Genomic DNA, 113,916 nt, shown 5'->3' on the forward strand with positions numbered 1-113,916 from the left:
TTCTCGCCCGTAGATGCCGACGCCGTGCCCCTTGACGATCGTGTACCAGCTGCCCGCGCCTTCGATCGTGACGTCGTCGACGATGACGTGCCGGTCGACCCGGTAGGTGCCGGGCGGCAGGTACACCTCGAGGTGCGCTCGCCGCGCGAAGGCGATCGCCCGGTCGAGAGCGTCGGCCGAGTCGCGGTGCCCGGTCGGGTCGGCGCCGAAGAGCAGGACGTTGGCGGCGAAGGGAACCACGCGCGGTGGCGCGACGAGCTCGGAGTCGAGCAGGTCGACGACCGTCCACGCCGCGGCGCTGCCGGCCGGGACGGTCAGCCGGATCTTGGCGCCCGCCGGGTAGGACGAGCCGAGCAGGAGCCGCTGCTCGTCGTAGAAGTGGGTGGGCCGGAACGGTTTCGCGATCACCGGTGCGGGCGTGGTCGCCGCGGGCACGCACGAGCACTCGGTGATCCACCAGTCCGGGTGCAGCAGGTCGGCGTCCGGGTCATTCGTGAACGGGTACTGGTTGTACAGCCAGGAGTACTGCGAGGTCAGCGTCATCCGCTGCCGGTGGGCGCCGTTGACCGTGACGTCGAGCGGCGCGGTGATCCCGCCGCCGTGCGGGGCGTCGGGGATGCTGTAGCGGACGGTGATCGCGTTCGCCGCGGCCGGCAGCGTGAACTCGACGTACTGCTTCGGCGTCAGCTGGACCGCCCGGCGCCCGGACGCCTCCGACGGCAGCGTGTAGGCCGAGCGATCGGGCCCGATCACGACGCCGTCGGTGCGCGCGTTCTCCGCTTCCTGCTCGAGGAACCGGACGTCCGCGCCGCGGCCGGCGACGAGCGCCGGGTCGAGCGCGGCCCGCGTCACCACCGGCCGGGTGGCGGCGGACGCGGGCGTCGCCACCGAAAGCAGGGTGACGACCGCGACGAGCACGGTTCCGAAGGTGCGACGCGCCATCGCGGACCTCGATTCTCGAAGGAGTGCCGCGGAAGAGTAGGTCGCGTCCGGCGCGTCCCACAAGGTTTTTCGTGAACTTACTCTGTACTTGCGCGTTTCGATACGGAAGTTGCGCAAGCGGACGTCTGGCAAGGTGGGCGCATGACGCGTCCCGAAACCGCCGCCGAAGTCTTCGACGCCCTGGGCAAGGACTACGAGGCCGCCTTCCCGGACCAGCCGGGTCAGCGGGCCGTGCTGACGTGGGTGCTGGACCGGTTGCCCGGACGCGCCACGCTGGTCGACCTCGGCTCGGGCACCGGGCGACCGGTGGCCGAGACCTTCGCGGCCGCCGGGCACGACGTGACCGGGTACGACGTGTCGGCGAAGATGGTCGAGATCGCCCGCGAACAGGTCCCGGCCGCGCGGTTCGCCCAGGCGGACCTGCGCGAACTGACCCGGCCGCCCGGCAGCGCCGACGTGGTCACCGCCTTCTTCTCCCTGCTGCAGATGACCCGGGCGGAGATCGACGCGGTGCTGGCGAAGGCCGCGTCGTGGCTGGCACCCGGTGGCCACTTCGTGCTGGGCACGGTCGCGGCCGACGCCGACGGGGTCGAGTTCGCCTTCCTGGGGCACCCGATCCGCGCCAGCAGCTACCCCGCCGAAACATTCGCCGCCCGGCTGGCGTCGGCGGGGCTGGAGATCGTGTACCAGGAACAGGTCCGGTACGAGTCCCCCCATCCCGCGGTCCGTCCGGAAGACCAGGTCTACCTCGTCGCGCGCCGCCCTTCGTGAGTCGATCGTGGCGTCAACCCCTCACCGGGCCGATCACCCGGCGGACATGAATTTTGCTCAAGTTCGTGCATGTCCCGGGCCGCTGACCCGAGCTAAAGTGAGGAATGGGCATCGAAGCTCTGGCCAAGCCGGTACCTCGCGAACACCGCGAGCTCGTGCGCGAGATGCTGGCCAGGCTGCCCGAGTTCGCCGACCGCCTCGCCCGGCTGCTCAGCACCGAGGACGAGTTCTACCGGCAGGTCGACCACGTCGCGCCCGACGAGCTGCGGCAGGTCTGCCACGCCAACCTCGAGCGCGCCCTCTCCGCACTGGCCGAGGGCCGCGGCCTCGCCCTCGACGCCGCCCGCAAGACCGGGCTCGTCCAGGCGCGGCAGGGCATCCCGCTGCCCGCTGTGCTGCGCGCGTTCCGGATCGGCGGCACCTTCGTCTACGAGTCCCTGCTGGAGCTGGCCGGCCCGGAGTTCCTCAACCCCACCCGGACGATCGAGATCAACTCCTACGTCTGGAAGGCGATCGACCTCTACTCCGACGCGCTGACCACGGCGTACGAGCAGGTCGCGGCCGAGCCGTCGCACGCGAACGCGCGGCTGCTCGACGACCTGCTCCGCGGCCGGCTCGCGAGCCAGGCCGACATGGAGTCCGCTGCCCGGGAGCTGGGCCTGCCGACCGCGGGCATGTTCGTCGCGGTGGTCACCGAGCGCGTCGAGCCCGACGAACACGACACGGTCGAGGCGCTGCTGCGAGCGCGGCGCTGGCGGTCGGCGTGGCGGCCGGGCGGCGAGGCCGGCCTGGTCGCGATCGACCGCGTCGAAGACCTCCGGCGGCTGCGCGAAGTGCTGGGTTCGCTGCCGGTCGCGGCCGGGATGAGCCGGCCGTTCAGCGGCTTCCCCGACGTCCCGGACGCGCTGCACCGGGCCCGGATCGCCCGCCGCTCGCTGCCGTCGGGGACGGCCGGGGTGGTCGTGTTCGGCGACTCGCCGGTGACGACGCTGGTCGCCGCGGCACCGGGCATGGCCCGCGACGTCGTGCGGTCGGCGCTGGCGGGCGTGCTCGCCCTGCCCGGCGCGGAGCGGAAGGTCCTGCTCGACACGCTGCTCGCGTGGTTCGCCGGCCACGGCTCGGCGAAGGAGGCCGCGGACCGCTTGTTCGTGCACCCCAACACGGTCCGGTACCGGCTGCGCCGGGTGCAGGACCTGACCAAGAGGGACCTGACCGACCCCGTGGACATCGGCGAGCTGTACGTGGCGTTGGAGTCGGTACGTCTCGATCCCGACGCGACCGATTGACTTTCGATAGATATCGAGCGATATTCGTCGCATGATCTCAGAGAGATGGGCCGTTCGCGCGCTCAGAGTGTTCCTCGTGGTGCTGTTCGGCGTTCTCCTCGTGTTCCAGACGCTGTCGCTGCCGGGCGGGATCGCCTACACGACCAGCCAGAACCCGCACGACGCGAACCTGCGGTGGCCGCTGACCGCGATCGCGGTGTTCCTCGTGCTGTGCGTCCAGGTGGTGCTCGTCGCGACCTGGCAGCTGCTCACGCTGGTCAAGAAGGACCGGATCTTCACGACGGCGTCGCTGAAGTGGGTCGACCTGATCGTCTGGGCCATCGCGGCCGCGTGGCTGGTGTTCGCCGGCATGCTGATCTTCGTCGGCTTCAACGCCGACGACCCGGGGATGCCGATGGTGCTGTTCCTGGTGACCGTCGGGATCACCGTGCTGGGGCTGCTGATGGTGGTCATGCGCGCCCTGCTGCGCCAGGCCACCACGCTGCGGTCGGACATGGAAGCGGTCATCTGATGGCGATCGTCGTGCGCATCGACGTCGAGCTGGCGAAGCGCAAGATGAGCGTCGGGGAGTTCGCCGAGAAGGTCGGGCTGACGCCGGCCAACGTGGCGGTGCTGAAGAACGGGCGGGCGAAGGCGGTGCGGTTCAGCACGCTGGAAGCGATGTGCCGGGTCCTCGGCTGCCAGCCCGGCGACTTGCTGGAGTGGGTGGACGAGTAACCCGCCGCGGACGGACCCCGCTAAGCCGCGTCCGCTTCGACCAGGCGGGCCAGTTCCAGCAGCGTCCCCTCGAAGCCCGGACCGGCGGTGAGCGCCACCGTGAGCGGGACCCCGCGCCGGTCCGTGCCCACCGGGAGCGTCACCGCCGGCTCCGTCCACTGGGGACGGTCCACGGCGGCCGAGACGACCACGTCCGGCCGCACTGTCGTGCGGCGGCCGCCCGCGTCGAGGTCCAGCACCACGTTGCCGTGCAGGGAAAGCAGCGCCGCCACGTCGGCGACGGCGTCGCGCAGCTCGCGGTCGGCGATCGAGTCCGAGTGCGCGCCGATCGCCGCCCGGGAGGGCTCGCCGCCGAGCCTCGGCACGATCACGCCGAGATCGCCCAAAGTGCAGGCGAGCGGCCGGATGCCGGGCACGCCGGCCAGCGGGTCGGTCAGCGTGATTCCGGCGCTCGCGGCCGCCGCCACGATCCGGGCCCGCCAGCGCGCGGTGGCCGCGATGGCCACCATCGAAGGATCCTGGGGCAAAAGGGAGTCTCTCCTTTGCGGTCCGGCGCGGCGGAGTGAGGATCGTCCGATGGTGGGCCCGTGCCCGTTGTGCCCGGGAACAAACATGTTTGGTCGCCTGGTCCGAACGGCCGCGCACATGCGACCTTCCGGTGGCACCGGGTGTCTGTGACCGCCGGTCACACTTTGACGCGCGGCGTGGCGCGGGCCACTATCCGCAGCACTGATTACCGCCGGGTAATTTGCGCTGTCGACGAAGACGACCCAGGAGGACCGTTGCGACGTGCTTTCGGCCTGATCTTGCTGGCACTGGGCGTCTTCGCCGCCGCCGGGGCGGTGCTCCTCCCCACGTACATCTACCCGAAGCTCGCCAAGGTGCCGCTCGACCAGGACTCGACGTCGGTGCTCGAGGGCACCGCGAGCAAGGTCCTCGCCGTGACCGACGACGGCACCGGCCCGGTCTCGAAGATCCGCGAGAACGTCAAGCTGACCGCGGTCGCGCACGTGCAGTCGAACTTCTCCGCACCCGAGATGCACCAGGACACCGACTACGCGGTCTGGCTGCTGGCGGTGAAGGTCACCGACGACGCCGACGACACGGTGCTGAGCGCGAGCAAGCGGCAGGTCTGCTTCGACCGGCGCACCGGCGAGGGCTACGACCCGCGCGGCGCGACCGACCCGATGTGCGCCGCGAGCAGCAGCTACGTCACCGAGCTGAAGGACAAGGCCGACAAGGACGGCCAGAAGCCGCCGGAGACGAACATCGAGAAGGCGCAGCCGGGCCTGAACTTCAAGTTCCCCTTCGGCACCGAGCAGAAGGACTACAAGGTCTACGACGACAACACCGGCGCGGCCGTCACCGCGCGCTACACCGGCACCGAGACGGTGAACGGGATCGAGACCTACAAGTTCGTCCAGGACATCCCGGACACGAAGCTCGACTCGAAGAAGGTGCCCGGCTCGCTCGTCGGCTCCGACCAATCCTCTGTGGACGCCGACCTCTACTACCGCGGCGTGAACACGCTGTGGGTGGAGCCGGTCACCGGGATCGAGGTCAAGCAGCAGCAACAGCAGCACCAGGAGCTGCGCGTCGGCACCGGCGGCACCCCGACGGTCGTGTTCGACGGGACGCTCGCCTACAACGGCAAGACCATCTCGCAGATGGTCGACCAGGTGAACGCGAACAAGGGCAAGCTGGAGTTCCTGTCGAGCACCGGGCCGCTCTGGCTCGGCATCGGCGGGGGCGTGCTGATCATCGTGGCGATCGTCCTGCTGGCCCGCCGCCGCCCGCCGGAGCCCCCGACGACGCACCGGCGGCGCCAGGTGGCCTTCGCCGGCAGCTGAGTCACTTCTTCCGCAAGACCAGGACCAGATTCCACGAAGCGATCTCACGCAGGCCGGGAATCCGCACGATCCACATCGCCCAGCTCGGGTGGTAACGCGGGTACCCGGCGACGAGATCGGCCAGCGGCGTCGTCTTCGCCCACCGGAGTGCGGCGCCGACCGAAACCGGGAACAGGCTTTCGCCGAATTTGTTCTTCGGCTGCTTCCCCTCTTTCCGGGAATAGCGTTCCCGGGCGTAGTACCCGCCGAGGAAATGCCACGGCGCGGTCTCGTGGCCGCCCCACGGGGAGAGCCACGGCGTGAACGACGCGAAGACCGTGCCGCCGGGCTTGGTCACCCGGCACATCTCCTCGAGCATCACCCACGGCTCGCTGACGTGTTCCAGCACGTTCGACGAGTAGCAGACGTCGACGGATCCGCTGCGCACGGGCAGTTCCGTGCCGCTGGCGCGGATCATGTTCTCGCCGGGCTCGCCGCGCGCGGACAGCTCGCCGACGTCCGGGTCGAGTCCCAGGTAGACCGCGCCGGCCGCGCGGAAGGCGTCGGAGAAGTACCCCGGGCCGCCGCCGACGTCGAGCACCGTGCACCCGGACAGCGGAGTGTGCGCCGCCAATTGCCGGACCGAGTCGGCGGCCAGCGCGGAATAGAAGCCGTCCGGGTCGGTCTGCTCGGTGAGGAACGTGCGGAAGAGCGTCACGGAACGGCCGAGCGTGGCCCGGTGCGGCCGGTCGACAACAGAATTACCTACCATTGAACCGTCGCTTTCCCGTTTACGTTCCTCTACTGTGTACGCACCGGTAACCTAGCATCGTCGCTACAGTTTGGATAACCCGATGGAACGACCTCGTGTGCTCCTCGTCAACTGGCGCGACACCGGCCACCCCGAAGGCGGCGGGTCGGAGCGGTACGTCGAGCGGATGGCCGAAGGGCTCGCGAGAGCCGGGTACCGGGTCGAAATCCAGTGCGCCGCCTACGCGGGCGCGACCGCGGGCGAGTGGCGCGACGGCGTCCGCTACCGGCGGCGCGGCAACAAGTTCGGCGTGTACGTCCACGCGCTGCGCGCGATTCGCCGGGCCGGCGCCGACCTCGTGGTCGACGTGCAGAACGGCATGCCCTTCTTCGCCCGGCTGGTCTCCGGGTGTCCCGTGCTGGTGCTCGTGCACCACGTCCACAAGGAACAGTGGATCAGCGCGCTCGGCGAGGCGCTGGGCCGGGTCGGCTGGTGGATCGAGTCGCGGCTGGCGCCGCGGCTGTTCCGGAAGTGCCGGTACGTCACGGTTTCCGAGGTCACGAAGGCCGAGCTGGCCGGGCTGGGCGTCGAGCGGTCACGGGTGACCGTGGTGCCGAACGGGCTGGACGCGCCCCCGGTGTGCGCGTCCGAACGGGACACCACCCCGACGCTGGTCGCGGTGAGCAGGCTGGTGCCCCACAAGCGGATCGAGCACGCCATCGACGTGGTCGCGCGGCTGGCGCGGCGGTGGCCGGAGCTGCGGCTCGAGGTCGTCGGGCAGGGGCCGTGGGACGAGGTCCTGCGCGCGCACGCGGTCTCGCGCGGGGTCGCCGACCGCGTGGTGCTGCACGGCTGGGTCGACGAGCACGCCAAGCACGAGATCCTCGCGCGGTCGTGGCTGCACCTGTGCCCGTCGGTCAAGGAGGGCTGGGGCATCGTCATCATGGAGGCGGCGGCGCACGGCGTGCCCTCGGTCGCCTACCGCGCGGCGGGCGGCGTGGCCGAATCCATTGTGGAGGGCCGGACCGGCCTGCTGGCGGAGGACTTCGAGGACTTCACGGCCCAGGTGGACGGCTTGCTGGCCGACGGGCTGCGGCGCGCGGAGATGGGTTTGGCCGGGGCCGAGCGGGCCGGGACGTACAGCTGGGACGCGAGCGCCGGGCGGTTCGAGGCGCTGGTGCGGGACGTCTCCGGACGGCCGGCGCCCCGGCCGCGGGTGCTGGGTCAGGTGGCGCGCGGCGAAGCGCTGGCCTCGCGAACGGCGGTGCGGAACTCCTCCAGCAACAGGCCGGCGGCGACCGCGTCGAAGTCCCGGCGGCGGGCCCGCACGGTCACCGTGGTGACCTCCCCCGTGGTCGCCGCGCCGAACGCCACGCCTGACCGGCCGCTCGCGGCCGGGTAGAACGCCAGCGAGCGCACGGTGTCCCCGGTGGACACCACTCCCAGGTTGGACACCAGGAACGTCGAGCCGAGCCGGCTCGCCAGCAGCCGCGTGCCCAGCCGGGCGAGCCTGCTGCTGCGGGCCGGGAAGTCGGGTTCCGGCGGCTGGGCCGCCAGTACCGCGGCGACATCGGCGCCGGGACGCAGCCGCAGGCGGAAGAACGCGCTGTCGTGCACCGGTTCCGGCGCGGCCCCGGACCGCCACGACGCGCCCAGCGCGGCCACGACCCGCGCGGTGCGGGCGCCGTGCGCGCGGTTCCAGCGTTCGGTGGCGCGGGCGGCCGCCGCGACGAACCCCGCCGCGCCCAAGCGCTGCCGCGGCTCGTGCCGGGCGGCGAAGACGTCTCCCGCGGCTTCGGCCCGCCGGTCCGGCGTAATCCGTCCTGGTGGCGCGAAGAGCGCCTCAGCGAGCCGCTGGAGGGCCGAAACGGCAAAGGGTTTCCCGCCGGTGCGTTCGCCGATCCCTCTCGCCCCCGAGGAAACCGGGACGTCGAGCAGGATGCCGAGCAGCGAGAGCAGGCCGAGCCCGTCGAGGGCGCCGTGGTGCGCGGCCACGAGCAGCGTCGACTCTCCGACAGTGACCCGCAGCAGCGGCGCACCGCGTTCGTAGGGCGCCGAAGCGAACCGGTCGCGCGTCGCCGGCAAGTCCGTGGTCGCCTCGATGTCCGGCAACGCACCGAGGTGCGGGTACTGCTGGACGGCGGCCGCCAGCCGGGCGCGGAGCTTCTCCGGGTCGGGTGCGGCCGTGCCGAGTTCCGCTTCGAGGAGGATGCTCCAGGAAACGGTGGGGTCGCCGTAGAGCCCGACGACGCGGTGGGCGTGGTCGGAGGCGAGCCGGGTCACGCGTCAGCGGTTCCCGTAGATCTTGCCGGGGTGGTCGGCGGGGTTGTACTTCACCTGCGCGTTCAGCTTTTCCTGCACCTGGGCGGAGCTGTCCGGGTCCGCGCCCTTGGTGAGGGCGAAGCCCGCTCCGGTCGCGAGACCGCCTCCGAGGATGACGGCGGCGACCACGCCGATGACCGTGCCCACGTGTCACTCCTTCCGCGGCGGGAGATTCCTGCCGCGGCTCAATGTACGCATCGGTAACATGCGGCACAACAGTGCGACGCACAGCGACGCGAGCGCTACTCCGTTTGCCACCAAGGCGGGCGTCCACGAGATCGCTTTCACCGCGGGCACACCCGGGGTCCGGTAGAGCGTCAGCCAGTCACCCGACCACACCGGCGTCGCGTCGGCGAGCAACCGCTTGTCGACGTCGCCGGGTGTCCCGTGCTCGACGAGGATCCAGCCGATGCCCGCCTCCGTCAGCTCGCGCGCGGACGTCGCGGCCCGGACGTCGCCGATGCGCGGGTCCTCCCCCGCGACGCGGTCCGCTCCCACTTGGAGGGTGTCGTCCATCAGCACAGGTTTCGGGAGGACGCGCGGCGCCGGGTCGAGCTGCGTGCGGTCGTCGTTCCAGGCGAACCCGCGGAACGCCGAGAGCGGCAGCGTCAGCACGTCGCCGGGGCGGTCACCGAGTACTTCGGACACTGCCTGCCAATCCGCGGGGTAGCGCACGGTGGCGAGCCGGCCCCAGCCACCCCACGCCAGGTCGGGCAGGGTGAGCAGGGGGAAGACGGCCGCCGCGGTCACGAGCGCGACGCGCCCGCGCTCGGTTTTGAGCTTGGCCGCGGCCACCTCGATGGCGAGCGCGAAGCCCAGCGCGAGCGGCAACGCCCACCAGGCGACCCATTTCTGGGCGTCCCGCAGGAGTCCCGCGCCGGGCAGGTGGCGCGTGGCGGCGCCCAGCAATGCGTCGCCGCCCGGCAGCGTCGCCAGTGACGCCAGCAGCACGCCCACGACACCGAGGGCGAACAAGGAGCGCGCCGGCGCCTTCCCCCACCGCCGCGTGAGCGGCTTGAGGCCGGCGACCGCGATGGCGACGACGACGAGCGTCAGCACCGGGATGAGCGGCATGGCCCGGCTACCGGGAACCGTTTCGGAGTTCCAGATCCCGCCCAGGCCGAGGACGCTGAGCAGCGCGGGACCCCAGCTTTCCGCGCGGGCGCTGAACGCCGTGACGCCGGCCGGGTCGGAGTACGTGCCGCCGGCGTTCAGGAACGTCGGGACCAGCCACGGCAGGTTGAGCACGATCGCGATGGCGAGCGTCTGCCAGAGGCGGCGGGAACCGGCGGCGACGGCCATGACGACGGCGGCGAGCACGCCACCCGGCGGCGTCAGGACGGCGGGCGCGCAGGCGATCACCAGTCTCGGCAGCGCGTTCGGTTCGTGCTTCCGCGCGGCGAGCCCGGCGCGGACGATCCAGGGCAGCGACGCGTACGTCAGGAGCAGCGGCCAGTGCCCGATGAAGAGCCGCTCCGCGACGTACGGCGTCCAGGCGTACGCGGTCGCGGCGACGAGCCGCGTGCCGAGGTGTTCGGTCGGGACGAGCCGGCCGGCGCCCAACGCGGCGGCGAAAATGGCCAGCAGCAAGACGATCTTCTGGACGAGGTCGCCGGGCAGCACGGTGGTGGCGAGCGCGACGGCGGCGTCCGCGGGGACGGATCTCGGCAGCGTGCTGCCGATCCCGAACGCGTCCGGCACGAAGTACTGGCGGGGCGCGAAAACCATGTCGTAGCTCAGGACGAACCCGCGTCCGAGCAGCGGCGCGCAGACGGCGAACGCGAGCAGGGCGGACACCACGGGGAGCGCGAGCCGTCTGCCCGGTGCGTCCACTGCCCTTCCTTTCCGGTGTCCACGCGGTTAGGGTCCCTGGAAATTACCCGCCGGTAATGGGAGCCCGCCGTTGAGCGTAGCCACCGAAGTGCCGGCCCGGACCGGCAACCGGGTCGCGGCGATCCTCGTCTCGCTCGCGCTCGCGGGCAACAACGCGGGCAGCTACGTGCTGAGCCTCGCGGCCGCGCGGATCCTCGCGCCGGGGGCCTTCGGGGAGCTGAGCTCGCTGCTGGCGGTGCTGGTCATCGGCGTCGTCCCGGCGATGGGGCTGCAGACGGTGGTGGCGCTGCGGGTCGCGCGCTCGCCTTCGCTGGCCCAGGGTTCGCTGTTCGCGCTGGGGCTGGTGACGAGCGGGATCGTGGCGACGGCGGGGTTGACGCTCAGCCCGTTGCTGGTGCTCCTGCTGCACCTGGGGTCGCTGACGCCGGCGCTGCTGGTGACGGCCGCGCTCGGGCCGTTGACGCTGCTGGGGGTGTTCCACGGGCTGCTGCAGGGCGCTCACCGGTTCGCGGTGCTGGCCGGGCTGATCGCACTGGAGGGGCTGGGCAAGGTCGGCGGTTCCCTGGTGGGCCTGCTGGTGTCCGGTTCTCCCACGGGCGCGCTGGCCGGGACGGCGCTCGGGTCGCTGGCGGTGGTCGTGGCGGGCTGGTGGGTCTGTGGCCGGCCGCGTCCCCGCTGGGCCGACCGGCACGGTTCGGAAGTACTCCACACGGCGCAGGCGATGCTGGCGCTGGTGCTGCTGGTGAACCTGGACCTGGTGCTGGCGCGGCACACGCTGCCGTCGGCTGCCGCCGGGGAGTACGCGCTCGGGGCGATCGTCACGAAGATCGCGTATTGGCTGCCGCAGGCGGTGGGGGTGCTCGTGCTGCCCCGGTTCGCGGCGTCGTCCGGGCGTCGGCGGGTGCTGCCGGTGGCGTTGGCGGTGTGCGCTTTCCTCGACGCGTTCGTGGTGCTGGCGTCGGTGGTGCTGGGGCCGTCGTTGCTCGCGGTGATCGGCGGCGCGCGGTACGCCGGGAGCACGATGCCGGTGTGGCCGTTCGCGTTGGCCGGGTCGATGCTGGCGTTGGTGCAGATCCTGCTGTACGCCCGGCTGGCCGACGGGGATCGCCGGGTGGCGGTGCTGATGTGGGCGTCGGTGGTCGTGGAGGCGGTGCTGATCACGACGTGGCTGCACGGATCGGCGACGCAGGTGGTGACGGTCGCGGCGTGCTGCGCGGGCGGGTTGGCGCTGGCGGGCGCGGTTCTCGAACTGCGGGCGCGCCGGGTTTCTTGAGCTTGGCCGGGACGACATGAACGACTCGTTCATGCCATCCGCCGACGGCCGCCTGGACGACTGACTGCCCACCGCCTCGCCACAAAAGCCGACGCCAAAGGCGAGAGGCCCCCGAGAACAGACACCGACGAGAACCCAGACTCCCCCGCACCCCGATCCGAAGCCAGAACACGGCCGGCAGCGCCGGGTCAAGGCATCTTTCCCGCCTTGACGCGGTGTTGCCGGCCGTAGTCACAATGACAGCTTCGGGGTGCCGGAAGGCGCTTTGGCAGGACAGCTGTCCCCGCCCCACTCGACCTCACTCGCCCCGCCCCCGCCCCAAACGCCATGAATTACCCATTCAAGTCACCTGACGCCAGGGCTCCAGCAGCCGGGCGGGGCGATGCTCCGCCTGGCACCACCGCCCGCGGAACGGCGGGCCGAAGAGGCGTTTCGGCCGCGCCGATCCGACTTTGCCGGGACCCTGGCGCCAGACGACATGAACGACCCTTTCATGTCATCCCCGGCCTGAGCAGCCCCCGTTTTCCACGCTACCGGGAGGCACTGACAGTTTCCCCGGTTAGCTCGCCGGTTCCGTCGGGTTCTCCTTGCGGGTGAACCAGTCCACGCACGTCGCCACCATCGCGGCCGCCGCGAGGAGCAGGGCCGCCTGGGTCACCGGGCCGTACGCCCACTCCTGGCCGTGGCCCAGGATGCGGCCCGTCACCGACACCACCGCCGCCACGGCCATCCCGCCGAACGCCAGGTACCTCGGCGCGCGGTCGTGGAACTGGCGGGTCAGCAGGCACGCGATCAGCAGCACCACCGGCAGCATCCCGCCCAGCGCCACCAGCAGTCCGATCAGCACCACCGGCACGAAAGCACCGCCCGGCAGCACCGCGAACGGCCGCCGCCGGGCCGGCCAGAAGACACCCACCAGCAGCAGCGCCACCGCCGCCGCCCCGACCAGCAGCGAAATGCGGTACGCCGAGTCCGGCGTGAACGACAGCGACACCACCCCGCCCGCGCCCGCCGGGACGATCCACGCCTGCTGCCAGCCGTCGACGCGCGTGCGGGTCAGCTCACGTCCGTCCAAAGTGGCCACCCAGCCCGCGTTAGCGTTCTCCGGGACCGCCAGCACCGCCTCCGCGCCCGGCGCCACCGTCACCGACCGCGAAGCCGCGTCCCACTTGCCCACCTGCACCGCGCGGTGCACCGGCGGGGCGGCCGCCACCGCCGGGCGCAGCCACAGGTCCTGGACGACGAACGAGTCCGACCGGTCCGTCCGCAGCTCGTGCCCGCCGGCCGGCAGCGAGATCCCGCCCTCCGAGTCCCGGCACATCCGCAGCTCCAGGGGCCGGTGCGCGGTGATGTCCGCCAGCGTCCCCTGCACCGACGTCCGGTAGTCGAGCCCGTCGAGGTGGACGTTCGGCCCGGACCCGCACGGCACCGTGAACGCCGGGTCCGGCCCGGGCAGCAGCCCTTCGGTGCCGGACAGCTCCAGGCTCCCGATACCCACCACGGCCCGCGCGGCCGGGTCGTCGTCATCGCCCGGCAGCACGATTTGCAGCTGGTCGGTGTCCAGCGGTTCGAACGACGCCGACCCGCCCGCGTCGAGCTGGACCGTGCGCGACCCCGACTTCCCCACCAGCTCCACCTGCCGGGGTGCCCGCGCGCCGCTCGCCGGCGCGACCCCGATGTGCAGCCCCGAAATCCGCTTCGGGGCGCCCCAGTTCAGGGTCAGCGTCGGGCGCAGGTCGGTGACGTCGGGGCGCCACGTCGTGCCCGCGTCGCCGTCCACCGCGGCGAACCCGCCCGCCGCCGGGTCGCCGGCCAGCTGGGACGTCGACGCCACCGTGACCCCCGGCAGCGCGACCGGGTTCTTGCCGCCGCCCGCGGGCAGCACCGTGCCGCCGACGAGGAACGTCTGCTCGGCCGGGGTGCTGAACAGCCGCCGGATGCCGTCGGGTTCTTCGCTGTCCCGGGCCGCGGACGCGTCGCACCGGACCGCGCCGTCGGCGGGAAGGCAGGCGAACCGCGGCGACGCGCCCCGCGTGAACGCGAACCCCGGCGCCGGACCCGCGGGCAGGTCGGCCGGAACCTCCAGCGCGCGCTGCGGTTCGGTGCCGGGGATCTTCAGCTCCGCGATGCCGACGTTCCCGTCCTGGCGCCCGACCACCAGCGACAGCAGCGTGATCCGCACCTTGCGCGTCACACCGGCGGCCACGGCGTAGGTGTGCGGCCCGGCCCCGCGGATCACCTGCTGGTCGACCGAACCGTTGTCGGTGGTGATCCGGACGCGCGTGGCCGGCCAGCCGACCCGGAGGTCGTCGACCATCTCCAGGTCGACCGAGTTCACCAGCCGCGGCGTGTCCAGCTCCACCTCGAGCCACTGGCCGATCGGCCCGGTGAACGACGACGAGCGCCACGACGTGCGCGGGTCGCCGTCGATCGCCGCGAAGGGCTGGTGCCCCGGGTCGGAGCCGCCGAACGCGTCGGCGAACGACGCCGCCGTCGACGCCGTCACCGCGCGGATGCCCCGGTAGGCCGCGACGGTCTGGTGCTCCTCGCCCGGGAACGGCAGCACGTCCCCCGCGGCGCGCTGCTGCCGGAACGCCTCGCCGGCGGTCAGGGTCTGGCTGAGGTTGTCCCGCACGCCACCGACGTTGCGCTCGGCGCGGCGCAGGCCGTCGGTCACCAGCCGCGGGCCGCCGGCCGAACCGCCGTCGCCGGTCAGCACCGTCGGCGTCGACGGGTCGAGCTGGCCCGAGTCGATCAGCGGGAGCAGGTTTTCCGGGCCACCGCTCACCGTCGGGACGTCGGTGGTGGCCGTCGCCGTCGCGAGCGGCACGGCCTTGCGCACCTCGTAGATCTCGAGGGGCCCGAACTCCGCCGCCTTGCCGATCCCGGGCGAGCCGGCCAGCCCGGCCCGCAGCGTCGCGATCGGCGGCGCGTTGGTCCGGTCGCGGTCGATGTCGTTGCGCAGCAGCAAGAACCGGTAACCGGACCGCGCGAGCAACGCGGCGAGCCCGGGGTCGCCGCGGCCGTCGGCGAGGGCCGCGTCGACCGAGTCCATCAGCCGCGTGTTGCCTTCGGACCCGAGCGGTACCTGGTTGCGCACCGCCCACGGGCTCTTCGCGATGGCCTGCGCGGGCTCGTCGACCGTGCGGCCCCAGTCGTATTCGCCGAACCCGGTGGCCGGCAGCAGCAGCGTCCGCGCGTTCGGGTCGGCCTTGGCGACGTAGCCCATCGCGTCGTACCAGTAGCCGGGAACCTCGTCCCAGCCCGGGCCGGAGCGCAGGTTCAGCAGCCACGCCGGCGCGGCCATCACGAGCACCAGCAGCAAGCCCAGCGCGGGCCGCAGGAACCGGCGCGGCGACCGCACTCGCACCGGGCCGGCGATCCCGTGCACGAACGCCAGCATCAGCGGCAGCCGCAGCACCGGCTCGAACTTGTGGACGTTGCGCAGCGGCGCGAGCGGGCCGTCGAGCAGGTGCCGGACCTGTTCGGCGAGCGGGCTGTCGAGCGTGCCGACGTACCCGATGGTCAGCAGCGTCAGGCCGGCGAGGACGCCCAGCACCAGAAACCGGCGTTCCGGCAGGCCGCGGCGGGTCAGGCCGAGCAGGCCGACGCCGGCGACGAGTCCCGTCGCGAGCATCAGCACGGGGTTGTCGATCAGCGACCAGCCGCCCGGCCACCACGGCGTGCCCTGCACGACGTAGGCGACCCACTGGTTGGTCCCGCGCAGCACCTCGAACAGCGACATCGGCGCGGTGGTGTTCGTCGCGGACTCGATGTAGTCCAGGAACGGCAGGCTGTACTCGCCGAGCAGCAGCAGCGGCAGGATCCACCACAGCGTCGCGCCGACGACGAAGACGAACCACCACAGGACGAGCTCGACGTGGTGGCGCGTCCACTTGCGCGTCAGCAGCCACAGTCCCGGCAGGACGAGCGCCATCACGACCATCGCGCCGTTGACCCCGCCCATGCACAGCACGGCGACCGCGGACAGCCCGGCGGCCCGCCGCGGCGAGCCGATCGTCCCGGCCCGGACCAGCGGCACCAGCACCCACGGCAGCAGCACCGCGGGCAGCATTTCCGCGGACAGACCGCCGATTTCGGTCAGCATGCGCGGCGCGAGCGCGTACCCGAGCGCGCCGATCAGCCGCGTGCGTTCGGTGCCGAGCTTCATCGCGCGCGCCAGCAGCAGGGCGCCGCCGAACGCGGCCGAGAGCAGGATCGCGCCCCACAGCCGCTGCGCGATCCACGCCGGCATGCCGACCGCCTGGCACAGCGCGAAGAACGGGCCCATCGGGAAGAGGTAGCCGTACGCCTGGTTCTGCAGCTCCCCCGCCGTCGCCTGGGGGTTCCACAGGTGCAGCGCGCGGCCGAGGAACGCGAGCGGGTCGACGGCGAGGTCGAGCTTGGTGTCGAACGTCGTCTTCCCCGGCATCTGCAGGAATGACAACGTGGTCAGCGCCAGCACGATCCAGGTGCTCGGCCGGCGGAAGAACGCGCCCACCGAGAACTTCCGGGCACCGCTCGAGGGCGGGGCGTCGTCCCGGGACCGTTCGCGGGTGGCGGTTACCATCCGGTAGATACTAGGCCGAAACCTGGCTACCATGTGCCGACGATTTTCTTGAGTCCCCGAACTCCTGGCAGGTGCGCCATCTCGTTCGAAGATGCCTGGGCTCTGGCCGAGCCGGTCAAGGGCTGGATGACGCGCGCGCAGGGCGAAGCGCTGTGGAACGCCGTGTGCCGCCTGGAGAAGGGCGACGTCGTCCTCGAAATCGGCAGCCACCAGGGCAGATCCACGATCGTCCTCGGCGCGGCGGCCCGCACGGTCGGCGCCACGGTGATCGCCGTCGACCCCTTCGTCGACGGCCGGCTGTTCGGCGGATCGCCGACGCGGCAGCTGTTCGAGCGCAACATCCGCCAGGCCGGGCTGGACGACGTCGTCGAGCTCGTCGCCGGCTACAGCACGGAACTGCGCCCTGACTGGGACCGCCCCTTACAGCTGCTTTACATCGACGGCAAGCACGACTACTGGACCTACACCGACGACCTGCGCTGGTCGGACCACCTGCCGCCGGGCGCGGAAATCCTGGTGCACGACTGCTTTTCCTCGATCGGCGTCACGCTCGGCACGATCGCGAAAGTCCTCTTCGGACGTCGGTACACCTATGTGGACCGGGCGACGTCGCTGGCGCGGTTCAAGCTCACGCCACCGTCCACGGCGGACCGCGTGCGCGTGCTGGCGCAGCTGCCGTGGTTCCTGCGCAACGTCGTGCTCAAGGTGCTGCTGCGCCTGCGGTTGCGGCCGCTCACGCGGCTGCTCGGCCACCACAGCCCGTACGACCCCTACTGAGCGACCGGCTTCCCGACCTCGGCCTTCGCCAGGCACACCGGCGCGCCCGGGCTGGAGAGCTGCACGTCGATGTGGTCGAAGAGGCCGTCCACCGGCAGGTACAGCGAATGCAGGCCGGCCTGGAACCACACCGGCGTCCGGTCGACCAGGCCTTCGCCGCCGTCCGAGGTGAAGTAGTCGAGCTTCAGCAGCTGCCGGCCGAGCACCGGCTTGTCCAGCGGGACGCGCACCAGCGTCTCGCCGACCGTGTACCCGCAGTTCGGCACCGGCCCGGGCAGCCCGCGGGAAACCGCGTCGACCCCGGTGATCGCGTGCGGGGTGCCGGTGGTGTCGAGCAGGTGCATCCGGTTCGTCGGCTGGTCGAAGTGCGTGCCGGGGATCAGGCCGGCCACGCGCGACGCCCGGGAGTCCGCACCGAACCACTCGTGGACCACATCGGACGGGACGAAGGTGTCGAAGAAAACGAGGGCGGGGTCCTCGGCGACGGCCGCGCGGACGTTGCCCAGGTACTGCGCGGAATGCGCGAACCGCAGCGCCGGCGCCAACCCGGAAAACCCGATCGCGGAACTGACGAGCAAAAGCACGCAGACGGTTAGCGCGATCGGTCGTTCACGCTTTCCGCCGGACGGCGCAACTTCGCCGGGTCGCAGGAAAGCGAACGCTCCACAAAGGGCGGCCGCCAGCGTGAGATCGGCGATGTACCGCGGATCGTCGCCCGCCGACGGCCCGACTTCGCGCAGCCGCGTCAGCGCCAGCAGCCCGACGTCCACCGCGAACAGGGCCGCGAGCAAGGCCCACGCACCCCACGCGCGCCGGCCGCCGGCGCGCACACCCGCGACCACCACGGCGATCGCCGCGACCAGCAGCACGGCGCCCACCGCGAACGGCGACGCCGCCCAGGTCGCGCCCGCCCCGGCGCCCGACCACGGCCCGCCGGCCAGGCCCGGCAGCAGCGTGTCGCCGAGCATCCGGCCGGTCAGGTCGGCGACCGTGCCGGCGGACACCGGCTGCGTGCCCGTGCCAACCTGGCTCGCCGTCACGGCGAAGTAGCCGGCCACGAACGCGGCCAGCAGCACGGCGTGCCCCGCCCAGTAGCGGGGGTGGTCCCGGAAGGACCGTCCGAGCAGGACGGTCACGCCGGCCAACAGCACCGGGATCAGCGCGGCCTTCTCGTAGAACGCGAGACCGAACAGCGTCCAGGCGAACGCGCCGATCCACCACCGGCCGCCGCCGTCGAGGTACCGGACGTGCGCGTGCAGCGCCCCGGCGCCTGCCAGCACGACCGGCACGAGCTGGACGCCGAACGACCACCACAGCGTCGGGACCAGCAGCAGCGTCGAGGCCGTGAACACGGTGAACGGCACCAGGATCGCCCAGCGGCGGCCGAAGCAGCGCACCAGCACGCACCAGAACAGCACCGTCGCGACGGCCCGCATCAGCAGCAGCGGCGCCATGAGCAGCGCGAAGTTCAGCGGCGCCCACCACGTCAGCACCGCGGCGAGGAAGAACCCGCCGGGCTGCAGGTGGCCGTGGTAGTCCTGGAAGAGGTAGCCGAGGTCGAACGGCCCGGCCGCGGCGGCCCGGTAGGTGACGACGAAGTCGTCCTGCGCGAAACTCCCGTGCAAGGCCGCCCAGGCGTGGAACGCAAACGGCACCACGCCGGCGACGAACGCCGCCAAGACCACAGTGGACGGTCTTCGCGTCACCCGCGGGGCGGGCTTCGCGGTCTCCACCAACACGGGCGTCCTCAATTCTTGCAGGCGGGCGGTTGGCACATGAGCTTGCTCAGCGCCTGGTAGAAGACGTCTGAGATCTTGCGCGGGTCCGGCGTGGTGAACGAGTCGCCGCCGGTCGCCGCCGAAACCCGGCGCAGCTCGCTCGCGTCGATGTCCGGGCCGATGCCGATCCCGATCACCGGGAGCGGCTTCCGCGGGTCCTGCAGCCGGCCCAGCTCGGCCAGCAGGCCGGGCAAGCCGACCGAGTCGCTGTCCTCGTTGCGGCCGTCGGTGAGCACGACGACGACGTTGATCCGGCCGAGCTGCCAGTTCTGGCGGGCGTTCTGGTAGGCGGCGAGGATCGAGTCGTACAGCCCGGTCGCGCCGCCGGGTTTCGGCTTGACCGCCTGCAGCGTCGCGACCCCGCCCGCGGCGAGCTGCTGGGAGATGGGCCGCATCGGCAACAGTTCCTTGTAGTCCTTGTCGCCGTCGAGCTTGGTCGAGAACAGCCAAAGCCCGATTTCCGTCGTCGGCTTGAACAACCCGAGGCCCTGGGTCGCCGCTTCCAGCGTCAGCGCCATCCGGCTGCGGCCGGTCCCGGGCACGGTGGCGGCCATCGAGCCCGAGACGTCGAGCAGCACCTGGACGCGGGCGCTGAGGTTCGCCCCGGCCCACGCCTGCAACACGCCGTACATCGCGTCGGGCGCGGGCGGCCCGGCCGGACGCGGTGCGGCGTCCGTGCGCGTGTCCCGGGGCCGGTCGCCGAGCAGCTGCCCGGCCGGCGTGCGGAACCCGGCGTCGGCGAACGTCTTCGTGGCCGTCTGGTCGAGCAGCAGCCGCAGGAACCGCTCGGCCGCCGACCGCGAAGCCTCGGACGCGCGCGGCAGCACGACGTACGGGTAGTCGAAGCTCGGCACGCCGGCCGCCGGGTACGCGGCGACGAGCTTGCGCGCCAGCACGGACTGCTCCGACGCGGGGGACGCGGTGAACGGCTGGCGCACCACGGACACCTTGCGGATCTCCTCGGTGAACGCCGCCGCGGGGTCGGGCGCGTCCTTGGTCAGCTGCTGCAGGCCGATCAGCGCGGCGATCGCGGCCGGGTCGCGGCTCGGGTCGGGCAGGCCGACCGGGCTGCCCGCGAGGACGTCCGACCAGGACGGTGACTTCCCCGGCCAGCCCGCCTGCTTCGCGACGTCGTCGGTCAGCGCCAGCACGACCGGCGAGCTCGCCACCGACTGGCCGGACTCGGGCAGGTTCCACGCGCCGAGGTCGCGGGCCTGCAGCAGCCAGCTGCTCGACTCCGGCACCCAGACGTCGGGGCCGTTCGCGCCGTTGGCCTCGAGCGCCGCCGCGGTGGCCGTCGACGCGGCCGCGGTGACCTCGACGGTGTAGCAGTCGGGTCCCGGCACGCTCCGGGCGAGCGCGCCCAGCACTGGCGCGAGGTCCGGCGCCGCGGTGATGCGCACCGGCGTCGTCGTGTCGCAGCCCCCGGCGGCGAGGCGGTCGCGCAGCCAGTCGACGCCGGCCCAGGCGAGCAGGGCGACCACGAGCAACACGCTCAGGACGACGACCCGAGCGTCGACGCGCCGGGCCCGCGCCGGGTGTGCCGCCATGCCCTCGCCTTCCGTCGTGGAGTCCTGGCAGCTTGCCAGCCGGGTGAGCGGGAAGCCAGACCCGGCAGCGGAAAGTGACGACGGAGGTGTCAAACCGAGGTGAGGGAATTGCGCGCCGCGGCCGTATTGGTGACGGTCCGGAACTGCGTAACATTTCCGCTTGACGCCCGTCCCACATGGGTAACAGCACGATGGCGGATCGCGATGACGATTCCGCCGTCCCCGAAACGGCGAACGGCACCGAACGGAGACGCAACCCGTGCGCACCATGTACGACGCGGTCACGGCCGCGAACATCCCCGCCGGCGCGGAGATGGTCGCGGGATACATCGACAGGATCACGCTCGAACCCTGGTCGGCCGAAGACTGGGCCCGGTTCCCCAACGCGGTCAAGGTCACCATCGTCAAGAAGGCGAGCACCAACGACGGTCACGTCCTGGACGTCGAACCCGGCGACGCGTCGCCGGGCGAGGCGCCGGGCTGGGTCCGGATGCGCCGCGCCGCGGGCGCCGACCCCACGGTCTACTGCAACCTCTCGACCTGGCCCGCGGTGCGCTCGGCGTTCTCGTCGGCCGGCGTCGCCGAGCCGCACTACTGGATCGCCCACTACAACGGCGATCCCACCATCCCCGACGGCGCGATCGCCAAGCAGTACCGCGGAGACGTCGCCCCGGGCTACGACGTCTCGTCCGTCGTGGACTACTGGCCCGGAGTGGACGGAAAAGGTTCCGCCTCGACTGGAGTGGAGATCATGGAGCGCATCACCGTCACCCCGCCGAACGCCAACCAGAACACGGTGCGGGTGTTCCTGTCCGGCAGTCCCGGCGCGGCGGTCATCGTCCGGCCACGGCTCGGCGGTGACGGCTTCTCGAAGCCGATGTGGGTCGGGGACATCTTCGCCTGGGGCAACGACCACCAGGGCGTCGGCCACAACCCGACGCAGGTCGCGGGCTACGACAACAAGCTGACGTCCCACCGGCGCTACGACCTGCCGGGCGCGGTGTGGGCCGACATCAACTACAGCGCGGCCGACCCGTTCGAGATCGACATCGTCGGCTGACGTGTCGCGTGCCCCGGTCTTGTCACGGCGCTGGCAGGATCGGGGCATGGAACGCGTGCTCGGCATCGGTGGGTACTTCGTCCGCGCGGCGGACCCGGAGGCGCTGGGCGCCTGGTATCGGGACTGCCTCGGCCTGGACACGGACGCGACCGGTGTGTGGCAGCAGCAGCCGGGCCCGACGGTGTTCGCGCCGTTCGAGGCGTCGACGGACTACTTCGGTTCCCGGTCGCAGCAGACGATGCTGAACTTCCGGGTCGGCGACCTGGACGCGATGCTCGCCCAGCTGCGGGAGAAGGGCGCCGACGTGGCCGACGACGTCCAGGAGATGGACGGTGTCGGCCGGTTCGGCTGGGTCACCGATCCGGAAGGCAACCGCGTCGAGCTGTGGCAGCCCGCCTAGCGCGCGCCGAGGCACGGCCGACAGCTCGGGTGCTGACGTTGCTCGAGTTGTTGCAGTCCGGCGGCACCCGTACCTCGGCTGAGCTGGCCGAGCGGCTGAACGTGGACGGACGCACGGTGCGCCGCTACGTGGAACACCTGCGCGCCCTCGGCATTCCTGTGGATTCCGTGCGCGGTCGTTACGGCGGTTACCGGCTGGCGCGCCACTACCGGATGCCTCCGTTGATGCTCACCGACGAGGAAGCACTGGCAGTCGTCTGGGGGCTGCTGCTGACGGGCCGGCCGGGGTCCGGGCCGGCCTCGATCGGCGACGTGGAGGCCGCCACCTCGAAGGTGCGCCGGGTACTGCCCCCGGCCCTCGGCTCGCTGCTGGGCGGGGTGCTGACGCAGGCGTTCGGCTGGGCGGCGGTGTTCTTCGTGAACGTCCCGCTGGCCGCGGCCGCCGCGGTCCTCGCGTTCGTCCTGCTGCCGGCCGACCCGGCCCGGGTGCCCGGCCGCCGGTTCGACCTCCCCGGCGCGCTGACCGCGACGCTCGGCACGACGCTGGCGGTGTTCGCGCTGGTCGAAGGGCCGGAACTGGGCTGGACTTCGGTGCTGCTCCCGGCTTTCGCCGGTCTCGCCTCCCTGGCCGCGTTCGTGGTGATCGAGCGCCGTAGCCGCGACCCGCTGTTGCCGTTGCGGCTGCTGCGGGAGCGCAACCTCGGCACCGGCGTCGTCGTGACGTTCCTCTACATGGGCACGTTCGGGACGCTGCTGTACTTCCTCACCGGCTACTTCCAGGGCGTGCACGGCTACGGCGCGCTGGCGACCGGGCTCGCGTTCGGCGTGCCGATGGTGGCGATCGCGGCCGGTTCGCAGGCGGCGGGCCGGCTGGCCACGCGCTTCGGCACGCGGCCGACGCTGGTGGTGTCCCTGGTCGTCGGCGGGGCCGGGGCCGTCCTGCTGGGACTGTCGATGACGCTGGATGCGTCCTACCTGGACGTGGTGCCGGCGCTGGTCGTGCTGGGGCTGGGGCAAGGCGCGGGCTACACGCTGATGTTCGGCGCCGCCGCGGCCGGGACCCCGGCTTCGGCGCAGGGGATCGCGTCCGGGGTGGCCTCGACGGCGCAGCAGGTCGGCGGCACGGTGGGCCTGGCGGTGTTCGTGGCGGTGGCCAACGCCGGAACGTCCGAAGTGGACGGTCTGCGCACGGCGGTGCTGCTGGCCGCGGCGGGAATCGCGCTCACGGCCGTGGCCGCCTTGCGGTTCGGCGGCGCGCGGCGGGTGCCGGTTCCGGCCTGAGCAGCCCCCGGTTGCCACGCTACCGGCGGGCACCGACGAAAACCGGCGCCGGCCGAGCGCGGAAGAGCCACCATCCCCCGCGATGGTGGCTCTTCCGCTTTGTTCAGTCCGCCAGGGCCAGCAGATCGGCCTCGGGGACGGGTTCTTCGGCCGGTCGCTTCCGGGCGGCCAGGCCGCTGATCGCGATCAGCAGGCCCAGCACCGCGATCCCGGTGACCACGCTCAACGCCGGCGTCAACCCGGTGAGCAGCGCGGCCGGCGAGGCTTCACGACCGCCGTTCGCGGTCAGGACCGCCGTCACCACCGCCAGGCCGATCGCGCCGCCGACCTGCAGCGACGTGTTCAGCAGGCCACCCGCCAAGCCCTGCTCGCTGTCCGGGATCCCGGCCGTGGCCTGGATGTTCAGCGAGGAGAACGCCAGCGTGAAGCCGATGCCGAGCAGGATCATGCTGGGCAGGACGTAGGCGGCGTACCCGGAGTGTTCGTCGACCCGCAGGAACAGCGCGTAGCCGATGACGTGCGCGACCACGCCCGCGAAGATCGTGCGCGGCGTGCCGACGCGGTCGATCAGCGGCTCGATGCGCGGCGAACCGAACGCCACGATCAGCGCCGCCGGCAGGAAGCCGAGCGCCGTCTGCAGCGCGGACCAGCCCAGCACCCGCTGCAGGTACAGCATCACGACGAACTGGAACCCGATGTACGCGCCGAAGAACAGCGCGCCGCCGAGGTTCGCCCGGGCCAGCGGACCGGACTTCAGGATCCCCAGCCGCAGCAACGGGTGGCTGCTGCGCTTTTCGATGACCACGAACGTCACCAGCAGGGCGGCCGCGACGAGGAACGTGATCAGCGTGCGCGGCGCGGCCCAGCCGACCTCCGGCGCCTCGACGACGCCGAACACCAGCAGCAGCGAGCCGGCGGCGCCGGTGATGGCGCCCGGGAAGTCGTAACCGCGGCCCTCTTCCCGCTGGTACGACGGGATCAGCTTCCACGCCGCCACCAGCGCGACGAGCGCGATCGGGGCGGGCAGCAGGAACGTCCAGCGCCAGCCGACCTCGGTCAGCAGGCCGGAGAACACGAGGCCGGCGGAGTAGCCGCTGGCGCCGAACACGGCGAAGATGCTGATCGCCTTGTTGCGGGCGGGCCCTTCCTGGAACGTCGTGGTGATGATGGACAGCGCGGCCGGTGCGGTGAACGCGGCGGCGAGGCCCTTGATGAAACGGCTGGCGATGAGCAGCGCGCCGTCGTCGACGAGCCCGCCGAGCAGCGAGGCCAGCGCGAACACGGCGACGGCCACGAGGAACACGCGGCGGCGGCCGAGCAGGTCGGCGGTGCGGCCACCGAGCAGCAGCAGCCCGCCGTAGCCCAGGACGTACCCGCTGACGACCCATTGCAGCGCGTTGGTGGACAGGCCGAGGTCGGCCTGGATGGCGGGCAGCGCGACCCCGACCATCGACACGTCGAGCGCGTCGAGGCCGATGACGATCGAAACGGTGAGCAGGACACCCCAGAGACGTGCGTCCCACCGCGTGGAGGTGGTGGACAAGGACACGGAAGAGCTCATGGCGGCGACACTACATGCACACGCATCTAATGTCGATGCATTTAATGCGTTTGCATCTGATGCTCGCGCATGATAAGTTGGCCGCCGTGAGCGACGTCGCTGAACAGGGTCTGGTCCAGGAGTGGCACGAGTTGCTGGCCCGCTACTCGGCCGTGTTCACCACGCTCGAGTGCCGCCTCCAGGAGCGCCACGGCATCGGCGCGAACGAGTTCGAAGCCCTGGAGCGCCTGGCGACGTGCGACTTCAAGTGCCGATCGGCCGATCTGACCGGAGCGATCCACCTCAGCCAGAGCGCGACGTCACGGCTGGTGGCGCGGCTGGAGAAGGAAGGGCTGGTCGAGCGGGCGCTGTGCGAGGTCGACCGGCGCGGCATCTTCGTGACGATCACCGACGCCGGCCGGGAGAAGTACCTCGCGGCCAAGCGGACGCACCGCGAGGTGCTCAACGAGACGCTGCGCTGAGCGTCAGCCGACCGGCCCCTCGGCCGCTGTCACCTGAAGCTGCTGCTGCCCGCCCGACGCGGCCGTCACCGTCAACGTCAGCTTGTCGCCCGGGTGGTGGGTGTCCATCACGTTCGTCAACGTCGTCGCCGAGTCGACCGGCTTGCCGTCGATCGCCGTGATCACGCTTCCCGCCGTCAAGCCCGCCTGCTGCGCCGGGCCGCGCGAAACCACCTGGCGGACCTGGGCACCGCCCTGGCCGTCCGTCACCGAGACCCCGATGAACGCCGTCTTGCCGATGTGGATCTTGTCCGTCGCCGTGCCCGCGACGATCTTGTGGGCGATGTCGACCGCCTGGTTGATCGGGATCGCGAACCCCTGCCCGGCGCCGCCGCTGCGGCGGCCGTTGAGCTGGTAGCCCGTCGACGCGGCCGTGTCGACGCCGATGACCTGCGCGTTCGCGTTGACCAGCGGGCCGCCGGAGTCGCCGGACTCGATGTTCGCGCGGACCTGGATCAGGCCGGTGAGCTGCTCGGACGACCCGCTCGACTCGTCGGACGCCGTGATCGACTGGTCCAGCGCGGTCACCGTGCCCGGCGCCGGCACCGGGTCACCGCCCTTGCCGCCCGCGTTGCCGAGGCCGAGGATCTGGTCGCCGACCTTGACCGTGCCCGAGTCGCCGATGCTCGCCGTCGGCAGGCCGGAGGCGCCGTCGAGCTGGATCACCGCGACGTCCTCGCTGCGGTCGTAGCCCACGACGTGCGCCTTGTACGTGTCGCCGGTGCCGATGCTGGTCACCTTGATGCTGGTCGCACCCGCGACGACGTGGTTGTTCGTCAGGATCTCGCCGTCCGGGGTGAGCACGATCCCGGTGCCCGCCGCGGCCGCGCCCTGCAGGCCGAGCTCGGTGTTGACGTTCACGATCGCCGGGTCGACCTTCGCGGCCACGGCGCCGGCGTCGAGCACCGTCTGCGACGAGCTGGGCTGCCCGGAGAAGCCGAAGTTCTGGTTGCCGCCGGCGTTCGAACTGGTCGAGGCCGAGATGAGGTGCCCGATGCCGAGCCCCGCGACCACGGCGATGGCCACCGCGACGACGGCGAACGCCAGCGCGCGGACGGGCCGCCGGCGCGGCGGCTGCGGAACGGGCGGTGGGAAGCCATGAGGGGCACCTTCATGGCCGTAATAGCCATAGGGGGCACCCTGCTGGCCGTAATAGCCCTGGGGCTGGGTGTACTGCGGCGGGTACGGGCGGCCCCACTGGTCGCGGGGCTGGTCGTAGGGCTGCTGGTCGTAGTAGCCCTGCCCCTGCGGGTACTCGCCCTGGCCGTAGCCGTACGGGTACTCGCCGCCGCCCCGCGGTCCTCGGTCGTACTCGCTCATGCACAGCTCCAGCCCTCGACAAGCCTCCGGCCGTTCCAGGAAACGCCCCGTTCCTGAGAATTTCCTGGCGCGCTTCCATGGACTTCCTGTGGATGTACCCGGGACGGGACCGGAGCCGAGCCGACGTGACCGACGTTACCCCCGGCTGACCGCCGGCACCGCCTCCCGGATCGAAGCCGTCAGGCGGTCGGCGCGCTCGCTCACCGCCGCCACCCCGGGCGGGGCCACGCCGGAGTGGATCTCGATGCCCAGCCCGGCCGTCACCGCCGCCGCCCGGGCCGCTTCCGCCACGGCCGCCAGGTCCGCGGCCACCCAGGGGTCCGGCGGCACCCGGTCCGCCAAGTCGAGCACCGCCGCCGCGGCGGTGATCACCTCGGCCGCCGGGACGCACGCGCGCCGGCGGGCTTCGGCCAGCGCGGAGTCCCGCGCCTCGCCCGGTGGCAGCCGGTGGGCCCGGCCGAGGACAGCCGCCGCGTGGGCCTCCTTCTCCGCCAAGCGCAGCGCGTGCATGCTCAGCGCCCCGGCTTCGCGGGCACCGGAAATCCGGCCGGCCAGGGCCGCGGCCTGGGCGACGTGCAGGGCCGCCGTCGCGCCGCCGCCCGGGGAGGCGTCGGAGGCGAGGGTCTTGAGGAAGTCGCTCATGATCAGGTCACGCATGGCTCACCGCCGGATCCGTTCCATGCCGGGGTCGACCAGCGGCTCGGCGGCCACGGTGGCCGCGACCCGGCGGCCGAAGTACTCGATCTCCACGCCGCGGCCGATGTCCGCCGACGCCGGGAGCCACGCGTAGGCGATCGGCCGCCCGATGGTGTACCCGTACGCCGCACTCGTGACGTAACCCGCGCCCACGCCGTCGACGAACACCGGTTCCTTGCCCAGCACGACCGTGCGGCCGTCGTCGATCGTGAGGCACCGCAACCGCCGCGACGGCGTCCGGCCCTCGAGCGCGTCCCAGCCCAGGAACTCCCCCTTCGCCGGGCGCACCGCGAAGTCGACGCCGGCCTCGTACGGGTCGTGTTCGGTCGTCATGTCGGTGCCCCACAGCCGGTAGCCCTTCTCCAGCCGCAGGCTGTTGAACGCCGCGCGCCCGGCCGCGATGACGCCGAGGGGCTGCCCGGCCGCCCACAGCGCGTCCCACAGCCGCAGGCCGTTGTCCGCGCTGGTGTAGATCTCCCAGCCGAGTTCGCCCACATAGGACAGTCGCATCGCGACCACCGGCACCCCGGCGATCCGCGCCCGCCGCGCCCGGAAGTACTTGAGGCCCTGGTGCGAGAAGTCCTCACGCGACAGCGGCTGCACTAGGTCCCGCGCGAGCGGGCCCCAGACGCCGACGCAGCACGTCCCGCCGGTGATGTCCCGGACCTGAACACCGGGAGGCGCGTGCTTGACGAAGTGGTCGACGTCGATGCCGCCGTTGATCCCGACCTGGAACACCTCCGGTTCGAGCCGCGCGACCGTGACGTCGCTGCGGATGCCGCCGGCGTTGTCGAGCATCAGCGTGTAGGTCACCGAGCCGACAGACTTGTCGAGCTGGTTGGTCGTCAAGGACTGCAGGAACTCCAGCGATCCGGGTCCGCTGATCTCCACGCGCTTCAACGGCGTCATGTCGTACAGCGCGACGCCGTTGCGCGTGTGCCACGCCTCGGCCGCCGCGATCGGCGAGTGGAACTGCGCCGACCACGCGTCCCGTGCCGGCGGCAGCGCGTCGTGCGGGAGCTTCTTCAGCAGTGGCGCGTTGGCCTCGAACCAGTGCGGCCGCTCCCAGCCGCCGGCCTCCAGGAACACCGCGCCCAGCTCGCGCTGCCGGACGTGGAACGGCGTCACGCGCAGGTCACGCGGGGAAAGCTTGGGCTGCAACGGGTGCAGGATGTCGTAGACCTCGACGAAGTTCTGCTGCGCCGTCTCGTGCACATAGGACGGTGCGAGCTGGACGTCTTCGAAGCGGTGGACGTCGACTTCATGGGTGTCCACTTCGGAATGCCCGTCGACGAGCAGCTCGGCGACCGCCTTCGCGATGCCGGCGGAGTGCGTCACCCAGATCGCCTCGGCCAGCCAGAACCCGCGGACGTCGGCCGACTCGCCGACCAGCGACTGGCCGTCCGGGGTGAACGAGAAGATGCCGTTGAAGCCCTCCTCGACCTTCGTCTGACGCAGCGCGGGCAGCAACAGCTGACTCTGCTCCCACGAAGGCGCGAAGTCGTCCTCGGTGAAGGGCAGCATGGACGGCATGGCCGTCTCCGTCACCGACGGGTCCAATGTGGACTCCTCGACCGGCATCGGCCGGTGCGCGTAGGAGCCGATGCCGAGCCGGTCGACGTGCTCGCGGAAGTACAGGTCCTGGTCCTGGTGGCGCAGGATCGGCAGGCTCGCCTCGACCTCTTCGGTGTTGCGCCCGACGAGTTCCGCGACCTGCCCGGTCTTCGCGTATTGGTGCGCCAGCGGCAGCAGCGGGACGTCCATACCCACCATCGCACCGATCTCGCGGCCCCAGAACCCGGCACACGACACGACGACGTCGGCCGGGAAGTCGCCCTGGTCGGTCCGGACGCCGGTGACGCGCCCGCCGTCCTGCAGGACGGCGGTCACCCGCGTGGAGCCGATGAACTTCGCACCGCGCGAACCCGCCCGCACGGCCAGCACCTCGACGGCCTTGGCGGCCCGCGCGAGCCCGTCGGTGGGGACGTGCAGCGCGCCGAAGATCCGCGAACCGTCCAGGAGCGGCCAGCGTTCGACACATTCGGCGGCGTCGATCAGCGACCCTTCGACGCCCCACGACGTCGCCCACCCGTGCTTGCGCTTGAGGTCCTCCCAGCGCGCCGGGGTGGTCGCCACCTCCATGCCGCCGACCTGGAGGAAGCAGTCCAGCTCCAGGAACTTCTCGACGGTGTAGCGGGCGAAGTCCGTCATCGCCTTGGACGCGTTGGTCTGGAACACCAGGCCGGGCGCGTGCGAAGTGGACCCGCCGGTGCGCGGCAGCGGGCCCCGGTCGAGCACGGTGACGTCGGTCCAGCCGCGGGCGGTCAGCTCGTCGGCGAGGTTCGCGCCGACGATGCCGGCGCCGATGATCACTACTCGCGGTGCGGTCATGGCGGGCTCCTAACGAAAGACGACGGTGCTGTTGCCGTTGAGCAGGACGCGGCGCTCGCAGTGCCAGCGGACCGCGCGGGAGAGGGCGAGGGCTTCGGCGTCACGGCCGACGGTCACGAGCTCGCGCGGCGAGTACGTGTGGTCGACGCGCTGCACCTCCTGCTCGATGATCGGGCCCTCGTCGAGGTCGGGGGTGACGTAGTGCGCGGTCGCGCCGACGTACTTGACGCCGCGGTCGTAGGCCTGGTGGTAGGGCTTGGCGCCCTTGAACCCGGGCAGGAACGAGTGGTGGATGTTGATCGCGCGGCCTTCGAGCTTCTGGCACAGCTCGTTCGACAGCACCTGCATGTACCGGGCGAGCACGATCAAGTCCGCTTCGTACTCCCCGACGAGGTCGAGCAGCCGCTGCTCGGCCTCCGGCTTGGTGTCCGGGGTGACCGGGACGTGCACGAACGGCACGCCCGCCGCCTCGGCCATCGGCCGCAGGTCGTCGTGGTTCGAGACGACCACCGCGATCTCGGCGCCCAGGCCACCGGCGCGCCAGCGGAAGAGCAGGTCGTTGAGGCAGTGCCCGAACTTCGAGACCATCACGAGGATCCGCGGCGGCGTGCCGTCGGAGAAGCCGAACTCCATGCCGAAGTCCCCGGCCACCGGCGCGAACGCGCGGGTCAGGTCGTCCACAGTGGTCTGTTCGGTGCGGGTGAACGACGTGCGCAGGAACAACGAGCCGCGGACGTCGTCGTCGAACTGCTGGTGCTCGACGATGTCGCAGCCCTGCCCGACGAGGAACGTCGTGACGGCGTGGACGATGCCGGAGCGTTCGGGGCACTTGAGCGTCAGGGTGAAGGTCACGAGACGTACTCCAGACTCGCGTCGGCCAGCCAGGCGTGGAAGTAGTCCGAAAAGGACTGCCGCACGAGGATCGTGAAGCCCTCTTCCCGGACCATCAGCACGATCCCGGTGCGGGCCAGCAGGGTCTGGACACACGTTCCCGGCGGCGACACCTCCAGGTCGATCGAGCACCCGTGCGCCAGGACGTCGGCCGCGTGCGATCCGGTCAGCCGCACGACATTGCGCTGCGCCGAGACGTCCACCACGGCGTCACTTTCCGGGGAAAGTGACGCTTCCAGCTCGGCTTGGCGGCCGGGTTCGGCGAGCACGAGGTACTCGTCGGGGCCCATCCAGAGGATGTCGACGCCGTTGCCGCTGGTGTACCGGCACGGGCCGGGCAGGGCGACGCCGAGGAGGGTGTCGCCGTCGCGGAGGCGCACGGTGAGCTGGGTGCGGAACGGTTCTTCGACCGCGTCAACCGTCACGGCGGGCTCCTTCCTTGTCGAAGAGCACGGATTCGGTCACGGTCACCGGCACGACCTGGTCCCCGACCGGCACGTACAGCGTCTCGCCGATGCGCGCGCGGCCCGAGCGCACCAAGGCGAGGGCGAAAGTGCGGCCGAGGGCGGCGCTGTCGTAGCTGGAGGTGACGTGGCCGAGCATCCGCACCGGCGGTTCGGGCACCGTCTCCGATTCGATGATCTGTGAGCCCTCGGGCAGCAGCACCGACGGATCCACGGGAAGCAAGCCGACCAGGTGCTTGCGGTCGGGCCGGTTGTTCTCGGCGCGGGTGAAGCTGCGCTTGCCGATGAAGTCGGCCTTCTTCTTCGACACCGCCCAGGACATGCCGAGGTCCTGCGGGGTGACCGTGCCGTCGGTGTCCTGGCCGATGATCGGGTAGCCCTTTTCGGCGCGCAGGACGTGCATGGTCTCGGTGCCGTACGGCGTCGCTCCTTCATCCACTATGGACTGCCAGAGCGCGGGTCCGTGCCACGACGGGACGTTGATCTCGTACGCCAGTTCGCCGGAGAAGCTGATCCGGCAGACCCGCGCCGGGATGCCCGCGACCTCGGCGTCCTGCCAGGTCATGAACCCGAAGGCTTCATTAGAGACGTCGAGGTCCGGGGCCAACCGGCCGAGCACTTCCCGCGAACGCGGCCCGACCAGCGGGAGCGTGGTCCAGTGCTCGGTCACCGACGTCGCGAAAACGCGCAGGTGCGGCCACTCCGTCTGGAGCCACTCCTCCATCCACTCGAGGACCATCGCCGCGTTGCCGGTCGTCGTGGTGACCAGGAAGCGGTTCTCCCCGACGCGGATGACCGTGCCGTCGTCGATCACCATGCCGTCGACGCCGCACATCACGCCGTAGCGGATCCGGCCGACCTTGAGGGTGCTCATCATGTTCGTGTAGAGCATGTCGAGGAACCAGCCGGCGTCCGGACCCTGCACGTCGATCTTGCCCAACGTGGACCCGTCCATGACGGCGACGTCGTTGCGGGCCGCCCGGCATTCGCGCCGGACGGCGTCGGGCATCGACTCACCGGGCCGCGGGTAGTACCACGGCCGCTTCCACTGCCCGACGTTCTCGAACTCGGCGCCGTGCTCGACGTGCCAGGGGTGGATCGTCGTGACGCGCACGGGATCGTGCAGCGCACCGCGGTCCCGCCCGGCCAGCGCGGCGAACGGCACCGGCGTGTACGGAGGCCGGAACGTCGTCGGGCGCTGGGTCGCCAAGTCGACACCGAGGGCTTCGGCCGTGATACCGGCGGCGAGCATGCCGGACGTCTTGCCCTGGTCGTGCGCGGTGCCGATCGTCGTGTAGCGCTTGATGTGCTCCAGCGACCGCAGCCCGGCGCCGGTCGCGCGCAGGACGTCCGACACGGTCGCGTCGCGCTGCTGGTCCACGAACCGGGTGTCCACTTCGGACTCCGGCGCGGGCACCTGCCAGAGGATCTTCGCCTCCGGCAGGCCTTCACCTGCGGCGGCACCGACGACGCTCACCGTCGGCAGGTCGCCGTCCGGGACGTACGCGCCCAGTTCGGCGGCGTACCGGAGCTTGCCGCGGGCCTGGCTGAACAGGTGCACGGCCGGGTTCCAGCCGCCGGACACGAACAGCAGGTCGCACTCGACCCGCTCCCCCTCCACCGATCCCAGTGGAGCGATGTGCGCGGCGGCGATGTGGCCGTCGCGGTCGCCGTCGGTGCCGATGACGCCGTAGCCCTCGCGGGCGTCGACGATCCGCACGATCTCGGCCCCGGCTTCGGCCAGGTCGGAAGCGGCGTCGAGCGCGGAGTCGTTGGTGGTGAACACGACCACGCGCTGCCCGGCGAGCACGCCGTAGCGGTTCAGGTACGCGCGGGCGGCCGAAGCTAGCATGATGCCAGGGCGGTCGTTGTCCGGGAAAACGATCGGCCGCTCGTGGGCGCCGGTCGCGATGACGATCCGCTTCGCCCGGATCCGCCACACGCGCTGACGCGAGACGCGCTCCGGGGCCGCGGGCTCGCCCCGGCGTTCCAGGGCCAGCACGAAACCGTCGTCGTAGACACCGAACGCCGTGGTGCGCGAAAGGAACCGGACGCCTTCGGGAGCTTCGCCGTCGGGCTGGTCGTCGATGAGCAGCACCCGGCCGGAAGCAGCGGAAGCGGCGGCGCGTCCGGCGGGTCCGGCCCCGATGACCAGGACATCGCAGTGGGCGTGCTTGGCGTCGTACCGCGCCGGGTCCGGCTCGGTGGCCAGGCGGCCCTGACCGGGCAGGCCACGGGCGACCAGGCCGTCGTACAGCTCGACGGTCGTCGCGCTCAGCATCGGCTCCGGGAACGGCTCCTCGATCTGCACCAGGGCGTTCGAGTCCTCGACACCGGCGCCGACGATGCCGCGCGGCCGGCCGTACTTGATGCTCGTCGCGACCTGGTGGATGCCGTTGGCCAGCAACGCGGAAGCCAGGGTGTCGCCGAGGAAACCGGTCAGCTCGCGGCCGTCGAAAGTGAACTTCAGCGGGACGCCGGACAGCCGGGTCATGAGATCACCGGCCGGGGCTCGTCGAGGCGGTAGACCGCCTTCAGGTTGTGGGTGCGCGTGTCGCGGACGGCGTTGAACCACCGTCGGCACCCCGCGGAGTGGCTCCACCGCTCGGCGAACGGCCCGCTCGGGTTGTCGCGGAAGAACACAAACTTCGCCCACTCCTCATCGGACAGTGCCGTCGGGTCCGCGGGGTAGGCGACGTGCGCCTGGCCGCCGTAGTGGAACTCGGCTTCCTCTCGCGGCCCGCACCAGGGACAGGGAATGAGTTGCATCTGAGGCTCCTAATGCGCGACGGCGGCGGCGCCGTGCTCGTCGACGAGGGCGCCGGTGGTGAACCGGTCGAGGGCGAAGGGTTCGGCGTACTCGTGCGGCTTGCCGCGCGCGATGGTCGCCGCGAAGACGTCACCGACGCCGGGGGTGGCCTTGAAGCCGCCGGTCCCCCAGCCGCAGTTGAGGAACAGGTTCTCCACCGGCGTCAGGCCGATGATCGGCGACGCGTCCGGGCTGGTGTCGACGATCCCGGCCCACGTCCGCAGCAGGTGCGCCCGCGCGAACACCGGGAACAGCTCCAGCGCGGCGGCCATCTGTTGCTCGATGATGTGGAACGAGCCGCGCTGGCCGTAGCCGTTGTAGCTGTCGATGCCGGCGCCCATCACGAGTTCGCCCTTGTGCGCCTGGGAAACGTAGACGTGCACGGCGTTCGACATGACGACCGTCGGGTGGATCGGCTCCAGCAGCTCCGACACCAGCGCCTGCAACGGGTGCGACGTCAGCGGCAGGTCCAGCCCGACCATCTTCGCGAGCACGGAGGTGTGCCCGGCCGCGCACAGCGCGACCTTGCCCGCGGCGATCCGGCCCCTGCCGGTGTCCACCCCGGTAACCCGGCCGTCCACTGTGGAGATACCGGTGACCTCGCAGTTCTGGATGAGGTCGACGCCCAGTTCGTGCGCGGCGCGGGCGAAGCCCCAGGCCACGTAGTCGTGCTTCGCGATGCCCGCGCGCGGCTGGAAGGTCGCGCCGAGCACCGGGTAGCGGACGTCCGGCGAGGTGTTGACGATCGGGCAGATCTCCTTGACGCCGTCGGCGTCCACCCATTCGGCGTCGATGCCGTTGAGCTTGTTGGCCTCGACGCGGCGGACGCTGTCGCGGACGTCCTGCAGGCTGTGCGCCAGGTTCAGGACCCCGCGCTGGCTGAACAGGATCGGGTAGCCGAGGTCCTCTTCGAGCCCTTCCCACAGCTTGAGCGAGTGCTCGTAGATGCCGGAGCTTTCGTCCCACAGGTAGTTGGAGCGGATGATCGTGGTATTGCGGGCCATGTTCCCGCCCGCGAGCCAGCCCTTCTCCAGCACGGCGACGTTGGTGATGCCGTGCACCTTGGCCAGGTAGTACGCGGTCGCGAGGCCGTGCCCGCCGCCGCCGACGACGACGACGTCGTAGGCCGGCTTGGGCTCGGGGTCGGTCCAGAGGAAGTCGGGGTGGTCCGGCAGGTCCGCGCCGGGCGTGCGGGTCATCGGGTCTCTCCCAGGCTCGGGTACAGCGGGAACGCCTCGGCGAGCGCGGTGACACGAGCCCGGAGCTTTTCGACGTCGAAACCGGGCCGCAGCGCCTCGGCGATGACGTCGGCGGCCTCGCGGAACTCGCCGTCGCCGAACCCGCGGGTGGCCGGCGCCGGGGTGCCGATCCGCAGGCCGGACGTCACCATCGGCGGGCGCGGGTCGAACGGGACGGCGTTGCGGTTCACGGTGATGCCGACCTCGTGCAGCCGGTCCTCGGCCTGCTTGCCGTCGAGTTCGGAGTCGCGCAGGTCGGCGAGCACGAGGTGCACGTCGGTGCCACCGGTCAGCACGGAGATGCCGTCCTCCACCAAGAGCCGCTCGGCCAGGAGCTTCGCGCCGCGCAAGGTGCGCTGCTGGCGTTCCACGAACTCCGGCTCGGCGGCCATCTTGAAGGCGACAGCCTTGGCCGCGATGACGTGTTCGAGCGGACCGCCCTGCTGGCCGGGAAACACAGCGGAGTTGACCTTCTTCGCGAGCGCCGGGTCATTCGTCAGCACGACACCGCCGCGCGGGCCGCCGAGGGTCTTGTGCGTGGTGGTCGTCGTGACGTGCGCGTGCGGGACCGGCGACGGGTGCAGCCCGGCGGCGACCAGCCCGGCGAAGTGGGCCATGTCGACCATCAGGTACGCGCCGACCTCGTCGGCGATCTCGCGGAAGCGGGCGAAGTCGAGCTGACGCGGGTAGGCCGACCAGCCGGCGATGATCACCTTCGGCTGGTGCTCCTTCGCCAGCCGCTCGACCTCGGCCAGGTCGACGCGGTAGTCCTTTTCGGACACTTCGTACGCGGCGACGTCGTAGAGCAGGCCGGAGAAGTTGATCCGCATGCCGTGCGTCAGGTGGCCGCCGTGGGCCAGCGAGAGGCCGAGGATCTTGTCGCCGGGCTTGAGGAGCGCGGCCATCGCGGCCGCGTTCGCCTGGGCGCCGGAGTGCGGCTGGACGTTGGCGAACCCGGCCCCGAACAGCGCCTTGACCCGGTCGATGGCGAGCTGTTCGAGGACGTCGACGTGCTCGCAGCCGCCGTAGTAGCGCCGCCCGGGGTAGCCCTCGGCGTACTTGTTCGTCAGCACCGAGCCCTGGGCCTGCAGCACGGACAGCGGCGCGAAGTTCTCGGAGGCGATCATCTCCAGCGTCGACTGCTGCCGGTGCAGCTCCGCGCCGATCGCTTCGGCGACCGCCGGGTCGTAGTCGGCCAGGGACCGGTTGAGCACGTGCTGGTCGATCGTCGCGGTCATCAGGAACTCCGTCTGGTCGACTTCTGATATATCAATCGTCGATGTAGGCTAAGCGCCATGCACCCGCAGGTCAATCCCCCATCGCTGGCGGAACAGGCGTACCGCTTCATCCGTGATCGCCTGGTCATGCTCGACATCCGGCCCGGCTCCCCCATCAACGAGGAGGAGCTCGGCACCGCGCTCGGCATGGGCCGCACGCCGATCCGCGAAGCGCTGAAGCGCCTCGAGTCCGAGCGGCTGGTCGTCGCCTACCCGCGGCGCGGGACGTTCGCCACCGACGTCAACATCTCCGACCTCGCGCACATCTCCGAGGTCCGGCGCACCCTCGAACCGATGGCCACGGCCGCCGCGGCCGAGCGGGCGACCGCGGCCGACCGGGCGACCCTGACCGAGCTGCGCGCGCAGCTCGACGCCGGTGTCCCGAACGCGGACAACGCCGAGCTGCTGCGCACCGACCTCGCCCTGCACCGGGCGATCTACGCGTGCGTGCACAACCCGTTCCTCGAGGACACGCTGATCCGGTACGACAACCTGGCGACCCGGATCTGGTGCGTGTTCGTACCCCGGCTGTCCGGGATGGCCGGCCACGTCGACGAGCACATCCCGCTCCTGACCGCGATCATCGAGGGCGACGGCGAGAAGGCCGCCGCGTTGACGCATGCGCACGTCGCCGGCTTCGAGGCCGCCATCCGCGCGTTGATCTAGACCGCCAGCCTCGCCCGCACCCAGTCGTGGAAGGCGCCGATGTGGTGCTCGCTGGGCACGAGCACCCCGCCGTTGGCGTACGAGCGCGAGTCCATCGCGAGCTGGCAGCGTTCGCACGCCTCGAAGTCCTGCAGGTTGACGCGGTGGAACAGCTCCACCGACCGGGAAAGGTCCTTGCCGGACTCGACGACCTCGGGCAGGTAGAGCCAGTCGCAGCGCACCAGCGTCCGGTCCGGGGCCAGCGGGAACATCCGGTGGAAGATGACGTGGTCGGGGACGAGGTTGACGAACACGCCCGGCTTGATGGTGATCGCGTAGTACTTGCGGTCCTGGGCGTCGGTGACGCCGGGCAGGCGGTCGACGCCTTCGGAGCCGTCGACGGTGAAGCCCTTGATCTCGCCGCCGAACTCGGCGCCGTGGCCGACGTAGTACTGCGCGGCGTAGCCGTCGGCGAACTCCGGGAGCACCTCGGTGAGCTCCGGGTGAATCGTCGCGCAGTGGTAGCACTCCATGAAGTTCTCGATGATCTGCTTCCAGTTCGCCTTCACGTCGTACTCGATGCGCTTGCCCAGCGCCAGGCCGTCGATGCCGTAGGCGTCGATCTCGGTCGGCCCGCCGAGCCGTTCGGTGACCGCGCCGACGACGGTCTCCTCGAACGACGGCGGCTCGTCGGCCAGGCAGACCCACGCGTAGCCGAGCCACTCCCGCAGGTGGACCTTGGTGAGGCCGAACTCGGTGCGGTCGACGTCGGGCATGCCGGTGAGGTTGGGCGCGGCGATCAGCTTGCCGTCGAGGCCGTAGGTCCAGGCGTGGTACGGGCATTGGAAGGCGCGCTTCACCGTCCCGCTTTCGGACGTGCACAGCCGGGCGCCGCGGTGGCGGCAGACGTTGAGGAAGGCGTTGAGCTTGCCGTCCCGGCCCCGGGAGACGAGGACGCTCTCCTTGCCGACCTGGACGGTCTCGAACGCCCCCGGCCCGGCGAGGTCGGCGCCGCGCACGGCACAGAACCAGTCGGCCTCGAAGATCTTCGCCTGCTCGGCCGCGAAGACCGCCGGGTCGGTGTAGGCGGAGCCGGGCAGGGTGGCGAGCAGGCTCGGCGGGAGATCGATTGCGGTCACCGGCGTGGTCCTCTCCGCGGATCAGTTCGGGAGTTGCGCAGAACGCGTCTTGTTGCTCACTCCGGAACAGAGTGACTGCCGCCCGGCACGGCTGTCAACAAGTCCGGGCCGACGGCCCCTCGATCGCCCGCCGGAACAGCGTTTCGATCTCCTCGCGGGTGGGACGGGGGTCGGCCAGGGCGGCTTGCATCAGGAGTCCGCAGAACAACCCCGCCAGCAGCCGGCCGGTGAGCGGGTCGGTGCGGGAGCCGAAGAACGCGATCAGGGCGTCGTCCCAGGCCGCGCTCGCCTTGCGCAGCGCCGGCCGGTGCAGCGCCGCGACGTAGAGGTCGTACTCGACCACCGTGTCCCGGTACTGCTCGTTGATGTAGCCCATGACCAGATCGGCCAGCGCCGCGGCGAAGTCGGCGTCCGGCGGGAGCGCGGACTCCCACTCCTTCAGCGCGTGGACGTTCTTCTCCGCCGCCTCGTGCAGGGCGACTTCCAGCAGGTCGTCCAGGGTGGCGAAGTGGTAGGTCGTCGAGCCCAGCGGCACCCCCGCGGCCGCCGCGACGGCACGGTGGGTGACCCCGTCGATCCCCCGCTTGGCGACGACCTCGATCGCCGCCTGGGCGATCCGCGCCCGCCGTTCCGGGTCGTTCGGACCGCGGCGCCGGGCCGCGGCCGGTTCCGTGTGCGACATCGGTGTCGAACCCCCTTGTGGACATCTGTACACGCTTCGCGTACAAATGTACGCACTCTGGACGCGAAGCAGCCACTACCGATCTGGGAAGGGGCCGCATGTTCGATGTGCTGAACCCCGCGACCGGCGAGGTCATCGAGACCGTCGCCGAAGCCGGCCGCGAGGAGGTCGACGCCGCTGTGCACGCCGCCCGCCGGGCCTTCGACGAGGGCCCGTGGCGGCAGACCACCGCGACCGAACGCGGTGCCTTACTGCGTAAGGTGGCCGACCTCCTGGTCCGCGACCGCGAGGAACTGGCCCGCACCGAGAGCCTCGACACCGGCAAGACGCTCGGCGAGGGCGGCATCGACATCGACGACGTCACCAACGTCTTCCGCTACTACGCCGACCTCGCGGACAAGGACGCCGGACGCCTGGTCGACGCGGGCAGCGCGACCGTCGTCAGCCGGATCGTGCACGAACCCGTCGGTGTCTGCGCGCTCATCGCGCCGTGGAACTACCCGCTGCTGCAGATGTCCTGGAAGGTCGCGCCGGCGCTGGCCGCGGGCAACACCGTCGTGCTCAAGCCCAGCGAAGTCACGCCGCTGACCACGATCAAGCTCGTCGCCCTGCTCGAAGAGGCGGGCGCGCCGCCCGGCGTCGTCAACCTGCTCCTCGGTGACGGCCGCGTCGGCGCCGCGATGGTCGAGCACCCGGGCGTCGACCTGGTCTCCTTCACCGGCGGCTACGCGACCGGCGAGAAGATCATGACGGCCGCCGCGAAGGGCGTCCGGCGGGTCGCGCTGGAGCTGGGCGGCAAGAACCCGAACGTGGTCTTCGCCGACGCCGACTACGACACCGCGCTCGACTACGCGCTGATGGCCGCGTTCGTCCATTCGGGACAGGTCTGCTCGGCGGGCGCGCGCTTGATCGTCCAAGATGGAATCCATGATCGGTTCGTCGCCGACCTCGCCGACCGCGCCGACCGGATCCGGGTCGGCGACCCGCTCGACCCCGCCACCGAAACGGGCGCACTCGTCTCGGCGCAGCACCGCGCCAAGGTCGAGAGCTACATCGAAAGCGCTCTCGCAGAGGGCGCCAAGCTCCGGGCGGGCGGCAACCGGCCCGAAGGCCCGGAGTACGAACGCGGTTTCTTCCTGCGCCCCACCGTTTTCTCCGACTGCACCAGGGAGATGACGATCGTCCGGGAAGAGGTCTTCGGCCCGGTCGTCACCGTGGAACGCTTCGCCGAAGAGGCCGACGCGATCGCGCTGGCCAACGACACCGAGTACGGGCTCGCCGGAGCCGTGTGGACGTCGGACGCGTCCCGCGCCCAGCGGGTCGCCGGGGCCCTGCGCCACGGCACCGTGTGGATCAACGACTACCACCCCTACCTGCCGCAGGCGGAGTGGGGTGGTTTCGGCAAGTCGGGCATCGGCCGCGAACTCGGGCCGTCCGGGCTGGCCGAATACCAGGAGAGCAAGCACATCTACCAGAACATCGATCCCGTTCCGCAGCACTGGTTCAAAGGCTAGACACTCCCTCCCCCACCACGTGAGGACGTTGCCATGACCATTCAGGAAAAGCCGGCGGGCGGGGGGCCTGCTCCGGACGACTCTTCCGAGCTCGAGAAGTTCGGCTACCGCCAGGAGCTCGAGCGCTCGCTCGGGTCGTTCTCCAGCTTCGCCGCCGGGTTCAGCTACATCTCGATCCTGACCGGCGTGTTCCAGCTCTTCTTCTTCGGCTTCGGGTCGGGGGGCCCGGCCTTCATCTGGACGTGGCCGCTGGTCTTCGTCGGCCAAGCCGCCGTGGCGCTGTGCTTCGCCGAGCTGGCCGGGCAGTTCCCGCTCGCCGGCTCGGTGTACCAGTGGGCGAAGCAGATCGCGAAACCCGCGACGTCGTGGCTGGCCGGCTGGATCATGATCATCGGCGCGATCGTGACGGCGGCGGCCGTCGCGGTGGCCTACCAGATCATCCTGCCGCAGGTGTCGACCGCGTTCCAGATCGTCGGCAGCGCCGACGACGCCGGCCTGACCTCGACCCCGGGCGGCGCGCAGAACGCCATCATCCTGGCCCTGGTGCTGGTCGTGTTCGCCACGATCGTCAACATCATCGGCGTCAAGCTGATGGCCAAGATCAACAACTTCGGCGTCGCGGTGGAGCTGGGCGCGAGCGTCCTGCTCGTGATCGCGCTGGCCATCCACATCAAGCGCGGTCCCGGTCTGGTCTTCGACACCGCCGGCACCGGCGAGGGCCACTCGTTCGGGTACCTCGGGGCGTTCCTGGTGGCGTCGCTGATGAGCGCGTACGTCTTCTACGGCTTCGACACCGCGGGCTCGCTGGCCGAGGAGACCACCCAGCCGCGGCGGCACGCGCCCCGCGCGATCCTGCGGGCGATCACGGCGGCGTTCATCGTGGGCGGGCTGATCATGCTGTTCGGCATGATGGCCGTCGGCGACCTGAGTGCCAAGGAGCTGAGCACGTCCGGCATGCCGTACCTGCTCAAGAGCACCCTCGGCGAGGGCCTCGGCGACGCGTTCCTGATCTGCTCGGCGATCGCGATCACCGTGTGCTGCCTGGCCGTGCAGACCGCGGCCATCCGGATGACGTGGGCGATGGCCCGCGACGGGCGCCTGCCGTTCAGCCGCGCGATGGCCAAGGTGTCACCGCGGTCGAAGACGCCGGTGCTGCCGGCGCTGCTCACCGGCGGTCTCACGATCGTGGTGCTGCTGATCAACCTGGGCAACCAGCGGGCGTTCTTCATCCTGACCTCGACCGCGATCATCCTGTTCTACATCCCCTACCTGATGGTCACCGGCCCGATGCTGGTCCGGCGCCTGCGCGGCGGCTGGCCGCGTCCCGAGCACGGCCCGTACTTCAAGCTCGGCCGCTGGGGCACGCTGGTGAACCTGGTCGCGGTCGTCTACGGCGCCGCGATGACGGTCAACCTGATCTGGCCGCGCCCCGAGGTCTACGGCGACGACCACTGGTACTTCCAGTGGGGCGCGGTGATCGTCACCGGGCTGATCGTGATCATCGGTGCGATCATGCTGTACGTCCGGCGCCGCACCTGGGGTTCGTCGCACACCAGCCCCGAGCACATGCCCGACAACGCCCCGGACACCCTGCCCGGCTAGGAGGACGCATGACTTCCGATACCTACGACTTCGTCATCGTCGGCGGTGGCTCGGCGGGCTGCGCGCTGGCGAACCGGCTTTCGGCCGACCCGGCGAACAAGGTCCTCGTGCTGGAGGCGGGCCGGTCGGACTACAAGTGGGACGTCTTCATCCACATGCCGGCCGCGCTGACCTTCCCGATCGGGTCGAAGTTCTACGACTGGGGCTACCGCAGCGAACCCGAGCCGCACATGAACCGCCGTCGCATCTACCACGCGCGCGGCAAGGTGCTCGGCGGGTCGTCGAGCATCAACGGGATGATCTTCCAGCGCGGCAACCCGATGGACTACGAACGCTGGGGCGCCGACCCGGGGATGTCCACTTGGGACTACGCGCACTGCCTGCCGTACTTCAACCGGATGGAGAACTGCCTCGCGGACCCGCCGGACGGGAAGTGGCGCGGGCACGACGGTCCGCTCGAACTGGAGCGCGGCCCGGCGTCGAACCCGTTGTTCCAGGCGTTCTTCGACGCCGCCGAGCAGGCGGGCTACCCCCGCACCGACGACGTCAACGGCTACCGGCAGGAGGGCTTCGCGCCCTTCGACCGGAACGTCCGCAACGGACGGCGGCTGTCCGCGGCCGGAGCCTATTTGCACCCGGTGATGGACCGGCCCAACCTCACGGTGAAGACGCACGCCTTCGTGTCGCAGATCCTCTTCGACGGCACCCGCGCGGTCGGCGTCGAGTACGCGCAGGGCCGCGGCGCCCCGGCCGAGGTGTACGGCAAGGAGATCATCCTCTGCGGCGGCGCCATCAACAGCCCGCAGCTGCTGCAGCTGTCCGGTGTCGGGAACGCGGCCGACCTGGAGAAGCTCGGCATCGACGTCGTCAAGGACCTGCCTGGCGTCGGCGAAAACCTGCAGGACCACCTGGAGGTGTACATCCAGTACGCCTGCAAGCAGCCGGTGTCGATGCAGCCGTCGCTGGCGAAGTGGAAGCGGCCCTACATCGGCGCGCAGTGGCTGTTCCTGCGGTCCGGGCCGGCCGCGACCAACCACTTCGAGGGCGGCGGGTTCGTCCGGTCCAACGACGAGGTGAAGTACCCGAACCTGATGTTCCACTTCCTGCCGGTGGCGATCCGCTACGACGGTTCGTCGCCCACGGGCGGCCACGGCTACCAGGTGCACGTCGGCCCGATGTACGCCGACACCCGCGGCTCGGTGAAGATCACCTCGACCGACCCGCGGCAGCACCCGGCGATCAAGTTCAACTATCTGTCGACCGAGACCGACCGCAAGGAGTGGGTCGAGGCCGTGCGGGTGGCGCGGAAGATCCTCAACCAGTCCGCGCTGGACCCGTTCAACGACGGGGAGATCTCGCCGGGGCCGTCGGTGGAGACGGACGAGGAGATCCTCGACTGGGTCGCCAAGGACGCCGAGACCGCGCTGCACCCGTCGTGCACGGCCAAGATGGGCGTGGACGAGAAGTCCGTCGTCGACCCGCAGACCATGCGGGTGCACGGCACCGAGGGCCTGCGCGTGGTCGACGCGTCGGTGATGCCCTACATCACCAACGGCAACATCTACGCACCGGTGATGATGACCGCCGAGAAGGCCGCCGACCTGATCCTCGGCAACACCCCGCTCGCCCCGATCAAGACGCCGTTCTACCGGCACGGGGAGAACTAGCCCGGACGTCGTAGCGCCCGTACCGCCATCCTCGGTACGGGCCTTCGACGTGCCCGGAACACCCGTTACCAGGTAACGGAAACTACCCGGGCGTACCCCTTGACGACGTCCTCCGGGGGATTCAGACTTTGTTGCGAATCGCAGTCCATGTTCCCCAATGCGCAACAGTCTCGGAGGACCCATGATTCGCGCGTGCACGGTGGACGAGCTGCCCCCGGGCGAGTCCGTCCGGATCCCCGGACCGCCCGCGATCGCGGTGTTCCACACCGAAGAGGGCGAGCTGTACGCCATCGGCGACACGTGCACCCACCAGGACGCCTCCCTGGCCGACGGCTGGCTCGAAGGCTGCTTCGTCGAGTGCCCGCTCCACGCGGCGCTGTTCGACCTGCGCACGGGCATGCCGACCTGCCTGCCGGCGAAGGACCCGGTGCGCACGTACGCGGTCGTCGTCGACGAAGGCGTCGTATACGTGCGGGGCGAGGCCAGCGAGGACGCCGCGTGAGGCGCATCGCGGTCGTCGGCGCGTCGCTCGCCGGGGTCCGCGCGGCGCAGGAGCTGCGCGCGCAGGGGTACGACGGCGGGATCGTCCTGATCGGCGAAGAGGCGCACCTGCCCTACGACCGGCCGCCGCTGTCGAAGGGCTTCCTGGCCGGGACCGCTTCCGCCGCGTCACTGGAGCTGCTCGACGCCGGGGATCTCGCTTCGCTGGCCCTGGACTTCCGGCTCGGCGTGCGGGCGACGGCGCTGGAGCCCGCCAACCGCCGGGTCCTGCTGTCGGACGGCGGTTCGGTGCACGCGGACGGTGTCGTCATCGCGACCGGCGGCCGGGCGCGCACGCTGCCGGGGTTCGAGGGCGCTTTCGTGCTGCGGACGCTCGACGACGCCGCGGCTCTGCGCGCGGCGCTGGTGCCCGGGGTGCGGGTGGCGATCGTCGGGGCCGGGTTCATCGGGGCCGAGGTGGCTTCGACGTGCCGGTCGCTGGGTCTGGACGTGGTCGTCCTGGAGGCGTTGCCGTTGCCGCTGGCCCCGGTGCTGGGTCCCGAGCTGGCGGCGGTGTGCGCCCGGCTGCACCTCGACCACGGCACGGACCTGCGCTGCGGGGTCCAGGTGACGGGCCTGTCACCGGCCGGGGTTTCGCTGGCGTCCGGTGAGCTGGTGCCGGCCGACGTGGTGGTGACGGGCGTCGGGATGACCCCGTCGACGGAGTGGCTGGCGGGCTCGGGGTTGAAGGTCGGCAACGGCGTCCACACGGACGCGGGGCTGGTGACCTCGCTGCCGTCCGTGGTCGCCGTGGGCGATGTGGCCCGGTTCGGCGGACAGCGGCACGAGCACTGGACGAACGCGTCGGAGCAGGCGCCGGTCGCGGTGGCGAACCTGCTGGCCGGGCACAGCGGGCGGACGTACACGCCCAGCGGATACGTGTGGTCGGACCAGTATTCGGGGACTTTGCAGCTGGCCGGGCACCCGTTGCCGACCGACGCGCTTTCCTTCGTCGACGGTGATCCGGCTTCGTCGTCGTTCGCGGCGGTGTGGCAGCGGGACCGGGAGACGGTGGGCGTGTTCGCGCTGAACAACGCGAAGCTGTTCAACCGCCTGCGGCGGCCCCTTCGCCGGCCGGCGGCCGTCTGAAAGTCTCAACGGGGGTTTCAAAGATACGCTTCACCCACATGGAGCTGACTCTTGACGAACTGCGCGCTCTGACGGGCTGGGCCGCCGACTGTGCCGCTCGAGTGGTGTCGTTGGTCCCCGACGACCCGCGCCCGGCTTCGGCGATCTCGGCGGCGCGGGAGTTCGCTTCGGGAGGTCCGCGCACCCGCGTGTTGCGCGCGGCGGCCTGGGACGCGCTGGCGGCGGCGGGCGAGGCTCAGGACCCGGCGGCCGCGGCGGCGGCCCGCGCGGCGGTGGGCGCGGCCGGAGCGGCTTACCTGCACCCGCTGGAGTCGCCGCACCAGGTGAAGCACATCGTGGGCCCGGCCCAGCAGGCGGCGCTGGCCCGCGAACTGGCGGGTGGTTCCGCCTCCGCTGAGATCACCTGGGCGCTGGAGCACGCCCCGCCCGAGGTGGGCGAGATCCTGCGGAGGTTCCCGCCGGGCAAGCCGGGCAAGACGCGCCTGGGCGAGCTGCACCGCCGGCTGGAAGCGGCGCTGCGCGGCTGAAAGTGCCTACAGCGAGAGGTCGTCCAGATCCGACTCCAGGCGCGCCCGCCAGGTCCACCGCCGCTCCGTCGTGTCCACGTTCTCGGGCGGTGGCCCCAGCGGCAACGCCGAATCCACGATCCCGAACGTCACCCGGTACGCCAGCACCGAAGCCGCCGTGCGGATCCACGCGTCCCCCGAGGCCCCGGCCGGCGGTGCCACCCCCAGCGCGTGACCGAACCACTTCGGCAGCAAAGCGTTCGACCCCAACGCGTCCGTGATGCGCGTCCGGAGCCGCACCTGCAGGTCGTGCCACGCTCGCTCGGCGCGCTCCAGCTGCGGGACCACCCGCGCCTCCACCGCGTCCGCCTCGCGCAACGCCAGCTTCGCCTGGTTCGCCGCCGCGATCGCCGCCGGGATCTCCTCGTCCAGCAACGTCCGGCGCCGCGTCGACAACGCCCGCAACGTCGACTCCGCGTCCCCTCGGGCGCGAGAAGCGCGGTCCGTCGCCGCCAGGACCCCCATCACGTCCAGCAGGTCGGCGTCGCATCGGGACAACGCCGCGCGCACCCCGTCCAGGCGCGAGATCTCGTCGGAGTACCGCGCCCGCTGCTCCTTCGTGACGAGCTCCTTGTGCAGGTCGTCCCAGCGCGCCGCCTCCGCCGCCAGCGCGCGCGTCTCCGCGCCGACGTCGTCCAGGTTCACCTGCGGCACCCCGTCGGACACGCGGACCGCGCGCTCCAGGGCCTGGACCTGCTGCTGCAGCCGGTCCAGGCGCCGGCCGAGCAGGTCGAGGCGGTCCTCCTGCCGGTCCGCGCCGCCGCTCTCGAGCCGCTCGGCCAGGTCGGCGACGTCCCGGCGCACGCGGTCGTCGGTCTCCTCGACGGCCGCGCGCAGCCCGTCGACCGCCGCGAACAGCTCGTCGAGGTCGCGCCGCGTGGTGTCGACCGGCTCGAGGTACTCCTGCGAGAACTCGGGATCGTCGCCGTAGGTCGCATAGCCGTGGCTCACGGGATCCGGCTTTCCCGCCACAGCAGCCCGCACGTGGCCGCGACGCCGAGCGCCGTCAGGATCGTGCAGACCACCGCCCCGGACCACGGGATCAGCGCGGCCACCAGCAGCCCGGCCGTCGCACTGCCCGCCCACGCCGCCCGCGTCCGCTCGCGGATGACGTCGCCGACGCGCCGCACCGGGCCGAAGCCGATCCACAGCCCGGCCGCGAACAGCGGGACGAACGCGAGCAGCCACACCGGCGACAGCACGTCGAACAGCACCAGCGCCGCGGCGACCAGCGGCACCAGCACCGGCGCGGCCGCGTAGTACACGACCGCGCGCTGCGTGGCCGCGTGCCGGGACTCGAGCTCGGCGTTGGCGAGCCGGTGCTTCGCGTCGTCGAACGCCACTTCGGCGTCGAGCAGCCGGTGGGCCGTCGCGACGAGCTCGTCCATCGCCTCGACGTCGGCGGGCGGGGTCGCCAGCCCGGCCCGCAGGTCCTGCTTGAGCCGGGCGACGCGTCCCTCCGCCAGGTCGCGGTCGTGCTGGGCCGGTGTCGTCACGCGACCACTTTAAGTGCCACCACCGTCACCACCGGCCAACGCGGCCGGTGAGCCGTCAGAGGTCCCCGAGGGCGGTGACGGGCGACTCCACGCAGTCGGCGACGAACCGCAGGAACCCGCCGGCCGTGCCGCCGTCGCAGACGCGGTGGTCGAACGCCAGCGTCAGCTCGCACACCTTGCGCACGCCCAGCGCGCCGTCGACCACCCACGGCCGGTCGATGATCCGGCCGATGCCGAGGATCGCGGCCTCGGGGTGGTTGATGATCGCCGCGGAGCCGTCGACGCCGAAGACGCCGTAGTTGTTGACCGTGAACGTGCCCCCGGTGAGGTCCGCGGGCGCGAGCTTGCCGTCCCGCGCGGTGCGGGCGCGGTCGCCGATCGCCGCCGACAGGTCCCGGGTCGACAGCGCCCCCGCGTCCCGCACGACCGGCACGACCAGGCCGCGGCCGGTCTGCGCGGCGAACCCGAGGTGGATGTCGTCGAGCAGGACGATCTCGTCGCCTTCGACGCGCGAGTTCAGCTCCGGGTACTTGCGCAGGCCCGCGACGGCGAACCGCGCGATCAGCCCGAGCAGGCTGACCGGCCGGTCGGACTTCGCGTTGAGCGCCGCGCGGGCGGCGACCAGCTCGGTCGCGTCGACGTCCACCCAGACCGTGGCCTCGGGGATCTCGCGCCGGGACGTGGTGAGCTTGTCCGCGACGGCCTTGCGGATCCCGGTGAGCGGAATCCGGCGGCCGCCCGAGGTCTGAGGCTTCTTGAGCGCCGCCTCGACGTCGGCGCGGCGGATGATGCCGTCCGCGCCGGACGCGGTGACCTTGGCGAGGTCGATCCCGTTGTCCGAAGCCAGTTTCCGGACGAACGGCGAGATCACGCCGGGCGCCTTGGCCTTCGGCGCGGGCGCCTCGACACGGCGGGCGCGCTTGCGGCGGGTCGTCGGCGCGGTGCCGTACCCGATGAGGACGTTCCCGCTGCCGCTCGACGTCGTCACGCCCGGCTCGGCGAACCCGCCGACGGACAGCAGCGGCGCGCCGACCGGCAGCAGCTGCCCGGGTTCGCCGTGCAGCGCCGACACCACGCCCGCGAACGGCACGGGCACCTCGACCGCGGCTTTCGCCGTCTCGACCTCGACGACGATCTGGTCGACCTTGACCGTGTCGCCGACGTCGACGTGCCAGTTGAGGATGGCCGCCTCGGTCAGGCCTTCGCCGAGGTCGGGCAGCAGGAAGTCAGGCACCGGCCACCACCGGGGTGTCGTTCCACTGCAGGCGCGCGATCGTGTCGAGGATCCGGTCGACGTCGGGCAGCGTGTGCCGCTCCAGCTTCGGCGCCGGGTACGGGATGTCGAGCCCGGTCACGCGCAGCACGGGCGCGTGCAGCTGGTGGAAGCACTGTTCGGTGACGCGCGCGACGACCTCGGCGCCGTAGCCGCCGAAGCCCGCGGCCTCGTGGACCACCACGGCCCGGCCGGTGCGGCGCACGGACGCCGTCACGGTCTCGTCGTCGAACGGGCTCAAGGAACGCAGGTCCACGACCTCGACGTCCCAGCCCTCGTCCTTCGCCGCTTCGGCGGTCTCCATGGCGGTGGCCACCATCGGGCCGTACGCGATGAGCGTGACGTCCTTGCCGGTCTTGCGCACCACGGCTTTGTCCATGGCCGGGCTCTTTCGCGCGAACGAGACCTCTTCGCCCGACCAGTAGCGGGCCTTCGGCTCGAGGAAGACGACCGGATCCGGCGACTCGATGGCGTCGCGGAGCAGGTCGTAGGCGTCCTGCGCGGTGCCCGGCGTGACGACGCGCAGGCCCGGCGTGTGCGTGTAGTAGACCTCGCTGGAGTCGCAGTGGTGCTCGACGCCGCCGATGCCGCCGGCGTAGGGGATCCGGATGACCATCGGCAGTTCCAGCGCGCCGCGGGTGCGGTTGCGCAGCTTCGCGACGTGTGAGGTGATCTGCTCGAACGCGGGGTAGGCGAAGGCGTCGAACTGCATCTCGACGACCGGGCGGAAGCCACCCATCGCCATCCCGACCGCGAACCCGACGATGCCGGACTCGGCCAGCGGCGTGTCGAAGCAGCGGTCTTCGCCGAAGTCGGCGGTGATGCCGTCGGTGACCCGGAAGACGCCGCCGAGTGTGCCGACGTCCTCGCCGAAGACGAGGACGCGGTCGTCGTCCTTGAGCGCGTCGCGCAGGGCCGCGTTGAGCGCCTGCGCCATCGTGGTCGTCATCAGGCCTCCAGTTCGGCTTGCAGGGCGGCCCGCTGGGCTTCGAGGTGGCGGGTCGGCTCGGCGTAGACGTGGTCGAACAGCGACATCGGGTCGAGCTCGGCGTCCGCGTTGAGGGTGTCGCGGACGGACTGGGCGAACTCCTCGGCCTCGGCGTGGCAGAGCTCGATCTCGTTCGCGGTGAGGTCGTCCGCGAGGTAGGTCTCGAGCCGTTTGAGGGGGTCGGCTTCGCGCCACTTCGCGACTTCGTCCGCGTCGCGGTAGCGGGTGGCGTCGTCGGCGTTGGTGTGCGCGTCGAGGCGGTAGGTGTGGGCCTCGACGAGCACCGGGCCCTTGCCCTCGCGGGCGTGCTTGACGGCGTCGTCGAGGACGGCGAGGACCGCGACGGCGTCGTTGCCATCGACCTGCTCCGAGCGCATGCCGTAGCCGATCCCCTTGTACGCCAAGGCGGGTGCGGCGCTCTGCTTCTCGAAGGGGACGGAGATGGCGTAGCGGTTGTTCTGCACGAAGAACACGACGGGCGCCTTGAAGACGGCGGCGAAGTTGAGTGCCTCGTGGAAGTCGCCTTCGCTGGTGGCGCCGTCCCCGATCAGCGCGAGCGCGACGGCGTCTTCACCGCGTCGCTGCATCGCGTGCGCGAGACCGGCGGCGTGCAGCGTCTGCGTCGCGAGCGGAGTGCATTGGGGCGCTACGCGCGTCTCGACAGGGTTGTAGCCGCAGTGCGCGTCGCCGCGAAGCAGCGTCAGGACTTCGCCGGGCTTCAAGCCGCGCGCGACGAGGGCGACGGAGTCGCGGTAGGTCGGGAAGAGCCAGTCCTGGTCGCGGAGCGCGAGCGCGGCGGCGACCTGGCAGGCCTCCTGGCCGGCGCTGGAGGGGTAGACGGCGAGGCGGCCCTGCTTGGTGAGGGCGGTCGCCTGGACGTCGAACCGGCGGCCCAGGACCATCAGCCGGTAGGCGGCCTTGAGCCGGTCTTTCGCGGGCTCGGCGTACGCACCGTGCTGGTCGACGCGCGTCCCGTCCTCGGCGACGAACCGCACCGGCGTCGTGGACGGCAGCAGGGTTTCCACGGGCACCACCTCTCGCAGACATATGATGCTGAAATGGTGGTTCTTACTGGTCGGGTGTTCAAGGAGTTGGCCGAATGAGCGACAAACGGCCTTCATCTGGCGTTCCGGGTGACCAAACGTCCATCAGTGCGCTGGCTCACGGCGGCCTGCCGGGACGAACGGCCCCCGCCCTCGACGAGGTCGACCGCGCGATGCTGGCCGAGCTGTCCGCGGACGGCCGGCTGGCGGTGCGGGCCCTGGCGGAGAAGCTGCACATTTCGCGCACGAACGCGTACGCCCGGTTGGAGCGACTGCTGGCCGAGGGGGTGATCACGGGCTTCGGCGCCCGCATCGACCCGCGCCGGGCCGGGCTGGGCACATCGGCGTACATCATGGTGACGGTGGAGCAGACATCGTGGCGCACGATGGCGACGGACCTCCACGAGATCCCGTACGTGGATCACGTGGCGCTGGTCGGTGGCGACTTCGACATCCTGCTGCTGGTGCGGACACCGGACAACCAGACGTTGCGGGACGTGGTTCTGGAGCGGTTGCAGGCTTTGGAGGGGGTGCGGTCGACGCGGACCTGGTTGATCTTCGAGGAACTGCCGGGCTCGGTCCTCGGCTGACCTACGCTGCCGGGCATGACGAGCTACACCTGCACCAGCTGCGGCGAGCACCACGAGGACCTGCCGTTCGCCTACAGCGCACCGGCCCCGGCCTCCGCGGCCGCCTCGTCCTGCCCGTTCTCGACGCCGACGACGACTTCGAGTGGGGCGTCTGGGTCTCTGTCAGCAAAGACAACTTCTTCCGCGCCGAAGAGCTCTGGGACAACCCCGGCCGCGCGGGAGAACCGCCGTACTTCGGCTGGCTCGCGACCGAGCTGCCCGGCTACGAACCCGGCACCCTGAACCTCAAGACCAACCTGCACACGCGGCCGCCGGGCGAACGGCCCGTCGTCGAGGTCGAGCCGACCGGGCACCCGCTCGCCGTCGAGCAGCGGGACGGGATCACGGTGATCCGCGTGCAGACCATCGCCGAGATGCTGCGGCACGCCTGACGAACGGGCAAAACCCGTGCCCGCAAGGACCTTGCCCGCCGATACCCGTACCGGCTAAGCAGGACTCCACGTGACCCCGTCGCCGGGCGAGTCTTATTTTATGTCGAGAAATAACTAGCTCGAAACCTATTGACGCCGCCCGCTCGCCCGGTGAGGATCGGCCGGTCCGCCGTTCATCGCAGAATGGACCAGACCATGGCCAGAAGATCCCGCGCGTGGGTCCGTGCGCGCCGAAGTTCGCTCGTCACCTTGATGAGCCTCAGCCTGCTCGGCGGGGCCGCGCAGGCGATCCCGGCCCAAGCCGCCGAAGCGCCGCAGCCCGTCATCGGCCAGCCGGCCAAGGACAAGGATGGCTGCGCCAAGATCGAGAACAGCCTGCCCACCCTCGCCGACTGGCCCAAGGTCGACAGCCAGTTGAAGGGCAAGGCGGGTGACGAGGCGCGGATCGCCAAGATCCTCTCCGGGATGACCCTCGAGGAGAAGGTCGGGCAGATGACGCAGCCCGAGATCACCTCGATCACCCCCGACGAGGTCCGCCAGTACGCCATCGGCACCGTCCTCAACGGCGGCGGCGCGTGGCCGGGCGCGAACAAGCACGCCACCCAGCAGGACTGGCTGAACCTCGCCGACGCCTACTGGGACGCCTCCAAGAGCAGCCGCACCAAGATCCCCGTCATCTGGGGCATCGACGCGGTGCACGGCAACAACAACGTCTACGGCGCCACCGTCTTCCCGCAGAACATCGCGCTCGGCGCGGCCCACGACCCCTGCCTCGTCCGCGACGTCGAGAACGCGACCGCGCGCCAGATCCGCGCCACCGGTCAGGACTGGGCGTTCGCGCCGACCCTCGCCGTCCCGCAGGACGACCGCTGGGGCCGCACCTACGAGGGCTTCTCCGAGGACCCGCGCATCACCCGCTCGTACGGCTACGAGGCCATCAACGGCCTCCAGGACGGCGCCACCCAGCGCATCACCTACAACGGCGTGATCGCCACCGCCAAGCACTTCATCGGCGACGGCGGCACCGCGAAGGGCCAGGACCAGGGCGTCAACCCGTCCTCCGAGGCCGACATGATCAACATCCACGGCCAGGGCTACTACGGCGCGCTCGCCGCCGGCGCCCAGACCGTGATGATCTCGTTCAACAGCTGGACCAACCCGGACCTCGGCATCAACGAGGGCAAGCTGACCGGCAGCGACAAGGCCATGAACCAGATCCTCAAGGGCAAGATCGGCTTCGACGGCCTGCTCGTGTCCGACTGGAACGCCATCGGCCAGGTCCCGGGCTGCACCAACTCCTCGTGCCCGCAGGCGATCAACGCCGGCATCGACGTCGTGATGGTGCCCGCCGACTGGAAGGCGTTCATCACCAACACCGTCGCCCAGGTCAAGAGCGGCCAGATCCCGATGTCGCGGATCGACGACGCCGTGACCCGTATCCTGCGCGTCAAGCTGCGTGACGGCCTGTTCGAGTCGCAGAAGCCGTCGGAGCGCTCCTACGCCAACTCCGACGACGCGCTGAAGGACAACTGGCTGGCCCGTGACGCGGCCCGCGAGTCGCAGACGCTGCTGAAGAACAACGGCAACGTGCTGCCGCTCAAGCCGAAGTCGAAGGTCCTCGTGGTCGGCAAGAGCGCCGACAACATCTCGAACCAGACCGGCGGCTGGACGCTAACCTGGCAGGGCACCGGCAACACCAACGCCGACTTCCCGAACGCCACGTCGATCCTGTCCGGCATCAAGCAGGACCTCGGCGACGCGAACGTCACCTTCGACGCCACCGGGACCGTGGACCCGAAGGGCTACGACGCCGTCATCGCGGTCATCGGCGAGACGCCGTACGCCGAGGGTGTCGGCGACCTGACCCGCAAGACGCTGGAGGCCTCGAAGCTCTACCCCGAGGACGCGGCCCTGCTGGACAAGGTCAGCGGCAAGGGCACCCCGGTCGTCACCGTCTACGTCGGCGGCCGCCCGCTGTACATGAACCACGAGATCAACCGCTCGGACGCGTTCGTCGCGGCCTGGCTGCCCGGCACCGAGGGCGGCGGCGTCGCCGACATGCTGGTCCAGGGCAAGGATGGCACCGGCTACCAGGGCAAGCTGTCGTACTCGTGGCCGAAGAGCGCGTGCCAGACGCCGCTCAACCCGTGGTCGCCGGACTACGACCCGCTGTTCAAGCTGGGCTACGGCCTGAAGAGCGGCCAGCGCGTCACGATCGGCCAGCTGGACGAGACCCCGGGCCCGGCGTCGTGCGGCTCGACCGGTGGGGGCGGGACCGCGACCGAGGACCTGTCGCTCTACGACCGCACGGATGTCGCGCCGTACAAGAGCTTCATCGGCTCGGCGTCGAACTGGGGCGGCACGGAGATCGGCCCGACCGGCACGGCGGCGCACCCCGAGATCAACACCGTTCCGACGGACGTCAACGTGCAGGGCGACGGTCTGAAGGCGACCTGGACGGGCACGGGCGCGGCCCAGTTCTACCTCCAGAACCCGGCGGGCACGAACGATCTCCGGAGCTACCTGAACGCGGACGGCGCGCTGGAGTTCGACACCACCGTGCAGCAGGCACCGGTCAACCGGACGGTGATCAGCATGCACTGCGTCTACCCGTGCTTCTCGGAGGTGAACGCGACGAAGCTGTTCACCGACCTCGCGGGCGGTCCGAAGACGACGGTGAAGATCCCGTTGTCCTGCTTCAACAACGGGCTGGACTTCGAGCACATCAACACCCCGTTCCTGGTGTACACGGACGCGGCGTTCCAGGCGTCGTTCGCGAACGTGCGCTGGGTGCCCAACGGGGCGAAGGATCCTGATGCGAGACCTTGTTCGAGTTTGACCTAGTACCGGCGGGGCCGGGAGCGACCAGCTCCCGGCCCCGCTCGTTTGACGAGGTGTAGCCCGCGTGCATCTCGGCTCGCTCGCCGACCTCGACGCTCGCCCGGCGCGAAATCCCCTGGAACCCGGCTGAGCCGCGCCGACAGAATGGCGGGATGACCTCCGCCACCGCGCTCGCGGACGAACTGCTCGACGTGCTGGCCACCTGGACCCCGCTCGAAGCGTCCTTCGTCGGCATCCCCGGCCACGACGCCGAGCTGGCCGATCCGTCCGAAGCCGCCCACCGGGGGCTGCGGGAGCGAGCCGCCAGTGTCCTCACCCGGGCCCGGGCCTCGGCCGACCCCGACCGGGTGACGCTCGGGGTGGTCGTCCAGCAGGCCGAGGCCCTGATCACCCAGCTCGACGCGCGGGTCGTGGAGTTCACTCTCGCCGACCCGATGTTCGCCGTCGGCATCAGCCACCTCGCGTTCCTCCCCCAGCTCACGCCGTCCGGCGAGCAGGCGGAAGAGGACTACCTGGCCCGGCTGGCCGGGCTCCCGGCGTTCTACGAGGCATTGGCAGAGCGCCAAGGAGACGGCCTGCGCGCCGGCCGGACGCCGGTCGACCGCAACGCGCGCAACGCCGTCGCGTTCCTCGACCGGTACCTCGCCCAGGCCGAGCTGTTCGCCCAGCCGCTGACCGGCGGCCGCGGCGAGCGGCGGGACCGGCTGGTCGCGGAGGTGGTCCGGCCCGCGTTGACGCGCTACCGGGAGTTCCTCGCGACCGACGTCGTCGGGCACGGCCGGCCCGACGACCGGCCCGGACTCTGCTGGCTCGAAGACGGCGCGGCGCACTACGCGGCGTTGGCGCGCATGCACACGACCACGAGCCACACGCCGGAAGAACTGCACCAGCTGGGCCTCGACGTGCTCGCCGGGCTCGAAGCCGAGTACGCCGAGATCGGCGGCCGCGAGTTCGGGCTGACCGACCCCGAGCAGGTGCGCCGCCGGCTGCGGACCGACGAAAGCCTCCGCTGGCGCGACGCCGAGGAGATGCTCGAGACGGCGCGGGCGGCGGTCGCCCGCGCGACGGCCGCGGCGCCGGGGTGGTTCCACCGGATGCCCCGCGCCGAGTGCGTCGTGCGGGCGGTCCCCGACGCCGACGGGCCCGTCGCCGCTCCGGCGTACTACCTGCCACCCGCCCTCGACGGCTCGCGCCCGGGCATGTACTTCACGAACACCTACGAGGTGCACACGCGCGACCGGTTCATCGCCGAGTCCGTGGCGTTCCACGAAAGCGTCCCCGGACACCACTTCGAGACGTCGCTGGCGCTGGAGCGGACCGACCTGCCGCAGCTGCGCCGGGTCGCGCCGGTGACCGCGTACAGCGAGGGCTGGGGGTTGTACTCCGAGCGGCTCGCCGACGAGATGGGCTTGTTTTCCAGCGATCTGATGAGGCTGGGCATGGTCGCCGAGGACTCGGTCCGCGCGGCGCGGCTGGTGGTCGACACGGGACTCCACGCGCTGGGCTGGACGCGTGGGCAGTGCGTCGAGTTCCTGCGGACGCACACGGTCTTGAGCGAGGTGGAGGTCCAGTCGGAGACCGACCGGTACATCGAGTGCCCGGGCCAGGCGCTGGCGTACATGACGGGCCGGCTGGAGATCCTGCGCCTGCGCCGGTTCGCCGCGGAGGCACTCGGGGAGGCGTTCTCCCTCAAGGACTTCCACGACGTCGTCCTCGGCGGCGGGCCACTGCCGCTGACGGTGCTGGAGGAGGTCGTCCGCGCCTGGGTGGGCTAGGCGGCCCGGACGATCTGGAGAGGCCGACGTCGACGCGCTGGTGGCCCTGCTGACCGACGACGTCTTCGTGTCCATGCCGCCGCTGCCCTCCGAATACGAGGGCCGGGAGGCCGCGGTGCGCTTCTGCGCGACCCTCCTGGACGCGGGCTGCCGATTCGACCTCGTGCCGACCCGGGGCCAACGGCCGGCCGGCGTTCGGGGCCTACCCGCGTGGTCCGGACGGGACTCACCACGCGACGGGCCTGTTCGTGATCACCCTCGCCGACGACCGGATCTGCGGCATGATTCGCGTCGAGAACAGTATGTTTCCCGCGTCCGGGTTGCCGCGAAGCCGAGAGGGAGCGAAGTCATGACGGAGTGGTACGGGGTGCGGTGCGTCTTCCGGTGGACCGAAGCGGTCGAACCGTCGTACGAGGAGCGGGTCACGGTGTGGCACGCGGTCGACGCCGACTCGGCGCTGGCGCTGGCCGAGACCGAAGCGCGGGAGTACGCGCAGGAAATGGGGGCGACTTACGTGGGGCTCGCACAGTCCTACGCCACGGGGAACGAGGAGCTGGTGTCCGGCAGCGAGGTGTTTTCGCTGCTGCGTGACAGCCCGTTGCCGCCGGAAGAGTACGTGGACCGTTTCTTCGACACCGGCGACGAACACCAGGGCACGGCCTGACCCGGCCGCCACCCCGCCGGAAACCCCCCGCCGTGGCACACTTCGTCGACCACGACGCCGTTCAGGGAGCACCACGCATGACCGATCGCCCGGCCAGGCGAACGCAGGAGCAACGACGCGCCGAGACCGAGCGGCGCGTGCTCGACGCCGCGATGGCGCTCATCGCGCGCAGCGGGTCCCGGGCCGTCACGCTCGCCGAGGTCGGGGAAGCCGCCGGCTACAGCCGCGGCATCGTCTACCACCACTTCGGCAGCCGGGAGCGGCTGCTGGAAGCCCTGCTCGACGAGGCTCAGCGGTTCGACGTCCCCACCTACCAGGGCGACGGCCTGGACCACCTGGTGCGGATCGTCGAGGCGTACCTGCGCAACGTCGTGCGGCGGACGCCGTCGGCGCGCGCGTTCCTGCAGCTGTGGGGCGAGGCGATCGCCGCCGACCCGGTGCTGGCTCCGCTGTTCGCCCGCCGGGACGCCGACTTCCGGCTGCTCCTGGCGAACGTGGTCCGCCAGGGGGTCGCCGACGGGTCGGTCCGGCCCGACGCGAACCCGGCCGCGGCCGCCGTGCTGGTCGTCGCCCTGGTCCGCGGGACCGGGCTGCAGCTCATCGCCCAGCCCCCGGTCCGGGGCGTCCCCGCCCTCATCCGGGAGGCGACGCGCTCGGTGCGCGCGGCGTTCGCGGTCACGCCGTAGCTTCCGGCGGTGGTCCCCGGCCGCGGCCGCTGCTACAGTTACTTGCGTACATGCACGCAAGTTTAGGAGTGAGGATGTCTGTTCCCCTGGTACTCGTGCACGGCAATCCGGAGAACACCGGCGTGTGGGGACCGCTGATCGAGGCACTCGGCCGGGACGACGCGGTGACGCTGTCCCCGCCCGGGTTCGGGGTGCCCGCGTCGGACGGCTTCTCCGCCACCGTCGAGGGCTACCGCGCATGGCTCGCCGAACGGCTGGAGCAGTTCCGGGAGCCGGTCGACCTCGTCGGCCACGACTGGGGCGGCGCGCACGTCGCCCGGATCGCGATGACCCGCCCGGACCTGGTCCGCAGCTGGGCGTCGGACGCGCTCGGCCTCTTCGACCCGGGCTACGTCTGGCACGCCCGGGCCCAGGTGTGGCAGCAGGAAGGGGCGGGCGAAGCCTCGGTGAAGGAGATCTTCGGCGGCACGCTGGCGCAGCGACTGGAGGTCGTCCACGCGCTCGGGATGACCGGCCCGGCCGCGGAACGCGTGGCCGCCGGGATGGACGACGGCATGGGGCGGGCGGTGCTCTCGCTGCTGCGGTCGGCCGCCCAGCCGGTGATGGCCGACGCGGGCCGCGACCTCGCGAAGGCGCGACAGCGGCCCGGCCTGGCCCTGGTCGCGCTCGCGGACGTCGACCAGGCCAGCGGGACGCCGGCGCAGCACCGGTCCGCGGGCGAGGCCGCCGGTGCCGAGATCGCCGAACTCCCCGGTGTCGGCCACTGGTGGCCGGTGACGGACCCGCACCCGGTAGCGCGTGTCCTGACCGAGTTCTGGTCCCGTTTGGACGGTTAGGCCGGCCCTAGTGCTGCATGCCGTAGGACTTCTGGCAGGGGTAGCCGTCGCCGGTGGCCGACCAGCTGGCCGGGTAGCCGTTCTGCGCCCAGGCGGCGTAGGCCTGCGCGTAGGAGTAGCCGCGCGCGTGCAGCCACTGGCACGGCGTCTGGCCGGGCGCGGGGGTGATGGTGATCCACGGCTGGGCGTTGATCCAGCTCGGCTGCGCGTACCACTGACCGGAAGTGCCTTTCGGCTCGACGAGGACGGTCTGCGGCGGCTGGACGACCACGGTCTGCGGCGGTGCCACGGTGACGGTCGGGGTGCTCGGCGCAGTGGTGACCACTGTGGACACCGTGGGCGGGCCGGCGCCCCCGGAGATCGCCCGCGGCAGCCCGCACGCGGCGAGCGCGAGCACGGCGGAAAGGGCGGCGGTGGCTCGGAAAAGGCGCATGGCTGGGCTCATTTCGTCCGGGTCATGTGGCTGCCGACGATGACGCCGCCGGAAACGGTGTAGGTGCCCGCGAAGGTCCGGGCGCTGCCATCGGTCTGGACGGCGGACAGCACGACGGAAACCGTGCTCCCGCGGACGTCGGTGACGGTCAGCGTGTCCCACGACGTCGTCGAAAAACCGTTGACGTACTTGATGAATCCGCCACCGCCCGCGATGCGGCTGCCGCCGAGCGACCACGCCGTGGCGAAGTCGCGGCGGTTGATGGCGTCGTAGTACGCGACGACCGTGCGCGCTTCCGACGTGTCCGTGGGCGCGACGTACGCGGGCGGTTGCGGAACGTAGACCGTCTGCGGCACGGCGACGACGGCGGTGCTGGTCGTCGTGCCCGGCGTGACGGCGACGGGTACGGGCACCCCCACCACCGGCGGCACCCCGCACGCGGCGGCAGCCGCTCCGATCAGGACGGCGACGAGAATTCCGGAGGCTTTCATGGAAATCAACTTCTTCCGTGTCCGCCCCCAGGAATCGGCGCGCCCGGCCGATCTGCAACGGATCCCCGAGAACGCGACCCAAGCGTTATCCCGTGGGAATCAGCCGTTCCGCCGCACGATGTCGTAAGCCGTCATCGCGGCAGCCAGCTGACGCGCGTCCGCCGGCTGCGTCGCGTCGTACCCCGTCAGCAGCTGGATCCGGCCCAAGCGGTACGTCAGCGTATTCCGGTGAATACTCAACGCTGACGCCGCTTCGCCGCGGTTGTACCCCGACGTCACGAAAGCACGCAGGGCCTCGATCAAATGCGGGTGCTCCGCCAGCGGCGCCAGCACCCGGGCCAGCACTTCCCGCGCCGGACCGGGCTGGGCGATCTGGTACTCGATCGCCAGGTCGCCCAGCCGGTAAAGCCGCGGCGGCCGCCCCAGGTTTTCCGCCAGCGCGAGGATTTCCAACGCCGAAGAATGCGCGAAGGGAATGTCCGCGTGCGTCGAAGCGCGGGCGGTGGCCGCGATGCAGGGACGGCCGCAAACCCGGTCCACCCGGGCCGCCACCTCGTCGGCCGACGAGGTGGCGGGCACCAGAAGCACGCCCCCGTCCCCCTCGAACGTGACCAGCACGCCCGGCTGACCGTCCAAATCGGACCGGACCGCGCGGACCAGCTCCGTCGCCGCCCGCGCGTCCGCGGTCGCCGGCAACGCGGGCAGGTGGAACACCACGACGTCGTAGCTCTCGGCCAGCTCGCGGCGACGCACCGGCCGGCCGGCGAGCAGATGAGCCGTGAGGTGCTGCCGGTCCTCCCGCTGCTCCCAGTCGAGGTCGTCGCGCTCGCGCAGGTACGCCTCGGCGACGCGGGGCATCACCTCGCCGAGGAAGTCCAGCATCCGCGCGCCGAGCCGCGCGCGGTCGCCCGGCACCTGCTCCCACGCGACGCTCGCCGCCAGCGGGTAGATCCGCAGCACGGCCTCCAGCGGCAGGCCGTCCCGGGCCCGCTCGGCACCCCACGCGATCGGCAGCGCGAGCTCGGCCTCGGTGGGCCGGCGGTCCTGCGCGACCGTCGTGAGGAACAGCTCGAACACCGCCATCGCGTTGGCGACCAGGTCGCCCTCCAGCACGCTCGCCGGCAGCAGCCGGTACGCCGGGATCTCGGCGGCGCACCGGGCGATCATCGCGGCGGCGATCTCCCCGGACCGCGGGAAGAGCGCCTCGACGGCATCCACCTCCATATTGTCACCATGCACAAACGGTCCCGGCAAGTTTCTGCGCGTTTTGCCAGCAGACAGCGTTGATCAACGAGCGCATGCTGTGCACACCACCAGACGAAGGGACTTCGCAATGGCGCGGGGAACGAAACGATGGCTGGCCGCGATCGGCCTGGCGGGGGTGCTGGCGCTGAGCGCGGCCGTCCCGGCCCAGGCGGCCACCGGCGGGAACAACGACTTCGGCTGCCGCCCGGGCGCGGCCCACCCGAACCCCGTCGTCCTGCTCCACGGCACCTTCGCCACCTACTACGAGGACCTCAACTTCCTCCAGGCCGACCTGGCCGCCCGCGGTTACTGCACGTTCTCGCTGACCTACGGCGCCTACCCGCAGTTCCCCTTCGTCGGCGGGCTGAAGCCGGTCGCGGAGTCGTCGCTGGAGATCAAAGCCTTCGTCGAGAAGGTCCGCGCGGCCACCGGCGCGGCCAAGGTCGACGTCGTCGGGCACTCCGAAGGTGGCCTCCAGTCGCTCTACCTGGCCAAGATGCAGGGCATCCAGAGCGAAATCGGCCAGGTCGTGGCGATCGCCCCGCCGACGCACGGCGCGAACGCGTCCGGCCTCCTGACGCTGGCCTACACCCTGCTCGGCAAGGGCACGTGGGACACGATCGTCAAGACCCTCGGCCTCCCGATCTTCGCCGACGAGCTGGACGGCGGCGCGGCGATCGTCGCCCTGAACACCGGCCCGGTCGCCCAGCCCGGCATCGGCTACACGATCATCACCTCGCGCTACGACGAGCTCGTGACGCCGACCGAGACGTCGTTCGTGCGCGAACCGGGCGTCAAGAACCAGTACGTCCAGGACTTCTGCCCGCTCGACCCGGTGGGCCACATCGGCGAGGCCTACGACCTCAACGTGTGGCACCTCGTCCGCAACGCCCTCGACCCCGCGCACGCGGCACCGATCGGGGTCTGCGCCGCCGGCTCCCCCGGCTGAGTATCTGCATCCGCGCGTTCCCCCTCTTCTCGGTGCGAGCAGAGGGGGAACAGATGAACGACGGCGTCTTCGAACGCGTCGAGAGGCTGAGCCGGCGGGAGCGCGAGATCTTCGGCCTGCTCGGCCACGGCCTCTCCAACCGCGGGATCGCCCGCCGGCTGGACATCAGCGAGCGCACCGTGAAGTTCCACGTCAGCAACGTCCTGATCAAGCTGCGGCTGGAGTCGCGGCTGCAAGCCGGGTCGGTGGCCTGCCTGCTCGACGCGCGGCCGGCCCCGCCCGGCCTCCCCTGAACGGCGCAACCCCAAGGTCCAGTGTCGCCGCCCCGCCCGCGGCGGGAGGCTGGCTGCCGGGCGGGTTCGCCGCCCGGAACAGGGGAGGTGCCAGATGAGAAGATGGGCAGGCGCAGCCGCCGTCGTGGTGCTCGGGGGGTTGCTGGTCCACGGCACGGCGCAAGCGGGAACGCCGGCGGTGCCGGGGAAGGCGTCCGCCGCGGTCGTCCTCCGGTCGGCGACGACCGAGAAGGACGTCCTCAGCTCGTGGACGCCCGAACGGATGCGGGCGGCCAAGCCGGCCGACATCCCGAAGGAACAGCACGGGGCCGAGCCGCAGTCCCACGTCCTGGCCGCGCAGTCCGCGCCGGGCGCGGCGGTGACGAAGTCCGCGCCGGTGCCGCGCCCGGACGCGCTGACGTCGCTCAGCCAGTCGCAGGTCTGGACCGCGCACGGCCAGATGCCCGCGACGACCGTCGGCAAGCTGTACTTCGACGAGCCCGACGGCGGCCACCAGTGCACCGCGAGCGTCATCAACTCGACGAACCGCAGCATGATCTGGACCGCCGGGCACTGCGTCACCGACGGCGCCAAGCACTGGTACAGCAACTTCGTCTTCGTCCCGGACTACGCCGGTTCCGGTGAGCCGCTGGGCCGGTGGAGCTGGAAGTCCGTGTCGACGCCCACCGGCTACTTCGACGGCAGGGACAGCGACTACGACTTCGCGGCCATCACGCTCTGGCCGCGCAACGGTGCCAGCGTCGCCAACGTGACCGGCTGGCAGGGCTACAAGTTCGGCCAGGGCTACGACTGGAACGTCTACGAGTTCGGCTACCCGTTCGACACGCACGCGGCCCGCACCGGCATCACCGGGCAGGAGCTGCGCTACTGCACCGGGACGACGTGGCGCCCGGGGATCTGGCCGTTCCAGCCCGGCCAGGAGGCGATCCACTGCGACCAGGGCCACGGCGCGAGCGGCGGCCCCTGGCTCGACGACCTGCAGCTGTCCCGCGGCTGGGGCTACCTCGTCGGCAACGTGAGCTACCACTCCGACGACAACTCGGACGAGGAACGCAGCCCGCACTTCGGCGACGCGGCGATCAACGTCTACAACGCCCAGCAAGCCGCCTGACGCACGCCCGTCGTGAGTGGGAAACCGGGTTTCCCACTCACGACGGCTTTCAGGCGAGGCCGATGGCGAACACGTGCAGGTTGCCGTCGGAGGGCAGGGTCACCGAGGCGATCTGCTTCCCGGCCGGAGCGTCGAACGGCGTCGTCGCGTAGACCGACGCTCCGCCGCTCCGGCCACCCGGCTGGTTGCGGTGGTCCGTGCGCGCCACCAGGGTGTTGCCGAACACCGGGTCCGTGCCGCCGCCCGGGAACACCCAGTCGCCGAAGGACAGGTCGGCGGCCGCCGTGGTGCCGTCGGTGAACGTCACCGTCGCCGACGCGCGGTGGTCGCCGTTCGACGCCGTGCCGATGAACGACAGCCGCGTTCCCGAAAGCCGGATCGTCTGCCCGGCCGGGACGACGTTGTCCGGCCGTCCCGCCGGGGCCGCGGGCCAGACGAACGACGTGCCGGCCGCTTGCCCGGTCTGACCGCCCACCAGTCCGGCCGCGGCCAAGGCCTGCCGCGACAAGCTGTTCCCGGCGCCGTCGATGTCGGCCGAGCCCGCGTCGCCGTCGTCGGAGATGCCGACGTTCGAATACGCCGCCGCCAAGCCGTCCTTCGGCGCGACCAGCACGATCACCGAGCCCGGCACCGACGTCGGGCCCCCGCGGACGGTCACCGGCACCTGGTAGTAGCCCTCGGGCGTCCCCGCGGCCACCGACACGCTCAGCTTCGCGGTACCGCCGCCGGTCCGGTCGTCGAGGCGCAGCTGACGCGGACCGGTCACCGAGATCCCGGGCGGCGCCTTCGTCGTCACCTCGAGCACGCGGTCGTGCCCGCCGAGCCGCTGCCCGCTGACCGTGGCCTCCCCCGTGCTCCCGGGTGAGACGACGACCTGGTTGGTCACCGAGGCCAGGAACGGCTTCTCACCGTCGCGATAGGACTGAGGCGCCGAGTCCGCGGCCCAGTGCTTGTCCGGAGTGGACACGAGCGAGAAGTCCAGCCGGCCGCCGTCGCGAACCACCCCGGCGGGCAGCGACGTCCGGTTCCAGTCACGGCCGTTCAACGACAGCGAGTGGACATACGTCGCGGGCGCCTGGGGCGCTCGGACGTCGAGCGTCCGGCCGTTCGGCAGGCTGAGCACCGCGCGTTCGAACAACGGGCTCGCGACGACCAGGTCCGGCGTGCCCGGGGTCGCCGGGTAGATGCCGAGCGCGGCCCAGACGTACCACGACGACTGCGCGCCGAGGTCGTCGTTGCCCGGCTCGCCGTCCGGCGTCGCGCTGAACAGCGTCGTCGCGATCTCGCGGACGACCTGCTGCGTCTTCCACGGCTGCCCGACGTGGTTGTACAGGAACGGGACGCCGAAGTCGGGCTCGTTGCCCGCCCACATGTACGGCTCGTTCGGGCCGACGTTCAGCTTCTGGAAGAACGTGTCCAAGCGCTGCGAAACAAGAGCCGGGCCGCCCATCGCCGTCACCAGCCCGGCCGGGTCCTGCGGCACCAGCCACGTGTACTGCGCGGCGTTGCCCTCGTCGAAGCCGTCCTGGCCGAACTTGCCCGGCGGCGGCGGGACGTAGGCCGGGCCGTCCGGGAAGCGGCCGTCCTGGGCGCGCGGCTGGAGGTAGCCCGTCAAGGGGTTGAAGATGTTCTGCCAGCTCTGACCGCGTTTCGTGAACTCGCGGGCGACGTCGCGGTCGCCGATCCCCTGCGCCAGCTGGGCGATGGCGAAGTCGTCGATCGCCCACTCCAGGGTGATCGACGCGCCGACTCGGGCGTGGTCGCCGCGTGAGGCGTCGTTGTTCGGCAGGTAGCCGCGGGCGACGTAGTCCGCGATGCCGCGGCGTTCCTGGTACGCCCCCGGTGTGTCGTCGACCGAGGTCGCGCCCTTGACCAGGTACTTCAACGCCGTCTTGACGTCGAAGTCGCGCGCCCCGAAGGCGTAGAGGTTCGAGATCAGCGCGACCGAGCTGTCGCCGGTCATCTGGCCGGTGTAGTCGTTCGCCATCGGCCACCGCGGCCACCAGCCGCCCTGCACGGCGTCGTTCGTCAGCGACTGCGCCATGTCGCTGGCTTCCTTCGGGAACAGCATGGCGTGCAGCGGCGCGAGCGAGCGGTAGGTGTCCCAGTCGGAGAAGTTCGCGTACTGGTGCCGCCCCGCGGGAAGAGTCCGGATCTGGTCGTCGAAGCCGATGTAACGCCCGTCGGCGTCGTCGAACGTGTTCGGGTGCATCAGGGAGTGGTACAACGCGGTGTAGAACGTCTTGAGCTGCGCGGTGTCACGGCCGGCTACGCGGATCTTGCCCAGCGCCTGCGTCCACTTGTCCCTTGTGGACTTCCGGACCGCGGCGAAGTCGAAGCCCGGGACCTCCGCGGCCATGTTGGCTTTCGCGCCGTCGACGCCCACATAGGACATCGACACCTTGGCGTGCACCGTCCCGGAACCGAACGTCAGGTACGCCCCCGCCCGCGGCGAGTCGACGCTGTCGGTGCCCGGCTTGACCGACGAGCCGTCCCACGTGCCGTGCGCGGTGAACGGCTGGTCGAACGCGATGTCGTAGTAGACCGTGTACTTGTTCGGCTTGCCGCAGAAGTTGCCGGTGGTCGCCGAGCCGCTGACCTCGCGGTCGCCGGTGATCTTCAAGGTGGCGGCGGAGTTCCCGGCCAGGCTGGCCCCGCCCTTGACCAGCACCTGCGGGGTCGAGCCGGCCGGGTAGGTGAACGTCGCGAGCCCGGTGCGGGTCGTCGCGGTCAGCTCGGCCCGGACGTTCGAGCCGTCGAGCGTCACGGCGTAGTAACCCGGCTCGGCCTGCTCGCCGTCGTGGCCGAAGTGCTCGGTCCGGTCCCAGGGGGCGCTGCCGACGTCGCCGGTGACCGGCAGGAGCGGCACGTCGCCGAACGCGTTGCAGCCGACGGAGGCGTGGTCGAGGCTGAACCCTCGGATCTGGTCGGAGTGGTACTGGTAGCCGGCGTATGCGCCCTGGGTGTCCGGCGAGAACTGCATCATCCCGAACGGCGCCGCCGGCCCGGGGAAGTTGTTGATCTCGCCGACCGAGCTCCCGCCGCGGCCGGTGCCGATCAGCGGGTCGACGTAGGCCGCCGGGTCCCCGACCAGGGCTGACAACGTTGTCGGAGCCGCCGAAACGACGGCGGGCGCCCCGATCACCGCCGTCGCGACCACCGCCGCCATGAACCGATACCGCACCCGGTGCCTCCCGAAGCCGACAGCCTTGTCATCCGACCTTTGCGTGCGTCCGGGGCCGCGGTCAACACTTTGACAAAGACCTGGCTCGTGCCCTCAACGTATGAAGATCCGGTCAGGATCGGGTGGCGGCCGGGTCAGGACGCCTAACCTCGACGCCGTGTGCGCACGTGTACTGGTCGCCGAGGACGACGAGAAGCAGGCCGAGGTCCTCCGGCTCTACCTCGAGAGCGAAGGTCACACCGTGGTGCTGGCCGCGGACGGCCGCGCGGCCCTCGACGAGGCTCGCCGCGAACGGCCGGACCTGCTGGTCCTCGACGTGATGATGCCCGAGGTCGACGGCCTCGACGTCTGCCGCATCCTGCGCGGCGAGTCCGACGTCGCGGTGCTGATGCTCACCGCCCGCGCGACCGAGGAGGACCTGCTCCTCGGCCTCGACCTGGGCGCCGACGACTACCTGACCAAGCCGTACAGCCCGCGCGAGCTGATGGCCCGGGTCCGCACGCTGCTGCGGCGGACGTCGGCCCGCGGCGAGCCGCCCGACCCGGCGTTGCGCGCCGGCGCCCTGCGGCTCGACCCGGTCCGGCACGAGGTGTCGGTCGACGGCCGCCCGGTGGAGACCACCCCGGGCGAGTTCCAGCTGCTGGAGACGCTGATCCGGCAGCCCGGGCGGGTGTTCACCCGGCGGCAGCTGCTGGAGCTGACCCGCGGCGACGACCGGTTCGTCAGCACCCGGATCATCGACGTCCACGTCCTCAACCTGCGCAAGAAGCTCGAGCCCGACCCGCAGAAGCCCGTCTACCTGCGTACCGTCTTCGGCGTGGGGTACAAGCTGACGGCGGAAAATGACGCGTAGCTTCCCCCTCCGGCGCAGTCTCGTCGTCCGGTTGACGGCGGTCTCCCTGCTGATCGCGCTGGGCTCGATCGCCGCGACCGCGTGGCTCGCCGTGCAGACCACCACCCGCGCGATCCAGCAGGAGCAGGGCCAGGCGCTCTCCGGCGACGCGACGATCTACACCGAGGTGCTCGGGTTCGCCGCGGCCAACCACACCTGGGACCAGGTCGGGCCGAAGCTGAAGGCGCTGTCGGACCAGACCGGCCGGCGGGTCGTGGTGACCACGCTCGACCGCCGCGTCCTCGGCGACTCCGGCGGCGCGCCGGTCACCCTGCCGGTCAAGGCGACCGCGTCGGTCGACCCGCTACACGTCGACCCGGTGCTGCTGCCCCAGGCCGGGACCAGCGGCATCGACCCGCGCGCGGTCGGCCCGTACCGGCTGTCGGCGGCCGAGCACAACGACCTCGACGGCCTCGCCCGGAAGGTCGCCTCCTGCCTGACCGACCTCGGCTTCCCCAGCCAGGTGCGGGACGCGGCGAGCGGGCGCCCGCAGCTCACCGGCCTCGATCCGCTGGCCGCGCGTTACTTCGCGGCCAAGTGCGGGGTCTACGACCTCGCCGAGGCCACGCCGACCGAGGCCGCCGCGCTCGCCAAGCTCAACGACGCCGTGAACAGCTGCCTCGAGGCCCAGAAGCAGCAGCCGGTGAAGCTGGGGCTCGACTTCGAAACGCTCGGCGAGACCGACCAGGGCCGCAGCCAGGGCTGCGTCGACTCCGCCCGCCGCGCGCAGCTGACGCCGTACGTCGCGCCGCCCGCACTGCTCTTCACGCTCGGCCCCGGCGGGTCGCAGCTGCCGACGTTCACGCTGTCGCAGGAGAACCTGACCCGGATCCTCGCGGTGACCGGCGGCGTGCTGGTGCTGGCCGCGGCGATCACCGTGCTGGTCGCGCGGCGGCTGTCACGGCCGCTGCGCGCGCTGACCGAGGCCGCGAAGCAGGACCGGCCGGCGCCGGTGAAGTCCCGCGACGAGGTCGGTTATCTAGCGGCCGCGTTCAACGACCTCACCGCGCGGCGCGAACGCATCGAGGAGCAGCGCAAGGCGATGGTCAGCGACATCGCCCACGAGCTGCGCAACCCGCTCAACGTCATCCGCGGCCGGCTGGAAGCCGCCGAGGACGGCCACCTGCCGTTCGACCGCGCGCTGTCGACATCGCTGCTCGAAGAGACCGTGCTGCTGCAGCACATCGTCGAGGACCTGCAGGACCTCGCCGCCGCCGACGCCGGCCGGCTGCGGCTGCACCCGGAGCCGGTGGACGCGGCCGAGCTGGCCGGCCACGTCGCCTCCGCGCACGCCGACCGGGCAGCTGCGGCGGGTGTCACGCTCACCGTCTCGGCGCACGGCGACACCGGGCTGGCGGCCGACCCGGTGCGGCTGCGCCAGGTCGTCTCCAACCTGGTGACCAACGCGGTCCGGCACACGCCGCCCGGTGGCCTCGTGACGATCCACGTGTCGTCCACTGTGGACGAAGTGGTGATCGCCGTGGCGGACACCGGCACCGGGATCGCCGCGGCGGACCTGCCGCACGTGTTCGACCGGTTCTGGCGGGCCGAGAAGTCCCGCAGCCGCCAGACCGGCGGCAGCGGGCTCGGCCTCGCCATCGTGCGCCACCTGGTGGCGGCACACGGCGGCACGGTCACCGTCGAGTCCGACGTGGACAGTGGATCGACGTTCACCGTCCGGCTACCGAAGGCGGATCTGCGTGGTGAGGGTGCCGGGATGCGCGACGCGCAGGAACGTGACGGCGGTGACGGTCACGGCCAGGGCGGTGCCCCAGCCGAGGGTGATCGTCGTACCGCCGCGGCGGATCGTCAGCCCTGACGCGGTCGCGCTCGTGTCGGCGCAGCGCACGTCATCGCCCGGGTGCGGGACCAATCTGTTCGGTAAGCGGGGCGGTGCCCCGGACCGCGCGAGGTGTCCTGTTCGGCCGGTCCGCGCTGCTCCAGCGGTGAGAAGAGCCGCCGGTTCGGGGCGCCGGGCGGGAGCGGGGCGAGGGGCGGGAACGGCCCGGCGGCCGGCGGCACGGCGGCCGAAGCCGTCCCCGCTCCGGCGATTCCCAGCAGTGCGGCGGCGGTGGCTCCGCCGAGGATCGATCACAACTGCCTCCTAGCCCTTCAGGCCGCTCTGGGCGAGCCCTTCGACGAACTGGCGCTGCGCGACGATGAACACGACCAGGACCGGCACGACCGTGGTGGTCGCGGCGGCGAGCTGGACGTTCCAGAGGTGACCGCCGTAGACGTCGACGTACTGCGTCAGCGCCACCGGCAGGGTGAACATGCTCTTGTCGGTCAGGTACACCAACGGTTCCAGGAAGAAGTTCCACGTGTTGAGGAACGTGAAGATGGCGACCGCGGCGAGCGCGGGCTTGGCGATCGGCAGGGCGACGCGCCGGTAGAGCCCGAACCGGGACAGGCCGTCGAGCCGGCCCGCTTCTTCGAGTTCGCCGGGGATGGTGATGAAGAACTGCCGCATCACGAACGTCGCCAGCACGCTCGGCGCGCCGAAGATCGGGACGACGATCAGCGGCCAGTGCGTGTTGGTCAGGCCGAGGTCGTCGACCAGCCGGAACAGCGGGATGATCGTGACCTCGCTCGGCACCATCAGTCCGATGAGGATCACCGCGAACAGCTTCTCGCCGCGGAACCGGATGCGGGCGAACGCGTACCCGCCCAGCGAGGAGAAGAACATCGTGCCGAGCGTCACGAGCACGGCGATGTACAGGCTGTTGAAGTACTGCCGCGCCAACGGGAAGTCCGTGAACGCGGTCTTGTAGTTCTCCCACTGAGGGGACGCCGGGAACATTTTCGGCGGGTAGGCGAGCACTTCGTTCGCCGGCAGCAGCGACGCCGTGATCATCCACCAGGTGGGGAACACGAACGGCACGGCCAGCACGACCATCACCGCGTAGCACGCGATCTTGGCCTTACGACTCATGGAACACCCACCGCTTCCGCATCCGCCACTGCAGCAGCGTGAGCACGAGGATGACGAGGAACAGCACGACGGCCAGCGCGGAGCCGTAACCGAGGTCGTGGTTGGCGAACGCCTGCTGGTAGAAGTAGAAGACGAGGACGTTGGTGCTGTCGGCGGGGCCACCGAGGGTGAGTACCTGGATCTGGGCGAACACCTGCAGCGCGCCGGCGACGGTGATGATGGCCGTCAGCAACGTCGTCGGGCTGATCATCGGCAGGATCACCGACCGGAACCGCCGCCACGGCCCGGCACCGTCCAATTGTGACGCTTCCATGATGGACGCCGCAATGCCCTGCAACGCGGCCAGGAACAGAACCATGTTGAGCCCGACGTTCTTCAGCACCTGCACCACGATCACCGACAGCATCGCCGTGCCGTTGCCGCGCAGCCAGTTCGGCCCGTCGATGCCGATCGTCTGCAGCAGCGCGTTGATGCCGCCGTTGTCCTGCAGGAGGAAGTTCCAGACGATCGTCCACGCGACGAGCGTGACGACCACCGGCGAGAAGAAGACCGTCCGGAACACCGTGGTGCCGCGCAGCTTCAGGTTCAGCAGCAACGCCAGTGACAGCGCCAACGCCAGGTTCAGCACGACCAGGCCGACGCAGAAGATCGCCGTGGCACGGGCGACCTTCGGCGCGGTCGGATCGTCGAAGAGCTGGGCGTAGTTGTCCGCGCCGGCGAACGTCGACGTCCCGGCCAGCAGGTTGACGTCCTGGAAGCTGTACCAGACCACCGCGACCAGCGGCGCGACGACGAAGGCGAGGAACCCGAGAGCCTGCGGGGCGACGAAGAGCCACCCCGCCAGCTCGTCGCGCTTCCTCGACGTCCACGTCATCGGCTGAGCGCCGGGTCGGTCGCCTGGCAGACGCCGGCCAGCGCCGCGGGGACGTTCGCGTCCGGCTTCCACATCGGGTCCAAAGCGGACTGGACGAGCGACGCGATCCGCGAGCTTTCGGTGTGCGACGGGAGTACCGCGCCGGACTTGATCCCGTTCACCACGACGTTCTGCAGCTGCTCCTGGCTGAACAGCGGGTTCGCCTTGGCCCGGGTGGCCGCGTTGAGCAGGCTGTCGCGGGCCGGCGGGAAGTACTGGCCGAGCTTCGCCGAGTTGGCCGGGTTGGTGAAGAACGCGAGGAAGTCCGCGGCGGCCTTGGCGTGCTTGCCCTTGACCGGGACGCCGATCCCGGCCTGGCCGATGACCTGCGCGTTCGCCCTCGGCCCGGCGGGCAGCGGGACGATCCCCCACTCGAACGGCTTGGCCTTGAGCAGCCCGGCGCGGCTGATCTGCGCGATGGTCAGGCCGCTTTCCCCGGCGAAGAAGTCCGCCGTCGTGCCCGGACCGGGCAGCGCCTTGTCGGTGAAGATCGCCTGGTGCAGGAACGTCATCGCGGCCGTCATCTCCGGGGAGGAGAACCCGCACGTCTTGCCGTCCGGGCCCCAGGCGTCGGCGCCGAACCCGCGCCAGACCGAGGCGAGCAGCACCCACTGCTTGTACTCGAACTCGCGGATGACCAGCCCGGCCTTGCCGGTGTCCTTCGCGGCGACCTGGGTGGCGATCCGCTTGGCGGCGTCCCAGGTCCACCGTCCACTCGCGAGCAACCGGTCCGGGGTCTCGGTGATCCCGGCCTGGGTGAGCAGGTTCTTGTTGTAGAACATACCGAACGGCGACGTCGAGAACGGGTAGGCGTACAGGCCGCTGTCCTTGGTCCACAGCTTCGTGGCGGACGGCACCAGCTCGCCGGCGTTGTACCCGGCGGCACTGTCCAAAGTGGGCTTGAGGTCGGTGAGGGCGCCGGACTGGACGAAGTCCGGGGCGTCGCGCTCGAGGATCCACGCGAGGTCCGGCGGGTTGCCGCCGGAGAGCTGGGTGGTGAGCGCGGCGGAGTAGGCGCTGGTGTCGCCCGGGACGACGTCGAACTTGACCGACGCGACCTCCGGGTGGGCCGTGCGGTACTCGGCGGCGATGGAGTCGAAGAGGGCGAGCTGGTTCTTGTCCGTCGTCCAGACGGTCATGCGCAGGGCGATGTCCTTGTCGTCGCCGGCGCCGCCCGAGCACGCCGTCGAAGCCAGCGCGACGGCGGACAGGGCCGCGGCGAGCAGCCGGATTCTCCGGTAGGCCACGATGCCTCCTGGTTATTCGAATTAGCAGCGACGGTAGGGTTCCACCGCCAAAGCTGTCAACAGGCCGTTCGGCCTCAGCGGGAGTCTGTTGTGGAGGGTCTCGCCGTGGTGGCGCCCTCGTGGATCGTGCACGGCAGGAGCAGCTGGCGGGGCTTGGGGTTCTTCAGCAGCCCGACGAGCACGCGCACGGCGTGCGCGCCCATTTCGTGGCGCGGGATGCGGAACATCGACCAGTCCGTGCCGGTGCTGGGCACGGCGTGCGCGTGCGGCTGCTGCGACGGGTCGGCGTCCCCGAGCACCACGATGGACAGGTCGCCGGGCACGCCCAGGCCGAGTTCGCGCGCGCAGGCCAGGAGGCCGTCGGCCATCGCCGAGCTCTCGACGAGCAGCGCCGTGACGCCCTCGTCGAGCGCCTGCCGCAACGCCGGCGCCGGGTCTTCCTCGAGGAAGACCAGCGGCGGCCGGCGGTGCTTGCGCGCCGCGGCTTCGTAGCCGCGGCGGCGATCGAGCGTCGGCTCGTTCTCCTCGGTCACGCTGAGCAGGCCGATCCGGCGGTGCCCGAGGCCCCACAGCCGTTCGTGGACCTCACGGGTGGCCGCGACGTAGTCCGCGCCGACGTAGCTGATCGGCCCGGTCGGCGACTCGCGGCGGCCGACGAACACGAACGGGAACTGCTCCTCGACGAGCTGCGCGAGCTCCTGCGGGTCGTTGTGCCGGCCGAGCAGGATCGAGCCGTCGGCGATGCGCAGCCGGTTCGTGCCCGCCTCGTAGATGCGGCGGCGCCCGTCGCGGCGGCCACCGCTGGTGAACAGCAGCAGGTCGAAGCCCTGCGCTTCGGCCTCCTCCTCGATGCCGAGCAGGAACGGCCGGTAGAAGTCGGCCACGCCGGACGGGAACACCGACTCGTAGGTGAAGACGCCGAGGATCTGGTTGGACCCGCCGCGCAGCCGGCGGCCCATGATGTCCACCGTGTACCCGGTTTCGCGCAGCACCTGCTGCACGCGGTCGCGGGTCTCGGGGGTGACGCGCAGGCTGTCGGAGCCGTTCAGCACCATGGACACGACGGCCTGCGAGACGCCGGCCAGGCGCGCCACCTGGGCCTGCGTGACCCGGCCCGAACCCGCCGTCATCCGTGACTCCCTCCGGTGCGGTTCGCCTGGACTCTACCGGCGGCACCGTCAGTACCCCCGCACTTCCGGCCACCGGCGTTCCACCCCGGCGGCGTCCAGCACCCGCGCGAAGTCTTCGAAGAGCCTGCTGTCGGCCTGGACGTCCCGCGGCTCGACGTCCTCGCCGATCGCGAACGCCGCGAGCAGCCCGGCGACCTCGCCGATGTTCCACTCCACCGGGTGCAGCCGGAAGCAGCCGTTCGTGATGTGCGTGGTGCCGATGTTCTTGCCCGCGGGCAGCAGGTTCGCCGTGCGGACGGGTAGCAGCGCGCCGAGCGGGATCTCGTACGGCACGCTGGCGACGTCGATGTAGTTGTCCCCGCCGGTCGACGGGTGCAGGTCGATCCGGTAGCTCCCGACCCCGACGGCGTCCGCGCGGCGCACCCGGCCGTCGACGCCGAGGATCTCGGCCGAGACGTCGTGCTCGGTGACGGTCGTGACCGCCTTGATGCGCCGGGCTTCGCGGACGTACGCCGACTTCGCGAGTCCGTCCTTCGTGTCGGTGACGTCGGGACGGAGCTTGAGCCCCGGGAAGCCGGTGCCGCCGTCCGCGCGGGGTGCCTCGGTCTGCAGCCAGTAGAGGACGGACAGGCTCAGCTGTTTGGCTTCGTGGTGCGCCGCTTCGACGTCGGCTTCGGTCGTGTGGCCGGGAATCGTGAGCGCGGGCTTGAGCCAGTAGTCGTTGAGCGGCCAGTTGACGAGCGTGATGTCGGAGTCGAACGCGCCGTCGGTGTGCAGGTTGCGGGCGAGGATGCGGCGGAAGGCCCACAGCTCCTTGTCACCGGCGTCGGCGCTCTGGTCGGCGCTCACCGCGAGGGGGTCACCGGGCGGGTTCGGGACGAAGGTGCGTTTGACCGGCTCCAGGGTCCGCGGGTCCGGGGCGACGAAGCCGAGCAGCGGTCCGGGCCAGAAGGCCGGCTGGTAGTCGCGCCAGAAGCCGTACATCTCCGGCCGGTCGATGACGTGGTTTTCGCCTTCGTGGTGGGAAACCGCGAAGCAGTAGGTGATGCCCTGCAGGTTGGCCGGGTCGGCTTTCCCGGGCGCGTGCGGCTCGTCGTGGTCCGCTTGGGATTCGGCGCCGGTGACGTGCTCGGTGCCGGTGAGCGGCAGGAGATTGCCGTTTTCGGTGGCGTCGAGGACGTACTGGGCCTGGACGGTGACTTTGCCCTGGCCGGATTCGAGGACCACGGCGTCGACCCGGTCTCCCGTGGTGTGCGCTTCGACCGGGCGGTGGTGGCGCAGGACGTGGATCCGCCCGGCGCTGACGTGCGGCGCGAGCAGGGCTTCGATGACGGCCAAGGCCACGCGCGGTTCGCCGCAGAGCTTGCTGACCCGCCCGGCGCCGGGGTTCAGCTCCGGGTGCTTCGCGGCTTCGGCCCGCAGCGGGTAGTGGCGGCGGTAGTGGTCGCGGATGCCCGCGCGCAGGTCGCGGTAGGTGCGGGTGGACCCGAACCGCTCGATCCAGGGGTTCTCGTCCGGCGGCACGGCCTGGGCGGTGAGCTGCCCACCGAGCCAGCCGGTCTCCTCGGTGAGCACGACGCGCCGCCCGCGGGACGCGGCGGCCAGCGCGGCGGCGACCCCGCCGAGTCCCCCGCCGACCACCAGAATCTCCGTGTCCAGTTCCCTCATGAGCCCTTCCCGGCGCTGATAATTCGAATTACTACGCGGGTATGGTGCGACGCGGGCGCGCCGGGCGTCAAGAGTCAGAACCGGACAGGAACGGCCCGGGCTACAGCGGCAGGCCCGCGTAGTTGTCAGCCAGCTCGGTCATCGCGGCGGTCGAGGTGACCGTCCGGCGGAGCTGGGACAGCTGGAGCTGGGCGTCGAAGTCGTCGCCGTGGCGGTGCAGCATCGACGTCATCCACCACGAGAAGTGCGTGCACCGCCAGACCCGCCGCAACGCCGTCTCCGAGTACGCGTCCGCGAGTTCGTCGTCGCCCTGGAACGACGCCTTGAGCGCACGCGCCAGCAGCGCGACGTCGGCGACCGCGAGGTTCAGGCCCTTCGCGCCCGTCGGCGGCACGATGTGCGCCGCGTCCCCGGCCAGGTAGAGGTTCCCGTGCCGCATCGGCGTCGTCACGAAGCTGCGCATCGGCAGGACGCTCTTTTCGGTGATCGTCCCGGTCTCGAGGGTCCAGCCGTCGACGCCCAGCCGGTCGGACAGCGCCGTCCAGATCCGGTCGTCGCTCCACCGCTCGATGTCTTCGTCCGGCGCCACCTGCAGGTAGAACCGGCTGACTCGCGGCGAACGCATGCTGTGCATCGCGAACCCGTCAGGGTGCCAGGCGTAGATCAGCTCGTCCGTCGACGGCGCGACGTCGGCCAGCACGCCCAGCCACGCGAACGGGTACGTCCGCTCCCAAACCCGCGGCTGCGGAACGGAAGCCCGGCTCGGCCCGTGGAACCCGTCGCACCCGACGACGACGTCCGCGTCGATCCGCCGCGCGACCCCGTCACCGTCCACAAAGGTCACGTACGGCCGGTCGGTCACGTAGTGCACGGCGACGTCCGAAGTGGAGTAGTACGCCGGGCGGCCGGCCTTTTCCCGCGCCACCATGAGGTCCTTGGTCACCTCGGTCTGCCCGTAGACGGTCACCGACCGGCCGATGAGATCGGTGAAGTCGATGTGGTGGCGCTCCCCCGGCGTCTGCAGGTGGATCCCGCGGTGTTCCATGCCCTCGACGTCGAGCCGGTCGCCGAGGCCGACCTGCCGCAGCAGCTCGACCGTGCCCGCCTCGAGGATGCCCGCGCGGATGCGCGCCTGGACGTACTCGGCGGTCTGCCGTTCGAGCAGCACCGAGTCGATGCCGTCGAGCCCGAGCAGGTGGGACAGCAGCAGCCCGGCCGGGCCGGCGCCGACGATGACGACCTGGGTGCGCACTGGAGACGTCCTTTCCCGAGGGGAGCCCCGAGCATCTCCCGGCGGGTCAGCCACCGACTACGGCATTCTCATTCAGTGAGAGAGCGTCCGCGAGATGCCGCGTGCCGCCGCCCGCAGCGCCGGGATCTGCGCCCGCGCGTTCCGGTCGTTGGGCACGATCACCGACAGGGCCGCGACGACGGTGTCGCCGCGGCCCCGCAGCGGCACGGCGATCCCGGTCGTCTCCTCGTCGATGAACCCGGCGCAGAACGCGTAGCCGTTGCGCCGGACGTCGGCGAGGAACCGCCGCAGCCGCGCCGGGTCGGTCAAGGTCGTGCGGCGGAAGGCCCGGAGGGGACCCGCCAGCACCTCTTCCTGCAGGTCGGCGGGGGCGTGGGCGAGCAGCACCAGCCCGGACGACGACGCGTGCAGCGGCAGCCGCCCGGCCACCCGCGTCACGTTGACGACCGCGCCGGGCGCCGAGAGCCGCTCGACGAACAGCACCTCGCGGTCCTCCAGCACGGCGAGCTGGGTGTGGTGCCCGACGACGGCGTGCAGGTCCTCCATGAAGGGCATGGCCGCCTCGCGCAGCCCGAGCGTCGGCGACGCGCGCGACGCCAGCTCCCACAGCCGAACACCCACGCGGATCCTCCGATCGGGGTCGCGGCGCAGCCAGCCGTGGCCGACCAGCTCGTCGACGAGCCGGGACGCCGTGGCGACGTGCAGGCCGGCGCGGCGCGCGATGTCCGTGACGCGCAGCGCCGGCGTGTCCGGCCCGAAGGTCTCGAAGATGCGGACGACACGCGTCAGCACGGAGTCGCGTTTCACCACGTCAGGCAGTGTGCCCCACCTCGGCGGGGCACACCGCCCGGCGTCACGGCAGCGAGTTCAGGAACGGCTCGTGGCTGTTCTGGAACTCCCAGTTGTAGTACTTGTCCCAGTTGATCGACCAGGTCATCAGGCCCCGGAAGGCGGGCGAGGTGCCGCCGCGCAGCGTGTAGGAGCCGCAGCCACTGCCCTTGACCAGGCAGTTCACCGCCGTCTGGACGTCCGCTGGTGACGTGTAGCCGTTGCCGGCGCTGACCGCGGCGGGCAGGCCGATCGCGATCTGGTCGGGGCGCAGGCCGGGGAAGAACTGGCCGGTGTTCGCGACGGTGAAGCCGGCCTTGAGCATGTCGGTCATCGCGATGTGGAACTCGGCGCCGCCCATGTTGTGGTAGGAGTTGTCGAGGCCCATGACCGGGCCGGAGTTGTAGTCCTGGACGTGCAGCACGGTGAGCGAGTCGCGCAGCGCGTGGATGACGGGCAGGTAGGCGCCGGTCCGCGCGTCACCGGCGCTCGTGCCGCCGTAGAACTGGTAGCCGACCTGCACGAAGAACGTCTCGGGCGCCATCGTCAGGACGAAACCCGAGCCGTACTTGGCCTTGAGCGACTTGAGCGCCGAGATGAGGTTGACGATCACCGGCGTGGTCGGGTTGCGGAAGTCGCTGTCCCCGGCGTTGAGCGAGAGCGAGTGGCCCTCGAAGTCGACGTCGAGACCGTTGAGGCCGTACTTGTCGATGATCGCGGAGACGGAGCTGACGAACTTGTCCCGCGCGGCGGTGGTGGTCAGCTGGACCTGGCCGTTCTGGCCGCCGATGGAGATGAGGACCTTCTTGCCCTGCGCCTGCTTGGCCTTGATGGCGGCGGTGAAGTCGGCGTCGCTCTCGACGTTCGGGCATTCGGTGGCCGGGCACCGGGTGAACCGGATGTCCCCGGAGGTGACGGAGGTCGGCTCGCCGAAGGCGAGGTCGATGATGTCCCAGGCGGCGGGGACGTCGGCCATCCGGACGTAGCCGGAGCCGTTCGCGAAGCTGGAGTGCAGGTAGCCGATCAGGGCGTGCTTGGGCAGGCCGGTGTCGACGCACCCGGAGGTGCTCCCGCTCGCGGCGGCGCTCTTCGGCGACTCCCCGGCACCGTTGTAGGCGGCGACCGTGTAGCTGTGGGTGGTGCAGGCGGTCAGGCCGCCGACGGTGGCGCTGGTCCCGGTCGTCGTGGCGACGACGGTGCTGCCTTCGTAGACGCGGTACCCGGTGACGGTCCCGGCGCTCGCGCCCCAGCTCAGGGCGATGGAGTTGGTCGTGGCCGCGGTGATTTGCGGGGTGCCGGGAGCTGTGGGCGTGCCGGGGGTGTTGCCGCCGGGGCCGTCGAGGACGACGTCGTCGGCGTAGTAGGTGCCGGCGCCGTACCAGCCGTGGAGGTAGAGCTGGGCGGAGGTCTGGCTGCCGGTGGTGAAGGTGAGGGACAGCTGGTTGTAGGCGCTCGAGTTCCCGGACCAGGTGGAGGGGCCACCGGTGACGCCGAGGTAGACGGGGTTCCCGCGCACCCAGGCCGAGACGGAGTAGGTGGTGTTCGGCTGAACGGACACGGTTTGCGAGCACTGGGCGTAGTCGGCGCCGACGGGGGTGCCGGCGAGGGCGTAGCCGCCGGTGTGGGTGGGGCTGCTGACGGTGGTGGCGTTGGCGCAGGTCCAGCCGGAGAGGGAACCGGCTTCGAAGCCGGGGTTGGCGAGGAGGTTGGCCGCATCGGCGGTCCCGGTGGCGAGCCCGGAGAGCGCGAGCATTGCGGCGGCGAGGATTGCGGACAGTCGGGAACGCCTCATCGGGTCCTCCAGTCGGGGAGACTGAGGAATATTGTCTAGACCAATATGTAAAATGTCCAGACCAACTGAGGGTGACAGCCATCAGGCGCCGACGCCGAGCAGTCTCCGCAACTCGCGTCAGCAGCCCACCAGGGACTTGGCCACCACCCGCGTCCGCCGCGCGGCGGCTCGGTCGATCACCTGGACGCTGCTCCACCCCGCAGGCACCCGCTCCGCCAGCAGCCCCTCCCGCCAGCGATCCACCCGCCGCACGTGCCGGGCGAACGACCGCCGCCGCACGATCCTGCCCCGGCTGCGCTGGCGCGCCAACGCCTGCGCCGCCGTCACGTCCAGGAACAACAGCCGCACCGGCCGCCCGCTCAGCGCTCCCACCAGCGCCAGCAGCGCCCGGGTCGACGCGCGCGTCGACGGCTCGTGGACCACGATCGGCCCCCTCGCCAGCGCCCTTCCGACCACTCGGGCACGGTGCCACGCGTGGACCACCGGCCGGTAGCAGCGGTACGGCACCGCCGGTACCGCCGCCGCCAGGCGCGTCCGGACCTGGTCGGAATCCAGCACCACCAGGCCGGCCGCGGCGTGGTCGAGCATCGTCGTCTTGCCCGCGCCGGGCAGGCCCGCCACGACCACCATGTCCCGGGGCCCGAGTTCGATGACCGTGGGCTCGCTCATGCCCGTCCAACGCACTCGCGAAGGTAATGGTTCCTTTACCTTTAGCTCACGGAACGTGATCAAGCCGGGACCAGACCCGACCGTACGGACGGCGCCACCCGGAGAGACGCGCCGATGTCACCTCGCGTGCCCGACGTCACCCCATCGCCTGAAAACCCGTGCACGGCAAGGCATTCGTCGTCCGGGAACCGCTTCGGGTGAAGATCGTCCCGGCCCCTTCCCGGCGTCCGGATTTTCCCTATCTTCTGAGGGGGACGCTCAGCCTAGAACAGGGGAACTCGCCATGACCCAGTCGCTGGAACTCCCGGTCCAGGAATTCTGTCTCGATTGGACGCTCACGGGCGACGAAGGTGGGCGCGTCGGGGTCACGCTCTCCGGGCAGGTGTCACTGCTCGACAACAACCGGTTCTACAAGATCGACGGCGTCGTCTACGTCACCGAGGGTGACGTAGACATCCGCGCGGTCGGCAACCCGTGCCTGTCCGTGCGCCGCAACGGCGTCGAGAAGTCCGGACGCCAGTGGGGCTGGGAGATGTGCTCGGCCCGCAAGCGGCTCGGCGCGCTGACCACGATGGAGGGTTACTTCGTCCGCACCGGCTACTGGGCGCCGGCCGACCGCGCGATCCAGCTGAGTCTCTGCGCCGAAACCGGGTGGAGCCGGCGCAAGAGCTACAGCCCGCACGTCACCGTCCGGATGGTCGACTGACCACAGTGGACGCCCGGCGTCGCGCGGCCGCGACGACGAGCCCCGCCGCGACCGCACCCGCGACGGCGCACCCGGCGCCGAACCCCGGCGAAGGTTCGTGCACGCGCAGCACCGAAATGCACAGCCACGCGACGGCGCCGAACAGCAGCCCCAGCACCGGCCCGCCGACCGCCGCGCCGCGCCAGCGGTGGCCGTTGCGGATGGTCCGCAGCCCGGATTCGAGGTAGGCGAGCGCGAACAGCGCCAAGATGAGGCTGCCCGCGCCCATCGCGCTGGCCAGCGGGTGCTGGCTGGTGAGCAGGGTGAAGGTCTGGGTGACGGGCCCGGTCTGGACGGTCGCGGTGACCGCCCCGCCGACCACCCACCGCGCGATCGCCGGCAGGGTGAGCTCGGCGGTGAAGCCGTTGCCGGCCGGCTTGGCGAGGGTTTCGGCCGAGCCGAGCGGAATCCCGGCGGCGGACAGGCTGAGCGCGACCCGTCCGGGATTCCCGGCCCCGGCGAGGGTGAGCGGCTTGCTGAGGTCCACTTCGACGGGCGAGGTGACCCGGGTGTTGCCGAGCAACAGGGTGGGCGACGCCCCGTGGGGCAATCGTTCGGGATTGAGCAGCGCAAGGACGATCAGCACAACGGCGGCGGCCGCGGCGGCCAGCCGCAACCAGAGAACGGCGGCGCGCGAGCGGTTGGAAGAGTCGGAGTCCGGGGCGAGCGTGCCGCCGGTCGGGCCGGAACCCGGGCCACCAAAGCCGGACGCGGAGCCGGGGCCACCCGCGCCGCCTGGGGTGCCGGGTGCCGTGTCCAACCCGCCACTCGTCGCGACCAGTGTCGCGTTAGGACCCGTCGGCCTTCTCACCGGTCGCGTGCGCTCGTCCCCCTGCGGCGCCGTCGGCGAGTTCAGCCCCGCGATCACCCGGGGCGTCAAGTGCAGCACCGGCACCCCGGACCGCTCCAGCCACCCCGGTCCGTAAACCGCCGTCGCCGCGCCCGCCAGATCAGCCGCGAACGACTCCGCCTCGCGGTACCGCGCGTCCAGCTCGCGGGCCAGCGCGCGCATGATCACGCCGGCGATCGGCATCGGTACTCCCGAAATCGGCTTCGGGTCGGTGAACATGTGCTGGCGCATCATGCTGATCGCGCCGCGCGTGTTGTCGAACGGCAGCTCCCGGGCCAGCAGCTCGTACAGCACCGTGCCCGCCGCGTACACGTCGGCCGCCGGGCTCAGCGCGTTGCCCATCGCCTGCTCCGGCGCGATGTACGCCGGCGTGCCGAGGATTTCGCCACCGTGCGTGACCAGTGTCGCGCCCTCGCTGATCACCCGGGCGATGCCGAAGTCCGCCACCTTCACCACGCCCTGCAGGTTGAACAGCAGGTTGCGCGGCTTGACGTCCAGGTGCAGCACGCCCGCCCGGTGCGCCGCGTGCAGCCCGGCGAGCATCGCCAGGCCGATCGCGCACGCCTGTTCGCCGCTGACGCCGTCGCCGTGGAACCGGCTGTGCACGGTGCCGCCGTCGAGGCGCTCCATCACCAGCAGGTGCTCGCGCCCGGTGCGGACGTAGTCGTACACCGGCACGATGTGCGGGTGGTCCAGGCTCGCCAGCACGCGGGCCTCGCGATCGAACAGCTCGCTGCTCGCCGCGTGGTTGAGCACGTCCCACGGCAGCTGCTTGATCGCGACGTGCCGCCCGAGCGTCCGGTGCGTCCCGGCGAACACGACGCCCATGCCGCCTTCGCCGATCTCCGCCCCGATGTCGTACTGCGGCAGGGCGGCGACCAGCTCGGCCGGTGCGCTCATCGGGTGAATTCCTGCGTCGGCGGGACCGCCATCCGGACCGTGGTGTCACTGTCGGTGACGACCGGCGGCGGCGCGGGGTGCGGCGTCAGGTAGCCGAGCAGGAACGCGATCGCCGCGGCGCCGAGCACCACCGGGATCTCGACCGCCGGCTCCGGCGGAACCAGCCGCAGCACCGACAGCGTGATCACCGCGACCAGGCCGGTGCCGAACCCGGCGGGCAGGAACCGCAGGCCGCGGCGCCAGCGGTTGGGCGCCAGCCGGTGCCGGGCCAGCGCGAGCAGCGCGGTCAGCCACGCGAGCACGGTGAGCACGAGCATCGCCAGGCCGAAGACGCCGTAGACCGACCAGAAGGAGCCCTGGACGTCGGCGACGGTGGTCGCTTCGCCGAGCGTCGCGCGCTGGGCGTCGAGCAGCTCGACCGACGACGGGAGCAGCCCCGTCGCCTGTCCGGTGAGGTCGCCGAGGTCGAGCACGAACGTCCGGCTGATCGAGCCCCGCGCCGGCACTTCGAAGGGCGCCGTCGTGTCGTAAGCGAAGAACGTCAGGGCGAGCGCGACGCCGGAGAGCCGCACGCTGCGGACCTTCACCGGCGCGGTGCCGGAGTTGGTCGCCACGACCTGCAGCTCGACCTGCTGGCCCGGGTCGATCGGGACGGTGGCGTCCGCGACCGGCCGCCCGTCGATCGACGCCTGCACGTCGAGCGAGCCGGCGTCCGCCGAAGCGGGTGGCGCGCCGAGCAGTACGGCGCACAAACCCAACGCAACCCCCGCCGCGATGACACGTCCCATTGGGCATCCCCTACTTGCGTTATCCGACTGGTCCGGAATGCTACAGCGAGCACACACCGGGGAGGGACGTCCCAATGCGATTCGTGGTTCGGCTGTTTTTCGGCGCCGTGGCCGGAACGTTGCTTCTGCTCGCCACCGCGACCAGCGCCAACGCACAATACACTTCGTCGGTTGGTTTGAAACCGTCGACCGGCGAGGCCGGCAGTTCCTTCACCATTTCCTGGAATTTCTACCCGTGCGGCACGGCGATCACCTTTTCCTGGAACGGCACGCCGATGTGGACGGCGAACGCGACGCTGCAGCAGACCAGCGGCACGGTCGCGGCCACCGTGCCCGCCGGCGCCCAGCCCGGCACCTACCCGGTCACCGGCACGTGCACCAACGCCCGGACCAAGCAGCCACTCACGGCGAGCAGCCAGTTCACCGTGACCGCCACGCCGACCACGACCCCGCCGCCCCCGACGACCACGACCCCGCCGGTCGTGCCCTCGAAACCGACCCGGCCCGGCACCACCACGACCCCGCCGAGCACGACCACCACCCCGCCGACCACCACGACCCCGCCGCCGACGTCGACCACCCCCACCACCCCGGCGACCACCAGCACCGCGCCGAAGCCGGGCGAACTGGTGCTCGACCGGCCGAGCGTCAAGCCCGGCGACGAGCTGTCGGCCTCCGGGAAGGGCTGCGAGCCGGGCCGGATGGTCACGCTGACCTCCGACGGCACCGAGGTCGGCTCCGCCTACGCCGACAGCTCCGGCGCCTTCACCGCGCCGGTCCAGTTCACCCGGATCGAGGCGGGGCGGCACACCGTCGTCGCCGAGTGCGGCGTGCGGCTGACCGGCGCGGTCGACCAGGTCGTGACCCGCTCGTCCGGCGGACAGACGGGCACGCTCGTCATCCTCGTGTTCTTCGTGCTCGCGGGCATCACGGTGATCCGCTTCCGATGATCCCCGGTTGACATGCAGCCGTTTGGCTGCCTATCGTGAATAGGCAGCCAAACGGCTGCATGTCACGAGAGGGCGCGATGGACGAGGTGTTCAAGGCCCTGGCCGACCCCAGCCGCCGCCGGCTGCTGGACGTGCTCAACGAGCGCAACGGCCAGACCCTGCGCGAGCTGTGCGCGGGACTGGACATGGCCCGCCAGTCGGTCAGCAAGCACCTGGCCGTGCTCGAGGCGGCCGGACTGGTCACGACGACCTGGCGCGGCCGCGAAAAACTGCACTACCTCGACGCCGCGCCGATCAACGCGATCAGCGAGCGCTGGCTGACCCGCTACGACCGCCGGCGGGCCGGCGCGCTCGCCGATCTGAAACGAGCCCTGGAGTCCGAACCGATGAACGAATTCGCGTACACCACCTACATCAGCACGACCCCGGAAAAGCTCTGGCAAGCGCTTACCGAACCGGCGTTCACCCGCCAGTACTGGGGCGTCGCGTTCGAAACCGACTGGACAAAGGGGTCGCCGATGACCTGGGCGGAAAGCGGCGCGAAAACGAGCCACCCCGAGCAGGTCGTCCTCGAAGCGGACCCGTACCGCCGCCTTTCCTACACCTGGCACACGTTCACCGAGGAATGGGCGAACGGAAACGGAATCGACGCGGAAACGCTCGCGAAACTGCAGCGGGAAGGCCGTTCGAAGGTCACGTTCACGCTGGAACCGCAGGGGGAAACCGTGAAGCTGACGGTGCTGCACGACGGTTTCGAGCCCGGCAGCACGGTCATGGCGATGTGCAGCCAGGGCTGGCCGGCCCTGCTGTCCAGCCTGAAGACGCTGATGGAGACCGGTTCCCCGCTGCCGGCAGCGTGAGCAACCGGACCAAACCGTCCAATCCGACAGATCTGGCATACGCAATCGTCTGGTTTCTCCCCCTTTCGTGGGCGCCGGGCTGAAGTCCCGGTGAATTCCCTCCTCTCGACGGCATCCGATGCGGTTTTCCGGGCGCTAGGGTCGCATAATCCGTGACCGGTGATGGTCCGATCGAGTGACGGGAGAGCAGGCGTGCCGGGGTCAGTGCGTACCCGCTGGGTGGTGGCGGCCGTGGTCGTGGCCGCCGCGGCGGGAGCCGTCGTGGCGTTCTGGCCGGACAGCGCGTCGGCCGGAGACCCCGAGATCGCGGTGTCACGCTCGGCGTGCGGCACCGGCTGGGCGGACCCGAAGCCGGGACCGCAGACGTTCCGCCTGCACAACACGGGATCGGTGACCGCCGAGGTCGACCTGATCGACCCGGCGACCGGCGTGATCTACGGCGAGGTCGAGGGCCTCGGCCCGGCGACCACCCGGCCGCTGCAGGTCACCCTCGGCAACGGCAGCTACGCGTTCCGCTGCCTGCCCGAGGACACGAGCGCGATCGTCGGACCGGCCGTGCAGGTCAGCGGCGGTGCCGAGCGGACCGGCCCGGGCGTCGCACCGGTGACGCACAACGACCTGCTCGGGCCGCTCAAGGCCTACCAGCAGCACGTCACGACGGGGCTCGGCGAACTGGTCGCGAACACGGGCGCGCTGAAGAACGCGGTCCACGGCGGCGACCGCGCGGCGAGCCGGACGGCGTGGTTGACGGCCCACCTGACGTACGAGCGGCTGGGCGCGGCGTACAACGCGTTCGGCGACTCCGACGGCGCGCTCAACGGCACCGCCAATGGCCTCCCGAACGGCACGTCCGACGCGGGCTTCACCGGCTTCCACCGCCTCGAGCAGGGTCTTTGGCACGGCGAGGACCTGGGCGCACTGGGCGCGGTGGCCGACCGGCTCGACACCGACGCCCGCGCGCTGCAGGCATCCTTCGGCAACAGCCAGGTCGACGGGAACGACCTCGGCCTGCGCGCGCACGAGATCATGGAGAACACGCTGCAGTTCGAGCTGACGGGCCGCACGGACTACGGCAGCGGCACCAACCTGGCGACGGCGCGCGCCAACCTCGACGGCACCCGCGCGGTGCTGGACGTGCTCCGCCCGCTGCTCGCGCCCCGGTACCCGGATCTGTCCAAGGTGGACACCTGGCTGACGCGCACGCAGTCCCTTTTGGACGCGGCGCACCGGCCCGACGGTAGCTGGACGCCGCTGGCGCAGCTGCCGCAGAAGGAAAGGCAGAAGCTGAACGCCGATGTGAGCGAGCTGACGGAACTGCTGGCCCCGGTCGCGGCGATCGCCGAGCCGAGGAGGGTCTCGTGATGGGGCGACCGCGCGGAACCGTGACCAGCTACGCGGGCACCAGCCGGCCGAGGAGGGTCTCGTGACCGACCAGTCTCGCTGCCCCGTACCGCACCCGGCCGGGTTGCCGCGCCGTTCCTTCCTGCGCCGCGCCGCGATGGGGGCCGGACTGACCGTTGCCGCCGGCGCCGGGCTCGGGGCCTCCTCCGCCGTCACCGACAGCACCGCGCCCGTGCCCTTCCACGGCCCGCACCAGGCCGCCATCCTGCGGAAGCCGCCCACCCAGACCGTCGTCGCCTCGTTCGACGTCGTCGCCGAGTCGAAAGCCGAGCTCACCGAGCTCTTCCGGGCCGTCACCGATCGGGCGCGGTTCCTCACCGGGGGCGGGGCGCCCGCCTCGCTCGGGATCAGCGCGCCGCCCGCCGACTCCGGGGTGCTCGGTCCCGTGGTGCCCGGTGGCGACCTGGGTGTCGTCCTCGGGGTCGGCGCCTCGCTCTTCGACGACCGGTACGGCCTCGCGAAACTCAAGCCCGCCAAGCTGAAGCCGATGACGACGTTCCCGAACGACGCCCTCGACCCGGCCCAGTGCCACGGCGACCTCAGCCTCACCCTGTCCGCGAACTCCACCGACACCGTGCTGCACGCGCTGCGCGACATCGCGCGCGCGACGCGCGGGGGCATGCAGCCGCGGTGGAAGATCAACGGCTTCAGCTCCCCGCCGCGCCCGGCCGGGACGCCGCGGAACCTGATGGGCTTCAAGGACGGCACCTCGAACCCGGAGGAAGCCGACTTCGACCGTCTCGTGTGGACACCCGGGGATCCCGCCTGGGCCGCGGGCGGCAGCTACCAGGTGGTCCGGCTGATCCGGATGCTGGTCGAGTTCTGGGACCGGGTTTCGCTGGCCGAGCAGGAGAACATGTTCGGCCGCCGCCGCGACACCGGCGCCCCGCTCGACGGCACCGGGGAAACCGACGTCCCCCGCTACGCCGACGACCCGATCGGCACCGTCATCCCGCTGACCAGCCACATCCGCAAGGCCAACCCGCGCACGCCGGAGACCGACTCGAGCCGGATCCTGCGCCGCGCGGTGAACTACGACCGCGGCGTCGACAGCAACGGCAACCTCGACATGGGCCTGGTCTTCGTCTGCTACCAGCAGGACCTGGAGCGCCAGTTCGAAGCGGTCCAGACGCGGCTGGCCGACGAACCCCTGACCGACTACATCTCCCCGTTCGGCGGCGGCTACTTCTTCGCGCTGCCGGGCGTCACCGGGCCGGACGACCACTTCGGCCGCGCATTGCTCGCCTGACCTGGCACTCCGTAGAAATGAACAGCGCACCACGAAAGGAACATCCACTGTGGACAAGAGAACCCGCCGGCGACGGCGCGGCCTGCTCGGCGCCGGGGCCCTCGCCTCGGTGGCCACGCTGGCCGTCGTCACCGGCTCCGCGTCAACCGCCGCGGACGCCCAGCCGCTGAACGTCTTCCCGGCCCACTGGATCCCCACGGCCACGCCGATCAAGCACGTCGTGGTCATCTTCGGCGAGAACATCTCGTTCGACCACTACTTCGGCACCTACCCGAACGCGGCCAACACCGACGGCACGCCGTTCAAGGCCGCGCGCGACACCCCGAAGGTCAACGGCCTCGACAAGAAGCTGCTGACGAACAACCCGAACGCGTACAACCCGAAGCGGCTCACGCACGAGCAGGCGATGACCTGCGACCAGAACCACAACTACGGCGCCGAGCAGGCCGCGTTCAACGGCGGCAAGATGGACAAGTTCGTCGAGAAGACCGAGACGGACAAGTGCACCGGCCAGCCGGTGCTGTTCGGCGAGCCCGGCCTGGTGATGGACTACTACGACGGCAACACCGTCACCGGCATGTGGAACTACGCGCAGCACTACGCGCTGAACGACAACTCCTACAACACCGTGTTCGGCCCGTCGACCCCCGGCGCGCTGAACCTCATCTCGGGCCAGACGCACGGCGGCCAGGCGGTCGACCCGGTGACGCACAAGCCGGTCAGCGACTCCTACGTGGTGTCGTCGCCGGACGCGAACGGTGTCGGCACGGTCATCAACGACCCGGACCCGGCCTGGGACGACTGCTCGGGCAAGAACCACACGAGCAAGGACAACCTGGCCACCATGCAGGGCCGCAACGTCGGTGACCTGCTCAACCAGCGCCGCGTGACGTGGGGCTGGTTCCAGGGCGGCTTCCGCCCGACCGGCGAAGCCAACGGGTACGCGGTCTGCGGCCAGAAGCACACGAACCTGGGCGGCAACGCGGTGGCGGACTACAGCCCGCACCACGAGCCGTTCCAGTACTACCAGTCGACGGCGAACCCCAAGCACCTCGCACCGTCGTCGGTGCGGGCGATCGGCCAGACCGACCGCGCCAACCACCAGTACGACATCTCGGACTTCGACGACTCGCTGAAGGCCGGCTCGATGCCCGCGGTCAGCTTCCTGAAGGCCCCGGAGTACCAGGACGGCCACGCGGGCTACTCGGACCCGCTGGACGAGCAGCAGTTCGTCGTCAGCGAGATCAACAAGATCCAGCAGTCGCCGGAGTGGAAGTCCACGGCGGTCGTGCTGGCCTACGACGACTCCGACGGCTGGTACGACCACGCCGCGTCGCAGATCGTCAACGGCTCGCACGACGCCGCGCAGGACCAGGCGGTGTGCACGGGCAAGCCGACGAAGGTGGGCACCTACGCCGACCGCTGCGGCTACGGCCCGCGGCTGCCGCTGCTGGTGGTTTCGCCGTACAGCAAGGTGAACCACGTCGACCACACGCAGACGGACCAGACCTCGGTGCTGAAGTTCATCGAGGACAACTGGTTCACCGGCCGCGTCGGCGACTCGTCCTTCGACTCCCGGGCGGGGTCGATGAACGGGATGTTCAACTTCTGGTGGCCGGAAGCGAAGAAGGTCACGCTCGACCCGAAGACGGGCGCCGTGACGCACAGCTAGTAGCTCTGCCGCAGCTCGTCGTGAGTGGGAAACAGGGTTCTAACCCTGTTTCTCACTCACGACCGCCGGGGCCAGGTCCCACGTCAAAGTCACCACGGTGCCCGACTCGCCGGACGCGATGTCCGCGCGGTCGGCACTCGCCCGCAGCAGCAGCAATCCGCGCCCCCGCGGGGAAACCGGGCGCGGGTCCACCACGGGGGTCCGCCACCGGCCGTGGTCGCCGATGACCACCTCGATCCGGTCCGGGTGCGCCGTCGCGTCGAGGTCGACCACCCCGGCCCCCGCGCCGTCGTACGCGTGGTCGGCGACGTTCGCCAGCGCTTCGTAGCTCGCCAGCACGATGTCCTGCGCCCGGCCCGCGTCGACGCCCGTCTCGAGGACCCACGCCATCAGGTCGTGCCGGAGCCGCCGCAGGGCCTGGGGTTCCGCCTGCACGCCGTGGCGGCGGAACGGTCCCGGGGGTTCGTCCATCGGTAGCCTTTCCGGGCCCGTCACCGGCTCAGCGCTTCGTCGACCGTCGCGTGGATGCCGATCCACGTGTCCAGCCCGGTCGTCTTCAGCGGCCCCGACGTCACCGCCGAGTCGCTCACCACCCGCAGCGCGCGCTCGGGCAGCCGGCGGTGCGCCGCCGCGAGCACCTGCAGCCCCGCCGAGCAGAAGAACGTGACCCCGCGCAGGTCGACCACCAATGTCCGCGGCTCGCCGGCCAGCACTACGTCGACGACTTCTTCGAACTCCGGCGCGCTCACCAGGTCGATCTCCCCCTCGACGCGCAGCACCGCGGCCGTGTCCCGCCAGTCGAGCGTGACCGCCAGCTCGACGGCGGGCAGATCCCGGGATGAAGAGGTCACGGCGCTTTATGGTGCCCCAATCACCGCCGCCGCGCCAACGACGCCCCTCACCGGTGCGGCAGCTTGACGACGGTGACCCAGAATTCGTCGATCTTCCGGACCACCTCGACGAACTTCTCGAAGTCGACCGGCTTGGTGACGTAGGCGTTGGCGTGCAGGTCGTAGCTGCGGACGATGTCTTCCTCCGCTTCGGACGTCGTCAGCACGACCACCGGGATGGTGCGCAGCTCCGGGTCCTGCTTGATCTCGCCGAGCAGCTCGCGGCCGTCCTTGCGGGGCAGGTTGAGGTCGAGCAGGATCAGCCCCGGCCGCGGCGCGTCGGCGAAGCGCCCGCGGCGGTTCAGGAACTCGAGGGCCTCGACGCCGTCGCTCACCTCGTGCAGCGCGTTGCGGATCTTGTGGTGCTCGAAGGCTTCCCGCGTCATCAGCACGTCACCCGGGTCGTCTTCGACGAGCAGGATGTCGATCGGAACGTGCGCGTGCGTCATGCGTCCTCGCCGTCCTCGGTCGCCGCCGGCAGCGTGAAGCGGAAGGTGGTGTTCTCGGCTTCGGTGTCGAGCCAGATCCGGCCGCCGTGGTACTCGACGATCCGGCGGCACAGGGCCAAACCGATCCCGGTACCCGGGTACGCGTTGCGGGTGTGCAGCCGCTGGAACAGCGCGAAGACCCGTTCGGCGTACTCCGCGTCGATGCCGATCCCGTTGTCCGACACCGAAAACACCCACTCGTCGCCGTCGCGGTCCGCGGTGACCCGCACCTCGGGCGGCGCTTCGCCCTTGAACTTCAGGGCGTTGCCGATCAGGTTCTGGAACACCGCCGTCATCAACGCCGGCTCGACGCGCACCTCCGGCAGCTCGCCCCGGTCGACCTTGCCGCCGCTGAGCGACAGCGCCACCTCCAGGTTCGCGAGCGCGTCGTCGGCCAGCCGGCCCGCGTCGGCCACGACGTGCTCGGCTGGCTTCCGCCCGACCCGGGAAAACGCCAGGAGGTCGTTGATCAGGACCTGCATGCGCTTCGCGCCGTCGACCGCGTACTCGATGTACTGCTGGCCGCGTTCGTCGAGCAGACCCTCGTAGCGGCGCTGGAGCAGCTGGCAGAAGCTCGCTACCTTCCGCAGCGGTTCCTGCAGGTCGTGCGAAGCGACGTAGGCGAACTGCTCCAGGTCGGCGTTCGACCGCTCCAGTTCGTGCGTCCGGCGGTCCAGGAGCGCGTGGGCCCGTTCCAGCTCGGCGACCTCGTCGAGGATCCGCTGGCGCATGGCTTCGACGTCGGCGCCGAGCTGGGCGATCTCACGCGGCCCGCTCCCGTGCACGGGGTGGCCGACGTCCCGGTCGGCGGCCTGGCGGACCTCGCCGGCCAGCCGCAGGATCGGCCGGGTGATGACCTGCCGCAGGCCGAGGAAGAGCACCACGAACAGCAGCACGATCAGCACGGCGATGGCGACGAGCATGGCGGTCAGGAAGGCCGCCGCGCCGTCGAGGTCCGTCCGGCCGGCGTCGCGGACGGCGGTGAGGTGGTCGAACTGGGTGCCCAGGGCCTGGCGCACCGCGACGAACAGCATCCGGCTGCGCTCGATCTGCGCCTGGGTGGGCGGCCCGGCGCCGGGTTCGACGGCGGGCGCGGCCACGGCCTGCCACGCGGCGGCCGCCCGCAGGACGGCTTCCAGGTCGTCGCCGGCCTGGGTGCCGGGGAGGGCGCCGAGCTGGCGCAGCTGGCTGACCGCGTCGCCTTCCGCCCGGCGGCCGTCCGTGTACGGCGCGAGGAAGTCCGGCCGCCGGCCGAGCTGGTAGCCGCGGATGCCGGTTTCCTGGTTCAGCAACGCCGTCGACAGCTGCGTCGTGGCCAGCCGCTGCGGCCCGATGACGTCGAGGAGGCTGGTGCGGGCCTCGGTGAGGTTGTTGAGCGCGATCACGCCGCCGGCCACCGCGGCGAGCAGCAGGACCGCTTCGGCGACGGCGAACAGGCTCAGCCAGCGGCGGATCGTCCAGCCGCGTGCTTCAGTGCTCATCAGCGGGGTCCTGTCGGATCGTGGCTGAGCAGGGCGAGGGCGACGTCGTCGTCGAGCGGGCCGGAGTTGAGCCGTTCGGCGCGGGCGATCAGCTCGTCGAGCAGGTCGGTGCCGGCGAGGCCGGCCTCGTGCTGGATCTCCAGGACGATGGCGGCCATCCGCTCGTGGCCGAGCCGCTCGGCCCCGGCGCCGACGCGGCCCTCGAACACGCCGTCGGTGTAGAGCAGCAGCGACCAGCCCGGTTCGAGCGGCACCTCGAGGGCCTCCCACTTCGTGCCTTCGACGATGCCGAGCGGGACGCCGAGGCGTTCGCCGGACAGGAGGTGCCCGTCGCCCGGGGTGAGCAGCAGCGGCGGCAGGTGCCCGGCCAGCGACAGGCGCAGGGATCGTCGGTCCGGCGCGACGACGACCATGCAGACGGTGGCGAACAGCGGCTCGATCCGCTCGTGCACCAGCACCCGCTCGACCATGCTCAGCACGTCCGCCATGGGCAGGCCGGCCATCACCAGCGAGCGCCACGCGATCCGCAGGGCGACGCCGAGCGCGGCCTCGTCCGGGCCGTGGCCGCAGACGTCGCCGATCATCATGTGCACGGTGCCGTCGGCGAGCTCGATCGCGTCGTAGAAGTCGCCGCCCAGCAGGGAGCCGTTGCGGCCGGGGCGGTAGCGGGAGGCCAGATGGAGGTGCGGGTCGCGCAGCAGCGGGACGGGCAGCAGGCCGCGTTCCAGCCGCGCGTTTTCCCGGGCGAGCAGCTGCTGCTGCAGGAACTGCTGCTCGACCTGCTCGGCGCGCTTGCGTTCGCGGGCGAACCGCAGGGCCTTCACCAGCAGCGGCCCGTCGACCTGGTCCTTGACGAGGTAGTCCTGCGCGCCGGCGGCGACCGCGGCCACACCGGTGGCCTGGTCGTGCCCGCCGGTCAGGACGACGATCGCGACGCCGGGCGCGTGCTGGCCGAGCTTCGTCAGCCCGCTCAAGCCCATGGCGTCGGGCAGCTGCAGGTCGAGGACGACGCAGTCGGCGGTGAGCGGGCCGGCCAGCGCGGCCGCGAGCGTTTCGACGCGTTCGAGCGAGAACGGCACGGACGTGTCCGCGAGCATCTCCTCGACCAGCAGCGCGTCGCCGTCGTCGTCCTCGACGAGCAGCACGCGCAAACGGGTGCCGGAGTCCCACGATGAGTCCTGCGCGGCGGTCACCGGCTTCTCCCGTTCGGCTGCTCGTGAGCCAGCACATCCAGACGATCACCCTAGCGGCACTGGCGGCGGCGGCCTACGGCCGCGAAACCGGTCCCACGGAGGTAGCGTTTTATAGCACTCCGGTGTGACACCGGACGGGTAACGGTTCGGGTCGTGACCGTGCCGGAACCGGACGATCCCGCCCTACCCTGCGCGCATGTCCGAAACGCAGGGGGACGGCGGAGGGTTTCCGCCGGGTTCGAATCCGTACGGCCGGTTCCCGCCGGCGCCGCCGCCCGCCCACCGGCCCGCCCGGCCGGAGCCGGTCCGGCGCGCCGCGTTCGCCTGGTGGGGCGCGGTCGCGTGCTGGTTCCTCGGTTCGCTGCTCAGCCAGCTGCTGGACAGCACCCTCTTCCGGTTCACGATGTCCGAATCCGTGCCGGCCGGCGACGGCTCGGTCGTGACCAGGACGGTGCAAGGCCCGCTGCCCACCGACATCGCGGTGCTCACGTTCCTGCTGCCGGGAGCGCTGTGGGCAGTGCTGGTGTACGGGATGTACCGCGGCGCGGGCTGGGCGCGCAAGGTGCTGGCGATCGCCGGCGTCCTGGGCATCCTCAACGTGGTGATCCAGCTGGTCGCCCTCGCCGGCGCGGACCCGATGCGCGCCGGCGACCTCGCGCACCTGGGGTTCTTCCTGGGCGCGCTGGGCCTGTCGATCGCCGGGTTCGTCCTGATGTACCGGGACGGCACCGCGCCGTACTTCGTCAGGCGCCGCTGAGCCGGGCGGCGAGGAACTCCTGCTCGACGGCGTTCTCGCTCAACGCGAGCGCGGCGCGGTAGGCGTCGGCCGCTTCGGCGTCGCGGCCGAGGCGGTGCAGCAGATCCGCTTTGGTGGCGGGCAGGTAGCGGTAGCCGGCGAGGCGGCCGCCGGCCTCCAGCCGGGCGATCTCGGCGAGGGCGGCCTCGGGTCCGGCCACCACGGCGAGGGCGACCGCGCGGTTGAGCGCCACCACGGGCGAGGGCCACAGGCGCAGCAGCACGTCGTAGAGGGTCAGGATCTGCGGCCAGTCGGTTTCGCCGTAGCTCGGCGCCTGGGCGTGCAGGGCGGCGATCGCGGCCTGGACGCCGAAGCTTCCCGGCGGCCCGTTTTCGAGCGCTTCGACGACGAGCCGGTCGGCCTCGGCGATCATCGCCGTGTCCCAGCGCGCGCGGTCCTGGTCTTCCAGCCGCAGCAGGCGCCCGGCGGCGTCGGTCCGGGTGGCCCGGCGGGCCTGCTGGACGAGCAGGAGCGCGAGCAGCCCGGCGACCTCGGTGTCGGCGGACAGCAGGGCGCGCAGCATCCGCGCCAGGTCCAGCGCGCGGCCGGTCAGCTCGTCGCGGACGAGGTCGTCCCCCGACGGCGCGGTGTGGCCCGCCGCGTAGAGCAGGTGCAGCACGGTCAGCACGACGGACACGCGCGCGGGCAGGTCCTCGGCCGCGGGCACCGCGTACGGGATGCTCGCGGCGGCGATCTTCTTCTTGGCGCGGGTGAGCCGGGCGGCCATCGTCGGCTCGGGCACCAGGAAGGCGTGCGCGATGTCGGCCGTCGCCACGCCGCAGACCAGCCGCAGCGTCAACGCGATCTGGGCCTCCTGAGCGAGTGCCGGGTGGCAGCAGGTGAAGACGAGCCGGAGCCGGTCGTCGGGGATCGGCCCGGCGGGCTCCGGCGCCTCGGCGACGTCGGGTTCGACGAGCAGCGGCAGCTTGCGCCGCAGCACTTCCCGGTGCCGGACGCCGTTGAGCGCGGTCCGGCGCGCGACCGTGGTCAACCACGCGCCGGGCCGGTCCGGGACGCCGTCGGCCGCCCAGCGCTTCAGCGCCTGGAGGTAGGCGTCCTGGACGGCTTCCTCGGCCTCGTCGAGGTCGCGGGTCACCCGCACCGTAGCGGCGAGCACGTAGGCCCACTCGCGACGGTGCGCTTCGGCGACGGCGTCGGCGACCGGGGTCAGTCCGCCACGACCTGGAAGCCGACGAGCGGCCGGACCTCGACGCCGCCCTCGACGACCGGCGTCAGCTTCGCGCAGGCGAGGGCGTGGTCGAGGTCGCGGGCCTCCAGCACGTACACGCCCGCGAGCACCTCCTTGGTCTCCACGAACGGCCCGTCGGTGACGAGGTCGCCGCGGTGGGCGGTGGCCGTCTCGTTCGGCTGCAGGGCGAGACCCGCGGTCACCTTCCCGCCCTTCGAGGCGATCAGGTCCGGCAGCCCCAGGTGCCGGTCCATGATCTCCTTCGGCAGGTCTTCGGCGGGCACCCGCTCGTAGATCAGCACCGCGTACTGCGCCATGTCCGTTCCTCCTGGTCGTCGGTCCTTTCCTACTCCGTCACGCGGGGAACGGCGAAATCGACAGCGTGAACGCGTTGCCTTCCCCCTGGACCAGAGAGCTGAGGTACGCGGTGAACGCGCCGCAGCCGGTCAACGCCGGGATCGTGTACGTGCCCGTCACCGGGCCGCCCGCCGCCGGGGTGAAACCGGTGCCGGACCGCAGGTCGACCGGGATCGACGCGCTCGCCCGGCAGCCCGCGTCCGCGACCGGCAGCCCGAACAACGTCACCTGCGGCAAGGACAGCGCCAGCTTCGCGTGCGCGACGAAGCCGTCACCCGTGATTTCTCCGGTCTGCGGGCCGTCCGGGCTGAACAGCAGGTCGGCTGTCCCGGGGACGAACCCGAACACCTTGAACTCCGCCCGCGTCCGGTCGAACGCCGGGCTGAACCCCGTGAAAGATCCGGTGAGCGGCGCGGTCGCCCCCAGCGTCTTCAGCGTCGTCGTCCCCGTGACGCGGTAGTCGCGGGACGCCGGGGCACCCAGGTCGAAGCTGAGCAGCACCGGGTCCTGCCCCGGGTCGAGCGTGCAGTCCGAGGTGAACGAACCGAGCCCGGTGAACGAGCCGTCGGCCTTCTTCGGCGTGAGCCGCGCGCTGAAGCCGCCGATGGCGACTGTCGTTTCGCCTGCGTTCGGCAGCCGCACCGGCGGAACCGAGCCGGACGCGTTGGTGGTGAACGGCCCCGACGCCGGCACCGCCGTCTTCGCCACGGTGAGCGGCAGGGCCAGGGGCAGCGTCAGCGGGCCGTTGGTCAGCGTCACCCCTGCGGACGCCGTCCCTTCGATGCTCGCCGCGCCGACCAGGGCCAGGCCGCGCGTGGACTTGTCCGGCACGGTCACCGCCACCGCGAGGTCCGCCGTCGTGAACGTGCCGCCGGGCGCGGCCGGCACCTCGAACGCCGCCTTGACCTCCACGGCCAGCTTCTGCAGGCCGATCAAGGGGAACGGGCAGGTGAAGCTCAGCTCCTTGTCGACCGGGGTCGACGCCGACGCGGGCGTGGCGACGGCGAGAGCGAGCACGCAGGCGGCGAGCAACGACCGGGCGATCCGCACGGGCGCTCCCCTTTCTCGAGACGTGGCACCGGCCCCCGCCGCGGCACTGGGCGCGCGGCGGGGGCCGGCAGATCGGGTCACTTCTTGGCGAGCACGAGGTTCAGCGTGTTGCCGTCACTCTTGGCGAACGCGCTGATGATGTCGTTGAACGGGCCGCAGTTCTGCAGCGCGGACAGCGAGTAGGTGCCCGACAGCTTGCCGCCCTTGAGCAGGTCGAAGTCGGGACCGGTGGTCATCTCGCTCGTCGACGAGGTGGTCGTGCCGCACTTCGGGTCGGTGCTGATCGGGATGCCGAACAGGTTGACCGTGGTGAGGAACGTGTCGAACTTGATGTGCGCCTTGAAGCCGGTGCCCACCAGCTCACCGGTCTGCGGGCCGTTCTGCACGACCTTGACGTCCGAGCTGCCCTGCAGGAAGCCGAACAGCTTGAAGTCGGTGTGCGTCGGGTTCAGCTGCAGGCTGCCGGTGAACTTCTTCGCCGCCAGGTCGACGTCGGCGTCGAAGGAGCCCGTGATCGGCGCGGTGCTGCCGAGGGACTTCAGCGCCGTCTGGCCGGTGATGCCGAAGGAGTACTTGATGCCCCCACCCGGCGGGGTCGTGGTGGGCGGGGTGGTCACCGGCGGCGTGGTGGTCGGGGGTGTCGTCACCGGCGGGGTGGTCGTGGTGGGCGGGGTCGTCGTCCCGCCACCGTTGATGGTGATGGTGGCCAGGGTGTTGTTCTGGCCGGCGTCCTGCGTGCAGGGCGCGTCGATGGTGCCGTCCGGCGTGATGCCGGTGACCGAGCCGTCGGCCTTGCGCGGCGTGACCTTGAGGTTCAGGTCGCCGACGGTGATCTTCGCCTGGCCGGCCTGGGTGAACGTCAGCGACGGCGTCTTGCCCGCCGCGTTGATGTTCATCTCCCCCGACGCCGGGATGTTCGTCTTGTCCAGCGTGATCGGGACGCTGACCGGCAGGTTGAGGCTCGGCGCCGCGACGGTCGCGGCGGCGGTGGCGGTGCCCTCGAGCGTCGTGGCGCCGATCAGGCTCAGGCCGGAGACGGTGTCCGCGTTGATCGTGGACACGGCCTTGATGTCGAACGCGCCGGTCGGCTGGCCGGTGTTCACCGTGGTCGGCAGGTCGGTGTTGATCACCACCTTCAGCGACTGGGACCCCACCAGCGGGAACGTGCAGTGGTAGTTCAGCGTCAGCGAAATCGGGTCGGCGGCACTGGCCTGCGCCCCGACGACCAGCGCGGTGGCGACGAGCCCCACCGCGCCCACGGCCGCGGCGGCCGCGACCGTCTTCTTCTTGCCTCTTGGGTGACTCACGATGGTCCTTCCGTGTATCAACAGTGATACGAAACGGCCCGCGCTATTCGAGAATCGCGACCGGACCGTAAGCTAACGAGCACCGGCGGCGCCGATCAAGGGCTTTCGGTGAAAAGGCCACACGGGCACCGCAAATTGTCACCCCGGCACGTCACCCGACTCGGGTTCCTAGCAGGCCGGGGAAGGTTTCCCCAGCACAGAGGCATCGACGAAGCGCTGACGCGCGTGACAAACACGGTCCGCGAAATGTTGACGCACGTGCCAATCGGCCATTCCCGCCTTGCTCGCCCGCAACCGCGCCGCGTAGCTTCGAAACCCATGAAAAGAATGCACAGCGCGGTGCTTGCAATGGCGGCGGCCGCGCTTCTGTCGTGCTCCGCGTGCGGGTCGGACGCCCCGGCCGACCCCGGCCGGCACGCCGATCCCGCGGCACTCGCCTGGGTCGACAAAGTGTGCACCGGCGTGGCCTCGGGTTCGGCGAAGCTGTCGCAGCCGCCGGCCGTCGACGACGCCGACCCGGTGAAGACCCGGGACGCGATGGTCGACTTCCTGGGCCGCCTCGGTTCCGCCCTCGACGACATGGCGGGCGGCCTGCGCACCGCCGGCGTCCCACCGGTCCCGGATGGACAGTCCGCAGTGGACAAAGCGACCGGCAACCTCACCGAGACGAAGACGAAGCTCGCCGAGACCAAGTCCAAGATGGAGCAGGCGAAGGTGACCGACCAGCCGAGCCTGCGCAAGGTCATCGCCGACGCCGACGCGACCATGGGCCAGCTCGCCGACCCGGAGGGCCCGATCAAGGACCTCAAGGCGAACCCCGAGCTGAACCTGGCCTTCGGTGAGTCCGCGACCTGCAAGCGCGTCTACGGGACGGGCTCGTGACCGGCCGCCGCGTGCTCGCCGCCTTCGCGGCGCTGGTGTTCGCCACCGCGCTCGCGCCCGCGGCGTCGGCGGCCACGGCACCGGGTCCCGCCGACGACTCGTTCTACACGCCGCCGTCACCGCTGCCCGCGGGCAAGCCCGGGGACGTCATCCGGTGGCGGCCGTCGAACGCGGGCCCGCGCAAGGCGTCCGTCGACGCGTGGCAGGTGATGTACCTGTCCACGAACGCGCTCGGGCAGCCCGACGCCGTCACCGGCACCGTGCTCGTGCCGAAGAACGCCGACCGCGCGACCGCGCCGATCGTCTCGTTCGACCCCGGCACGCACGGGCCGGCGTTCGGCTGCACGCCGTCGAAGATGATCGACATCGGCGCGTTCTACGAGCAGCCCGGCCTCGACGACCTCCTGGACGCGGGGTACGCCGTCGCCGTCCCGGACTACGAGGGCTACCAGAGCACGCCGAAGACGACGTACGTCGTGGGCCGGTCCGAGGGCCCGGCGGTGATCGACGGCGTCCGCGCGGCTCAGCGGCTCCCCGCGGCGGGGCTGTCCTCGACGTCCAAGGTCGTCTTCCGCGGCTACTCCCAGGGCGGCGGCGCCGCGGCGTGGGCCGGCGAGCTGCAACCGGCGTACGCGCCGGAGCTGAACCTCGTCGGGATCGCGGCCGGCGGGGTACCGGCCGACCTCGTCCAGGTGACGCTGCAGCTCGACGGCAAGTTCGGCTTCGGCGTGTTCGCCTACGCCCTGCTCGGCCTCGACCAGGCGTACCCGGAGCTGCGGCTGGACTCGTTCCTGAGCGACAACGGCCGCGCGAAGCTGGCCGAAATGAAGCAGAGTGCGTGCACGTTCGAGCTGCTCACGACGTACGCGAACCAGAAGATCGCGGACTACACGACCGGCCCGGGCTACATCAAGCCCGCGTGGGTCGCGCGGCTGAACGAGAACAAGCTCGGCGGCAGCCCGCCGAAGGTCCCGGTGTTCCAGTACCACGGCACCGCCGACCAGCTGGTGCAGTTCGCGCAGGCCGACGCGCTGCACAAGGCGTACTGCGCGGCCGGGGTGGCGGTGACGTGGAAGACCTACGACACCGACCACATCACGCTGGTCTACACCGGCAACGCCGACGTGCTGGCGTTCGTCAAGGACCGGATCGCCGGGAAGCCGGCGACGCCGAACTGCTGATCAGCGGTTCGGCCGGCCGTGCGGGTGCTGCTGCTGCCACGAGCTGATCACCGAGCTCACGTACTGCTGCCACTGGTCTTCGGCCGGCGGCGCCGTCGTCGCCGGGCCCGCGGGCTTGCGCCCGGCGGCGGCCGGCGGGTTCGTGGTCCGGACCGGCGAGTCGCGCACCTTCGCGGTGAGCGGGGGCGGCTCGGCCGTGGCGCTCATCGTCTCCACCGCGTCGCTCGAGGTCGGCGGCGCGGCGGGGGCGGTCGCGCCCGGCGGTGGCGTGGCCGTCCCGCCGACCTGCTGCGGCTGGAACAGCACGACGGCGGCCAGCCCGAGCGCGACGGCGGCGCCCGCGGCGAGGACGTACGGCTTCGTGCTGCGGGACTCGGCGGGCGGCGCTTCGAGCGGACGCTCGTCCTCGGGCTCCGGGGCCGCGAGCTCGGCGTCGAGGATGGCCAGCGGGTCGGGCTTCGGTTCGGGAGCCGGCGGTTCTTCGGCGAGCATCGCATCGAGGTCACCGCGGATCACCAGCGGTTTCGTCTGCGAAAGGTTCACCAGCTCGGCGACCGAGGGGATGTCACCCTCACCGCCCGTGCGTGCCATCGAAAGACCTCCACCCTGTCGGCGTCACCTGGAGGAACCATGCCTGAGCCGCGAGAGCTGCTCCGCTTCGCCGTCGTCGGCCTGGCCGCGTACGGGGTCACCCTACTGGGCGACTACAGCCTGAAGCTCACCGTGTTCCGGGAGAAGCCGGTGACGGCGCTTTTCTGCGCGACGGTGGCCTCCACGGCGTTCGCGTACCTGCTGTCCCGCCGCTGGTCGTTCGCCGGCCGCGGCGGCCACCACCGCGTGCGCGAGGCGACGCTGTTCTTCGTGGTCAACGCGGGTGCGGTAGCGGTGAACCTGGTGCCGCCGCTGGTGTCGAGGTACGTGCTGCACCTGTCCGTCCCGCACGTCGGTTTCGTGGCGCAGGAAGTCGCGGACTTCGTGTCGGGGATGGTGCTCGGGACGTTGTCCGGGACGGCGTTCCGCTGGTTCGGTTACCGGCGGTGGGTGTTCCCGCGGTCGGCACCCCCGGTCGGGATCGCCCGGCCGGGTGGTCTGCCACAGCTGGTCGTGAGCGAGAAACAGGGTTAGCACGCTGCTCCTCACTCACGACCGGCCGGCAGGGCCCGTTCCGCCAGCAGCGCCAGCTCCAGCCGCAGCCGCTCCCCCGGGTCGTCCAGCCGCGCCCCGAACAGCTCGCTCAGCTTCTTCAACCGCGCCCGGACCGTCTGCGGGTGCAGCTCCAGCAGCCTCCCCAGCTCGGGCGCGCTCCCGCGGGTCTGGACCAGCGCCAGCAGCGTCTCGGCGAGCTGCTCCCGCCGCCGCTCCGACAGCTCCGCCAACGGCGCCAGCGTCGTCGACGCCAGCTGGGACACCAGGAACTCATCGGCTAGCAGCAGCAACGTCGTCAGGTGGTCGCGGCACCACACCACCGGCCCCGGGGCGTCCAGCAGCCCGCGCGCCGACAGCTCCAGCGCCCGGCGGGCCACCCGGAACGACTCGGGCGCCGCCGCCGGGGGCACCAGCGGCCCGACCGCCGCCGTCCAGCCGGCCGGCAACCCGGCGAGCCCGGCCAGATCCGTGTCCGGGGCCGGGGTCAGCGCCGCCGGCGGGTCGCCCGACGGGTCGGCCGGGACGTGTTCCGGCAGCAGGCCCGGCGGGAACTCCGGCGCGCCCGGCAGCGCGCGGAACGCCACCGCCGCCACGGCCGACGGCACCGGCAGCCCCGACGCCGCGACCAGACCGTCCACTTCGGCCGGTGTGCGGCCGCCGAGCAGCGCGTGCAGCAGGCGGCGGTGCCGCTCGCCCGTGCCGGACATCGCCGCTTCCGCCGCGCGGTAGCCCTCGGCGACCGCCGCCATCGACGTCTCGACGTCGGCGAACATGCCCTCGGCCGCGCCGTACAGGACGTCGGCCGAAAGGCCGGCTTCCCGGGCGATGTCGGCGATCCAGCGCCACGTCACCCGGCTCGACACGCGCACGGCCGCCTGCACCGACTCGCGGCTCAGGCCATTGTGGAACGCCGCCCGCCCGTGCGCGCGGAACTCGGCCAGCCGGTCGGCCTGCCACAGCGCGGGTGTGCCGACGCGGTCGATGTCCCGCTCTATCCCGCGCCGCGCCTGCTCGATCGCCGCGACACGCTCGGGTCCCCGGCCGAAAACCCCGGAATATTCCGGAACTTCGGCGGCGATGCCGTCGATGCAGGCCCGCGCGATCTCCGGGATCCGCGGGCGCACGGCGTCACCGAGCTCGTGGGGCAGCCGGGCCCACACCGAGCCGTCCGACGCAGGAGAACCGCGCATGGGGAATTCGGTCCTCCACCGGATTAATCGACACTCGGAAATAGCCCCCACCATCTGACACGGAGCGTAGGACGCCCACCCGTCCGTGTCAAAAGGACGTCATCCCGTCACCCTTTCCGGGAACACCTCGTTGATTTTTCAGTGACACAACCGTCGGATACGCTCTGCTCCGCCCGGAGCGACTCGAAGGGGGATCGGTGGTCGAGTACCGCAGCTTCAGCCTGCTGGCCTCGCTGCCGCGCGCGCTGGGCGCGGGCCTGCGCCCACACGTCGGACGCGCCGCGGCCGCGATGATCCAGGAGGTCCAGCGCACGGTCCCGGCCTACGGCCAGCCGCTCAAGGGCGTCTTCGGGAAGGTCCTGGTCAAGAGCGTCCAGTTCGCCGTGCAGCACTGCGTCGACTCGATGGGCGAGCCGGACCTCGCTCACGACCACTGGATCGACTTCTACCGCGGCCGCGGCCGCATCGAGTTCACCGAGGGCCGCAGCCTCGACGCGCTGCAGGACAGCGCCACCATCGGGGCCCGGGTGGCCTGGCGGGCGATGCACCCCGGCGTCGTCGCCGCGGGGGTCGACCCGGCCGTCATCTCGGTCGCCGCGGAGGCCATCTTCGCCTACGTCGACGAGCTCTGCGCCACCGCGATCGAGGGCTACCAGCGGGCGCAGACCGAGGCCGAGGGGGCCGTCCCGATCCGGCGCCGGCGCCTGCTCGAGCTGATCGTGCAAGCCCCGGAAGGCGCGGCGAGCAGCATCGCCGAGCTGGCCGGGGGCGCCGGCTGGCCGCTGCCCGAGACCGCCGCGATGGTCGCCCTCGAACGCGGCCCCGACGCCGCCGGCTTCCCCGCCGACCTGCTCGGCGACGGCGTCCTGGCCGACCTCGACGGCCCCGAGCCGCACCTGCTGACCCGCGACCCGGACGCGGACCTCGCGCCGCTGGAGGCCAAGCTCGACGGCTGGCGGGCCGCGGTGTCGCCCACCGTCCCGCTCGCCGACGCCCCCGCCGCGCTGCGCACCGCCCGCCGGGCACTGCTGCTGTCCGGGCCCGACGTGCCCGGCCCGATCATCTGGTGCCGCGACCACCTGGCCACGCTCTGGCTGCTCGCGGAGGACTTCCTGGCCGCCGAGCTGGCCCGCCAGAGCCTCGACCCGTTCGCCTCGCTGAGCGAGAAGCAGCGCGACCGGCTGGGCGAGACCCTGCTGGCCTGGCTGGAGACGCGCGGCGGAGCGCCGGAGATCGCGCAGCGCCTCGGCGTCCACCCGCAGACCGTGCGCAACCGGCTGCGGCAGCTGGAGGAGCTGTTCGGCGATCGGCTCAAGGACGCCGACGACCGCCTCGGCATGCAGCTGGCGCTGCGGGCTCAGCGGCTCATGCGCGCGCACCGGCCGGACGGTGAGAGGGAGCACTGAGGGCGCGGTCGAGGGCGCGCACCGGCAGGGGCAGCACGCGCCGCCACGGGCGCCGCACCGGCCGTGGCGGGCGGGGCTCTCGCGAATAGGGGTGGAAACTCGCGCGGCACGACATCAGCGCGTCCGGTGCGTCATTGCGACCATGCCTTCGAGGAATACGCGGATACCGGCGGAATGTCGATACGCATTACCGGGTGAACCGGGAAACCCCGCACCCGCGACCGCCTTTCGGCGGCCGTTCTTGTCACGCGCGCCCGCATTCCCGGGAAGTGGCGTTCGACACATCCGGTGCGAGTAGTCGGATGCCCTATTTTCGGGTTCGCGAGAAAGGGCGCCGATGACACTCGAGACGCACATTCTGACCCTCCACGGCCGCCGCATCCGGCTGCACGAGCACCTGCCCGCGACGGGTGCGCGTGATGAAGCGATCGTGCTGCTGCACGGGATCGCGGGCAGCGCGGAGACGTGGACACCGGTACTCGAGCGATGCGGATCGCTCGGCAACCGCGTGCTGGCACCCGACCTGCCCGGCCACGGAGAATCCGACGCACCGCGCGCGGACTACGGTCTCGGCGCGCTGGCGAGCACCGTGCGGGACGTGCTGGCGGTGTCGGGCGTGCGGCACGCGACCGTCGTCGGCCATTCGCTCGGCGGTGGCGTCGCGCTGCAGTTCGCCTACCAGTTCCCGGAAATGTGCGACCGGCTCGTCCTGGTCGGCAGCGCCGGGCTCGGCGCGGAGGTGAGCCCGGTGCTGCGCGCCACGGCGTTGCCGGGCGCGCGAGTGGTCGTGGCCTGCGCGGTGAACCGGGTGACGCTCGCGGTCGCGCGCACCGCGGCCCGGCTCGGGCGCCGGCTGGGTGGATCGTTGAAAACTGAAACACGTGAGCTGGCAAGGCATTTCGGCTCGCTCGCCGACCCGGCCCGGCGGCGGGCGTTCTTCGCCATCGCCCGCAGCCTGATCGACCTGCGCGGCCAGCGCGCGAGCGCGCTGGAGAAGCTCTACCTCGCGGAAGGCGTGCCGGTGCTGCTGGTCTGGGGCGGACGCGACCCGCTCATCCCCGTCGCGCACGGGCGCCGGGCGGCCGAGCTGCTGCCGAACAGCCGCTTGACCGTGCGAGAAAACATGAAACACTTTCCGCACGTGTCCGATCCGGACGGCTTCTGCCTGCTCCTGCGCGAGTTCGTCACGGAGACCGAACCCGCGAGGCTCACGCTCGACGACGTCGTCGCGCGCCTGACAGCCGGGTCGTGAACCCCCGCGGAAAAGTTGTCACCCGCGCACCATCCGCCCGAAGCGGAAGTGTCACCTCACCTCGCGCCGTTCCACCCGTTCGGGTGTAGTCCGGACGGGTTACCGCAAAGTCAGCGGAGAACCCGTTGACACTGCGGTTCGCGCGAAATTATGTTGCCTGAGCCACAAAATCCGGACCGGCTTCGACGACGAAGAGGCTGGTTTTGTTGCCAGCAAGGATAAAACACATGACCGACGTGGACACCGGGTTCGCCGCCCCCGCCCTGCGCGCGGGACGGCCCAACCCCGGAGAACGCCCTTCCGGACCGGCCTACCGGCACCAGTCCGTGTCGGCCGACCGGCCCCGGCCCGCCTACCCGCCCGCTCCCCGCAGCCCGGCGGAACCCCGGCCCGTGCGCGCTTCCGGCGCCATCGGGCTGTGGGCGTCGCTGCCCCGTGAGCTGGCGATCCGCTTCAAACCGCGGGTCGACCCGCTGGCCCGCGCCATCCTGCAGGAGGTCCAGCGGGCGGTGCCCGAGTACCGCCAGCCCCTGGAGGGCGCGTTCGGGCACATCATCACGCAGGGTGTCCGGCAGGCGATCATCCAGTGCCTCGACAGTGTCGGCACCCCTGGTGCCGTGCCGCTCGAGACGTGGACGACCGTGTTCCGCAACCTCGGCAAGATCGAGTTCAACGAGGGCCGCAGCCTCGACTGCCTCCAAACGGCCTACCGGGTCGGCGGCCGCGTGGCGTGGCGGCACATCTCGGAGTTCGGGCAGGCCGCCGGCCTCGCCGCGGACACGCTCTGCACGTCCGCCGAGGCCATCTTCGCCTACGTCGACGAGATCTCCGCGCTCTCGATCGAGGGCTACACGGCGGCGCAGACCCGCGCGGCCGGCACCCGGGCGCGGCGCCGGAGACGGTTGCTCGAACTGGTGCTCGCCGACCCGCCGTCGGCACCGCAGACCATCAGCGCGCAGGCCGCGACCGCGCACTGGACGCTGCCGGCCGAGGTCACGGTCGTCGCGCTCGAACCGCGTGCCGACCAGCACAGTCTCGCCGCGCCGGACCTGCACACCGACGTCCTCGTCGACCTCGAGGGCGGCGAGCCGTGCCTGGTCACCGGCGACCCGGAGAAGCACCTGAAGAACCTCGGCGAGCGGTTGAGCGGCTGGCGCGCGGTGATCGGCCCGACCGTGCGGCTCACCGACGCGCCGCGGTCGCTGCTGTGGGCGCGCCGGACGCTGAAGCTCGTGCAACGCGGGGTGCTGCCGGACGCGCCGGTCACCCGCTGCACCGACCACCTGTCCACGCTGTGGCTGCTCGCCGACGAGTTCCTGGTCCGCGAGCTGTGTTCGCGCAGCCTGGAGCCGTTCAAGGACCTCACCCCGAAGCAGCGGGCGCGCCTCGGCGAGACGCTGCTGATCTGGCTGCAGTCCCGCGGCAGCGCGCCGGAGATCGCGAAGAAGCTCAAGGTGCACCCGCAGACCGTCCGGTACCGCATGCACCAGCTCATCGACCTGTTCGGCGACCGGCTCAACAACGCCGACGACCGGCTCGACATGGAGATCGCGCTGCGGGCGGAGGCCCTCCTCGGCTCCTGACGCTGCAACGCTCTGCCACCCCGAAGAAGTGGTGAGGTACCCGTGACGGGACCGTCCGGCGAAACGACTTTCGGGCCGATGCTCGGCGGCGACGGCCGGCCCGGGCAGCTGTGGGCGATGCTCCCCCGCGAGCTGGCCGCGGTGTTCCGGCCGCGCCTGCTCGACGTCGCCGACGAGGTGCTGCGCGAGATCCAGCGGACCATCCCGGACTACGCGCGGCCGCTCGACGGCGCCTTCGGCAAGGCGCTGCGGGCGGGCGTGCAGGCGGCGATCCTGCAGTTCATCGACCGGATCGCCGCGTCCGGGCCGATCCCGGACTCGCGGCGGAAGGTGTTCGTCGGGCTCGGCGTGCACGAGCTCGCGCAGGGCCGCAACCTCGACGTCCTGCAGGCGGCCTACCGGGTCGGCGCGCGCGTCACGTGGCGGCGGATGGCCGAGGTGGGGACGCGGGCGGGCGTGCCGTCGGCGACGCTGTGCCTGCTGGCCGAGGCGATCTTCGCCTACATCGACGAGCTGTCGGCGTTGTCGATCGAAGGGCACGCGGCCGCGCAGGCCCGCGCCGCCGGCGCGCTGGAACGGCGGCGCCGTCGCCTGCTGGACCTGCTGCTGGCGGACCCGCCGTCGCCGTCGCGGACGGTCCAGGAAGCGGCGACGGCGGCGGACTGGCCGTTGCCGCACCGGCTGGTCGCGGTGGCTCTGGACGGGCCCGCGGACGTCGCGGGATTGGGCGCGCTGGAGGACTTCGAGGACGGGACACCGCGGCTGCTGCTGCCGGCCCCCGCGGACCGCGCCGCGTTGACGGCCGCGTTGGCGGGGCACCGGGCGGCGGTCGGCCCGCCGGTGCCCCCGCGGCAGGCCGGCCGCTCGCTGGCGACGGCGCAGGAGGCGTTGCGCCTGGTCCCCGACGTCCTGCCGGACGAGCCGCTGACCTGGTGCGAAGACCACCTGGCGACGCTGTGGCTGCGCAAGGAGCCGTTCCTGGCGACGGAGGTGTCCCGCCGCCGGCTGGCGCCGCTGACGGCGTTGAACCCGAAGCAGTACAACCGGCTGGCGGGGACGCTGCTGGCGTGGCTGGAGACGTGCGGCAACGTCCGCGAGGTGGCCGACCGGCTGGCGATCCACCCGCAGACGGTCCGCGCCCGGGCGCAGGAGCTGGAGGCGCTGTTCGCCGACCACCTGCGTGATCCGGACGACCGCTTCGAGATGATCCTCGCCCTGCGCGCGACCCTGACCTAGATGTGGTGTCCGGGGAGGCTCAGCCGGTCGAGCAAGGCTGGACCTGCGCCCCAGCGGCGAAGATGTTCACAACCGGGCCGCGACACCAGGCAAGCCCCGCAACGCTTACCCGGGCTGGCTGCACTTCCACAATCACCATCGACCCCACAGCTCAACCGGCGGCAAGCCGCCGGTCATCCGGCTGACCAACCTCCCCGGACAACACACCTAGACCGGCGTGGTGCCCGGGCTGGTGCGCCCGGCCAGTTCGGCGGCGAGGTGGCTGACGTGCGGTGGCTCGAGCATCGACCGGTGGTCCCCCGGCACCACCTCGACGTGCAGGTCCGCGCAGCACGCCACCCAGCCGGGCAAGGTCGCGCCGCCCGCCGCGTAGAGCACGACCCGGCCCGCGTACGGCTCGGCGTCGAGCGGCGCCTCGGCATCGAACAGAACCACGACGTCGACCCGCTCGCCCAGCGCGGTCAGCCGCCGCGCGATCTCGAAGGCCAGCACCCCGCCGGCCGCCCAGCCACCCAGCCGGTACGGTCCGGCCGACCGGACCTCCCGCAGCCGCCGCACCCCCGTGTCCACATCGGACACTTCGAGGACGTGGCACGGCACGCCTTCGAGGCTGTCGAGCAGCGGCCGGTACACCCCGGGCTCGCCGAGCAGCACCAGCGGCACGCCCGCGCGCAGGACCCGCACGGGCAAGGCCGTGCCCGTCACATAGCCCGCGAGGTCGTCGAGACGCGCCCCGCCCAGCAGGAGCGGCACCGGCAGCGCGACGCCGAACTCCCGCTCGACCGCGGCCCGCGCGCGCATCGCCGTCAGGGAGTCCAGGCCCAGCTCGACCAGCGGCACGTCCGGCGCCGCCGCGCGGCCGAGCAGCCCGGCGACGATGTCCGCCAGCCGATCGCGCGGGGTGGCGGCCGCGGGGACGCCGTCCGGGAAGTACGGCCGCCGGGCGAAGTCGCGGTTCGCGTCGGGCCGCGCGATCCCGACCGACGGCCGGTCGGCCGCGAGCACGGCCGGCAGGACTTCGACGGCCTCCGGCAGCGCGCCCCAGTGCACCGTCGTCGCGGGCAGGCCGCGTGAGCGGCGCCAGGTCGCGAACGCGTCCAGCCACGCGTCCGCCGTCGCGTGGGCGGTCTCGCCGGGCGCGCCGAACAGCGCCGCCGTCGACGCGTACGTCAGCCACCAGTCCGGCGGTGTGCCGGCGGTCGCTTCGTGCAGCCGCCGCGCCCCGAGCACCTTGGGGCGCCACACGGCCGCGACGTCGTCGCCGGGGACGCTCGCCGCGTGCACGATTCCCCTCAGCGGCAAGCCGTCCTCGGTGGCCGCGGCGACAAGCCGTTCCGCGACGCCGGGCGCCGCGATGTCGCCGTCGACGACCACGACATCCACTTCGGGGAGTTCGATCTCTTCGAGTCCACAAAGGACTATGCGGGTCGCGCCGTTGCTCGCCAGCCAGTGGGCGGTGGCCAGGCTCAGCGTGCCCCCGCCGGTGACGACGTAGGCGCCCGGCCCGGTCGATCCGCCGTCGACGAGCGGGACGCGGGTCAGCCGCGCGGCGTACCGGACGTCATGGCGCCAGCGCACGTCGTCGTCGGGCGCGTCCGAACGCAGCTCGCGGGCGAGAACGTCCACATCGGACCGGGCGTCGCAGTCGACGATCGTCGCCCGCAGTTCCGGCCGGTCGAAGGCGAGCACCCGCACGAACCCGCGCAGGAACGCCAGCCCCGGCTCGCCGCTCGACTGCGTGACGAGGTGGAACCGGACGTCCGGCCCCAGGCGGGCGACCACCGAGCGGACGGTGTTCAGCAGGTCGCGGGCATCCTCGGGGTCGTGGTAGGCGTGCGGCGCGCCGGCGAGGAAGACGACGCCGCGGACCGGACGCTCGGCCAGGAAGCCCGGCAGCTCGTCCAGGTCGTCCTGTGGCAGCGAAAGCGCTTCGTCGCCGGCCGCGGCCAGCGCGAGGGCGAGCGCGACGGCCCGGGCCAGCGCGGCCGGGTGCTCGTCGGTCAGCAGCAGCCACGAACCCGGCTCGCCCGGACCGGTCAGCGGCACTTCCGGCCACGTCGTCCCGAAGGCGCGGGCTGTGAGCGGCACGTCGCCGGGTGCCCGGAAGCGGACGTCGGCGAAGTCGGCGACGACTTCGCCGTCCCGCGTGACGAGCTGGACCGTTCCGGCGCCGTCGGTCCACACTCGCGCGCCCCGGCTCGCGTCGCCGAGCAGCCGGACCCGGCCGAACGCGGCCGGTTCGCCCGCTTCGAGGCAAGCATCGGCCAGGATCGGGTGCAACGCGTATCCTTTCGGCACGGACGGCAGTTCTCTGTCTACTTCGGACAGTACTTGCGGCGGTGCTTCGGCGTCAGGCGAAACCCACGCGGTCGCGTGGCGGACCCAGCCCGCGCCCGCTTTCGCCCGCACCACGGCGGTGCCGTCGACGCGGATTTCCGTGCTGAGCAACGTTTCTCCGGTCATCGCGAGCACCCGGTGCACTTCGAGGCCGTCTACGCGGACGCGGTCGGTGCCGAACAGCTCGCGCGCGCCGGCCAGGAACAGCTCCAGGAACCCGGTCGCCGGGAACACCGGGACGTCGTGCACCCGGTGTTCGCCGAGCCAGGCGGGCGCGTCCGGGGCGATCGCCGCCTGCCACAGGTGCCGGTCCTCGCCCGGCACTTCGACGCGGGCGCCGAGCAGTGGATGGTTCTCGGCGCGCCGAGGCAGGCCGAACGGCCGGTGGTCCCACGGGGGCGGGGGCAGGTCGAGCACGGGCGCCTCCGGGTACCGGCGGTCGAGCACGGCCGGGTGGCCGGCGGTGTGGAGTTCGGCGAGGGAGCGGGCGAAAGCGTTTTCTTCGCCGTCGCGACGGCTCAGGCTGGCCAGCGTCCGGACGCCGGCGGCGGTCTGTTCGACGGCGGGCAAGGCGATCGGGTGCGGCGAGATCTCGACGAACCAGCGGTGCCCGTCGGCGACGGCGGCGGCGACCGCCTGGGTGAACCGGACCGGCCGCCGGAGGGTGGCTGCCCAGTGGTCGACGTCGTAGGACGGGTCGTCGAGGGCGCTCGAATAGCACGTCGTCGCGGGCGGCCGTGGGCGTAAATCGCTGATCGCGGCACGAAAGCGCTCGAGCACCGGCTCGACGGCGGCCGTGTGGCCGATTCCCTCGATGCGTCGCGCCAGCCGGCCGAGTCCATCCACATGCGACAGGAAGGCGGCGATGCGCTCGGGGCTGCCGGCGACGGTGCACTGCGTCGGCGACGTGTACTCGACGACGGTGAGGCCCGGCTCGACCACCTCGTCGGCGGGCAGCTCGACGACGGCCATCGCGCTCGGCGGCAGCTCCGCGAGGAGGTTCGCCGCGGTGACGACGATGTCAAGGCCGTCGCCGACGTCCAGCGCCCCGGCGACGACGGCCGCCGCGACCTCACCGGTCGAGTGGCCGAGGACGGCGGCGGGCTCAACACCGTGTGCGCGCCACCAGCTGGCGAGGGCGACCTGGGTGCCGAACACCAGCGGCGCCACCACGACGGGGTCGCCGAGGGGCCGGCGCAGCGCGCCGCGCAGCGAGAACCCGGCTTTGGCGAGGAAGACGGGCTCCAGCGCGGCGACGGCGGCCCGGAACTCCGGCTCGGCACCGAGCATGCGCCGTCCCATCGCCGGCCATTGCGAGCCGGCACCCGAGAAGACGAAGACCGGACGCGGGAAGTCGCGCCCGGCCGTGTCGCGCACGACATCGGCGGTGGCCCGGCCCTCGGAGAGAGCCCGCAGCCCGGCGACGAGGGCCTCGCGAGAGGACGTGACCACGGCGGCGCGCAGCGGCAGGTGCTCCCGGCGCCGGGCTAGGGACGCGGCGAGATCCCCGGGCGCGGTCCCCCGGCCAGGCCCGGCGAGCCAGTCGGCCAGCTCCCCCGCCCGGCGACGCAGGGCGGGTTCGGAGTGGGCGGAGAGGGCGAAGACCTGAGGCCGGCCACTCCAGCGCGAACTCGGCGCGGCGGGGGTGAGGGGTTTCGGCCATTCTTCGAGAACGAGGTGAGCACCGGAGCGACCGAACGCCGAGACGCCGGCGCGGGCGGTCCCGCCGTAGCGCGGCCAGTCGGCCGGTTGGGTCACGGGAGAAAGGCGAGTGGGATTGGAGCGCGGGTTCGGCGGTGCCGCTGGCTCCTCCATGGGCGCTTTCGGCGGCGCCGGGCGGTCCACATCGGAGGGCGGAGTCAGGTCGACGCGCGGGCTAGGCGGCGCCGGGTGGTCCGCCGACTCATCCACGCCGGGGCGAGGAGCTGGGGCCAATCGCGCGTTCGGCGGCGGGTCGGCTCGCGAGATCCCCGGCGAGGGCCGGTTCACCGACTCGTCCACACCGGACAACCGAACCAAGCTCGGCGGAATCCGGTCGTGCCAAAGAGCGAGCACCACCTTGACCAGCCCGAAGATCCCCTCCGCACCATCCAGCTCACCGAACCCCGCCATCGGCGAACCGAACAACAGCGGCCGCCGGCGGTCGCGGTTCCGGCCGAGCACCGCCTCTAGCGCCCCGATCTCCACCGCTGACCCCAGCGTCTCGCAGTAGTCCACAGTGGCCGGATCCGAACCCGCCACCGCGTGCGCGTCGGCCAATACTTGCTCATGCGCTGAAAAACCCGCACGCCCCACCGAACCGACAGCGCTGCCGCGGATCACCGCCATGACCCGATCTCCGTCGCGGCGGGCGTCGGCCAGGCGCTTCAGCACCACCACCCCCGCAGCCTGCTCATCCACCCCCGCGGCGACCATCACGTCGGCCTCGCCCGCCGCCAGGGCGCGGACCGCGTGGTGGACCGCCGTCAGGGAGGCCGATCCGTCCGCGTCCACCGCCAGGCTCGGCCCGCGCAAGTCGAACCAGTCCGATACCCCGCTCGCGATCGTCGACGCCCCCGCCGATACCCCGGCGAACACGCCCGTCCGGCTGCCGCGCAGCGTGCCCGGGTCGATGCCCGCGTGCTCGAACGCCGCCCACGTCGTCTCCAGCACCAGGCGCTCTCGCGGGTCCATCTCCGCCGCTTCGGCCAGGCCGATGCCGAAGAACGCCGCGTCGAAACCAAAAAGAGCACCGCCAGGTGAGGAGCCGGACTGCAGCGCGCGCCACAGCCCGTCAGGCGAGTCGATGCCGGGCAGGCGGCAGCCGATGCCGAGCACCGCGACCGGCTCGCCCGCCCGGGGCCGCGGCCGCGCGTCGCGCTCGGTGAGGGCCGCCGCCAATGCCGCGATCGACGGGTACAGTCCCAGCAAGCCGACGTCGGGCTCGCGGCCGAGCAGCTCCCCGAGCTCCGCCGCGACCGTCGCCGCGTCCCGGGAGGACAGTCCCAGCTCGGCCAGCGGGACCCCGGCGTCGACCAGCTCCGGCGCGAGACCCGCGAGACCGGCGATCCGCTCGGTCAGCCACCGCCGCAGCTCGTCCGGGTCGCTCACCGCAGCCCACCGAGGGACCGCACGACGACCCTGCGCGGCGTCAGCCCGTGCTCCGCCGAAAGCGCGGCCCGCACGGCCCGCTCGACCTCGCCGCGCGGTGGGACGGCTCCCGGCAGCAGCTCGACGACGACCACCGCTCGCTCCCCGCCGAACGCGGCCGCCTCCTGCACCGCCGGGTGCGCCGCCTTCGCCGTCACCTCGAGGTCCCGGGAATCGTGGCCGGCGACGACTCGGCCGGTCACCGACAGCGCGCCGGACCCGTCCAGGACCCCGAGGTCCCCCGTCCGGAGCCACCACCGGGGCTCGTCGTCATCGGCGAGGAAGGCGCAGAACACGCGCGCCGACTTCGCCGGCCGGCTCCAGTAGCCGCGGCCGACGTTGGGCCCGCTCACCCAGATCTCGCCGGCCTCTCCCGTGGGCAGCCGGAGTCCGCCGGGACCAACGATCGCGATCCGCTGCCCGGCCGGCTCTCCCTCGACGGTCACCACGGCCGTCGCTTCGGCCACGACGTGACACACCCGCAGCGCGTCCGGGGCGAACGCCTCCCGGAGCCGCCCCAGGTCCGGATCGGTGGCACTCACCAACGTTCCGGCGTCCGGCGGAGGACGAAAACCGAATCGGTCGACGAGCACCACCGGCCGCCCCGTGGTGATCGGCACGGCGACGGCGAGCAGCAACCCGAGCGGGTCACTCGGCGGCCGCCAGGTCACGATCGTCCGCCCCGGCAGCGCGGCGGACGCCTGCCGCGCGTTGGCCACCACGTTCGCGTGCGTGACCATGACCCCCGCCGGGTATTGCAGGTAGGCCACATCCCCGGCGGCCACCGGAGCCTCGGTGAATTCACGCGTTTCTTCGACGATATCGACGGCGAGCACCCGGTGCCCACACGTGTCCAAGGTAGACAGGAAACGCCGGACGGCGGCCACGGTGTCCGCCGTCGCCAGCACGATCGACGGTTCGGCGTCGGTGACGGCCGCCCGGTTACCGGGGTCCAGGGGGATCGCGACGAGGCCGGCCCGCAGCGCGCCGAGGAACGCGACGATGTGGTCCACGGGCCGGGCGATG

At 71.6% G+C, this 113,916-nt stretch carries 98 protein-coding genes and 1 pseudogene (2 of these 99 cut by a window edge); 45 read left to right on the forward strand and 54 right to left on the reverse strand.

The features are described from left to right. Positions 1–942 carry the start of a glycosyl hydrolase family 28-related protein gene (locus tag ACZ7OH_RS01625; RefSeq protein ID WP_470279093.1) on the reverse strand. It extends 990 nt beyond the left edge of the window, so the window shows 942 of its 1,932 coding nt (coding positions 1–942); the start codon lies at positions 940–942; the stop codon falls past the left edge of the window. Between the two features lie 141 nt (positions 943–1,083). On the opposite strand from ACZ7OH_RS01625, the gene ACZ7OH_RS01630 reads away from it, so the two are divergent. The 4 genes from ACZ7OH_RS01630 (at position 1,084) to ACZ7OH_RS01645 (ending at position 3,716) form a co-directional block, all read left to right on the forward strand. Then, positions 1,084–1,713, forward strand: coding sequence for a class I SAM-dependent DNA methyltransferase (locus ACZ7OH_RS01630; protein ID WP_400893729.1), 630 nt, complete (start codon positions 1,084–1,086; stop codon positions 1,711–1,713). A 104-nt stretch (positions 1,714–1,817) separates the two neighbouring features. Next, positions 1,818–2,999 (forward strand): PucR family transcriptional regulator, encoded by a 1,182-nt coding sequence (locus ACZ7OH_RS01635; RefSeq protein ID WP_470279094.1) that lies wholly within the window; start codon positions 1,818–1,820, stop codon positions 2,997–2,999. A gap of 31 nt (positions 3,000–3,030) precedes the next feature. Further along, on the forward strand, positions 3,031–3,510 hold the full coding sequence (locus tag ACZ7OH_RS01640; protein WP_470279095.1) for a DUF2975 domain-containing protein: 480 nt from the start codon (positions 3,031–3,033) through the stop codon (positions 3,508–3,510). Next, on the forward strand, positions 3,510–3,716 hold the full coding sequence (locus ACZ7OH_RS01645) for a helix-turn-helix domain-containing protein (RefSeq protein ID WP_372664394.1): 207 nt from the start codon (positions 3,510–3,512) through the stop codon (positions 3,714–3,716). The genes ACZ7OH_RS01640 and ACZ7OH_RS01645 overlap by 1 nt, the downstream gene beginning before the upstream one ends. Positions 3,717–3,736: 20 nt before the next feature. Here the strand turns inward: ACZ7OH_RS01645 and ACZ7OH_RS01650 are convergent, their stop codons facing one another. Beyond that, a complete protein-coding gene (locus tag ACZ7OH_RS01650; RefSeq protein ID WP_470279096.1) occupies positions 3,737–4,225 on the reverse strand; it encodes a hypothetical protein in 489 nt (162 codons plus the stop codon). Positions 4,226–4,498: 273 nt separating this feature from the next. On the opposite strand from ACZ7OH_RS01650, the gene pgfA reads away from it, so the two are divergent. After that, positions 4,499–5,566, forward strand: a complete 1,068-nt coding sequence (gene pgfA, locus ACZ7OH_RS01655) for a cell envelope lipid trafficking protein PgfA (protein ID WP_470279097.1) — start codon at positions 4,499–4,501, stop codon at positions 5,564–5,566. 1 nt (position 5,567) lies between these two features. On the opposite strand, the gene ACZ7OH_RS01660 is transcribed toward pgfA, so the two are convergent. Next, a complete protein-coding gene (locus ACZ7OH_RS01660; RefSeq protein WP_470279098.1) occupies positions 5,568–6,263 on the reverse strand; it encodes a class I SAM-dependent methyltransferase in 696 nt (231 codons plus the stop codon). Positions 6,264–6,399: 136 nt separating this feature from the next. Between ACZ7OH_RS01660 and ACZ7OH_RS01665 the strand changes: the two are divergent. Then, positions 6,400–7,416, forward strand: a pseudogene (locus ACZ7OH_RS01665) (glycosyltransferase family 4 protein); the annotation flags it as partial. Between the two features lie 104 nt (positions 7,417–7,520). Here the strand turns inward: ACZ7OH_RS01665 and ACZ7OH_RS01670 are convergent. From ACZ7OH_RS01670 to ACZ7OH_RS01680, 3 genes are read right to left on the reverse strand one after another with little or no spacing between them, the layout of a single operon-like run. Beyond that, a complete protein-coding gene (locus tag ACZ7OH_RS01670) occupies positions 7,521–8,579 on the reverse strand; it encodes a hypothetical protein (protein ID WP_470279099.1) in 1,059 nt (352 codons plus the stop codon). A gap of 3 nt (positions 8,580–8,582) precedes the next feature. Beyond that, the gene (locus ACZ7OH_RS01675) at positions 8,583–8,765 is read right to left on the reverse strand and encodes a hypothetical protein (protein ID WP_400893745.1); all 183 of its coding nucleotides are present in this window, start codon (positions 8,763–8,765) and stop codon (positions 8,583–8,585) included. Positions 8,766–8,768: 3 nt separating this feature from the next. Continuing rightward, the gene (locus ACZ7OH_RS01680; protein ID WP_470279100.1) at positions 8,769–10,451 is read right to left on the reverse strand and encodes an MmpA family trehalose lipid delivery protein; all 1,683 of its coding nucleotides are present in this window, start codon (positions 10,449–10,451) and stop codon (positions 8,769–8,771) included. 70 nt (positions 10,452–10,521) lie between these two features. Here ACZ7OH_RS01680 and ACZ7OH_RS01685 point away from each other — a divergent pair, with 70 nt between their 5' ends. Then, the gene (locus ACZ7OH_RS01685; protein WP_470279101.1) at positions 10,522–11,724 is read left to right on the forward strand and encodes a lipopolysaccharide biosynthesis protein; all 1,203 of its coding nucleotides are present in this window, start codon (positions 10,522–10,524) and stop codon (positions 11,722–11,724) included. A 559-nt stretch (positions 11,725–12,283) separates the two neighbouring features. Here ACZ7OH_RS01685 and ACZ7OH_RS01690 read toward each other — a convergent pair. Beyond that, on the reverse strand, positions 12,284–16,294 hold the full coding sequence (locus tag ACZ7OH_RS01690) for an alpha-(1->3)-arabinofuranosyltransferase (RefSeq protein ID WP_470279102.1): 4,011 nt from the start codon (positions 16,292–16,294) through the stop codon (positions 12,284–12,286). Positions 16,295–16,420: 126 nt separating this feature from the next. On the opposite strand from ACZ7OH_RS01690, the gene ACZ7OH_RS01695 reads away from it, so the two are divergent. Further along, positions 16,421–17,071, forward strand: a complete 651-nt coding sequence (locus ACZ7OH_RS01695) for a class I SAM-dependent methyltransferase (RefSeq protein ID WP_470279103.1) — start codon at positions 16,421–16,423, stop codon at positions 17,069–17,071. Here ACZ7OH_RS01695 and ACZ7OH_RS01700 read toward each other — a convergent pair. Further along, entirely contained in the window at positions 17,065–18,807 is a 1,743-nt protein-coding gene (locus tag ACZ7OH_RS01700; protein ID WP_470279564.1) for a hypothetical protein, read from the reverse strand. The genes ACZ7OH_RS01695 and ACZ7OH_RS01700 overlap by 7 nt on opposite strands. A gap of 11 nt (positions 18,808–18,818) precedes the next feature. Next, positions 18,819–20,399, reverse strand: coding sequence for a substrate-binding domain-containing protein (locus ACZ7OH_RS01705; RefSeq protein ID WP_470279104.1), 1,581 nt, complete (start codon positions 20,397–20,399; stop codon positions 18,819–18,821). 259 nt (positions 20,400–20,658) lie between these two features. On the opposite strand from ACZ7OH_RS01705, the gene ACZ7OH_RS01710 reads away from it, so the two are divergent. The 3 genes from ACZ7OH_RS01710 to ACZ7OH_RS01720 are packed head-to-tail and all read left to right on the forward strand — an operon-like array spanning position 20,659 to position 23,139. Beyond that, complete coding sequence (locus ACZ7OH_RS01710) at positions 20,659–21,459, forward strand: glycoside hydrolase family 25 domain-containing protein (protein WP_470279105.1); 801 nt, start codon at positions 20,659–20,661, stop codon at positions 21,457–21,459. A gap of 46 nt (positions 21,460–21,505) precedes the next feature. Further along, complete coding sequence (locus ACZ7OH_RS01715) at positions 21,506–21,859, forward strand: VOC family protein (protein WP_470279106.1); 354 nt, start codon at positions 21,506–21,508, stop codon at positions 21,857–21,859. A 29-nt stretch (positions 21,860–21,888) separates the two neighbouring features. Then, positions 21,889–23,139, forward strand: a complete 1,251-nt coding sequence (locus ACZ7OH_RS01720) for an MFS transporter (protein ID WP_470279107.1) — start codon at positions 21,889–21,891, stop codon at positions 23,137–23,139. 103 nt (positions 23,140–23,242) lie between these two features. Here the strand turns inward: ACZ7OH_RS01720 and ACZ7OH_RS01725 are convergent, their stop codons facing one another. After that, on the reverse strand, positions 23,243–24,700 hold the full coding sequence (locus ACZ7OH_RS01725) for an MFS transporter (RefSeq protein ID WP_470279108.1): 1,458 nt from the start codon (positions 24,698–24,700) through the stop codon (positions 23,243–23,245). An 86-nt stretch (positions 24,701–24,786) separates the two neighbouring features. On the opposite strand from ACZ7OH_RS01725, the gene ACZ7OH_RS01730 reads away from it, so the two are divergent. Next, positions 24,787–25,161 carry a MarR family winged helix-turn-helix transcriptional regulator gene (locus ACZ7OH_RS01730; RefSeq protein ID WP_400893774.1) on the forward strand — a complete coding sequence of 125 codons (375 nt, stop codon included), beginning with the start codon at positions 24,787–24,789 and terminating at the stop codon, positions 25,159–25,161. 3 nt (positions 25,162–25,164) lie between these two features. On the opposite strand, the gene ACZ7OH_RS01735 is transcribed toward ACZ7OH_RS01730, so the two are convergent. The 9 genes from ACZ7OH_RS01735 to glyA form a co-directional block, all read right to left on the reverse strand. Next, on the reverse strand, positions 25,165–26,520 hold the full coding sequence (locus tag ACZ7OH_RS01735; RefSeq protein WP_470279109.1) for a trypsin-like peptidase domain-containing protein: 1,356 nt from the start codon (positions 26,518–26,520) through the stop codon (positions 25,165–25,167). A gap of 135 nt (positions 26,521–26,655) precedes the next feature. Continuing rightward, positions 26,656–27,177, reverse strand: a complete 522-nt coding sequence (locus ACZ7OH_RS01740; protein ID WP_470279110.1) for a cyclodeaminase/cyclohydrolase family protein — start codon at positions 27,175–27,177, stop codon at positions 26,656–26,658. A gap of 3 nt (positions 27,178–27,180) precedes the next feature. Continuing rightward, positions 27,181–29,607, reverse strand: a complete 2,427-nt coding sequence (locus tag ACZ7OH_RS01745) for a GcvT family protein (protein ID WP_470279111.1) — start codon at positions 29,605–29,607, stop codon at positions 27,181–27,183. 9 nt (positions 29,608–29,616) lie between these two features. Next, positions 29,617–30,459, reverse strand: coding sequence for a formyltetrahydrofolate deformylase (purU, locus tag ACZ7OH_RS01750; RefSeq protein WP_470279112.1), 843 nt, complete (start codon positions 30,457–30,459; stop codon positions 29,617–29,619). Continuing rightward, entirely contained in the window at positions 30,456–30,923 is a 468-nt protein-coding gene (locus ACZ7OH_RS01755; protein WP_470279113.1) for a sarcosine oxidase subunit gamma, read from the reverse strand. The genes purU and ACZ7OH_RS01755 overlap by 4 nt, the downstream gene beginning before the upstream one ends. Next, positions 30,913–33,456, reverse strand: coding sequence for a 2Fe-2S iron-sulfur cluster-binding protein (locus ACZ7OH_RS01760; protein ID WP_470279114.1), 2,544 nt, complete (start codon positions 33,454–33,456; stop codon positions 30,913–30,915). The genes ACZ7OH_RS01755 and ACZ7OH_RS01760 overlap by 11 nt, the downstream gene beginning before the upstream one ends. Then, the gene (locus ACZ7OH_RS01765) at positions 33,453–33,731 is read right to left on the reverse strand and encodes a sarcosine oxidase subunit delta (protein ID WP_470279115.1); all 279 of its coding nucleotides are present in this window, start codon (positions 33,729–33,731) and stop codon (positions 33,453–33,455) included. The genes ACZ7OH_RS01760 and ACZ7OH_RS01765 overlap by 4 nt, the downstream gene beginning before the upstream one ends. Positions 33,732–33,740: 9 nt before the next feature. Beyond that, on the reverse strand, positions 33,741–34,970 hold the full coding sequence (locus tag ACZ7OH_RS01770; RefSeq protein ID WP_470279116.1) for a sarcosine oxidase subunit beta family protein: 1,230 nt from the start codon (positions 34,968–34,970) through the stop codon (positions 33,741–33,743). Then, positions 34,967–36,247, reverse strand: a complete 1,281-nt coding sequence (gene glyA, locus ACZ7OH_RS01775) for a serine hydroxymethyltransferase (RefSeq protein ID WP_470279117.1) — start codon at positions 36,245–36,247, stop codon at positions 34,967–34,969. The genes ACZ7OH_RS01770 and glyA overlap by 4 nt, the downstream gene beginning before the upstream one ends. Positions 36,248–36,304: 57 nt before the next feature. Here glyA and ACZ7OH_RS01780 point away from each other — a divergent pair, with 57 nt between their 5' ends. Beyond that, positions 36,305–36,952, forward strand: a complete 648-nt coding sequence (locus ACZ7OH_RS01780) for a GntR family transcriptional regulator (RefSeq protein ID WP_470279118.1) — start codon at positions 36,305–36,307, stop codon at positions 36,950–36,952. Here the strand turns inward: ACZ7OH_RS01780 and ACZ7OH_RS01785 are convergent. Continuing rightward, a complete protein-coding gene (locus ACZ7OH_RS01785; RefSeq protein WP_470279119.1) occupies positions 36,949–38,070 on the reverse strand; it encodes an aromatic ring-hydroxylating oxygenase subunit alpha in 1,122 nt (373 codons plus the stop codon). The genes ACZ7OH_RS01780 and ACZ7OH_RS01785 overlap by 4 nt on opposite strands. A gap of 94 nt (positions 38,071–38,164) precedes the next feature. Next, positions 38,165–38,752: a TetR/AcrR family transcriptional regulator gene (locus ACZ7OH_RS01790; protein ID WP_400893796.1), complete on the reverse strand. Its 588-nt coding sequence runs from the start codon at positions 38,750–38,752 to the stop codon at positions 38,165–38,167. Between the two features lie 98 nt (positions 38,753–38,850). Between ACZ7OH_RS01790 and ACZ7OH_RS01795 the strand changes: the two genes are divergently transcribed. The 6 genes from ACZ7OH_RS01795 to ACZ7OH_RS01820 all read left to right on the forward strand — a co-directional run bounded on the left by ACZ7OH_RS01795 (position 38,851) and on the right by ACZ7OH_RS01820 (position 45,691). Then, the gene (locus ACZ7OH_RS01795; protein WP_470279120.1) at positions 38,851–40,266 is read left to right on the forward strand and encodes an aldehyde dehydrogenase family protein; all 1,416 of its coding nucleotides are present in this window, start codon (positions 38,851–38,853) and stop codon (positions 40,264–40,266) included. A 33-nt stretch (positions 40,267–40,299) separates the two neighbouring features. Continuing rightward, entirely contained in the window at positions 40,300–41,868 is a 1,569-nt protein-coding gene (locus ACZ7OH_RS01800) for an amino acid permease (protein WP_470279121.1), read from the forward strand. A gap of 8 nt (positions 41,869–41,876) precedes the next feature. After that, positions 41,877–43,535 (forward strand): choline dehydrogenase, encoded by a 1,659-nt coding sequence (gene betA / locus ACZ7OH_RS01805; RefSeq protein ID WP_470279122.1) that lies wholly within the window; start codon positions 41,877–41,879, stop codon positions 43,533–43,535. 181 nt (positions 43,536–43,716) lie between these two features. Next, on the forward strand, positions 43,717–44,037 hold the full coding sequence (locus tag ACZ7OH_RS01810) for a bifunctional 3-phenylpropionate/cinnamic acid dioxygenase ferredoxin subunit (protein WP_400893803.1): 321 nt from the start codon (positions 43,717–43,719) through the stop codon (positions 44,035–44,037). Continuing rightward, entirely contained in the window at positions 44,034–45,164 is a 1,131-nt protein-coding gene (locus tag ACZ7OH_RS01815) for an NAD(P)/FAD-dependent oxidoreductase (protein ID WP_470279123.1), read from the forward strand. The genes ACZ7OH_RS01810 and ACZ7OH_RS01815 overlap by 4 nt, the downstream gene beginning before the upstream one ends. A gap of 38 nt (positions 45,165–45,202) precedes the next feature. After that, the gene (locus tag ACZ7OH_RS01820; RefSeq protein WP_470279124.1) at positions 45,203–45,691 is read left to right on the forward strand and encodes a putative immunity protein; all 489 of its coding nucleotides are present in this window, start codon (positions 45,203–45,205) and stop codon (positions 45,689–45,691) included. A gap of 6 nt (positions 45,692–45,697) precedes the next feature. Here ACZ7OH_RS01820 and ACZ7OH_RS01825 read toward each other — a convergent pair whose 3' ends face one another. Genes ACZ7OH_RS01825 through pdhA form a run of 5 tightly spaced genes read right to left on the reverse strand, consistent with a single transcriptional unit; the run spans position 45,698 to position 50,518 of the window. Then, positions 45,698–46,681 (reverse strand): hypothetical protein, encoded by a 984-nt coding sequence (locus ACZ7OH_RS01825; protein ID WP_470279125.1) that lies wholly within the window; start codon positions 46,679–46,681, stop codon positions 45,698–45,700. Next, the gene (locus ACZ7OH_RS01830; RefSeq protein ID WP_470279126.1) at positions 46,678–47,226 is read right to left on the reverse strand and encodes a hypothetical protein; all 549 of its coding nucleotides are present in this window, start codon (positions 47,224–47,226) and stop codon (positions 46,678–46,680) included. The genes ACZ7OH_RS01825 and ACZ7OH_RS01830 overlap by 4 nt, the downstream gene beginning before the upstream one ends. Positions 47,227–47,281: 55 nt before the next feature. Continuing rightward, positions 47,282–48,460: a dihydrolipoamide acetyltransferase family protein gene (locus ACZ7OH_RS01835; RefSeq protein ID WP_470279127.1), complete on the reverse strand. Its 1,179-nt coding sequence runs from the start codon at positions 48,458–48,460 to the stop codon at positions 47,282–47,284. Then, positions 48,453–49,448: an alpha-ketoacid dehydrogenase subunit beta gene (locus ACZ7OH_RS01840; protein WP_470279128.1), complete on the reverse strand. Its 996-nt coding sequence runs from the start codon at positions 49,446–49,448 to the stop codon at positions 48,453–48,455. The genes ACZ7OH_RS01835 and ACZ7OH_RS01840 overlap by 8 nt, the downstream gene beginning before the upstream one ends. Further along, on the reverse strand, positions 49,448–50,518 hold the full coding sequence (gene pdhA, locus ACZ7OH_RS01845; protein ID WP_470279129.1) for a pyruvate dehydrogenase (acetyl-transferring) E1 component subunit alpha: 1,071 nt from the start codon (positions 50,516–50,518) through the stop codon (positions 49,448–49,450). The genes ACZ7OH_RS01840 and pdhA overlap by 1 nt, the downstream gene beginning before the upstream one ends. A 125-nt stretch (positions 50,519–50,643) precedes the next feature. Here pdhA and ACZ7OH_RS01850 point away from each other — a divergent pair, with 125 nt between their 5' ends. The 7 genes from ACZ7OH_RS01850 (at position 50,644) to ACZ7OH_RS01880 (ending at position 58,353) form a co-directional block, all read left to right on the forward strand. Continuing rightward, positions 50,644–51,120 carry an Lrp/AsnC family transcriptional regulator gene (locus ACZ7OH_RS01850; RefSeq protein WP_364466030.1) on the forward strand — a complete coding sequence of 159 codons (477 nt, stop codon included), beginning with the start codon at positions 50,644–50,646 and terminating at the stop codon, positions 51,118–51,120. 110 nt (positions 51,121–51,230) lie between these two features. Next, complete coding sequence (locus ACZ7OH_RS01855; protein ID WP_470279565.1) at positions 51,231–51,551, forward strand: DUF2199 domain-containing protein; 321 nt, start codon at positions 51,231–51,233, stop codon at positions 51,549–51,551. A 252-nt stretch (positions 51,552–51,803) separates the two neighbouring features. Beyond that, entirely contained in the window at positions 51,804–54,395 is a 2,592-nt protein-coding gene (locus tag ACZ7OH_RS01860; RefSeq protein WP_470279566.1) for a glycoside hydrolase family 3 protein, read from the forward strand. 149 nt (positions 54,396–54,544) lie between these two features. Beyond that, positions 54,545–56,167, forward strand: coding sequence for a DUF885 domain-containing protein (locus tag ACZ7OH_RS01865; protein WP_470279130.1), 1,623 nt, complete (start codon positions 54,545–54,547; stop codon positions 56,165–56,167). A 349-nt stretch (positions 56,168–56,516) separates the two neighbouring features. Then, positions 56,517–56,831 carry a hypothetical protein gene (locus ACZ7OH_RS01870; RefSeq protein WP_470279131.1) on the forward strand — a complete coding sequence of 105 codons (315 nt, stop codon included), beginning with the start codon at positions 56,517–56,519 and terminating at the stop codon, positions 56,829–56,831. A 77-nt stretch (positions 56,832–56,908) separates the two neighbouring features. Beyond that, positions 56,909–57,517 (forward strand): TetR/AcrR family transcriptional regulator, encoded by a 609-nt coding sequence (locus ACZ7OH_RS01875; protein WP_470279132.1) that lies wholly within the window; start codon positions 56,909–56,911, stop codon positions 57,515–57,517. A gap of 74 nt (positions 57,518–57,591) precedes the next feature. Next, positions 57,592–58,353: an alpha/beta fold hydrolase gene (locus ACZ7OH_RS01880; protein ID WP_470279133.1), complete on the forward strand. Its 762-nt coding sequence runs from the start codon at positions 57,592–57,594 to the stop codon at positions 58,351–58,353. Between the two features lie 7 nt (positions 58,354–58,360). On the opposite strand, the gene ACZ7OH_RS01885 is transcribed toward ACZ7OH_RS01880, so the two are convergent. From ACZ7OH_RS01885 to ACZ7OH_RS01895, 3 genes are all read right to left on the reverse strand, one after another. Next, positions 58,361–58,786, reverse strand: coding sequence for a hypothetical protein (locus tag ACZ7OH_RS01885; protein WP_470279134.1), 426 nt, complete (start codon positions 58,784–58,786; stop codon positions 58,361–58,363). An 8-nt stretch (positions 58,787–58,794) separates the two neighbouring features. After that, the gene (locus ACZ7OH_RS01890; RefSeq protein ID WP_470279135.1) at positions 58,795–59,277 is read right to left on the reverse strand and encodes a hypothetical protein; all 483 of its coding nucleotides are present in this window, start codon (positions 59,275–59,277) and stop codon (positions 58,795–58,797) included. A gap of 99 nt (positions 59,278–59,376) precedes the next feature. Continuing rightward, positions 59,377–60,495 (reverse strand): PucR family transcriptional regulator, encoded by a 1,119-nt coding sequence (locus ACZ7OH_RS01895; protein WP_470279136.1) that lies wholly within the window; start codon positions 60,493–60,495, stop codon positions 59,377–59,379. Positions 60,496–60,610: 115 nt separating this feature from the next. Here ACZ7OH_RS01895 and ACZ7OH_RS01900 point away from each other — a divergent pair, with 115 nt between their 5' ends. The 3 genes from ACZ7OH_RS01900 (at position 60,611) to ACZ7OH_RS01910 (ending at position 62,875) form a co-directional block, all read left to right on the forward strand. Next, positions 60,611–61,471, forward strand: coding sequence for an esterase/lipase family protein (locus tag ACZ7OH_RS01900; protein ID WP_470279137.1), 861 nt, complete (start codon positions 60,611–60,613; stop codon positions 61,469–61,471). A gap of 53 nt (positions 61,472–61,524) precedes the next feature. Further along, positions 61,525–61,764 (forward strand): helix-turn-helix domain-containing protein, encoded by a 240-nt coding sequence (locus tag ACZ7OH_RS01905; RefSeq protein ID WP_400893837.1) that lies wholly within the window; start codon positions 61,525–61,527, stop codon positions 61,762–61,764. 94 nt (positions 61,765–61,858) lie between these two features. After that, the gene (locus ACZ7OH_RS01910; RefSeq protein WP_470279138.1) at positions 61,859–62,875 is read left to right on the forward strand and encodes a trypsin-like serine peptidase; all 1,017 of its coding nucleotides are present in this window, start codon (positions 61,859–61,861) and stop codon (positions 62,873–62,875) included. A 49-nt stretch (positions 62,876–62,924) separates the two neighbouring features. Here the strand turns inward: ACZ7OH_RS01910 and ACZ7OH_RS01915 are convergent, their stop codons facing one another. Further along, on the reverse strand, positions 62,925–66,059 hold the full coding sequence (locus ACZ7OH_RS01915; RefSeq protein WP_470279139.1) for a GH92 family glycosyl hydrolase: 3,135 nt from the start codon (positions 66,057–66,059) through the stop codon (positions 62,925–62,927). Positions 66,060–66,216: 157 nt separating this feature from the next. On the opposite strand from ACZ7OH_RS01915, the gene ACZ7OH_RS01920 reads away from it, so the two are divergent. Beyond that, positions 66,217–66,912, forward strand: coding sequence for a response regulator transcription factor (locus ACZ7OH_RS01920; RefSeq protein WP_470279140.1), 696 nt, complete (start codon positions 66,217–66,219; stop codon positions 66,910–66,912). Further along, entirely contained in the window at positions 66,902–68,770 is a 1,869-nt protein-coding gene (locus ACZ7OH_RS01925; RefSeq protein ID WP_470279141.1) for a sensor histidine kinase, read from the forward strand. The genes ACZ7OH_RS01920 and ACZ7OH_RS01925 overlap by 11 nt, the downstream gene beginning before the upstream one ends. 285 nt (positions 68,771–69,055) lie before the next feature. On the opposite strand, the gene ACZ7OH_RS01930 is transcribed toward ACZ7OH_RS01925, so the two are convergent. The 9 genes from ACZ7OH_RS01930 to ACZ7OH_RS01970 form a co-directional block, all read right to left on the reverse strand. Continuing rightward, positions 69,056–69,883, reverse strand: coding sequence for a carbohydrate ABC transporter permease (locus ACZ7OH_RS01930; protein WP_470279142.1), 828 nt, complete (start codon positions 69,881–69,883; stop codon positions 69,056–69,058). Continuing rightward, on the reverse strand, positions 69,873–70,757 hold the full coding sequence (locus tag ACZ7OH_RS01935) for a carbohydrate ABC transporter permease (protein ID WP_470279143.1): 885 nt from the start codon (positions 70,755–70,757) through the stop codon (positions 69,873–69,875). Before ACZ7OH_RS01935 ends, ACZ7OH_RS01930 begins: the two co-directional genes overlap by 11 nt. Further along, a complete protein-coding gene (locus ACZ7OH_RS01940; RefSeq protein ID WP_470279144.1) occupies positions 70,754–72,043 on the reverse strand; it encodes an ABC transporter substrate-binding protein in 1,290 nt (429 codons plus the stop codon). Before ACZ7OH_RS01940 ends, ACZ7OH_RS01935 begins: the two co-directional genes overlap by 4 nt. A 74-nt stretch (positions 72,044–72,117) precedes the next feature. Further along, positions 72,118–73,173 (reverse strand): LacI family DNA-binding transcriptional regulator, encoded by a 1,056-nt coding sequence (locus ACZ7OH_RS01945; protein WP_470279145.1) that lies wholly within the window; start codon positions 73,171–73,173, stop codon positions 72,118–72,120. Positions 73,174–73,221: 48 nt separating this feature from the next. Beyond that, complete coding sequence (locus ACZ7OH_RS01950; RefSeq protein ID WP_470279146.1) at positions 73,222–74,841, reverse strand: FAD-dependent oxidoreductase; 1,620 nt, start codon at positions 74,839–74,841, stop codon at positions 73,222–73,224. A gap of 100 nt (positions 74,842–74,941) precedes the next feature. Next, positions 74,942–76,093, reverse strand: coding sequence for a 4-hydroxybenzoate 3-monooxygenase (locus ACZ7OH_RS01955; RefSeq protein ID WP_470279147.1), 1,152 nt, complete (start codon positions 76,091–76,093; stop codon positions 74,942–74,944). Between the two features lie 72 nt (positions 76,094–76,165). Beyond that, positions 76,166–76,903, reverse strand: a complete 738-nt coding sequence (locus tag ACZ7OH_RS01960; RefSeq protein WP_470279148.1) for an IclR family transcriptional regulator — start codon at positions 76,901–76,903, stop codon at positions 76,166–76,168. A gap of 43 nt (positions 76,904–76,946) precedes the next feature. Next, positions 76,947–78,713, reverse strand: a complete 1,767-nt coding sequence (locus ACZ7OH_RS01965; RefSeq protein ID WP_470279149.1) for a chitinase — start codon at positions 78,711–78,713, stop codon at positions 76,947–76,949. A gap of 117 nt (positions 78,714–78,830) precedes the next feature. After that, positions 78,831–79,382, reverse strand: coding sequence for a P-loop nucleotide/nucleoside kinase family protein (locus tag ACZ7OH_RS01970; protein WP_470279150.1), 552 nt, complete (start codon positions 79,380–79,382; stop codon positions 78,831–78,833). 283 nt (positions 79,383–79,665) lie between these two features. On the opposite strand from ACZ7OH_RS01970, the gene ACZ7OH_RS01975 reads away from it, so the two are divergent. Next, complete coding sequence (locus ACZ7OH_RS01975) at positions 79,666–80,088, forward strand: hypothetical protein (protein WP_470279151.1); 423 nt, start codon at positions 79,666–79,668, stop codon at positions 80,086–80,088. Here the strand turns inward: ACZ7OH_RS01975 and ACZ7OH_RS01980 are convergent. Together ACZ7OH_RS01980 and ACZ7OH_RS01985 are read right to left on the reverse strand one after the other, a co-directional pair. Beyond that, on the reverse strand, positions 80,066–81,877 hold the full coding sequence (locus ACZ7OH_RS01980; RefSeq protein ID WP_470279152.1) for a serine/threonine-protein kinase: 1,812 nt from the start codon (positions 81,875–81,877) through the stop codon (positions 80,066–80,068). The two genes, ACZ7OH_RS01975 and ACZ7OH_RS01980, sit on opposite strands and share 23 nt — an antisense overlap. Next, on the reverse strand, positions 81,874–82,665 hold the full coding sequence (locus ACZ7OH_RS01985; RefSeq protein ID WP_470279153.1) for a hypothetical protein: 792 nt from the start codon (positions 82,663–82,665) through the stop codon (positions 81,874–81,876). Before ACZ7OH_RS01985 ends, ACZ7OH_RS01980 begins: the two co-directional genes overlap by 4 nt. A 176-nt stretch (positions 82,666–82,841) precedes the next feature. Here ACZ7OH_RS01985 and ACZ7OH_RS01990 point away from each other — a divergent pair, with 176 nt between their 5' ends. The 5 genes from ACZ7OH_RS01990 to ACZ7OH_RS02010 all read left to right on the forward strand — a co-directional run bounded on the left by ACZ7OH_RS01990 (position 82,842) and on the right by ACZ7OH_RS02010 (position 88,797). Beyond that, positions 82,842–83,615 carry a hypothetical protein gene (locus ACZ7OH_RS01990; protein WP_470279154.1) on the forward strand — a complete coding sequence of 258 codons (774 nt, stop codon included), beginning with the start codon at positions 82,842–82,844 and terminating at the stop codon, positions 83,613–83,615. A 77-nt stretch (positions 83,616–83,692) separates the two neighbouring features. After that, a complete protein-coding gene (locus ACZ7OH_RS01995; protein WP_470279155.1) occupies positions 83,693–84,475 on the forward strand; it encodes an ArsR/SmtB family transcription factor in 783 nt (260 codons plus the stop codon). 204 nt (positions 84,476–84,679) lie between these two features. Then, the gene (locus ACZ7OH_RS02000) at positions 84,680–85,837 is read left to right on the forward strand and encodes an EfeM/EfeO family lipoprotein (RefSeq protein ID WP_470279567.1); all 1,158 of its coding nucleotides are present in this window, start codon (positions 84,680–84,682) and stop codon (positions 85,835–85,837) included. Between the two features lie 136 nt (positions 85,838–85,973). Continuing rightward, on the forward strand, positions 85,974–87,125 hold the full coding sequence (locus ACZ7OH_RS02005; protein ID WP_470279568.1) for a Dyp-type peroxidase: 1,152 nt from the start codon (positions 85,974–85,976) through the stop codon (positions 87,123–87,125). 49 nt (positions 87,126–87,174) lie between these two features. Further along, positions 87,175–88,797: a phospholipase C gene (locus ACZ7OH_RS02010; RefSeq protein ID WP_470279156.1), complete on the forward strand. Its 1,623-nt coding sequence runs from the start codon at positions 87,175–87,177 to the stop codon at positions 88,795–88,797. A gap of 39 nt (positions 88,798–88,836) precedes the next feature. Here the strand turns inward: ACZ7OH_RS02010 and ACZ7OH_RS02015 are convergent, their stop codons facing one another. The 5 genes from ACZ7OH_RS02015 to ACZ7OH_RS02035 are packed head-to-tail and all read right to left on the reverse strand — an operon-like array spanning position 88,837 to position 92,849. Further along, positions 88,837–89,268, reverse strand: a complete 432-nt coding sequence (locus ACZ7OH_RS02015) for an ATP-binding protein (protein WP_470279157.1) — start codon at positions 89,266–89,268, stop codon at positions 88,837–88,839. A gap of 20 nt (positions 89,269–89,288) precedes the next feature. Beyond that, complete coding sequence (locus tag ACZ7OH_RS02020) at positions 89,289–89,648, reverse strand: STAS domain-containing protein (RefSeq protein ID WP_470279158.1); 360 nt, start codon at positions 89,646–89,648, stop codon at positions 89,289–89,291. Positions 89,649–89,695: 47 nt separating this feature from the next. Beyond that, positions 89,696–90,136 (reverse strand): response regulator, encoded by a 441-nt coding sequence (locus ACZ7OH_RS02025; protein WP_470279159.1) that lies wholly within the window; start codon positions 90,134–90,136, stop codon positions 89,696–89,698. Continuing rightward, positions 90,133–91,656: a sensor histidine kinase gene (locus ACZ7OH_RS02030; RefSeq protein WP_470279160.1), complete on the reverse strand. Its 1,524-nt coding sequence runs from the start codon at positions 91,654–91,656 to the stop codon at positions 90,133–90,135. Before ACZ7OH_RS02030 ends, ACZ7OH_RS02025 begins: the two co-directional genes overlap by 4 nt. Further along, positions 91,656–92,849 (reverse strand): PP2C family protein-serine/threonine phosphatase, encoded by a 1,194-nt coding sequence (locus ACZ7OH_RS02035; RefSeq protein ID WP_470279161.1) that lies wholly within the window; start codon positions 92,847–92,849, stop codon positions 91,656–91,658. Before ACZ7OH_RS02035 ends, ACZ7OH_RS02030 begins: the two co-directional genes overlap by 1 nt. 196 nt (positions 92,850–93,045) lie before the next feature. Here ACZ7OH_RS02035 and ACZ7OH_RS02040 point away from each other — a divergent pair, with 196 nt between their 5' ends. Then, entirely contained in the window at positions 93,046–93,606 is a 561-nt protein-coding gene (locus tag ACZ7OH_RS02040; protein ID WP_470279162.1) for a hypothetical protein, read from the forward strand. Here ACZ7OH_RS02040 and ACZ7OH_RS02045 read toward each other — a convergent pair. From ACZ7OH_RS02045 to ACZ7OH_RS02060, 4 genes are all read right to left on the reverse strand, one after another. Continuing rightward, positions 93,593–94,762 (reverse strand): RNA polymerase sigma factor, encoded by a 1,170-nt coding sequence (locus ACZ7OH_RS02045; RefSeq protein WP_470279163.1) that lies wholly within the window; start codon positions 94,760–94,762, stop codon positions 93,593–93,595. The two genes, ACZ7OH_RS02040 and ACZ7OH_RS02045, sit on opposite strands and share 14 nt — an antisense overlap. A 50-nt stretch (positions 94,763–94,812) precedes the next feature. Continuing rightward, positions 94,813–95,151, reverse strand: a complete 339-nt coding sequence (locus ACZ7OH_RS02050; RefSeq protein ID WP_470279164.1) for a YciI family protein — start codon at positions 95,149–95,151, stop codon at positions 94,813–94,815. A gap of 37 nt (positions 95,152–95,188) precedes the next feature. Next, complete coding sequence (locus tag ACZ7OH_RS02055) at positions 95,189–96,241, reverse strand: DUF6801 domain-containing protein (protein ID WP_470279165.1); 1,053 nt, start codon at positions 96,239–96,241, stop codon at positions 95,189–95,191. A 77-nt stretch (positions 96,242–96,318) separates the two neighbouring features. Next, positions 96,319–97,548: a DUF6801 domain-containing protein gene (locus tag ACZ7OH_RS02060; protein ID WP_470279166.1), complete on the reverse strand. Its 1,230-nt coding sequence runs from the start codon at positions 97,546–97,548 to the stop codon at positions 96,319–96,321. A 318-nt stretch (positions 97,549–97,866) separates the two neighbouring features. On the opposite strand from ACZ7OH_RS02060, the gene ACZ7OH_RS02065 reads away from it, so the two are divergent. Together ACZ7OH_RS02065 and ACZ7OH_RS02070 are read left to right on the forward strand one after the other, a co-directional pair. Further along, on the forward strand, positions 97,867–98,430 hold the full coding sequence (locus ACZ7OH_RS02065) for a hypothetical protein (protein WP_470279167.1): 564 nt from the start codon (positions 97,867–97,869) through the stop codon (positions 98,428–98,430). Beyond that, positions 98,427–99,611 (forward strand): lipase family protein, encoded by a 1,185-nt coding sequence (locus tag ACZ7OH_RS02070; protein ID WP_470279168.1) that lies wholly within the window; start codon positions 98,427–98,429, stop codon positions 99,609–99,611. Before ACZ7OH_RS02065 ends, ACZ7OH_RS02070 begins: the two co-directional genes overlap by 4 nt. Here ACZ7OH_RS02070 and ACZ7OH_RS02075 read toward each other — a convergent pair whose 3' ends face one another. Continuing rightward, a complete protein-coding gene (locus ACZ7OH_RS02075) occupies positions 99,612–100,202 on the reverse strand; it encodes a hypothetical protein (protein WP_470279169.1) in 591 nt (196 codons plus the stop codon). A 39-nt stretch (positions 100,203–100,241) separates the two neighbouring features. Between ACZ7OH_RS02075 and ACZ7OH_RS02080 the strand changes: the two genes are divergently transcribed. Beyond that, complete coding sequence (locus ACZ7OH_RS02080; protein ID WP_470279170.1) at positions 100,242–100,736, forward strand: GtrA family protein; 495 nt, start codon at positions 100,242–100,244, stop codon at positions 100,734–100,736. An 11-nt stretch (positions 100,737–100,747) separates the two neighbouring features. On the opposite strand, the gene ACZ7OH_RS02085 is transcribed toward ACZ7OH_RS02080, so the two are convergent. Further along, positions 100,748–101,947, reverse strand: coding sequence for a PucR-like N-terminal domain-containing protein (locus tag ACZ7OH_RS02085; protein WP_470279171.1), 1,200 nt, complete (start codon positions 101,945–101,947; stop codon positions 100,748–100,750). Between the two features lie 197 nt (positions 101,948–102,144). Between ACZ7OH_RS02085 and ACZ7OH_RS02090 the strand changes: the two genes are divergently transcribed. The 4 genes from ACZ7OH_RS02090 to ACZ7OH_RS02105 all read left to right on the forward strand — a co-directional run bounded on the left by ACZ7OH_RS02090 (position 102,145) and on the right by ACZ7OH_RS02105 (position 107,424). Beyond that, positions 102,145–103,353: a PucR family transcriptional regulator gene (locus ACZ7OH_RS02090; protein ID WP_470279172.1), complete on the forward strand. Its 1,209-nt coding sequence runs from the start codon at positions 102,145–102,147 to the stop codon at positions 103,351–103,353. Between the two features lie 337 nt (positions 103,354–103,690). Beyond that, positions 103,691–104,605 carry an alpha/beta fold hydrolase gene (locus ACZ7OH_RS02095; protein WP_470279173.1) on the forward strand — a complete coding sequence of 305 codons (915 nt, stop codon included), beginning with the start codon at positions 103,691–103,693 and terminating at the stop codon, positions 104,603–104,605. Positions 104,606–104,997: 392 nt separating this feature from the next. Then, the gene (locus ACZ7OH_RS02100; RefSeq protein ID WP_470279569.1) at positions 104,998–106,188 is read left to right on the forward strand and encodes a PucR-like N-terminal domain-containing protein; all 1,191 of its coding nucleotides are present in this window, start codon (positions 104,998–105,000) and stop codon (positions 106,186–106,188) included. A gap of 42 nt (positions 106,189–106,230) precedes the next feature. After that, entirely contained in the window at positions 106,231–107,424 is a 1,194-nt protein-coding gene (locus ACZ7OH_RS02105; protein ID WP_470279174.1) for a PucR family transcriptional regulator, read from the forward strand. 207 nt (positions 107,425–107,631) lie between these two features. Here the strand turns inward: ACZ7OH_RS02105 and ACZ7OH_RS02110 are convergent, their stop codons facing one another. Together ACZ7OH_RS02110 and ACZ7OH_RS02115 are read right to left on the reverse strand one after the other, a co-directional pair. Continuing rightward, positions 107,632–112,851, reverse strand: a complete 5,220-nt coding sequence (locus ACZ7OH_RS02110) for an acyltransferase domain-containing protein (RefSeq protein ID WP_470279175.1) — start codon at positions 112,849–112,851, stop codon at positions 107,632–107,634. After that, on the reverse strand, positions 112,848–113,916 hold the 3' portion of the coding sequence (locus ACZ7OH_RS02115; RefSeq protein WP_470279176.1) for an AMP-binding protein. Its footprint extends 221 nt past the window's final position; only the last 1,069 of its 1,290 coding nucleotides appear in the window; the start codon falls outside the window, past its right edge; its stop codon occupies positions 112,848–112,850. The genes ACZ7OH_RS02110 and ACZ7OH_RS02115 overlap by 4 nt, the downstream gene beginning before the upstream one ends.

The sequence above is a fragment of the Amycolatopsis sp. NPDC114478 genome, assembly GCF_055633805.1.

What these genes read in the sequence shown, in the direction of transcription:
- ACZ7OH_RS01985 (WP_470279153.1), bottom strand. Translation starts at nt 82,665, where the DNA reads ATGGGACGTGTCATCGCGGCGGGGGTTGCGTTGGGTTTGTGCGCCGTA.
- ACZ7OH_RS01780 (WP_470279118.1), top strand. Translation starts at nt 36,305, where the DNA reads ATGCACCCGCAGGTCAATCCCCCATCGCTGGCGGAACAGGCGTACCGC.
- ACZ7OH_RS01885 (WP_470279134.1), bottom strand. Translation starts at nt 58,786, where the DNA reads ATGCGCCTTTTCCGAGCCACCGCCGCCCTTTCCGCCGTGCTCGCGCTC.
- ACZ7OH_RS02080 (WP_470279170.1), top strand. Translation starts at nt 100,242, where the DNA reads ATGCCTGAGCCGCGAGAGCTGCTCCGCTTCGCCGTCGTCGGCCTGGCC.
- ACZ7OH_RS01900 (WP_470279137.1), top strand. Translation starts at nt 60,611, where the DNA reads ATGGCGCGGGGAACGAAACGATGGCTGGCCGCGATCGGCCTGGCGGGG.
- ACZ7OH_RS02005 (WP_470279568.1), top strand. Translation starts at nt 85,974, where the DNA reads ATGGGGGCCGGACTGACCGTTGCCGCCGGCGCCGGGCTCGGGGCCTCC.
- ACZ7OH_RS01995 (WP_470279155.1), top strand. Translation starts at nt 83,693, where the DNA reads ATGGACGAGGTGTTCAAGGCCCTGGCCGACCCCAGCCGCCGCCGGCTG.
- ACZ7OH_RS01945 (WP_470279145.1), bottom strand. Translation starts at nt 73,173, where the DNA reads ATGACGGCGGGTTCGGGCCGGGTCACGCAGGCCCAGGTGGCGCGCCTG.
- ACZ7OH_RS02015 (WP_470279157.1), bottom strand. Translation starts at nt 89,268, where the DNA reads ATGGACGAACCCCCGGGACCGTTCCGCCGCCACGGCGTGCAGGCGGAA.
- ACZ7OH_RS01765 (WP_470279115.1), bottom strand. Translation starts at nt 33,731, where the DNA reads ATGCAACTCATTCCCTGTCCCTGGTGCGGGCCGCGAGAGGAAGCCGAG.
- ACZ7OH_RS01800 (WP_470279121.1), top strand. Translation starts at nt 40,300, where the DNA reads ATGACCATTCAGGAAAAGCCGGCGGGCGGGGGGCCTGCTCCGGACGAC.
- betA (WP_470279122.1), top strand. Translation starts at nt 41,877, where the DNA reads ATGACTTCCGATACCTACGACTTCGTCATCGTCGGCGGTGGCTCGGCG.
- ACZ7OH_RS01935 (WP_470279143.1), bottom strand. Translation starts at nt 70,757, where the DNA reads ATGACGTGGACGTCGAGGAAGCGCGACGAGCTGGCGGGGTGGCTCTTC.
- ACZ7OH_RS02030 (WP_470279160.1), bottom strand. Translation starts at nt 91,656, where the DNA reads ATGAGCACTGAAGCACGCGGCTGGACGATCCGCCGCTGGCTGAGCCTG.
- ACZ7OH_RS01770 (WP_470279116.1), bottom strand. Translation starts at nt 34,970, where the DNA reads ATGACCCGCACGCCCGGCGCGGACCTGCCGGACCACCCCGACTTCCTC.
- ACZ7OH_RS01910 (WP_470279138.1), top strand. Translation starts at nt 61,859, where the DNA reads ATGAGAAGATGGGCAGGCGCAGCCGCCGTCGTGGTGCTCGGGGGGTTG.
- ACZ7OH_RS01865 (WP_470279130.1), top strand. Translation starts at nt 54,545, where the DNA reads ATGACCTCCGCCACCGCGCTCGCGGACGAACTGCTCGACGTGCTGGCC.
- glyA (WP_470279117.1), bottom strand. Translation starts at nt 36,247, where the DNA reads ATGACCGCGACGATCGACCAGCACGTGCTCAACCGGTCCCTGGCCGAC.
- ACZ7OH_RS01635 (WP_470279094.1), top strand. Translation starts at nt 1,818, where the DNA reads ATGGGCATCGAAGCTCTGGCCAAGCCGGTACCTCGCGAACACCGCGAG.
- ACZ7OH_RS01705 (WP_470279104.1), bottom strand. Translation starts at nt 20,399, where the DNA reads ATGGCGGCACACCCGGCGCGGGCCCGGCGCGTCGACGCTCGGGTCGTC.
- ACZ7OH_RS01745 (WP_470279111.1), bottom strand. Translation starts at nt 29,607, where the DNA reads ATGACCGCACCGCGAGTAGTGATCATCGGCGCCGGCATCGTCGGCGCG.
- ACZ7OH_RS01810 (WP_400893803.1), top strand. Translation starts at nt 43,717, where the DNA reads ATGATTCGCGCGTGCACGGTGGACGAGCTGCCCCCGGGCGAGTCCGTC.
- ACZ7OH_RS01630 (WP_400893729.1), top strand. Translation starts at nt 1,084, where the DNA reads ATGACGCGTCCCGAAACCGCCGCCGAAGTCTTCGACGCCCTGGGCAAG.
- ACZ7OH_RS02085 (WP_470279171.1), bottom strand. Translation starts at nt 101,947, where the DNA reads ATGCGCGGTTCTCCTGCGTCGGACGGCTCGGTGTGGGCCCGGCTGCCC.
- ACZ7OH_RS01925 (WP_470279141.1), top strand. Translation starts at nt 66,902, where the DNA reads ATGACGCGTAGCTTCCCCCTCCGGCGCAGTCTCGTCGTCCGGTTGACG.
- ACZ7OH_RS01650 (WP_470279096.1), bottom strand. Translation starts at nt 4,225, where the DNA reads ATGGTGGCCATCGCGGCCACCGCGCGCTGGCGGGCCCGGATCGTGGCG.
- ACZ7OH_RS01930 (WP_470279142.1), bottom strand. Translation starts at nt 69,883, where the DNA reads ATGAGTCGTAAGGCCAAGATCGCGTGCTACGCGGTGATGGTCGTGCTG.
- ACZ7OH_RS01725 (WP_470279108.1), bottom strand. Translation starts at nt 24,700, where the DNA reads ATGAGCTCTTCCGTGTCCTTGTCCACCACCTCCACGCGGTGGGACGCA.
- ACZ7OH_RS01735 (WP_470279109.1), bottom strand. Translation starts at nt 26,520, where the DNA reads ATGAGCGAGTACGACCGAGGACCGCGGGGCGGCGGCGAGTACCCGTAC.
- ACZ7OH_RS01890 (WP_470279135.1), bottom strand. Translation starts at nt 59,277, where the DNA reads ATGAAAGCCTCCGGAATTCTCGTCGCCGTCCTGATCGGAGCGGCTGCC.
- ACZ7OH_RS01880 (WP_470279133.1), top strand. Translation starts at nt 57,592, where the DNA reads ATGTCTGTTCCCCTGGTACTCGTGCACGGCAATCCGGAGAACACCGGC.
- ACZ7OH_RS01975 (WP_470279151.1), top strand. Translation starts at nt 79,666, where the DNA reads ATGACCCAGTCGCTGGAACTCCCGGTCCAGGAATTCTGTCTCGATTGG.
- ACZ7OH_RS01640 (WP_470279095.1), top strand. Translation starts at nt 3,031, where the DNA reads ATGATCTCAGAGAGATGGGCCGTTCGCGCGCTCAGAGTGTTCCTCGTG.
- ACZ7OH_RS01645 (WP_372664394.1), top strand. Translation starts at nt 3,510, where the DNA reads ATGGCGATCGTCGTGCGCATCGACGTCGAGCTGGCGAAGCGCAAGATG.
- ACZ7OH_RS01950 (WP_470279146.1), bottom strand. Translation starts at nt 74,841, where the DNA reads ATGAGGGAACTGGACACGGAGATTCTGGTGGTCGGCGGGGGACTCGGC.
- ACZ7OH_RS02075 (WP_470279169.1), bottom strand. Translation starts at nt 100,202, where the DNA reads ATGGCACGCACGGGCGGTGAGGGTGACATCCCCTCGGTCGCCGAGCTG.
- ACZ7OH_RS01760 (WP_470279114.1), bottom strand. Translation starts at nt 33,456, where the DNA reads ATGACCCGGCTGTCCGGCGTCCCGCTGAAGTTCACTTTCGACGGCCGC.
- ACZ7OH_RS01790 (WP_400893796.1), bottom strand. Translation starts at nt 38,752, where the DNA reads ATGTCGCACACGGAACCGGCCGCGGCCCGGCGCCGCGGTCCGAACGAC.
- ACZ7OH_RS01905 (WP_400893837.1), top strand. Translation starts at nt 61,525, where the DNA reads ATGAACGACGGCGTCTTCGAACGCGTCGAGAGGCTGAGCCGGCGGGAG.
- ACZ7OH_RS02025 (WP_470279159.1), bottom strand. Translation starts at nt 90,136, where the DNA reads ATGACGCACGCGCACGTTCCGATCGACATCCTGCTCGTCGAAGACGAC.
- ACZ7OH_RS01690 (WP_470279102.1), bottom strand. Translation starts at nt 16,294, where the DNA reads ATGGTAACCGCCACCCGCGAACGGTCCCGGGACGACGCCCCGCCCTCG.
- ACZ7OH_RS01840 (WP_470279128.1), bottom strand. Translation starts at nt 49,448, where the DNA reads ATGACGACCACGATGGCGCAGGCGCTCAACGCGGCCCTGCGCGACGCG.
- ACZ7OH_RS01965 (WP_470279149.1), bottom strand. Translation starts at nt 78,713, where the DNA reads ATGAGGCGTTCCCGACTGTCCGCAATCCTCGCCGCCGCAATGCTCGCG.
- ACZ7OH_RS01875 (WP_470279132.1), top strand. Translation starts at nt 56,909, where the DNA reads ATGACCGATCGCCCGGCCAGGCGAACGCAGGAGCAACGACGCGCCGAG.
- ACZ7OH_RS01860 (WP_470279566.1), top strand. Translation starts at nt 51,804, where the DNA reads ATGAGCCTCAGCCTGCTCGGCGGGGCCGCGCAGGCGATCCCGGCCCAA.
- ACZ7OH_RS01820 (WP_470279124.1), top strand. Translation starts at nt 45,203, where the DNA reads ATGGAGCTGACTCTTGACGAACTGCGCGCTCTGACGGGCTGGGCCGCC.
- ACZ7OH_RS01795 (WP_470279120.1), top strand. Translation starts at nt 38,851, where the DNA reads ATGTTCGATGTGCTGAACCCCGCGACCGGCGAGGTCATCGAGACCGTC.
- ACZ7OH_RS01740 (WP_470279110.1), bottom strand. Translation starts at nt 27,177, where the DNA reads ATGCGTGACCTGATCATGAGCGACTTCCTCAAGACCCTCGCCTCCGAC.
- ACZ7OH_RS02040 (WP_470279162.1), top strand. Translation starts at nt 93,046, where the DNA reads ATGTCCGAAACGCAGGGGGACGGCGGAGGGTTTCCGCCGGGTTCGAAT.
- ACZ7OH_RS01715 (WP_470279106.1), top strand. Translation starts at nt 21,506, where the DNA reads ATGGAACGCGTGCTCGGCATCGGTGGGTACTTCGTCCGCGCGGCGGAC.
- ACZ7OH_RS02050 (WP_470279164.1), bottom strand. Translation starts at nt 95,151, where the DNA reads ATGGCGCAGTACGCGGTGCTGATCTACGAGCGGGTGCCCGCCGAAGAC.
- ACZ7OH_RS01970 (WP_470279150.1), bottom strand. Translation starts at nt 79,382, where the DNA reads ATGAGCGAGCCCACGGTCATCGAACTCGGGCCCCGGGACATGGTGGTC.
- ACZ7OH_RS02065 (WP_470279167.1), top strand. Translation starts at nt 97,867, where the DNA reads ATGAAAAGAATGCACAGCGCGGTGCTTGCAATGGCGGCGGCCGCGCTT.
- ACZ7OH_RS01980 (WP_470279152.1), bottom strand. Translation starts at nt 81,877, where the DNA reads ATGAGCGCACCGGCCGAGCTGGTCGCCGCCCTGCCGCAGTACGACATC.
- ACZ7OH_RS01870 (WP_470279131.1), top strand. Translation starts at nt 56,517, where the DNA reads ATGACGGAGTGGTACGGGGTGCGGTGCGTCTTCCGGTGGACCGAAGCG.
- ACZ7OH_RS02095 (WP_470279173.1), top strand. Translation starts at nt 103,691, where the DNA reads ATGACACTCGAGACGCACATTCTGACCCTCCACGGCCGCCGCATCCGG.
- ACZ7OH_RS01695 (WP_470279103.1), top strand. Translation starts at nt 16,421, where the DNA reads ATGACGCGCGCGCAGGGCGAAGCGCTGTGGAACGCCGTGTGCCGCCTG.